This window comes from Ensifer sp. ZNC0028 (assembly GCF_000799055.1).
Taxonomy (GTDB): domain Bacteria; phylum Pseudomonadota; class Alphaproteobacteria; order Rhizobiales; family Rhizobiaceae; genus Ensifer.
Genome location: NZ_JTLA01000135.1, coordinates 1 through 86,759, shown reverse-complemented (window position 1 = coordinate 86,759; position 86,759 = coordinate 1). Strand labels below are relative to the sequence as shown.

Genomic DNA, 86,759 nt, shown 5'->3' with positions numbered 1-86,759 from the left:
CTTCGCCCCGCCTGCGGGGAGAAGGTGCCGGCAGGCGGATGAGGGGCTTCCCTCGCCGCGCACCCAGCAGCCCGAAAAAACGACTGAAACCAAACGGATACCATTTCATGACCGCGGCGACGAACACGAAGAGAAACCTGGTGACGGCGGCGCTGGTGGCGCCGGCCGCTGCCTGGTTGATGATCTTCCTCGTGCTGCCCTTCATCGCCATGCTGGTCTTCGCCTTCGGCGAGCGCGCACCGGAAGGCGGCTATCAGGCGGCCTTCACTTTTGCCCAGTTCGCCAACCTGCCGACACGCGCGGCGGCCTTCTGGAACACCCTCATCCTGGCACCGGTCGGCGCGCTCGCCTGCCTGCTGATCGCCTATCCGGTCGCCTATTATCTGGCAGTCAAGGCGAACCCGCGCTACCGGCTGATCCTCGTGTCGCTCGTCGTCGTGCCCTTCTGGACCAGCCTGCTCGTGCGCACCTATGCCTGGATGTACATCCTCGGCTCGCGCGGCATCCCCAACTTGCTTTCGATGATCGGCATCGAGGATGTGCGAATGCTGAACACGCCGGGCGCAGTCCTGCTCGGCATCGTCTACGGCTACCTGCCGCTGATGATCATGCCGATCTATGTGAGCCTCGAAAAACTCGACCGCCGCCTGCTCGAAGCCTCCGCCGACCTCGGCGGGAGGCCGGTCTCGACCTTCTTCGGCGTCACCCTGCCCTTGTCGCTGCCGGGCGTCATGACCGGCGTCGCTCTGGTGACGATCCTGCTGCTCGGCGAATACCTGATCCCGCAGCTCTTGGGCGGCGGCAAGGTGTTCTTCATCGGCAACGCGCTGGTCGATCTCTTCCTGCAATCGCGAAACTGGCCCTTCGGCTCGGCGATCGCCGTCACGCTGGTTGCCGTCGTCGTGGTGATCCTGATGGTGGCCATGCGCATCGCCTTCCGCGTCGCCGGCACAAGACAGGTGGATCTCGTCTGATGCGCGCCTTCATCTCCTCCGTCTATCTCTTCCTCTACGCGCCGATCGCGCTGGTCGTCTTGTTCTCCTTCAACGCCGGACGCAACGCCAGCGAGTTCACCGGGTTCTCGACCGCCTGGTACGGCAAGGCGCTTGGCAACACCTTCCTCGTCTCGGCGCTTCAGAACAGCCTGCTGATCGCCTTTACCAGCGCCACGCTCGCGGCGATCTTCGGCACGATGGCGGCGCTTGGCATGGAGCGGCTGGCGCCGCGCAACCGGGCGATCTTCGATGCGCTGTTCGCAGCGGCCATCGTCGTGCCCGGCGTCGTCATCGGCATCGCGACGCTGGTCGCCCTCGTCGCCGTCTTCTCCTTCGTCAACCCGGCGCTCGCCACCATCTGGCCGGGCGATCAGCCGCCGCAGCTCGGTCTCGGTTATGGCTCGATCATCGCCGCCCATGGCCTGTTTTCCATGGCGCTGGTGACGATGATCGTAAAGGCCCGCATCGCCAGCCTTGGCCGCGACATCGTCGAGGCGTCGAGCGATCTTTACGCAACGCCGCTCACCACCTTCCGGCTGATCGTGCTGCCGCAGATCTTGCCGTCGATCCTCGCCGGCTTTCTTCTGGCCTTCACCTTCTCCTTCGACGATTTCATCATCGCCTTCTTCGTCGCGGGCTCGAAGACCACGCTGCCGATCTACGTCTTTGCCTCGATCCGCCGCGGCGTGACGCCCGAAATCAACGCGATCGCGACGCTGGTGCTCGTCGCCTCGCTGCTTCTGATCCTGACCGCCCGCATCCTGATGCGGGAAAAGAAACCGAAATCCGGGGAGTGAAACCATGATCCTGAAAGACCGGGTCGCGATCGTGACCGGAGCGGGCTCCGGGATCGGTCAGGCGGGTGCGGCCATCATGGCGCGCGAAGGCGCCCATGTCGTCGTCGTCGACCGCAGCCTCGCGGCAGCCGCGACCGCCGTCGAGGCGATCGCCGCCAAGGGCGACAGCGCCGAGGCGTTGGCGATCGACGTGACGGACGACACGGCGCTTTCCGATGGCATTGCCGATATCCTCTATCGCCACGGCCGCATCGACATCCTGCACAATCATGCCGGCGCGCAGGTTGCGGGCGATCTGGAAGAGGTCGAGGTCGCCGGTTTCGACCGTTCCTGGAACCTCAATGTCCGCGCCCATTTCATGGCCGCGCGCCTCGTCATGCCGTCGATGCGGGCCGCCGGCCGCGGCGTCATCCTCAATACCTCCTCATCTTCGGGCGTGCTCTACGACCGCGAGATGATCGCCTATACGACGACGAAACATGCCGTCATCGCCATGACCAAGCAGATGGCCGGCGACTACGCCCGCCACGGCATCCGCGTCAACGCGCTCTGCCCCGGCTGGGTCGACACGCCCTTCAACGAGCCTTTCATCGCCCAGATGGGCGGCCGCGGTGCGATCGAATCCTATATCCGCGAAAAGGTCCCGCTCGGCCGCTGGGCCAGCGTCGAGGAGATCGCCGAGTCGATCCTCTTCCTCGTTTCCGACCGCTCCTCTTACATGACCGGCCAGATCCTGGTGGTGGATGGCGGCGAGACGGTGGTGTGACTGCCGGGCGCTGAGGACATTATGAAGGGCGGACTGGGCATACTTGCGATTGATTGACGGCGAGATCGGCACTATCAGGTTGGGCCGAAGGCGGTGGACGCGGCGCTATCGCGATGACAAGGACCCGACATGAAGACACTGTGCCTCTCGCTTGTGATCGCTGCCGGCAGCGCCAGCGGTATTCTTGCTCAGGACATAGATTACCCGCGCCGGAAACTTCCTGAGGACCAGTTCTTGTCATATCTGGGAACCGCTGCGGTCGCTGCTGCCGCCTGCCCAGGTTTGGCTGCCAATGAACAGTTTGCAAACGGATACGTGCGCGCGACTGGCGTGGCGCCTGAGTTTCATCGCGCCTTCGGCGACTCAATGGACAAGGCCCAGGAAGATGCAAAGCGCGACCTCAACGGATTCTGCGGTGCCGCGCGCACTTTGCTGTCCTTGCAGAGCAGAGTGGCCGCCGTCCCGCTGCTCGTCGATAGCTCCGATAAGCCGGCCAGGCAGAAGTGACGAACCGCTGCTCCATCACGCCCCCGGAACCACGCCCCGGCACGCCCAGGCGACCGCCGCAAACGACCGCGGCCCATCCGGCTGGCCGGCCTGGTAGGCCGCCCTGACCGCCGCGTCGATCTTCGCCCGCTGCGCGGCATCCAGCCCGCCGATATATTTGCCGAGCGGTCCCTCGCCCGCCGAAATCGGCCGCCAGAAATCGTCGAAAGACAGATAGTCCATGCGGATCGTCAGCGACGTCTGCTCGACGTTTGCAAGCCCATGTGCGGCAAAACTCTGCATCATCTCACCCGGCCGCATCATCGGCTGGGAGCAATAGCGGCTGCGCACCTGCTCGGCATTGCCATCGAGCATCGCCGCCACATCGAGCACCATGCGCATGCCCGGCATGCCGCCGAAGTGATCCCAGACTGCGGCCGCAACGACACCGCCCGGCCGCGTGACCCGGCGCATTTCGGCGACCGCTTTCCCCGATTCCGGGACGAAATGCAGCACCAGCAGCGCCAGCGCCCGATCGAAGGATGCGTCGGCAAAGGGCAGCGCACAGGCATCGGCCTGCTGGACCGTGATCCGCGGATCGGAATTCGCCCTGATCGTCGCCTCGACGAAGACGGGCGAGAAGTCGATCGCGGTAATCTCGCTTACATCGGCCGCACGCGGCAGCGCAAACGTCAGGCTTCCCGTGCCGCAACCGACGTCCAGCACCCGCTCGCCGTCGGCAACGCCCGCAAAATCGATGAACAGCGGCGCAAGCTGCCGGCTCCATCGCCCCATCAGCTGCTCGTAACCGGCAGCACTCTGCACATTGAAGCTCGATGTCATGATCGCCTCCGGGCAGTGAGGCCTGCATTGTAACGTGTCGCAGGGGCGACACCAAGACAGCACCGTCAGCAGCAACGGTGGGAGCAACGGTCGTCCGGTCGCCTGCGGGAGCGGGCGTGATTTCGAGAATGGCCAAAGCGGCAAGGAAGTCAGGAAGATTGAGGCGTCGGAAGCGGGTCGCCCGGGACTTGCTGCAACAATCCTGCCAATCGTTCCTGCCAATGCGGATTGCGCTGTCTCAGCGGCCCTAAGGCATCGCCTGACGCGTTCTCCATTTCGCTCGTCAATGCGCGCGATGAGCGAGCTTCTGCAAGACGCCCGGCAGCCGCATAACAGCAGGCCAACGTTTCCTGGACCGGCCGCCAGGACGGGCGCACTTTTTGGGCCTTCACGGCGGCAGCGAGCGCGCTTGATCCGTCGCCGCCAAACAGGTGGGCGAGCGCCAGAAAATTCAGCCAGACGAAGTTCTGCGGGTCGTTGGCGTTCAGCATGAGACCGTGTTCCAGCGACGCTATGGCACCGGACGCGTTTCCCCTGAATAGCTCCGCCATTCCGAGGACAAGGTGGCCAAGGGCGAAACTCGGGCTGATCTCGATCGCCCTTTCGGCGGCAAGAACCGCCTGCTCGGGCGCATTCGCATAGGCGCTGCAGATCGCGAGCGCATAGTGTGTGTACGGGTTCTTTTCGTCGAGCCGAACGGCCACCAAGGCGGCGTCCAAACCCTCCCGGATGTCATCGGAAGGATGCTCGCTCCATCCGTAGGCGACGATGCCGGCGCTCACGCGGCCAAGCCAGAGATGCGCTTCGGCAAGCTCTGGATCAAGCCGACAGGCCTCCCTGAACAGCTCTCGCGCCATCAGATGGGTCTGCTGGCCAACCTGGTGAAAATACCAGGTTCCCTGCCGCACGATCTCCCACGCCGTCAAATTTCCCGTGTGCCGCGACGCCGCGGGGAATGATGCCGTCTTCAACAATTCCGGTTCTATTGCGCCTGCAACTCTCTCTGCGATGGCGTCTTGAACTGCGAATGCCTCTTCCATTTCCAGGTCATACCGTTCGGCCCAGACCTGGCTGGCGCAGCTGGTTTCGACCAGTTGCGTGGAGACCCGAAGACGGCCGCCGGAGCGGCGCACGCTTCCTTCGAGCACGTAATCTACATCCAGGTCTCGGCCCACCTGCTTGGCGCTCACCGACCTGTGCTTGTAGACAAAACTTGAATTGCGCCCGATAACCCGAAACCACCGAAATCGCGTAAGCGCTGTGATCACGTCTTCGGTGATGCCATCGACCAGATAGGACTGTTGCTTGTCGCTGCTCAGATTTGCAAACGGCAGGACCGCGATCGATGGCCGGCCCGGGTCCGCGGGCGACCCTGGCAACGCCGGCGGCGCATCAGGGGCAGGATGCAGGCTATTCACCCGGCCGGCAAAACGATACCCCGCACGCGGCACGGTGGCGATCCATTCGCTGCCCTCCGGTTGAGAGCCCAGCATTTTGCGCAAGGCAGCGATCTGAACCGAGAGATTGCTCTCCTCGACGATGGCCGCGGGCCAGGCTGCCTCCATCAGCGCGGACTTGCTCACGACCTGCATCGGCGCTCGCACCAGTGCGTGCAGCAGCAACAAGCCCTTATGGCCAATGGCGACCCGCCGCCCTTCACGCATCAGTGCGCCGCGCTGCATGTCGAGGACGAATGTCCCGAACGCGAACAGTTGCGGCTCGACGCTATCGGCCACGACTTCTTCGGAAGAATTCGGAACTTTTCGCCCTTCCATTCAGGACTCCAGCCGGTCTTCTTGCGATCCTTTTGCGCAGGTCACCAGACTACCACAGAGGAGGCCGAAACATGACGATTTCAGAAGAACGAACCGACGCGCGACCAGGCTTCTCGGGGGCCAAGGCCCTCGTTTCCAAAGGAGACGCCGGTTACCGCACCGAACAGGGGTCCGATTACCTGCCCGGCATCAGTGCGGAATCGGTTGGCTCCACGACACTGTGGCTCGGTATCGCAACGATCCCGCCTGGAAAGCGCACCAAGGCGCATGTGCATGAGCGCCACGAGACGGCCTTCTACATGTTGAGCGGCGAAGAGTTGGAACTGTGGAGTGGCGATGAACTCCAGCACCGGGATGTGATGCACCCGGGAGATTATCTCTACATCCCCGCCAACGTCTTGCACGTGGCCGTTAATCGGGGAGATCAACCAGCCGTCTTTGTCGGGGCGCGCAACGAGCCCACCGCGCAGGAAAGCCTTGTTCTCTATCCTGAAATGGATTCCCGCGTGCCATGACAGGTGTGAGCTGCCTATGGCAAAGCCGCAGCTTCTCACACCTTCACATGCCCGATGCCCTTGGCGGCGATCTCCTCGAAGCTCTCGTCATAGCCGGCATCGGCATAGCGGATGACGCCAAGCGAGGTGTCGTTGGTGAGCGCATAGTCGAGGCGCTCGTCGGCCTCGACCGTGCCGTCGGCAACAACCGTCACGCCGCAGCTGGTCATGTAGCCGGCATAGCCGCCGCCGCCGGAATGCACGACGACAAGGTCGGCCATCGAGGAGCAGAGCAGCATCGCGTCGAGGAGAGGCCAGTCGGCAATCGCGTCCGACCCGTCCTTCATCCGCTCGGTCATGATGTTCGGATGCGCCATGGCGCCGGCATCGAGATGGTCGCGGGAGAACGCGATCGGGCCTTTGAGTTCGCCGGACGCCACCAGTTCGTTGACGCGCCGCGCGAGCGCCGTGCGTTCGCCGTGGCCGAGCCAGGCGATGCGGGCCGGCAGGCCCTCGAAGGGAATATGCTGGCGCGCCAGCCTGATCCAGTTGGTGACGATGCGGTTGTGCGGAAACATGTCGAGCAGCAGATCGTCGATCCGGGCGATGTCGCTCTCCTCGCCGGAAAGCGCCATCCAGCGGAAGGGGCCGATGGCGCGGGCAAAGAGCGGACGCAGATAGGCCTCGGTGAAGATCGGGATGTCGAAGGCATTGGCAACGCCGCCCTCGCGCGCCTGGGTGCGGATCAGGTTGCCGTTGTCGAAGACTTCGGCACCCTTCTGCTGAAAGTCGAGCATCGCCTTGACGTGCTCGACGATCGAGGCGCGGCTCGCCGCCATCAACTGCCCCTGGCCATCGTCGCGCAGCGATTTCACCTGCTCAAGACTCATGCCTTTCGGCACGTAGCCATAGACGAGATCATGCGCTGACGTCTGGTCGGTGACGACGTCGGGCACGATGCCGCGCCGGGCGATCTCCGGATAGATCTCCGCCGCATTGCCGACGAGGCCGACGGAGAGTGCCCGCTTGTCCTTCACAGCCGCGTCGATCATCGAGAGCGCCGTATCGAGATCGGGCGCGATCTCCTGCAGATAGCCGATTTCCCGGCGCTTCCTCGCCCGCTCCGCGTCGATATCGACGCAGAGGATGGCGGCACCCGCCATGCGGCCGGCGAGCGGCTGCGCCCCGCCCATGCCACCGAGACCGGCGGTCAGCACGAAACGGCCCGAGAGATCGCCGCCGAAGCGGCGTTCGGCAATGCGCATGAAGATCTCGTAGGTGCCCTGGATCACGCCCTGGCTGCCGATGTATTGCCAGGCGCCGGCCGTCAGTCCGCCCCAGCAGATCAGCCCCTTTCGCTGCAGCTCGTAGAACACCTCCGCCTTGGCCCACTGCCCGACGATGTTGCAATTGGCCATGATGACGAGCGGCGCCTTGGCATGGGTCTTCAAGAGCCCCACCGGCTTGCCCGACTGGATGAGCAGTGTCTGGTCTTCGTCCATCTCGATCAGCGCCTTGACGATGGCGCGGTGCGCCGGCCAGTTGCGCGCCGCCTTGCCGAGTGCTGCATAGACGACGAGATTGTCCGGATCCTCGCCGACCGAAAGCACGTTTTCCAAGAGCCGCAGCAGCGCTTCCTGCCGCCAGCCCTTGGCGCGCAGCTCCGGCCCGCCGGGAATGGGAAAACCGGGATGACGGGGATTGGCCTTGGGCATGGTGTCGTTCCTTGTTGTTGTCTCGGCGGGGCGGTCCCCAACTCTCACTTCGGCGGCAACGTCTCGACGAACGCTAGCGCCCCATCCAGCAACCGCCGACGCAGCGCATCATCGCCATAGGCATCCGCCCCAGCGCGCACCCAGCCATGCATCGCCCGCCCGTTCATCACCATCAGCTCGATATCGGGGAGCTTCAGCGCCCAGCCGTCATTGCCCTTGCCGAGCCGGACGAGCAGCGAACCCTCGCGCGCGCCGAGCAGAAGGTTGCCGTGAAGCAGGTAAGCCCAACCGCCGAACATCGCCTTTTCCGAGAGCCCGGCGCGGTCGCCGAGCCCTTCGCGGATCAGCTCTTCCAGTCCGGCATCGCGCGCCATCACCCTGCTCCCGTTACCTTCCGGAAAGGGCGTAGCGGGCAAGCTCGATGCCCATCGCCTTTTCGACCGATGGGTAGACCGTCGGGTCGAGCACGCTGGAGGACAGCGGGATCACCGTCTTCGGCACATGCAGCACGAAGATCTTCATGCCCACCTGCAGCTGGCCGACGCTCAAAGGTTCGCCCTCCGGCGACAGCGTGGTGATGACGTCCGGGAAAGTCGCAAGCCGCGTGCCTTCCGCAGAGTCAACCGCCATATACTCGTTCATCACGTGCAATATCGTTGAGTCAGCGCCCTTCCCCAGCGTCACCGTGCCGATATCGAAGGCTTCCTTGGTATAGTCGACGGATTTGTCGGTGATCGTGCCCTCGGCGAGGATCGCCCCATTGGTCGTCTTGACGATGGCATCGATCACCGCGCTGCCGCCCTTCGCTTCCGCCGAAATGATCGCCTCGCCGAGCGCCAGGGCCAGTGAAATACCGCCCAGCGCCGCATTGGCTTTCACATAGGATGCCCTGACCGGATTGCGGCACGATGCGATGAAGCCACCTGACATGTCGGAGGCCGTGCGCAAGACCGGCGAAACCTTGGCGGTGGCGCCGCGCACCACCAGCTCGATATAGCGGTTCTCGTCGCGGTTGCCGCCGACCGCCGTCTGGATCATCGGCTCGGGCGAACCGGCAAGGCCAATCGAGCCCATGTCGCCGGTCGGGTGCGCGCGAATATCCCCGACCGCATCGACCACCTTGGTGCCGAGGATCGCCGAAGGCAGCCAGCCGTTGAGCGTCGAGGACTTGCCGTTCTGGCCGATGATCAGGCCCGAAAGCTTTTCGCCGAGCGCCTCCTGCAACAGCTGCACCGCCTTGACGTAGTCGACGCCGCGCATCTCCCACGGCGTGGTCGAGGCCGGCGCGCCGATCGCGGCCGCCGTCGCCACCCAGTCCTGCGCGTCGAGTTCATCGATCGAGACGAGCTCGGGCTTGCCGATCGAAACCGCGGCATAGCCGAGCATGCGCCCGTGGTCGGCCCAGCCACCGCCGCCGGCCGCATAGACCGACCCGCCCTTGACTGCCGCCTCGACGTCCTTTTCCTTCAGTATCCGGCCCATCTCACACCTTCTCCTGCAATTTCTTGTCGAGCCTCTTCACCGCATCGAAGAGAACGGCGGCACCAAGCGCGATATCGTCGTTTTCGGCCCACTCCTCCGGCGCATGCGAGCGCCCGCCGAGGCAGGGAATGAAGATCATCGCCGAACGGGTGATGCGTCCCATCCAGGCGGTGTCGTGACCGGCACCGGAGGCCATGCGCCGATGCTTGGCGCCGATCGCACCGCAGCTTTCTTCGAGCGTCGAGAGCAGGAGCGGATCGCCCGGCGTCGGGTGGTTGTCCGAGATCACATTAGCGGGCAGGATCGTCACGCCCGATGCCTCGGCGACACCCTGGCAAAGGGAGCCGAGCGTTGCCAGGAACCGCTCCATCTGCGGCCGCAGCTCGGCACGCGCATCGATCAGCAGCCGGACGCGAGACGGCACCACATTGGCCGCGTTCGGCTCGATCGAGAATTCACCGACCGTCGCGGTGAAATGCCCGTCGCCATGAGAAAATTCCGTCGCCAGCCGCTCGATCTCCAGCACCAGATGCGAGGCGGCAACCAGCGCATCGCGCCGATGCCCCATCGGCGTCGTGCCGGCATGGTCCGCCTGCCCCTCGACGATGATCTCGATGCGGGTGATGCCCGAGATGGCGGTAACGACCCCGACATCCAGCCGCCCAGTCTCCAGTATCGGCCCCTGTTCGATGTGCAGTTCGAGGAACGCCTTGATGTCGGAGCGTTTCGAGCCGGAAAGCCTGGAGGGATCACCGCCCACCTCGACGATGCCCTGCCTGAGGCTCAGATCCCCTTGCGTGCGGCTGAGCCACCCATCCGGCAGGACGCCTGCCATGCCGCGGCTGCCGACGCAGGAAACGCCGAAGATCGACACTTCCTCGGCCAGAAAATCGACGATCTCCAGATCATGGTCGAGCTCAATGCCGTTGTCGGAAAGCGCGCGCGCCACTTCAAGCGCCGCCGCCACGCCAGCGATGCCGTCGAAGCGGCCGCCATCGGGCACCGTATCGGAATGAGAGCCGAGCAGGATGGTGCCGAGCGCCGACTTTTTACCCTTGCGCCGACCGATCAGGTTGCCTGCGGCGTCGATCCGGGTTTCAAGCCCGGCGGCGCGAAAGCGCCGGTCGAGAAAGGCCCGGCCTTCGAGAAAGAGTGGCGTGAAGGCGCGGCGGGTATAGGGCCGGTCCGGCTCGGTGATCCCGGCGAGACCGTTGACGATCCCGGCAATACGGCTCGCATTGACGGGCAGATTGGCTGGAACTTTGTGGGCGGTCTTGCTCATTTCGCCTCCTGAAGCGCCAAGGTCGGCAGCGGCCGGACAAACCGTCCGACACCCGGTTCGGCCAATACCTCGCGACCATCGAAGGCGAGCCTGCCGCGCAGATAGGTGGCAGAGACACGCCAGGGCAGCCGGATGCCGTTATAGGGCGACCAGCCGACAACGTTGTGACCGCTTGCCGCCGCATCATAGACATAGGGCTCCGGCGTCATGACGATGATATCCGCATCCTTGCCCGCTTCGAGCGCGCCCTTCTGATGGTCGAGGCGGAAATGCCGGGCCGGGTTCAGCGTCATCAGCTCGGCTGCGCGCGTCAAGGGAATGCCACGCTCCAGCGCGCCCTTGACGAAGAGCGGCACCATGACTTCCAGCCCCGGCACGCCAGATGCGTTCGCCAGCATGTCCGGATTGGTCTTGCGATCCTCAGACCAGCTGACGTGATCGGTCGAGACCATCGTCACCGTGCCGTCGGCCACGTGCCGCCAGAGCTTTTCCACCTCGGCGCGCGGGCGGATCGGCGGATTGATCTTGGCCTTGCCGCCGAGACGGCGGACATCGTTCTCCTCGTCGAGCGTCAGGTAGTGGATGCAGCACTCGATCGTCGCTTTGTAGCCCTGGGCGCGATAGGCGGCGGCAATCTCATAACCGCGTCCGAGCGAGCAGTGCACCACATGCGCCGGGCAGCCGGTAGCCGCCCCCGTCTCGTAAATCTGGTTGGTCGCAAGCAGCTCCGTCAGCGGCGGGCGCGACAGGCCATGGGCGCGGTAGTCGGTGATCCCCGCGGCCTTGACCTTGTCGATGGCCGCACGCACCGCCTCGTCGTCCTCGTTGTGCACGCCGGCCGCTAACCCGGTTGGCGCGATGGCGCGGAAGCAGTCTTCGAGCAAAGCTGCCGGAATGCGGGGGAAGCGTTTGGGATCGGTGCCGAAGGTCGAGAACTTGAAGGCAGCGACACCGCCCTCCACCATTTCGAGAATGCGCGCCGGTCCCTCCTCCGGATCGATAGTGCCATAGAGCGCGAAATCGACGCGCGCCTGCGGTCCCGCATGGTCGATCTTGCGGCGGAGCGCGTCGGCTGAGCAGACGAGATTGCCCTCGTCATAGGGCATGTCGACGATGGTCGTGACGCCGCCGGCGGCTGCCGAGCGGGTCGACCAGATGAAATCTTCCTGGTTCTTCTGCGACAGCGAATGCACCTGCGCATCGACAGCACCCGGCAGGATCAGCGCGTTGCCGAGATCATGCCGCTCGCGCGCCGCCGGTGCAGCACCCTGCCCGACATGCACCACCTTGCCGTCGCGAACCGCCACATGGCCGCCCTCGACGATCCTTTCGGGGAGAACAACGGTGCCTTTCAGAACGAGATCGAAATCGGACATGCTGCTCTCCCAATCGGATTATTTGTCGAGCGCGAAGAAGTCGTCGAACTCCGGCATCGGCGCGGAGGCGACGAAGGAGCGCAGGAGATCGTGGCAGGTGAAGGCATCCTGCAGCGCCTCGATCTCCTTCGAGAGCGGCCGGTCCTTCAGATAGATCGCGCTGACGGAGCGGGTCTGGTCGTAGGCCCGCTTGACGATCCCCTGCGGCTGGTCGCCGACGAGGTCGATCGCCTGCGCCGAAAGCATCGCCTCGATCGCCGCCAGTTGGCGCAGATCGCGCACCTGCGTTTCCATGCGCTCGACGATCAGCGGCAGGAAAGTCGCTTCCTCCTCGAGCCCGCCCGCCACCACGATCGACTGCGCCGAGAGCGGCACGGCGAGCGACTGCACGCGCATGTAAAGTTCGACCGCAAGCTTCATCAGCGGCCCGAGCCCGGTGGCCACCTCTCCGGGCGCCACCAGATTGACCGAGAGGTTGCGTCGGCCGCCGTTCGCAAGAAGGATGCAACGGTTCAAGACGTTGCGCGCCGCGTGCGAAAAGGCGATCTGCGCCGCCTCGATGTAAAGCGTCGTCGTCAGCGGCAGCGAGGCGCCGGAGGAATGGACCTGTCCGCCGATCACGACCGGGTTGTCGTCGGAGAGATAGGTCTGCTCCACCAGCCGGCCGGCCGCAACCAGCAGCGTGTCGACCACCGCGCCGAAGACCTGGGCGGTCATGCGCAGGCTCAAGGGATCGTGGATCGCCGTCGGCACCGGCCAGTCGGAGATGCCGGATTGGCCATAGAGCCATGAGCCGACCACCGCCTCGCCGCGAGTCGAGAGCGTCGCCGCCACCCGCCAGGGGTCGGCAGACGCCCCGAGCGCTTGCGACGACATGACCCCGGTGACGAGCAGCACGCGGATGGCCGAGGCCGCTTCGCGCAGCACATTGGCGGCGGCCGAAAAGGCGATGGCGTTGACGCTGAGCGCCGCCAGCGCATCACGCGGCTGCATCACGAAGGGCTCGAGGCTGGCTTCGGCAAGCGCCGTCTCGGCCGAGACGAGACGCCCCTGGTAATAGGCCTCGCCGACACCCGTCAGCACCGAGGCGATCTGGCCCATCAGGCCGATATCGGCGCAGCCCATCGATCCGTGGCGACGCACCGCCGGAATGATATCGTGTTCGCTGAGGGCCAGAAACGCCCGGATCAGGTCCGGGCTGCAGCCGGTATGGCCTCGCATGGCGGTGTTGACGCGGATGGCGATCGCCATGCGCACGATCGCCGGCGCAAAGAACTCGCCGGTGCCGAAGTGATGGGCGCGCACCAGCGAATTGTTGAACTCGGCAAGATCGTCGGCCGTCCAGAGCCGATCCTTCATCGAGCCGACGCCAGTGTTGGAGCCATAAACCGGCAGTCCCATCGCGATGCGGTCGGCGATCACCTTGTGGGCGGCCGCCACCCGCTCCATGCCGCCGCCATCCGCCACCAGCCGCACCCGCCCCGCCCCGATATCCTCGAGCGTCGCGAAATCCAGCGGTTTTCCGCAGAGAACGATGGTCTTGACCTGGTGCAGCATGCCGATACGGATCCTCCCGCGCATGGCCGCCTATGCTTTCGATGGGGTGCGCGGATGCTCTGATGTCTCGCAACCGACGCTCGAAAATGCCGGTTCGCAGGATGCATGCTATGCGCTTATCGCACGTCCATGCTATATCCCAAATCTGGAACGGGTGATGCCGAATTCAGAACAGCCGTTCGGCGTTCGTGGTTTCCGGGGATTTGAGTATGGATCTGGCGACGATCATGCTGGTCGATGCGGTGCTGCGCGAAGGGGGCATTCGTCGCGCAGCCACGCTTGCAGGTCGCGCACCTTCGAGCGTCAGCGCCGCCGTCAAACGCTTCGAGCAGGCGGTCTCGATGCCGCTCTTCCGGCGCGAGGAAACCACGCTGGTGTTGACGCTGGAGGCGCGCAGCCGTGCAGCCGATGTCAGGCAGGCGACCACAGGCATTGCCGGCATCCTGGCGCTGGCCGGCAAGGCGGCAACCGACCCCGTGCCGCCGATCGGGCTCGTCGCGCTCGATCGTTTCGTCCGGGTCGCCCGCTCCGGCAGCATCCGCGCCACGGCAAAGGCGCTCGGCCTCGGCCAGCCGCAGCTGACGCGACAGATGGCGGACCTCGAGCGCCATCTCGGCATCCGGCTGTTCGAGCGCTCCCATGGGGGCATCCTTTCGACCACGATCGCCGAGCGGATCATCCCGCTCGTCGAAACCCTGCTCGATATCTGGGCGCGGCTGACCCATGCCTCCGCCGATCGCTTCCGCCGCGACGTCGCCACCTGGCGGCTCGGCGCCGTCATGCCGCTTGGCCCGGAAAGCGAGATCGCCCGCATGCTGGCGGCCCTGACGGCGAACTGGCACCGCGCCCGCCCGCGCCAACCTCTGTTCATTTCCAGCACCACGGCCGACGAACTGCTCGTCGGCCTTCGCAGCCGACGGTTCGATGCCGCGCTGCTCGATGTCGCCGAGATCCCGGCCGACTGCGACGGCCGGCTGGTGTCGCAGACGCCGCTGGTGCTGGCGGGGCCAGCCTCCGCCCTTTCGGAGCTGGGCGGCAACCTGCCCCGGCTGCTCGCCGCCTGCCCGATCGCGGTGCCGAGCGTCCGGAGCGGCCTTCGCCGCGAGGCCGCGCGCTTCCTCGACGACACGCTTGATGAAGCCGAACGGCGGCGCATCACCCTCGTCGAGGTCGATTCCATCCCTGTCATCATCAACCTCGTTCGCCAGCACGGCTATCTCTCGGTGCTGCCGCAATCCTCGCTCGCCCGCGTGCATCGCCCGCCAGCCATGATCCGGCTCGGCCCCGCCTATCGGCAGTCGCTGACACTCGTCTGGCCGCACGGCGCCTTCGCCGCCGAGATCGGCGAGTTGATGATTTCGATGATGAAGATGAGCGCCGAGACGAGATCGCCCGCGGAATCAGTTCCTGATCGTCGGCCGCCAAACCCCTGAAACGACTCTGAAAATTCCGACTTGAATCAACACTTGAAGCAGCGCTCAGCTCTTCAGCTTCAGCCGCCTGCGCGTTTCGCTCGGGCTTTCGCGGTAATGCGCCCGGTAGCTGCGCGAGAAGGAAGACGACGAGTTGAAGCCGGAGATCGCGGCAATGTCGGCAAATTCCATCCGCGTCTCGATCACCTTGCGCCGCGCCGCATTCAGCCGAAGCGCCAGGTAGTGTTCGTGCGGCGCGACCCCCATCGTGTCGCGAAAGAGATCCTGCAGGTGCCGGGTGCTGACGCCGATGCGGCGGGCGAGCCTTGCCAGCGTCAAGGGCGCCTCCACCGTTTCCTCCATCAGCTTGACGGCAGCGCCGACGCGCGGATCGAGAATGCGCATGTTGCCGATCGTCGGCATCTGCAGCAGGTCGCCGCGGGTGCGCTCCTGCTCGTAGATGAAGAGGCGGGAGACTTCGAGCGCCAGCGAGTAGCCGTGCGCCCGGCGGATCAGCTCCAGCATCAGGTCGAGCGTCGGCAGCGAGCCGCCGGTCGTGATGCGCTTGCCATCGATGACGAAGCGCTCGCGCACCATCGTCACCTGCGGGTAAGCGGCGGTGAAATCCTCGAAGTCCTCCCAGTGGGTGGTCGCTTTGAAATTGTCGAGCAGGCTGGTCTCAGCAAGCAGCCAGGAGCCTGACTCGATGCCGGCCATCATCTCGCGGTGCCGTGCCGTCTGCGACAGCAGCATCTTCAATTGCGAGGTGGCGCTGCGCTCCCAGTTGTAGCTGGAGAGGATGAAGAGCGGCGACGTCTCGCGCTGCGGCCGGAAAGCGCCGAAAACCGGAATGGGAATGCCGCTCTTCGTTTCGATCGGCGCCCCATCGGGGCTGTAGATGGTCCAGTCGTAGAGCGGGCGGCCGGCAATGCGGTTGGCGGCGCGCATCGGCTCGATCACCGAGGCAACGAGGATCAGATTGGTTTCCGGCAGCACCAGGATATCGACGTGCTGCACCTGCGAAACGTTCTGATCCATGCCCAAACTTCTCCGCTCTGTCGCCGATAATGTATAGAATGAAGCCGATAATGAAAAGCAACGCGGTCCTTCTTGGCTCGTAATGGGCGCAATAAAAGGGAGACAGCAATGCCGCTCAGCATGAACCGCGAGGTATTCATCACCTGTGCCGTCACCGGCTCAGGCGACACCGTTTCAAAGTCCAGCCACGTGCCGATCACGCCGAAACAGATCGCCGAAGCGGCGGTCGAGGCGGCCAAGGCGGGTGCGGCCGTGGTCCACTGCCACGTCCGCGATCCAGAGACCGGAGCGCCGGCCCGCAGGCTTGATCTCTACAAGGAAGTGACCGACCGCATCCGCTCCGCCGATGTCGACATGGTGCTGAACCTGACCGCCGGCATGGGCGGGGACCTGATCTTCGGCAACGTCGAAAGCCCGCTTCCGCTCAACGAGAAAGGCACCGACATGGCCGGCGCCACCGAGCGCGTTGCCCATGTGGCCGAATGCCTGCCGGAAATCTGCACGCTCGACTGCGGCACCATGAACTTCTCGCTTGGCGATTACGTCATGACCAACACGCCGTCGATGCTGCGCGAAATGGCCCGCCAGATGACGGCGCTTGGCGTGCGCCCGGAAATCGAAGCCTTCGACACCGGCCATCTGTGGTTTGCCAAGCAACTCGTCGAGGAAGGCCTGATCGAGGATCCGGTGCTGATCCAGCTCTGCATGGGCATTCCGTGGGGTGCCCCTGACGACCTCAACACCTTCATGGCCATGGTCAACAACGTGCCTGCCAACTGGACTTTCTCGGCCTTCTCCATCGGCCGCAACGCGCTTGCCTATCCGGCAGCAGCGATCCTTGCCGGCGGCAATGTCCGCGTCGGCCTCGAGGACAACCTCTATATCGGCAAGGGCCAGCTCGCCACCAATGGCCAGCTCGTCGAAAAGGCGGTCGGCGTCATCGAAGGCATGGGCGCCAAGATCATCGGACCGAAAGAGGTCCGCGAGAAACTGAAGCTGACGAAACGCTGAGCGAGGACCGGACCATGAGCTCTATCACCAAAGCAGCCTGTGTCGGCGGCGGCGTCATCGGCGGCGCCTGGGTGGCGCGCTTCGCGCTTGCCGGCATCGACGTGAAAATCTTCGACCCGCATCCGGAAGCCGAGCGCATCATCGGCGAAGTCATGGCCAATGCCGAGCGCGCCTATGCCATGCTGACGATGGCGCCGCTGCCGGCGAAGGGCAAACTGACCTTCTGCAAAAGCATTGAGGAAGCCGTTCAGGACGCTGATTGGATTCAGGAAAGCGTGCCCGAGCGGCTGGAGCTGAAGCGCGGCGTCATCACCAAGATCGATGCCGCCGCAAGGCCGGATGCGCTGATCGGCTCGTCCACCTCGGGTCTTCTGCCCTCCGATCTGCAATCCGAGATGCACCACCCCGAGCGCATGTTCGTGGCGCATCCCTACAACCCCGTCTATCTCCTGCCGCTCGTCGAACTGGTCGGCGGCAAGAAGACGACGAAGGCGACGATCGAACGCGCCATGTCGGGCGTCGAGCAGATCGGCATGAAGGGCGTCGTCATCGCCAAGGAGATCGAGGCCTTCGTCGGCGACCGCCTGCTCGAGGCGCTCTGGCGTGAGGCTCTTTGGCTGATCCAGGACGACATCTGCGATACCGAGACGCTCGACAACGTCATGCGCTATTCCTTCGGCATGCGCTGGGCACAGATGGGTCTGTTCGAAACCTATCGTATTGCCGGCGGCGAAGCCGGCATGCGCCACTTCCTCGCCCAGTTCGGCCCGTGCCTGAAATGGCCCTGGACGAAGTTCACGGATGTCGTCGATCTCGACGATGCGCTGGTCGAAAAGATCGGCGCCCAGTCGGACGCGCAGGCCGCCGGTCGCTCGATTCGCGAGCTCGAACGCATCCGCGACGAAAACCTCGTCGGCATCATGCATGCGCTGAAATCCGGCAATGGCGGCGAAGGCTGGGGTGCCGGCAAGCTGCTTGCCGATTTCGAGGCCAAGCTCTGGGCCAATGCCAAAAAGCCGGAAGCCGATCTCGGCGACGTCAAGCCGCTGCGCATTCTCGACACCAAGGTCAGTGCCGCCTGGGTCGACTACAACGGCCACATGACCGAGCACCGCTATCTCCAGGTCTTCGGCGACACCTCCGACGGCGTGCTGCGCCTGATCGGCGTCGACCTCGAATATGTCCGCGACGGCCACAGCTACTACACGGTCGAGACCCACATCCGGAACCTCGGCGAGGCCAAGCTCGGCGAGGCGCTCTATTCGACCTGCCAGATCCTGTCGTCCGACGAAAAGCGCCTGCACATCTTCTCGACGATCTACAATGCCGCGACCAACGAGGCCGTGGCCACCGCCGAGCAAATGATGCTGCATGTCGACAGCAAGGCCGGCAAGGCGGTCGCGGCACCCGAGACGGTGCTGAGCAAGCTGCGTGCGATTACCGAAGCCCATGCGCAGCTGCCGACGCCTGACGGTGCCGGACGCTTCGTCGGCCAGAAGCGCTGAGACTAACCCTCCGTCTTCGGAGGGATTGCGGGCAATGCCGGGTCAGGCCCCTCATCCCGCTGCCGCGACCTTCTCCCCGTAAACGGGGAGAAGGGATCTGCCGCAACCGCTGGTTCCTTCAAAGGTCGCTGCGGTTCTTGACGGCCGAGGCGGTGCGATACCCGAGAGGCGTCCCCTCTCCCCGCCTGCGGGGAGAGGGTTAGGGTGAGGGGCAGCCGAGCATGCAGCGACTGATGGGGAGATCGGTCGCAGGCAGGCAGATAATTGCGAGGGAGAACACAATGAATTTCGCACTGACCGAAGAACAGCAGATGATCGTCGATACGGTCAGGAGCTTCGTCGAAACGGAAATCTATCCGCACGAGGACGAGGTCGAGCGCACCGGCGTGGTGCCGCGCGAACTCGGCCAGGAGATCGCCCGCAAATGCAAGGAGATCGGCTTTTTCGGCTGTAACTTCCCGGAGGAAGTGGGCGGCGCCGGCCTCGACCACACCTCTTTCACGCTCGTCGAGCGCGAGCTTGGCCGCGGCTCCATGGGCCTGACCGTCTTCTTCGGTCGCCCCTCGGGTATCCTGATGGCCTGCAACGCCGAGCAGCGCGAAAAGTACCTGCTGCCGGCGGTCAAGGGCGACAAGTTCGATGCGCTTGCGATGACCGAACCGGACGCCGGCTCGGACGTGCGCGGCATGAAGTGCTTTGCCCGCAAGGACGGCGACGACTGGATCGTCAACGGCACGAAGCATTTCATCAGCCACGCCGACATCGCCGATTTCGTCATCGTCTTCATCGCGACCGGCGAAGAGGATACGCCGCGCGGCCCGAAGAAGAAGATCACCTGCTTTCTCGTCGATCGCGGCACGCCCGGCTTCGAGATCCGCAAGGGCTACAACTCCGTTTCCCATCGCGGCTACAACAACTGCGTCCTCACCTTCGACGATTGCCGCCTGCCCTCCGCCCAGATCCTCGGCGAAGTGCACAAGGGCTTTGACGTCGCCAATGACTGGCTGTTCGCCACCCGCCTGACGGTGGCGGCGACCTCGGTCGGCCGGGCGCGCCGCGCCTTCGACTACGCGCTGAACTACGCCGCCGAGCGCAAGCAGTTCGGCAAGCCGATCGGCGCCAACCAGGGCGTCTCCTTCAAGCTCGCCGACATGATCACCGAGATCGACGCCGCCGACCTGTTGACACTGTCGGCCGCCTGGCGGCTCGACAACGGCCTGCCGTCAAACCGCGAGATCGCATCCGCCAAGGTCTACGCCACCGAAATGCTCGCCCGCGTCACCGACGAGGCGATCCAGATTTTCGGCGGCATGGGCCTGATGGACGACCTGCCGCTCGCCCGCTTCTGGCGCGACGCCCGCGTCGAGCGCATCTGGGACGGTACGTCCGAAATCCAGCGCCACATCATCAGCCGCGACCTCTTGCGGCCGCTCGGAGCGTGACGGGATGATTGACCAGATTTCCTCTCCCCTCCTCATTCCTGTGCTCGTCACAGGAATCCAGCAGCGGCACGTCCGTGCCGCATATGACCAAAGCAGCAGCCGCATGTGCTTCGAGATGAAAAAAGCCCCCACCGGCTTGCCGACGCAAGCCGGCTGGATTCCTGTGACAAGCACAGGAATGAGGGCGTTGATGGCGAGCGCTCCGACGGCCGTCGGCATGAGGGAGTGCAAAACGGCATGACCTCCACGCCCCGCTCCCTCGACCGCCTGACCCGCCCGCGCTCGATCGCCGTCTTCGGCGGCAAGGAAGCGCGGCGCGTCATCGAACAATGCGACAAGATGGGTTTTACCGGCGAGATCTGGCCGGTGCACCCGCGCGAGACCGAAATCCTCGGCCGCAAATGCTACCGCTCGGTGGCCGAACTGCCTGCAGCACCCGACGCCTCCTTTGTCGGCATCAACCGGCAGCTGACGATCGACATCATCCGCGATCTCGCGAACCGCGGCGCGGGCGGTGCGGTCTGCTATGCCTCGGGCTTCCGCGAGGCGGCAAGCGAGCTTGACGACGGCAACGACATGCAGGAGGCACTGGTTGCGGCCGCCGGGGACATGCCGATCGTCGGACCCAATTGCTATGGCTTCATCAACATGCTCGATGGCGCCCTGCTCTGGCCCGACCAGCATGGCATGCAGCGCGTCGAAAAGGGTGTCGCGATCCTGACGCAATCCTCCAACATCGCGTGCAACATCTCGATGCAGACGCGCGGCCTGCCGCTCGCCTACGTCATGACCGCCGGCAACCAGGCGCAGACGGGCTTGTCCGACATCGCCTGCGCCGTGCTCGAAGATCCGCGCGTCACCGCCGTTGGCCTGCACATCGAGGGCTTCGACAGTATGGCGGCGCTGGAGCGGCTGGCGACCCGTGCACGCGAACTCGGCAAACCGGTCGTAACGCTGAAGGTCGGCAAGTCGGAAGCGGCCCAACTCGCGACGGTGTCGCACACCGCATCGCTTGCCGGCAACGACCGTGTTTCGTCCGCACTGCTGGCCCGTCTCGGCATTGGCCGGGTCGACACGCTGCCGGCGCTCCTGGAAACGCTCAAGCTGCTGCATGTGGCAGGCCCGCTCGACAGCCGCGACATCTCCTCGATGAGCTGCTCCGGCGGCGAGGCCTCGCTGATGGCGGATGCCGGCGAGCGTTACCGGGTCAACTACCGCCCCTTGCGCGACGAGCAGAAGAAGCCGCTGAAGGACGCGCTCGGCGAGATGGTGACGATCGCCAACCCGCTCGACTACCACACCTTCGTCTGGGGCAACCGCGAGAAGCAGACGACCGCTTTCACCGCCATGATGAAGGGCGGCTATGCCATCAATTTGCTCGTGCTCGATTTCCCCCGTCTCGACCGCTGCGACCCGGCCGACTGGGAGACCACCTGCCACGCGGTGATCGACGCGGCGAGAGCCACCGGCGCCCGCGCCGGCATCGTCGCAAGCCTTGGCGAAAACATGCCGGAGGCAACCGCGCTCTTTCTGATGAAGGCCGGCATCGTGCCCTTCTTCGGCATAGAGGAGGCCCTGGACGCGATCGAGACGGCCGCCGATATCGGCGCTGTCTGGGCAAAGCCCGCCCCGCCCCATCTGCTCGACGGTATTGAAGCCGACGATGGTGAAGCCGTCACCCTCAGCGAACACGAGGCGAAGGTGGAGCTTGCCGCCGCAGGCCTCACCGTGCCAAAGGGCAAGACGGCGGCAACCGCCGAGGAAGCAGCAGCGGCTGCCGAAGCGCTCGGCTTCCCGGTCGTACTGAAGGGCCTCGGCGTCGCCCACAAGACCGAGGCGGGCGCAGTGAAACTCAACCTCACGAGCCGCGATGAGGTCTATGCGGCGGCCAGAACCATGGCCGGGGTCGCCTCCGGCTACCTCGTCGAAAAGATGGTGGGCAAGGCCGTCGCCGAGCTCATCATCGGCGCCATGCGCGACCCGGTCGCCGGTCCGGTTCTGACCATCGGCGCCGGCGGCATCCTTGTGGAACTGCTCGACGATTCCGCCATCGTGACGCTGCCGACCACGCCGGAAGCGATCGGGGAAGCGATCGGCGGACTGAAGATCCGCAAGCTGCTCGACGGTTATCGCGGCGCGCCTGCCGCCGATTACGCCGCTTTGATCGAGGCTGTCGCGGCAGCGGCATCCTATGTCGTTGCAAACGCTTCGAAACTCGAAGAACTGGATATCAATCCTTTGATGGTGTTGCCGAACGGTCAGGGTGCCGTTGCCGCCGACGCCCTGATCCGCCGGAGGAAATGACAGCGATGACCGGACCGATCCGTACACGCCGCGAGGGCGGCATCCTCGAAGTCACCATCGACCGGCCGAAGGCCAACGCCATCGACCTGGCAACCAGCCGGGTGATGGGAGAAATCTTCCGCGACTTCCGCGACGACGACACCTTGCGCGTCGCCATCATCACCGGCGCCGGTGAAAAATTCTTCTGTCCAGGATGGGACTTAAAAGCGGCCGCTGGCGGTGACGCCGTTGATGGCGACTATGGCGTCGGCGGTTTCGGCGGCATGCAGGAGCTGCGCGATCTCAACAAGCCGATCATCGCGGCGATCAACGGCATCTGCTGCGGCGGCGGCCTGGAGATCGCGCTGTCGACCGACCTGATCCTTGCCGCCGAACACGCGACTTTCGCGCTGCCCGAGATCCGCTCCGGCACCGTTGCCGACGCCGCCTCGATCAAGCTGCCGAAGCGCATCCCCTATCACATCGCCATGGACATGTTGCTCACCGGCCGCTGGCTCGATGCAGTCGAGGCCAACCGCTGGGGTTTCGTCAACGAGATCCTGCCGGCGGGCAAGCTGATGGACCGCGCCTGGGAACTGGCGCGCCTGCTCGAAAGCGGCCCGCCGCTCGTCTATGCCGCGATCAAGGAAGTGGTGCGGGCAGCCGAGGGCGACACCTTCCAGGGGACGATGAACAAGATCACCAAACGGCAGTTCAAGACCGTCGATATTCTCTATTCGAGCGAAGACCAGCTGGAAGGCGTGCGCGCCTTCACCGAGAAGCGCGACCCCGTCTGGAAGGGTCGCTAGAGCATCCCGCTTTCGCGTGAAATCACCGAAAGCGCATCCCCGCCAAGCCTTGGCGGCGCAGGCAACCGAGCCGGGCGACCGGCACCAAGGCGTGACGAGACGCGCGGGAAAAGTCGCGCGCCATCAAACACGCATCCATAAGCCAAGCTTATGGAAATAAATTGTAATTTAGGGCGTTACAAGAAGAGTTCCAGCGATTACGCTTATCGATCTGAACGAAGGACGCCCCCGGCTGGGGAAGGAGAAGACGACAGAAAGAGAAGAAAAAGCGGCCGTCAGGCCGATCCGAAGCCATCTGATACAATGGCTGTACGCAGCAATCTCTACCAACCACTACGAACGGCGAATGCCGACAACAGAAGGGAACAGGGGAATGAGCGATTACAAGGATTACCTCACACGCCAGGTCATGCTCGGCAAGATGAACCGCCGCGAGTTTTTGGGCCGCGCGGCCGCTGCCGGCATTCTCGCCTCGACCGCAGGCACGCTGTTTGCCACCAGCGCTCAGGCGCAGGAGCCGAAGCGCGGCGGCCACCTGAAACTCGGTCTCGAAGGCGCTGCCGCCACCGACTCGAAGGATCCGGCCAAGGCGCTTTCGCAGTTCATGTTCGTCGTCGGCCGCAACTAGGGCGACATGCTGGTCGAAAGCCACCCGACGACGGGCGCGCCGGTGCCGGCCCTTGCCGAATCCTGGGAGCCGTCAGCCGACGCCTCGACCTGGACCTTCACCATCCGCAAGGGCGTGAAATTCCATGACGGCAAGGAACTGACGCTCGACGACGTCATCAAGACGCTGCAGCGCCATACCGACGAAAAGTCGGAATCCGGCGCGCTCGGCGTGATGAAGTCGATCAAGGAAATCAAGGCCGACGGCGACAAGCTGGTGCTCGTGCTGACCGAAGGCAATGCCGACCTACCGCTGCTTCTGACCGACTATCACCTGATCATCCAGCCGGGCGGCGGCATCGACAAGCCGGACGCGATGATCGGCACCGGTCCCTTCAAGGTAACGAGCTTCGAAGCCGGCGTTCGCGCCACCTTCGAGAAGAACGCCGACGACTGGCGCACCGACCGCGGCTACGTGGACTCGGTCGAGCTGATCGCCATGAACGACGCGACCGCCCGCATCGCAGCCCTTTCTTCCGGCCAGGTGCACTACATCAACCGCGTCGATCCGAAGACCGTCAACCTTCTGAAGAAGGCGCCGACGGTCGAGATCCTGAACACCTCCGGCCGCGGCCACTACGTGTTCATCATGCATTGCAACACCGCCCCCTTCGACAACAACGACCTGCGCATGGCGCTGAAATACTCGATGGACCGCGAGACCATGGTCCAGCGCATCCTCGGCGGCTACGGCAAGGTCGGCAACGACTTCCCGATCAACGACACCTATGCGCTCTTCCCCGAAGGCATCGAGCAGCGCGCCTACGATCCGGACAAGGCGGCCTTCCACTACAAGAAATCGGGCCATAGCGGTCCGGTGCTCCTGCGCACCTCCGACGTCGCCTTCCCGGGTGCGGTCGATGCGGCCGTGCTCTACCAGGAAAGCGCCAAGAAGGCCGGCATCGAGATCGAAGTCAAGCGCGAGCCGGGCGACGGCTACTGGACCAACGTCTGGAACGTGCAGCCGTTCTCCACCTCCTACTGGGGCGGCCGCCCGACCCAGGACCAGATGTACTCGACCGCCTACCTCTCGACGGCCGACTGGAACGACACCCGCTTCAAGCGCCCGGACTTCGACAAGATCCTGCTCGAGGCCCGCGCCGAGCTCGACGAAGCCAAGCGCAAGGACATGTACCGCACCATGGCGATGATGGTGCGTGACGAAGGCGGCCTGATCCTGCCGATGTTCAACGACTTCGTGAACGCTTCCACCAAGCAGGTGAAGGGCTACGTGCACGACATCGGCAACGACATGTCGAACGGGTATGTCGCAACCCGGGTCTGGCTGGACGCATGATGATGGAAAGCGGACCGCTCACTGGTCCGGTTTCGACGGATGGAACCGCGGGTGCAACACACCCGCGGTCTGCCGAACTTTCCGGAGTACCAGCAAAACCCAACCCTGCCGCCAATCCCTCGAATGGCGACATCGGCGGCACCTTCTGGCGGCGCTTCACCTTCCGCCGCCCGCTCGCGGCGCTGGTCCTGCAGCGCCTCGGCCTGAGCGTCGGGCTGCTCTTTGCCGTATCGCTGATGATCTTCGGCGGCATCGAGGCGCTTCCGGGCGACTTCGCCACAACCTATCTCGGCCAGTCGGCAACGCCGCAGGCTGTCGAAAACATCCGCAAGGATCTCGGCCTCGACAGGCCCTGGACCGAACGCTACGTCTCCTGGCTCGGCGGCGCCCTGCAGGGCGACTTCGGAACGTCCTGGGCGAGCAAGAACTCGGTCGGCGAACAGATTTCCAAGCGCCTCGGCAATTCGCTCTTCCTCGCCTTCTTCGCGGCCCTCGTCTCCGTGCCGCTCGCCGTCGGGCTCGGCATGCTGGCGGTACAGTTTCGAAACCGGCTGCCCGACAAGATCATCAACGTCGTCTCGCTCGCGGCCATCTCCCTGCCCGAGTTCTTCGTCGGCTATCTGCTGATCATGTTCTTTGCCGTCAAATATGGCGTCGCGACCTTCCCCGCGACCGTCTATGACAGCATGACCTTCACCGAACGGCTCTCGGCGATCGCGCTTCCCGTCGCGACCCTCGTTCTCGTCGTTCTCGCCCACATGATGCGCATGACCCGCGCGGCCATCCTCAACGTCATGTCGTCGGCCTATGTCGAGACGGCGGAGCTGAAGGGCCTCGGCATGTTCCGCATCATCGCGCGCCATGCCGCTCCCAACGCCGTGGCGCCGGTCATCAACGTCATTGCGCTCAACCTTGCCTATCTCGTCGTCGGCGTGGTCGTCGTCGAGGTGGTCTTCGTCTATCCCGGCATGGGGCAGTACATGGTGGATGCGGTGACCGTGCGCGACATGCCGGTCGTCCAGGCCTGCGGCCTGATCTTTGCCGCCTTCTACATCTTCCTGAACATGGCGGCCGACATTCTCGCGATCATCGCCAACCCGAGACTGAGGCATCCGCGATGAACCTGAGATCCATTCCCTTCAGCGCCTGGATCGGCATCGCCGGCATCGCGATCGCGATCTTCTGCGCCCTCTTTGCGCCCGTCATCGCTCCTTTCGGCGAGCGCGACGTCGTTGGCGACGTCTGGCTTCCGGCCGGCGGCGACTTCCTGCTCGGCACCGACAATCTCGGCCGCGACCTGCTCTCGCGTCTGATCTATGGCGCCCGCACCACCATCTTCGTGGCGCTGGCGGCAACCGTGCTCTCCTTCTCGCTCGGCATGCTCCTAAGCTTCACGGCCGCCGTCGTCGGCGGCTTTACCGACCAGCTCTTCTCCCGCTTCAACGACCTGATGATGGCGATCCCGACCCTGATCTTCGCCCTCGTCGTCCTTGCCGTGCTGCCGCAGCATCTGTGGATCCTGATCCTGGTGATGGCGGTGCTCGACAGTACCCGCGTCTTCCGCATCGGCCGGGCCGTCGCGCTCGACGTCGCGGTCATGGAGTTCGTCGAGGCGGCACGGCTGCGCGGCGAAGGTTCGCTCTGGATCATCTTTCGCGAGATCCTGCCGAACACGCTGTCGCCGCTCTTGGCCGAATTCGGCCTGCGCTTCGCCTTCTCCATCCTGTTCCTCTCCACCCTCTCCTTCCTCGGCCTCGGCATCCAGCCGCCGGCAGCCGACTGGGGCGGCATGGTCAAGGACAACAAGGACGGCATCATCTTCGGCATTTCGGCAGCGCTCATCCCGGGTGCTGCGATCGCCACGCTCGCGATCTGCGTCAACCTCGTGGTCGACTGGCTGATGAAACGGACCTCCAGCCTCAAGGGAGGACGCGGCGATGCCTGAGATGCTTTCCGTCAAGAACCTCAAGATCGAAGCGACCAGCTATCCGCCGGGCGAGCCGCCCAAGGTCGTCACCCTCGTCGAGGGCGTTTCCTTCGATGTGCAGAAGGGCAAGGTGCTCGGCCTCATCGGTGAGTCCGGCGCCGGCAAGTCGACGATCGGCCTTTCGGCACTCGCCTACGGCCGCGGCGGTGTGCGCATCACCGGCGGCCAGGTCCTGCTCGACGGCAAGGACATCCTGACGCTCGACAGACACGGCATCCGCTCGATCCGCGGCGCCCGCGTCTGCTACGTCGCCCAATCGGCGGCGGCCGCCTTCAACCCGGCGCATAGGCTCGGCGACCAGGTGATCGAGGCGTCGCTTCGCCACGGCATCATGAGCCGCGAGGAAGCAAAGAAGCGGGCGCTCTATCTTTTCCGGGTGCTGGGCCTGCCCAATCCGGAAACCTTCGGCGACCGCTATCCGCACCAGGTCTCCGGCGGGCAGTTGCAACGCGCGATGACCGCCATGGCGCTCTGCCCCAACCCGGAGCTGATCGTCTTCGACGAGCCGACGACGGCGCTGGACGTGACGACCCAGATCGACGTGCTCGCTGCGATCAAGCACGCGATCGAGGAAACGCACACGGCGGCCCTCTACATCACCCACGATCTCGCGGTCGTTGCCCAGATCTCCGACGACATCATGGTGCTGCGCCATGGCAAGACGGTGGAATACGGCTCGACGAAGCAGATCATCGAAGAGCCGCGCGAGGATTACACCCGGGCACTCGTCAGCGTCCGCCAGACGAAACGCGAGGAAGCTGCCGACCAGACCGGGACGCAGCTGAAGATCGAGAACATCAGCGCCGGCTATGCCAATGGCTTCAAGGTCCTGCACGATGTCTCGATGCATCTGCCGAAAGGCCAGACGCTGGCGATCGTCGGCGAAAGCGGCTCGGGCAAGTCGACGCTCGCCCGCGTCATCACCGGGCTCCTGCCGCCGACCGAGGGTCGCATCTCGTTCGAAGGCAAGGAACTGCCGCGCGCCTTGAAGGGCCGCAGCAACGACGAGCTTCGCCGCATCCAGATGATCTACCAGATGGCCGATACCGCGATGAACCCGCGCCAGACGGTGCGCGACATCGTCGGGCGTCCACTCTCCTTCTACTTCGGCCTACACGGCCAGAAGAAGACGGAGCGGGTGAACGAGTTGCTCGACCAGATCGAGATGGGCAACCGCTTCCTCGATCGTTACCCCGCCGAGCTCTCCGGCGGGCAGAAGCAGCGCGTGGCGATAGCGCGGGCACTTGCCGCCAAGCCGGAGCTGATCCTCTGCGACGAACCCACCTCGGCACTTGATCCCCTCGTGGCCGAAGGCATCCTGAATCTGCTTTTGAAGCTTCAGGAGGAAACCGCTGTTTCCTATGTCTTTATCACCCACGACATCGCCATCGTCCGGGCGATCGCCGACAGCGTCGCGGTCATGCACCGCGGCCGCCTCGTACGCTTCGGGCCGAAGTCGAAGGTGCTGTCGCCGCCCTTCGACGACTATACCGACCTGCTGCTGAAGTCCGTTCCCGAAATGGAGATCGGCTGGCTGGAGCGCGTGCTGAAAACACGGCGCATGGAAAGCGCCGGCAACTGAAAAACGAAAAGGCGGCACAATCGCGTGCCGCCTTTCCCATCTCCCCGGATCAATCAGCGTTGCCAGAAGGCCTTGTTCGTCTCAGCGCGCACCTGCGCCATGGTCATCCCGATATCCCTCAGCCGCTCCGGATATTGGTCGGCCATCCGCTGAAGTTGCTCGCGGACGCGAACACGGTCCTCCCAGATGACAAGGATGCGGAAGGGATGGTGACGGCCGAGGCTGTCGGCCAGATGCCTAGCCGGCTGGCTGAGATCCAGCCGGACGGCGTGATAGAAATCGGACATTCCGGAAAGCAGGCTGCTCATCGCCGTTCCCACCTCTTCTGGCCCCTTGGGGCGTTGAAACTCTGTCGGAACTCTAGGCGCGTCGCCTGCGCGCCACATCGCGCAGCTGCTGTGTTTTCCTCTCCTGCATTTGTAGTATTTTGCCTGCAGCACCGTGCGCGCCGTTGGACGCGCAAGGGGCACTGTGGCACCTTGCAGTATGCCGCCATTGAAAACGGCCCGGTCAGATGGCAGGAAGCAGCCATGAACCGTATTTCGACACCACAGGTCGCCACCGAAGCCCTGTCAGACCGCGAACGCGCCGTGGCCGAGCGTTTTGCCGCCGGCCTGACCTATCGCGAAATCGGCGAGGCGCTGTTCATCGCGCCGTCGACGGTGCGCACGCATCTGGCGACGATCTACGGCAAGCTCGGCGTCCGCAACAAGATCGAGCTTGCCGCCTCGGTCGCGCAGATGGTGGCCGGCAAAACGGCGACCGAGGCGGTCGCGCCGTTGCGCGACGCCGAGCCCGCCTCGCCGACGCTCGCGGTCTTTCCCATCGAAAGCCTCAATCCGGAGGAGCGCTGGCACCGTTTCGCCGACGGGCTGTCATCCGACATCTGCGTCGACCTCGCGCGCTTCGCCGATCTCCCCGTCATCGCCTTCCACACGATGAAGCTGCTCGGCAACCGGCCGGAAACATTCGAAGACCACGTCCAGGCGGTCGGCGCCACCTATGCCATCACCGGGCAGCTGCGCGCCGACGACCGGCGGGTCCGCCTGACGATTCAGCTTTCCGATACCCGCACCGGCATGACGCTCTGGAGTGAGCGCTACGAGCGCACGATGGAAGACGTACTGACGCTGCAGGACAGCCTCACCGAAAGCGTCATCAACGTGCTCGCCGGCTGCTTCGGCACGCTGGCCGCCATCGGCCGCAAGGCGAGCCGACAGAAGCCGCCGGGCAGCCTACAGGCCTACGACTATTTCCTGCTGGGCGTCGAACAGCACAATCGCTTCAGCCCCGACGGCAACGCCGCCGCCATGCAGTTGCTCACCCGCTCCATCGAACTCGATCCGACGCGCGCACGCGCCTGGACCGAACTTGCCTATGCCCATTCCATCCAGGCGGCGAACGGCTTCGGCGACGACCTCGACGAAGCCTTCCGCAACTGGCGGCGCGCGGTCGACGAAGCCGTGCGGCTGGACCCCACCGACCCTGCCGGCCACACCTGCCTCGGCGACCTCAAGGCGTGTCTCGGCGACCTTGCCGGCGCTGCCGAGGCGCACGCACGTGCCTTCGAATTCGGCAGGAACAACGCCGATACCCTGGCGCTTCTCGCGGGAGCCAAGGCCCTGATCGTCGGCGATCCCGCCGACGGGATTCCCTTCATCGAGCGCGCACTCTCGCTCAACCCGCTTGGCCCGCCCTGGTACCATGGCATGTTCGCGCGCGTTCTCTTCGTCGTCGGGCGCTATCGCGAATGCTTGTCCGCGCTTGAAAGAAGTTCGCAGGAATCGCCCAACACGCTGATGTTCCAGGCGATGTCGCATGCGCACCTTGGCGAGATGGAGGAAGCGGCAGAGGTCGTGTCGCGGCTGCGCACCCAGTTCCCGTCGTTCACGGTCGAGGGCTTCATTGCCGGCTATCCCATCTCCAATCCGCCGGCGCTTTCGGCCGTTCGGGAGGGTGCGCGCCTGGCGAGGCTTGGTTTACCCGGCCCCGCTTCAACGGCATGAAGCCCAAGCCAAACGTTATGGAGCCAGCTTTTTGCGCTGCTCGACAAGAAAGTCCATCAGCGCTCGGGTCTTGGCGGGCATCTGAGCGCGCGACGGGACGTAAAGAAAGAACGCCGGACGGGGATGAACCCACGGCAGAAGAACACGCGCCAAAGTGCCATCCTCCAGATACGGACGAACGCAGAGGTCGAGGTGCTGCACCAGGCCGACGCCCTGTAGCGCCGCACGCAACATGCTGTCGTCGTCGTTGAAGATGGCGTTGCCCTGGGGTTCGTAGATCACGGCGCGTGCTTCTTGGTCGGGCGTGAGGAACGTCCAGCGGTCGATGGTGCCGCTCGAGGTGAAGCGATAGGACAGGCAATTGTGCTGCTTCAGCTCCTGAGGCGTCTCAGGAATGCCGTGGCGCTGGAAATATTGAGGCGATCCGACGATCGCCATCTCCAGCGGCGGCGTGATGGGCACCGCAATCATGTGCTCGTCCAGGCTTTCGCCCAATCGGATGCCGGCGTCGAGCCCTTCGGCCACGATGTTGGAGAGACCGTCGTCGGTCACCAGTTCCAGCCGCAGCTTCGGATAGCGCGCCAGAAACGCCGCCATATGCGGCTCGATCAACGACCGCGCGGCAACGCGTGAGACGGATAGCCGGATCGTGCCCGACGGTTCCGTGCCGGCCTCGCCCAGGTCCGTGACCGCGCCTTCGATCGCGGCAAAGGCGGGCTGCAGCACATCGAACAGACGCTGGCCCTCCTCGGTCAACGACATGTCGCGCGTCGTGCGGTTGATGAGCCGCACGTTCAAGTGTCGTTCCAGCGATTTCAGGTGCTGCGATACGGTTGCGCGCGTCACCTCCATTTCCATGGCGGCCTTGGTGAAGCTGCGGCGGCGGGCCACGTGGACGAACCACGCCATGGCAGGAAGCAAGGAAGGATCCAGAGGCATATTGTCAGTTATCACTTAACACTGATGTCATGTCCAGGCGGTTTATCCGATCAATTCGCTCGCCTAATATGCCCCCATACCCACCGACATCGTGTCTCGGCAGGGCAGTCAGAGGAGATTTGGTTATGACCGGAATTTCAAAGGAAAGAATGCAGAGGGCGCGGGAGCAGGAAAAAACCATCTCCCCGGAAGATCACGCCAAGGTCAAGGCACTGGCCGGCATGGTCAAGATGCCGCGCAGCTTCATCTTCAAGAACCCCGACGAATACGGCATGGAAGGTTGGTACGACCTGTCCATCCCGTCGGACGATGGCACGCCGCTCGAAGCCTGGTACATCCCGGCCAAGGGCGGCGAGAGCAACAAGCTCGTCATCTTCAACCATGCGCTTCCGATGTGCCGCGCCGGCTATCCCGGCCATATGGGCGCGCCGTGGGGCAACTTCATCGAGCCGGTCGAGATCGACTTCGTCATCCAATACAAGCACCTGACCGATGCCGGCTACAACGTCCTGACCTACGACTTCCGCAATCACGGACAGAGCGGTGCTGCCAACGGCGGCGTCTGCGGCGTCGGCCAGTGGGAATGGCGTGACTGCGTCGGCGTGAAGAAATTCGTCGATGCCCATCCGCGCCTGGGCAAGATGGACGTTGCACTTTTCAGCCAGTGCCTGGGCGGCGTTTCGCAGTATGCGGCGATCACCAAGCATCCCGAGCTGTTCGAGAACGTCAAGTGCCTGCTCAGCCCGCTGGTTCCCAACATGACGTCGGTCTTCACCAAGCTCTCGGGCTACCAAGGCATCGCGCAGTACCAGGAACTGATCGACCTAGAGATACTGAAGCTCGGTGGTTTTGCTGCCGCTGACATGTCGGGCAGATTGTGGGCTCCGAACGTCAAGCTGCCGGTCTTCATGTGGCAAGTGCTCGACGATGCCGTCATCAACAACCCGAGCGACGCGGAGACCACCTTCGACGCGCTGGCGAGCAACGACAAGGAACTCTACTGGATCGAGGGTACGACCAAGCGCTTCGAGGACGGCTACAACTGGTTCGGCCGTCACCCCGAGAAGGCGCTGTCCTATCTGGCCAAATACATGAACTGACGCCTTGAGACGGATGCCGGAGCGGTGGCGATAGCCAGCAGGGGCGCTCCGGCTCGTTCAGTCGGAACGGACATGCGACATCGTGTGGTGCGGAGAGTTCTAATGGTAACGGAGCGCCAGGCAACCGTCATTTCTGCCGGCAATCGACGTCGCCCACCCGCTGCGCCGCTTCGCCTTCGAAGGTCACCGTCGCCTCGCCCGTGGCCGAACAATCGCCCTTTTCGCCGCTGCCGGCGCGGAAGTGCACCACCGGCTGGCCCTCGATCATGATGCTCGGCACAACCTCGTAGAGTTCCGGCGGGCAATTGGCGACGTCCGAGAGCCTGAGCGCCGGCTGCCCGCCGATCATCACGCTGGACGCACCCGAAAGCGCGCAGGCCGGGATCGGCGCCGAGGCCTCTTCCGCCATTGCCCATGGCACCGGCATGAAGGCCCAAAGGCTGGTTACGGCAACCGCTGCAAATCTCATGATCCCCTCCTCCTGTTCCCGCTTGCCGACGCAAGCTATCACACGGTCGCACCCGCACCTCAATATTCGGCCGGTACCGTCAACGGCTCCGCATCCGCTGTTTCGAGAAAGTTTCGCACCGTCTGCGGCAATTGCCGCGCACTGAAGGAAAGCACGCCACAGCGCGAGAGCATCTGCCGTAGATCCGGCTGCGCCCCGAGTGAGCGCCAGATCATCCGGGACGCGTAAGGCAGGTTTTCCTTGCGCCAGGAGACCCCCATGGTGGTGCCGCGCAGATAGACCCGCTGGTGCACTTCGAACGGCAGGAGGATCGTCTGCGCCAGCATCGGCTCACGACCGATGCTGCGCTCGGCGATGAAGATCCGGTTTCGCCAGAGGGTGACGAGCCCGACATATTTCGAGAACTGCTGGATCTCGTTTGCGGGATCGCGGATGCGCTCGATCGATTTCACCCGGATCGAGCCGGCCTCCTCGTAGATCCGCGCGCAGGAGCAGACGACGAGCCCCGGCCAGGAGAGCGACACGTGATAGGTCTGGTAGTAGCCGATATGACGCCGCAGGCCCGCGATGTCGCCCGGGAAACCCTCAAGCAGCAGGCCGGCGTCCGAGCGATCCCGATCCGGCCGCGTCATGCGCGCCTCGAACTGTTTGGCCGGCAACGCGAAGTCTTCGGCAGAAAGCCCGAAGAAGCGGGCAATGCGCGCCACATTGTGCGCCGAAGGCCGCGCCTCGCCACCGATGTAGCGGTTGAACTGCTGGCGGTTGATGCCGATTTCGCGGCAGATCTGCGAGATCGACCGTCGCGTCGAACAGGCAAACTTGAGATTGGCGGCGAAGATGTCGATGTCCTGCACGGTGCTTTTTCGAACCCCATTCAACGCGCTTCCAATCCCTGTCGAACAGGAAGAACGCAGGTAGCGTAAAAGAGCGTAAAGAAGCGTCAAGTCGCGAAATTGTGTGCCGGTCGGCAAACGCTAGGTTTTCCCTAACAAGCATCACTCCAAAGGGAACCCTAGAATGACCGAATTCACCAAGCGTCCTGACGGCCTCCTTGTCCCGGCGAGCCTTGCCTCGACCGGCCTCAGCCGGCGCGGCTTCCTGGCCGGCACGGCAGCCTTGGGCCTTGCGGCCGGTTTCGGTGGCACGCTCGCCGCCACTGACGCAAGGGCTCAGGAGCCGAAGCGTGGCGGCCATCTGAAGCTCGGCCTCAAGGGCGGCGCCACGACGGACTCGCTCGACCCCGCCGCCTATAGCGGTTCCGTCTCCTTCGTAATCGGCCACCTCTGGGGCGATACGCTGGTCGAATCCGACCCGAAGACCGGCGCGCCGCTGCCGGCGCTTGCCGAATCCTGGACCCCTTCGGCCGACGCGTCCGAGTGGACCTTCAAGATCCGCAGCGATGTGAGCTTCCACGACGGCAGCAAGCTGACGGTTGCCGACGTCGTCGCCACGCTGAAGCGCCATGCGGACGAAGGCTCCAAGTCCGGCGCGCTCGGGCTGATGCGCTCGATCAAGACGATCGAGGAGAAGGCAGGCAGCCTGGTGCTGACGTTGACCGAAGGCAATGCCGACCTGCCGCTGCTTCTGACGGACTACCACCTGATCATTCAGCCGAAGGGCGGCGTCGACAATCCGGCCTCGCCCATCGGCACCGGTCCCTACAAGCTTTCAAGCTACGAGGCTGGCCTGCGCGCCACCTTCGAGAAGAACGCCGACGACTGGCGCTCCGACCGCGGCTTCGTCGACAGTGTCGAGATCATCGTGATGAACGACACGACGGCGCGCATCGCAGCACTTTCCTCCGGCCAGGTGCACTTCATCAACAACATCGACCCGAAGACCGTGCCGCTCCTGAAGCGCGCGCCGCGCGTCGAGATCCTCAGGACCTCCGGCAAGGGCTTCTACAGCTTCCTGATGCACTGCGACACGGCGCCCTTCGACAACAACGACCTGCGGCTGGCGCTGAAATATGCGGTCGACCGCCAGGCGATCCTCGACCGGGTGCTCGGCGGCTTCGGCACGCTCGGCAACGACTATCCGGTCAACGGCAACTATGCGCTGGCGCCTGAGGGCATCGAGCAGCGCGCCTATGACCCGGACAAGGCCGCCTTCCACTTCAAGAAGTCCGGCCACGACCGGCCGATCCTCTTGCGCACCTCCGACGCCGCCTTCCCCGGGGCTTCCGACGCCGCCGTGCTCTTCCAGGAAAGCGCCAAGAAGGCCGGCATCGAGATCGAAGTGCGCCGCGAGCCGGAAGACGGCTACTGGACCAATGTCTGGAACGTGCAGCCCTTCTGCGCCTCCTATTGGGGCGGCCGGCCGACGCAGGATTCGCGCTACTCGACCTCCTATCTCTCGACCGCCGAATGGAACGACACGCGCTTCAAGCGCGAGGATTTCGACAAGCTGCTGCTGCAGGCTCGTTCCGAGCTCGACGAGACTAAGCGCAAGGAAATGTATCACACCATGGCGATGACCGTGCGCGACGAAGGCGGGCTGATCCTGCCGGTCTTCAACGACTACGTGAACGCCGCCTCGGCCTCGCTCAAGGGCTTCGTCGACGACATCGGCAACGACCTCTCGAACGGCTATGTCGGCAGCCGCGTCTGGTTCGACAGCTAAGCCATTGCGACGAATGCCGGACGCGGGTTCGTCCGGCACTTCCCGAGAGAACAAAAGAGATCGTTGGAACCACATGTCAGAACGCGAATTCACTGTCATCGAAAACGAATGGATCCGGCTGAAGGACGGCACCGAGCTTGCCGCCCGCATCTGGATGCCCGCCGGCGCTAAGGCCGAACCGGTTCCGGCCGTGCTCGAATATCTGCCCTACCGCAAGCAGGGCGGCACGAGCCTGCGTGACGAGTCCACCTACCCCGTCTTTGCCGCCGCCGGCATTGCCGGCGTGCGCGTCGACATCAGAGGTTCCGGCGAAAGCGAGGGCGTGATCGACGGCGAATATACGCCGCGCGAGCTTTCCGACGGCTGCGAGATCGTGGAATGGATCGCCGCCGAGCCCTGGTCCAACGGCAAGGTCGGCATGATGGGCATCTCCTGGGGCGGCTTCAACTGCCTGCAGGTCGCGGCCCTGAAGCCGCCGGCGCTGAAAGCCGTCATCTCCATCGCCTCGACCGTTGACCGCTACAACGACGACATCCACTACAAGAACGGCTGCCATCTCTCGGCCCAGCTGTCCTGGGCGGCGACCATGCTCGGCTACCAGTCGCGCTCGCCGGATCCCGCCATCGTCGGCGATCGCTGGAAGGCGATGTGGATGGAGCGGCTGGAAAAAGAGCCCTTCTTCATGGAGGAGTGGCTGGAGCACCAGCGTCGCGATGAATTCTGGCAGCACGGATCGATCTGCGATGACTTCGACAGGGTCGGCATCCCGGCGCTGGTCATCGCCGGCTGGGCCGACGGCTACCGCAACACGCCCTTGAAGGCGGTCGAAGGCCTTGGCGACAGGGCCAAGGCGCTGATCGGCCCCTGGGTGCACAAATACCCGCATTTCGCCTTTCCAAAGCCGCGCGCCGATTTCCATGGCGAGGCGATCCGCTGGTGGAACCGCTGGCTGCGCGACGAGGAAAACGGCGCCGAGAACGGGCCACAGGTGCGCGCCTATATCCTCGACGGCCCGCGCCCGTCGCTCCGGCGTGACAGCGATCCCGGCCGGTGGGTGGCGAAGGACGCCTGGACCGCACCGGAAATGCAGCTCTTCGGCGTCTCGCATGACGGACGGCTGACGCCATCTGCCGGCGGCACCGGCATCGGCGAGGTCTACCTGAAATCGCCGCTCGATACCGGCACGGCATCCGGCGAATACTTCACGCTGAAGCCCGATGCCGAAATGGCCGGCGACCAGCGCATCGACGATGCCGGCTCGCTCGTCTTCGAAACCGCGCCGCTGCTGGAAGCCGCCGACTATCTCGGCCAGCCGACGCTGACCGTCGACGTCACCTGCCAAGCGCCGACCGCCAATCTCGCCGTCCGCCTGGTCGACGTGCATCCTGATGGCACCGCCACCCGCGTCGCCTTTGGGGTGCTCAATCTGGCGCACCGCGACGGCAACGCCCAGCCGCGCGCCATGGAGCCCGGCCGCAAGTCCCGGATCACGCTCACGCTCGACGCCTGCGGCTACCGCTTCCGCGCGGGAAATCGCATCCGCGTCTCGCTCTCGACCTCCTATTGGCCGCTGATCCTCCCCACCCCCACCGACCCGGGTCTTTCGATCGACACGGCAAGCCTGTCGCTCGCCCTGCCGCTGCTGGGCGCGCACAAGGAGATCGTCGTGCCCGAGCCGGAGAACCCCGATCCGCTGCCGAAGTATCGCGAGCTGACACGCGGCGTTTCGAGCCGCACCGTCGAGCGCGACATGACCCACGGCATGACCCACTACCGGATCTACGAGGACACCGGGCTTTCCGAACATCCGGATACGGGCCTTGCCACCCAGGACGTGCGCGACGAGACGTGGTCGATCGCACCGGACGACCCGCTGTCGATGATCGGCACCTCGACCTGGACCTGCGTCGCCAAGCGCGAGGGCTGGTCGGTGCGCACCGTCGCCACCTCGACGCTCCACTGCACACAGAACGAGTGGATCACCGAGGCCGAGGTCGTCGCCTACGAAGGCGACACGCCGATCTTCGAGAAGCACTTCAAGAAGCGGATCCCCCGCGACTTCATGTGAGCGGCACACACGGAGCGGGCCAGTGGCCGACCGCCGCCACGCCCGGTCCGGCGGCCCTGTCTTGACATCGTCGGCACATCATTGTACCAATCGGTAAACACTTGACCGATTGGTACACAAATGCGCCATTTCTTCTCGCGTCATCAGCCTCCCGTTCATATCAACCGTGGCCTGATTGCCGGCATCGGCGGCCTCGTCGCCATCGCCGCCATCGGCGCGCTCACCGGCCTTGTCGGCCACCCCATGCTGATGGCGCCATTCGGCGCCAGTTGCGTGCTGATCTTCTCCGTCACGGCAAGCCCGCTGTCGCAGCCGGCGAACGTCGTCGGCGGCCACTTCGTCGCCACCCTCGTCGGCCTGGTCCTCAGGTCAGTCTTTCCGAATGAATGGTGGGCGGTCGCCATCGCCGTCGGCGCGGCGATCGCGCTGATGGCGGCGTTGCGCATCACGCATCCGCCGGCGGGTGCAAACCCGCTCGTCGTCTTTGCCGCTGATCCCGGCTTCGAATTCCTGCTCTTCCCGGTGCTGACCGGCTCGCTTATTCTCGTCGCCGTTGGCGCGCTGTTCCACCGCTTCGCCAAGGTCGAGTATCCGCTCGCGAGGAAGCCCGCATGAGCCGCGTCGTCACGGAGCGAAAGGACGTCATCTCCATGCTTGCGGAAATCTTCCGCGAGAACGGTTATGACGGCACCAGCCTCAGCCTGATCACCGAGAAGACCGGACTTGGCAAAGGCAGCCTCTACCACTTCTTCCCCGGCGGGAAGGAGGAGATGGCCGAGGCCGTGCTTGGCGATATCTCCGCCTGGTTCCGCACGCACATCTTCGAGCCGCTGCGCAATGCCGAAGATCCCACCGCGGCGCTGGACGCGATGTTTGCCGCCGTCGACGGCTACTTCCGCCAAGGCAGACGCCTCTGCCTGATGGGGGTGATTGCGACCAGCGGCGCGCACGACCGCTTCGCCCGCGAACTCAACCGCTATTTCTCCGACTGGCGCGCCGATCTCGCCGCTACGCTGGAACGCGCCGGCACGCCCGCCGCCGAGTGCGACGGCCTTGCCGAGGAAATCGTCGGCGGCATCCAGGGCGCGCTGATCCTAGCGCGAAGCCTCGAGGACCCCGGTGCCTTCGGCCGGGTGCTGACCCGCCTCAAGGCGCGGTGCCTCACGGTATCGACGTAAAGCAGGCGACCAGGCGTCCTCCCCTCGCCCAAATTGACAAAAATCAGATCGTCGCTTGAGCCAGCCTTGACAATCGCCTTTGCGCCCGGATATTAACCGGTGAGTTAAATAACTCTACGGTTAAAGACTGGGCGCATTGGGGCGCTCAGAGGAGGAGGATTCATGACAGCGGCGACCGCAAACGCAGCACGCAAGGATATCAGCTTGGAAATCGTGCGCGACTTCGAGGCGCCGATAAACCTCGTCTTCAAGGTCTGGTCGACACCGGAGCACCTGTTGCGCTGGTGGGGCCCGCGGGACTTCACGCCGCATTCGGTCAACATGGACTTCCGTCCGGGCGGCGCGTGGCGCGCCTGCATCCGTTCGCCCGAAGGCCAGGACTATTGGATGAGCGGCATCTTTCGCGAAGTGCGCGCGCCCGAGAAGCTGGTCTTCACCTTCGCATGGGATGAAGACGGCGAGCCCGGCAGCGACACGCTGATCACCGTTTCCTTTGCCGATATCGGCGGCAAGACGCGGCTGGTCTTCCAGCAAACACCATTCGAGACCGTCGAAGAGCGCGACTCGCACCAGGATGGCTGGGGCGAGTGCCTCGAGCGGCTCAGGGATTACGTCGACCATGTCTGAGCTTTCGAACTTTGAAACCGAAAACGCGCCCGGTCCGAAGGCGACCCGGCGCGAATGGATCGGGCTCGCCGTACTGGCGCTGCCCTGCATGCTCTATTCCATGGACCTGACGGTGCTGAACCTCGCCGTCCCGCAGCTTGCCGAACAGCTCAAGCCCTCGGCCGCCCAGCTTCTCTGGATCATCGATATCTACGGCTTCATGGTCGCAGGCTCGCTGATCACCATGGGCACGCTCGGCGACCGCATCGGCCGCCGGCGGCTGCTGATGATCGGCTCGGTCGCCTTTGGCCTGGCGTCGATCTTCGCCGCCTTTGCCTGGAATGCCGAGACGCTGATCATCGCGCGTGCCGTGCTCGGCGTGGCGGCGGCAACCCTTGCGCCCTCCACCCTCTCGCTCATCCGCAACATGTTCCTCGACGATCGCCAGCGCACCTTTGCGATCGGGGTGTGGATCGCCAGTTTCTCGGCCGGCGGCGCCATCGGCCCCGTGGTCGGCGGGCTGATGCTGTCGCAGTTCTGGTGGGGCTCGGTCTTCCTGCTCGCCGTGCCGGTCATGGTGCTGATCCTCATTCTCGGCCCGATCCTCCTGCCGGAATTCCGCGATCCCGAGGCCGGCCGGATCGACCTCGTCAGCGCCGCCCAGTCGCTCGTCGCCGTGCTTTCGGTGATCTACGGCATGAAGCACGTTGCCGAGGCCGGCTTCGATACCATCGCGGCCTTCTTCATCCTGCTCGGCATCGTCGTCGCGATCCTGTTTGCGCGGCGCCAGCTCCGACTCGCCGACCCGCTGATCGACCTGGCGCTGTTCAGGACGCCGGCCTTCAGCGCCGCCCTTGGAGTCAACATTCTCGGCCTGTTCGTCGGCTTCGGCGCCTTCCTGTTCGTGGCGCAGTACCTGCAGCTGGTGCTCGGGCTCACCCCCTTCGTCGCCGGTCTCTGGTCCGTGCCGACGGGCGTGGCGATGATCGTTGCGTCGATGACCGTGCCGATGCTTGCCACCCGTTTTGCCGCCTCGAACCTGATTGCGGCGGGCTTCGTGCTGACGGCGATCGGCTTTGCCATCTGCACCCAGGTCGGCACATCAAGCAGTCCCCTGCTCGTCACCACGGGCCTCGTCGTGCTCTGCCTCGGCTTTGCCCCTGTCGGCACGCTGACGACGGATATGATCGTCGGCTCGGCACCGCCGGAGCGCGCCGGTGCAGCGTCCGCCATCTCCGAGACCAGCTTCGAATTCGGCGGCGCGCTCGGCATCGCCGTGCTCGGCAGCCTTTTGACCTCGGCCTATCGCGGCCGCATGGACCAGCTGGTGGTCACCGGCTTGCCGGAGGAAACCGTTGCCGCCGCCCGCCAGACACTTGGCGGAGCTGTCGCCGTGGCTGCCGACCTGCCACCTGCAGAGGCCGAACGGCTGCTGACGGCGGCGCGCGACGTCTTCACCCAGTCCTTCGCCTTCACCGCCTCGATCTGCGTGCTGCTTTCGCTCGGCACCGCACTCATCGCCTTCCTGCTCCTGCGCAAGGCCAGCGATGACGGTGACGGCAAGGCGCAGGTGGCCGCCGATCAGCCGGCGCCTTCGGGCAACGCCGGTTAACGGTGCCCGGCGCCAGGCGCCGGGCCGGAAACGCAAAGTAGCGCAAATCTCAAGCGCCGCCGGCCTCGGCCGGCGGATGGTGATCTGCGCCCAACCCCAGGGAGGAAACCGATGAAGAAGCTCTATCGCGGCAGCTGCCATTGCAAGGCTGTCACCTTCGAAGGCCAGCTCGACCTTGCCGAGGGCATCCGCCGCTGCAACTGCTCCTTCTGCGCCAAGACGCGGATGCAGAAGTCCTTCGCGCTGCGCGGGGAATTCGAGATCACGTCAGGCAAGGACCGGCTGACGAGTTACCGGGCCGACAATTCGAGCTGGATCGAAGGCGACGTCGATCACTACTTTTGCAGCCGCTGCGGTGTCCGGCCCTTCTCGCGCGGCTACCACAAGGATTTCATCGGCCACTTCTACGCGGTCAATGTCGCCTGCCTCGATGGCGTCAGCGACGCGGAACTCGCTGCGGCGCCGATCATCTATGAAAACGGCCGCGACGACGACCACTTCAACACGCCCGCCGACACGCGCTTCATGTAAGCGTGGCGCCTGTCAGGCGACGGTCAGCGCCCGGAGCGCATCGAGCGCCCGCTCGGCATCCGCTTCCGGCACGAAGACATGGTCGTGGTAATAGGCGGCGATCACATTGGCGCTGATGCCTTCGCGCGTCAGCGCCGCAGAAACGGCCGCCGTCAGGCCGACGGCCTCGAGCGCCGAGTGCACGTTGAGCGTGATGCGGCGCAGCAACGGGCCGTAGCCGAGCCCCGCCCCGTCGGCGGCAGCGCGGGTCAGCACCAGCGTCAGCCCCTCGTCTTCGCGATAGGTGGCGAGCGGCTCCAGCGCCTCATAGCGCGCCGCGTCCCGATAGGCGACGGTGCAATAGACATAGGTCTGCGGAAACAGCACCGGGCTCATCGTCGAAAGCAGTTTCGCGAGATCCGTTTCTCCAGCCATGGCATCGTCCCCTGCTCTCGGCACCTCATATTCGTCCAGTGGTATCGGATCGTCACGTTGGCGTGAAGCACGCGATCGCGATTTGACCGTTGCCAATCCCATGAAAACATGAGGTCATCGAACGTCCGGCGCTGAAGCCGGACGATGGGAGGACGCGATGGCGCGCAGCAAGTCGGCACAGATCGCAGGCAGACCTTTCATGAACCTGGCAGCGGCAGTCTTTGCCGCGCTGATGGCATCGGCGCCGATCGCCACCGCCCAGGAACCGGCCGTCGTCATTCCGCCGCCTTCGCTAGACGAGAAATCATCCGCATCGACGGAAATCGCCGTCTTCGCCGGCGGCTGCTTCTGGGGCGTTCAGGGCGTCTTCCAGCACCTCAAAGGCGTGAAGAAGGCCGTCTCCGGCTATGCCGGCGGCGCGGCGGCAACCGCCGACTACGAGACGGTGAGCGGCGGCAAGACCGGCCACGCGGAATCGGTGGAAGTGACCTTCGATCCACGCGAAGTGACCTATGGCCGGCTGCTGCAGGTGTTCTTCTCCGTCGCCCACAATCCGACCCAGCTCAACTATCAGGGACCGGATCATGGTCCCCAGTATCGCTCGGCGCTCTTTGCCGTCACGGATGAACAGAAGCGTATCGCCGATGCCTATATAGACCAGCTCGGCAAGTCTGGCGCCTTCCCGGCGAGGATCGTCACGCAGGTCTCGCCGTTCAAGGGATTCTACGCCGCCGAGGACTACCATCAGGATTTCCTGACCCGAAACCCGACCCATCCCTACATCGTCTATAACGACCTGCCGAAGATCGAGAACCTGAGAACCCTGTTCCCTGACGCTTTCCAGGCAAATCCGGTGCTGGTGTTCAAGGCGAAGAGCTAGGGCCGTTCCAGCCGACACGACGGTTCGGCGTTGCCGCACCCGATGCCAGCGCGTCAGCGCGTCCCGACGAGAACAGCCACCCCTTCCGCCAGCCGGCGGAAGCCGTCCCGCGCGCCCTCGCTCATGTGCCGCGCCCTGAGCCAGGCATGGATCATCTGTGGTTCCTCGCGGAAGGTGACGTTGACGCCGGCGGCGGCAAGCCGCGCCGCATAGAGACGCGCATCGTCGCGCAAGGGATCGAAGAAGGCGCCGGTGATGTAGCTCGGCGGCAGGCCGGAAAGGTCCGTTTCCGCCAAGGGTGCGGCGAAAGGATTGTCAGCCGGCGCCTTCAGGATATCGCGATAGTAGCTGACATCGGCGGTCGTCAGCCCCGGCGCCTCGGCCATTTCCTCGTAAGATCCCGAGACGAGATCGCCGCCAAGGCCCGGATAGATCAGCGCCTGGCCGACAATGCCCTTGAGACCTTCCGCCCGCGCCTTCAGAACGATGCCCGCCGTCAGGTTGCCGCCGGCGCTGTCGCCGGCAACGACAACAGGACAGCCATCGGACAGCAATTCCTTCAGCACCGCGTAGCAATCGTCGAACGCGGCCGGCCAGACATGCTCCGGGGCCAGGCGATAATCGACCGAAACCAGTTCGGCGTGGGCGAAATCGGAGAGCTCGGCGCAGATCGCATCATGGCTGTCGAGCGAGCCGACGACAAAGCCGCCGCCGTGGATGTAGTAGATGCGCGTCTCGGTCGATACCGTGGCCGGCGTGTAGTGCCGGATCGGGATGAGACCATCGACGAGCGTGTCTTCGCGGGTGAGCCCTTTCGGGCTCGGCGCATCGAATTCGGCGCAGAGCGCGTCATACCATTTGCGCTGCCGTTCGATCGGGGCATCGACCGCATCGGCCGGATAGAAGTCCTCGCAGCGGCGGTGGAAAGCGAGGATGCCGGGCTCGCTCGGCATGGGTTTGGCGCTTGCCCTGTTGTCCATTTCACGTCCTCGCTCGATCAAGCGGTATCACTGGCATTCAGGTCGTCACGCGAGCAGGTCGGCTCAGAATATGCGGGGTTGATAACGCCACCCCCTACAATTACTGATTTACACCTTCTACCTACAATCCGCTCCGATTCTCTCTCCCGTGGTGTCTCCATGAAAGTATTGCAGGCCTTTCGCAATCGCCATCCTGTTTGCGCCGCATTGATCGGCTTCTTCGCCGCGCCAGCGCTGATGATGGCCTATCTTGGGCGTTGGAAGCTCGCCCTGGCATACTTCATTGCGGAGGTCGCACTGTACTTCGGCGCCTCCTGGGCGATTGCCGCAGCGACGAGTACCCATGACGCGACGTGGCTTGCCGATCTCGCGCTGGTTGCCTTCCGTTGCTTCGGATCAAACCACGGCTATCAGCTGGCTCGCGGCATTTCGCCTGGCCAGAGCTTTCCCTGGTATGCACGTTGGTACGGCCTCGCCCTGATCTTCCTCGTCGCGCCAATTGCCTTCACGTCGCTCTTGTTCCAGTCCTTCGGCACAGCGGCATCTTCGATGTACCCGACGATCCGTAGCGGCGACTATGTGGTCGCAAGCAAATACGCCTATGGCTACGGCAAGTTCTCGTTCCCTTTCAGCATCGGACTGAAATCGAAGGTACTTGCGAGCGCGCCGGAACGCGGCGACGTGGTCGTCTTCGCCTTCCCGCCGCAGCCGGAGCTCCCCTATGTCAAGCGGGTCGTCGGTTTGCCCGGCGACAGCGTTCAATACAGGGGCGGTACTCTCTACATCAACGGCGAACCGACGCCGAAGGAGCAGGTCGAGGTACAACACAATCCGGACGATCAGGGCGGTGACTTTACAATCTACAGCGAAAGGCTGTCCGGCGACCGCTTTCACCGAATGGCCGAAGACACGCCCGTCTCCGACACCCAGGAATTCACCGTTCCAGACGGCCACTACTTCATGCTTGGCGACAACAGGAACCGAAGTGCCGACAGCCGGCACGATGTCGGCTTTGTTCCGGAGGAGAACATTTTCGGGAAAGCCGTTCTGGTTCTCTACAACAAACGCAGTGGTTTCGACGCCTTTCGAAAAGTGAACTAATCCGGGCAGACAGCGGCGGCGCGGCAACGGCTTGCCAGCCGCGCCCCACACCTATTAACTCGCGCCATGGCCTTCACTTTCAGACAGTTGCAGTATTTCGTCGCCGTCGCCGAACAGGGGTCGATCACCCGCGCGGCGCAGAACCTGTCGATCTCGCAATCCTCGATCACCGAGGCGATCAAGGAGCTTGAAGGCGATCTCGGCGTCGAACTCTTCGACCGGCACCCGCGCGGCCTGTCGATCACCCATAACGGCCACCAGTTCCTGCGCCACGCCACCAAGATCCTCTCCAATGTCTCCGACGCCCGTCGGAGTTTCTCCGACAGCCGCGAGGAAACCGGCGGCAAGCTCAACCTCGGCGTCACTTCGCTGGTTGCCGGCTACGTGCTTTCCGATCTGCTCGCCCGCTATCGCCGCGCCTGCCCCGGCGTGGAAGTCAGTGCCATCGAGGACAACGGCTCCTATCTCGAACATCTGCTGATCGGCGGCGAGCTCGATGTCGCCGTCATGGTCATCTCCAACCTGCGCGACCGCATGGCGCTGCAGGCGGAAATCCTCGAAACCTCGCCCTATCGCCTGTGGCTGCCGATCGGCCATCCCTTGGTCAGCGCCGACATCATCTCCGTCAGCGATATCGCCAAGGAACCGCTGATCATGCTGACGGTGGACGAAATCGAGGAGAACACCGGCAAGCTTCTGACCGCACTTGGCGCCCGCCCGCACGTGGCATTCCGCACCCGCTCGGTGGAGGCGGTGCGCAGTCTGGTCGCGACCGGCGCCGGCATCGCGCTCCTTCCCGACCTCGTCTATCGCCCCTGGTCGCTGGAAGGCGACCGCATCGAAAGCCGGGACGTCTCCGGCGCCCTTCCCGTCGTCCAGGTTGGCATGGTCTGGCGCAAGGGTTCCGGCCTGCCACAATCGGCGCGCGATTTCGTCGGCATCGCCGAGGCGCTCCGAAGCGCCAGGCCGCGCTAATTCCCTGGATTTATTAGCCTTCTCCCACCACTGACCACACCTTTGGCGTGCCTCTCGACTATAGATATCGGAAAAACCGAAAGCGACATTCTGTTTAATGAATTTGCGAATACGGTGAAATGAAGGCACGCTTCATCCTGGGAACGAAGCCGCAAAACGCGGCTCAAAACTGGGAGAATTCAGATGAAGCAGATGCTCAAATCCTGCACGGCATTGACCCTGTCGCTCGGCCTTGTCGCCCCGGCATTCGCGCAGGAGCCGCTGAAGGAACTCGGCAAGGGTGAAGGCGAACTCTCCATCGTCGCCTGGGCCGGCTACATCGAGCGCGGCGAGACTGACAAGGCCTATGACTGGGTCACGGATTTCGAGAAGCAAACGGGCTGCAAGGTCTCGGTCAAGACCGCCGCGACCTCGGACGAAATGGTGGCACTAATGAACGAAGGCGGCTTCGACCTCGTCACCGCCTCGGGCGACGCGTCGCTCCGCCTCGTTGCCGGCAAGCGCGTCCAGCCGATCAACACCGACCTGATCCCCAGCTGGAAGACCATCGACGAGCGCATGCAGAACGCGCCCTGGTACACGGTCAACGGCGTACACTACGGCACGCCTTACGTCTGGGGCCCGAACGTGCTGATGTACAACAAGGACGCCTTCAAGGGCGAAGCGCCGAAGAGCTGGAACGTTGTCTTCGAGGAAATGAACCTGCCCGACGGCAAGTCCAACAAGGGCCGCGTCCAGGCCTATGATGGCCCGATCCACGTTGCCGACGCTGCCAACTACCTGATGGCACACAAGCCGGAACTCGGCATCAAGGACCCCTACGAACTCAATGAAGACCAGTACAAGGCAGCGCTCGAGCTGCTGCGCGGCCAGCGCAAGATCGTCGGCCGCTACTGGCACGACGCGATGATCCAGATCGACGACTTCAAGAACGAAGGCGTCGTCGCCTCCGGCTCCTGGCCGTTCCAGGTCAACCTGATGGAAGCCGAGAAGCTGCCGATCGCCTCGACCATTCCGGAAGAAGGCGTGACAGGATGGGCCGACACGACCATGCTGCATGCCGATAGCCAGCATCCGAACTGCGCCTATATGTGGATGGAGCACTCGCTGTCGCCGAAGGTCCAGGGCGACGTCTCCGCCTGGTTCGGCGCCAACCCGTCGGTCGGTGCCGCCTGCAAGGGCAACGAACTCCTGACCGATGCCGGCTGCAAGACCAACGGCTACGAGGACTTCGACAAGGTCAAGTTCTGGAAGACGCCGGTGACGAAGTGCGCAAGCCAGGGCGAATGCGTGCCCTATCACCGCTGGGTCTCCGACTATATCGGCGTGATCGGCGGCCGCTGAGCCGTCAGACCTATCGCAAGCATTTGCCCCTCACCCTGACCCTCTCCCCGCACGCGGGGAGAGGGAACGCCCCCGGCCAAACCGCAGGGCGTGAACTTGAGGCAAGACGCCCGCCGCACGTCCCCTTCGCCCCGCCTGCGGGGAGAAGGTGCCCGGCAGGGCGGATGAGGGGCCACATTTCCGGAGCATTCAAATGACCACCGCCGTTCTCTTCGACAATGTTTCCCGCCACTTCGGCGCCGTGCGCGCCGTCGATGGCGTGAACCTCGAAATTGCAGAGGGCGAGTTCTTCGCCATGCTCGGCCCCTCGGGCTCCGGCAAGACCACCTGCCTGCGCCTGATGGCCGGCTTCGAGCAGCCGACCGGCGGCCACATCGAGATCTTCGGCGAAACCGCCGAGGGCGTGCCGCCCTATCGCCGCAGCGTCAACACCGTCTTCCAGGACTACGCCCTCTTCCCGCATCTCTCGATCCTCGACAACGTCGCCTACGGGCTGATGGTCAAGGGCGTCGGTCGCGAGGAACGCCGCAAGGCGGCCGAGGACGCGCTCGCCATGGTCAAGCTCCCGGGCTACGGCGCCCGCCGCCCTGGCCAGCTCTCCGGCGGCCAGCGCCAGCGCGTGGCGCTCGCCCGCGCACTGGTCAACAAGCCCAAGGTGCTGCTTCTCGACGAGCCGCTCGGCGCGCTGGACCTCAAGCTGCGCGAGCAGATGCAGGAGGAACTGAAGAGCCTGCAGAAGTCGCTTGGCATCACCTTCGTCTTCGTCACCCACGACCAGGGCGAGGCCCTGTCGATGGCCGACCGCATCGCCGTCTTCAATGATGGCCGCATCCAGCAGCTCGGCAGCCCGGAAGATGTCTACAAGCAGCCGAAGACGCGGTTCGTCGCCGATTTCGTCGGCTCGTCCAACGTACTGCCGGCAAGCCTCTGCCAGCGGCTCGGGCTGAAGGCACCCTTTGCCAGCCTGCGTCCCGAGGCGATCGCCATCGCCGCGCCGACCAATGGCGCGCTCAGCCTGTCGGGCACCGTCTCCGCCCATAGTTTCCTCGGCGCCGTCAACCGCGTCGTCGTCGACGTCGACGGCGCCCGTGTCGCCGTGGCCAGCCCTGCCGCCCTTGCGGTGCCCGCGCTCGGCAGCCCCGTCACCATCAGCTTTGCCGCCAACGAGCTGCACCCGATGGAGGACGCATGACCGCCTTTGCCGAACCCCTCGTTCTGCCTGAACGCCGCGGCCCCGCAGGCCGCCTGTCGGACTTCTTCTGGAAGCACCCGCATCTGCTTCTGACGCTGATGCTCGCCCCGCCGCTGCTCTGGCTCGGCGTCGTCTATCTCGGTTCGCTCTTTGCGCTTCTGCTGCAGAGCTTCTTCTCGATCGACGATTTCTCAGGGCTGATCAATTACGAGTTCACCTTCGCGACCTATCGCCAGCTCTTGAGCGAGACCAATCTCGACATCATCCTGCGCACCGTCTTGATGGCCGCAACCGTGACCGTCGCTTCCGCCATCATCGCCTTCCCGATCGCCTATTACGCGGCGCGTTACGCCCAGGGAAAATGGAAGGTGCTCTTCTATCTCGGCGTCATGCTGCCGCTCTGGTCGAGCTATCTGGTCAAGATCTACGCCTGGAAGCTGATCCTCGCCAAGGAAGGCATCCTCACCTGGATCTTCGAAAAGCTGCACCTGCTCTGGCTGCTCGACGGCTGGCTGGCGCTGCCTGTCGTTGGCGGCAACTCGCTCTCGGTCAGCTACACCGGCACCTTCGTCGTCTTCGTCTATGTCTGGCTGCCCTTCATGATCCTGCCGATCCAGGCAGCGCTGGAGCGCGTGCCCGGCAACCTGATCGAGGCCTCCTCCGACCTCGGCGGCACACCGGCGCAGACCTTCCGCTTCGTGCTGTTTCCGCTGGCTCTGCCCGGCATCGTCGCCGGCTCGATCTTCACCTTCTCGCTGACGCTCGGCGATTACATCATCCCGCAGATCGTCGGCTCGTCGCGCCTCTTCATCGGCCAGGCGGTCTACGCCCAGCAGGGCACCGCCGGCAACATCCCGCTCGCCGCCGCCTTCACCGTGGTGCCGATCGTCATCATGGGCGCCTACCTGTTCATGGCCAAACGCATGGGGGCCTTCGATGCGCTCTGATCGCCTCAACCGCTCGCCGATGGGCCTGAAGATCGCCGCCGCCGCCGGCCTCGCCTTCCTGCACCTGCCGATCCTGCTGATCTTCCTCTACGCCTTCACGACCGAGGAAAAGAGCTACCAGTTCCCGCCGCCCGGCCTGACAACGCAATGGTTCGCCGTTGCCTGGAACCGCCCCGACGTCTGGGCGGCGCTGACGCTCTCGGTCAAGGTCGCCTCGATCGCCACCGCCGTGGCGCTCGTGCTCGGCACGCTCTGTGCAGCCGCCGTCAGCCAGACGCGCTTCTTCGGCCGCGAGACGATCTCGCTGCTCGTCATCCTGCCGATCGCTCTGCCCGGCATCATCACCGGCATTGCGCTCAGATCCGCCTTCTCGATGGCCGATATCCCGTTCTCGTTCTGGACCATCGTGCTCGGCCACGCGACGTTCTGCATCGTCGTCGTCTACAACAATGCGGTCGCCCGCTTCCGGCGGATTTCCGGCTCGCTGATCGAGGCTTCGATGGACCTCGGCGCCGACGGCTTCCAGACCTTCCGCCACATCATCCTGCCGAACATCGGCACGGCGCTGCTCGCCGGCGGCATGCTCGCCTTCGCGCTGTCCTTCGACGAGGTGATCGTCACCACCTTTACCGCCGGCCAGCAATCGACGCTGCCGATCTGGATGCTCGAAGAGCTGATCCGCCCGCGCCAGCGGCCGGTGACCAATGTCGTCGCCATGGTCGTGGTGCTCGTCACCTTCCTGCCGATCCTCGGCGCCTACTACCTCACCCGCGACGGCGACCAGATCGCCGGCGCCGGCAAATAACTCGACTTTCAAGGGAGAACAGACATGGACACCCAACTGCTGATCGGATCGCGCTTCGAGGCCGGCACCGAGGCCGACGAACACATCCTGAACCCGCGGACGGGCGGCAAGATCGTCGATCTGCCGGAAGCTTCGCACGCCCAGGTCGAGGCAGCCGTCGACGCCGCCGAGCAAGCCTTCACCACATGGTCGCAGACGACGCCGGCCGAGCGCTCCAACTATCTCTTGAAGATCGCCGACGCGATCGAGAAGGAGGCTGATGGTTTCGCAGCGCTGGAAGCGCTGAATTGCGGCAAGCCGATCAACGCGGTGAGGAACGACGAAATTCCGGCGATCGTCGACTGCTGGCGTTTCTTTGCCGGTGCCGTGCGCAACCTGCATGCGCCGACGGCGGGCGAATACCTGCCCGGCCATACCTCGATGATCCGCCGCGATCCGATCGGCATCGTCGGCTCGATCGCGCCGTGGAACTATCCGCTGATGATGATGGCCTGGAAGCTGGCGCCGGCAATCGCCGGCGGCAACACCGTCGTCTTCAAGCCGTCGGAGCAGACACCGCTGACGGCGCTGAAGCTTGCCCGCGTGCTTGCCGACATTCTGCCGGAAGGCGTGGTCAATGTCGTTTCCGGCCGCGGCGAAACCGTCGGCAATGCGCTGATCAACCACCCGAAGATCTCGATGGTCTCGATCACCGGCGACATCGCCACCGGCAAGAAGGTTCTGGCGGCCGCCGCCAAGACCGTCAAGCGCACCCATCTGGAACTCGGCGGCAAGGCCCCTGTCATCGTCTATGACGACGCCGATCTGGAAGCCGTCGTCAACGGCATCCGCACCTTCGGCTATTACAACGCCGGCCAGGACTGCACCGCCGCCTGCCGCATCTATGCCGAAGCCGGCATCTACGAGAAGCTCGTCGCCGACCTCACCTCGGCCGTCTCCACCATCCGCTACAATCTCGCCGACGACACCGAAAACGAGATCGGCCCCTTGATCTCGCGTCGCCAGCGCGACCGTGTCGCGAGCTTCGTCGAGCGCGCCGCCGACCAGAAGCACATCGAGATCACCACCGGCGGGGCGGCCGGCAGCGCCGACGGCTTCTTCTTCCAGCCGACGGTTGTGGCCGGCGCCACGCAGGAAGACGAGATCGTGCGGCGCGAAGTCTTCGGCCCCGTCGTCTCCGTCACCCGCTTCACCGGCAAGGACGACGCAATCGCCTGGGCCAACGACAGCGACTATGGCCTTGCCTCCTCCGTCTGGTCCAAGGACATCTCCCGGGCGATGAAGGCGGCCTCGCGCCTGCAATACGGCTGCACCTGGATCAACACCCACTTCATGCTGACCAACGAGATGCCGCATGGCGGCGTCAAGCAGTCGGGCTACGGCAAGGACATGTCGGTCTATGCGCTCGAGGACTACACCGCCGTTCGCCACATCATGATCAACCACGGCTGAGGCTCACCGCCCCGGACGCGGAGAATGCATGCAAACGAAACAAACGGGAGGAGTTTGCGATGTACCGTCGTCAATTGCTTGTTGCGGCTGGGGCTCTCGGCCTCAGCGCCCTCGTGCTTACGCCGGCGGCCTTTGCCGCCGACGCGGCGCCCGATGTGGTCGCGGCCTATGTCGCGGCCTGGAATGCCCATGACTCAGGCAAGGCCGCATCCTACTTTGCCGACGACGTCACCTATTACGACGCGTCGGTCGGCACGCCAGTGACCGGCAAGGATGCCGCCAAGACCGGCGTCATCGACAATTTCCTGAACGCAGCGCCCGATGCCGTCTGGACCATGAAGGGTGATCCGATCGCCAGCGGCGACAAGGTGTCTTTCGAATGGGAGTTCTCCGGCACCAATTCCGGTGCCTGGGCCGATGGCACGGCTGCGACCAACAAGAGCTTCAAGTTCACCGGCGCCTCGGTCTTCACGGTCAAGGACGGCAAGATCACTGCCCAGAACGACTATTACGACGCGCTCGGCTTCTACAAGCAGCTCGGGCTGATGCAATAGGCGAGCCCGATGGCCGCAGGCTCCGGCCTGCGGCCATCGCATCCGCGCCTGAAATCATGAGCATAAAACTCATAAATGACTTGCACAGCACGAAATCATGAGTAACACGATCACCTTATGAGTTTCTGACCACGCTCAGAAGGTGTCCAATGCTTGCAGGACGGTGTTCGTCTACGGCTGTAGTTCCGATCGGGCTTGCCCATGTGCGGGTGACGCGATGACGGCTGCTGTTTCCGAACAGGTCATGGCGACCGGTGGTCCGAAGGCATTGTCGGCCGCCTTTGCCGGCCCCCATGCCTGGTGCAACGAGAAGATGGTGCTCGCGGACGAACTGTCCGACGGCGTGGCGTTGACGGATTTCTTTTCCTCCGGCGCCTTCGATCGGGCGCTCGATATCTACACGGAAAAGTCCGGCGCCAGCGACCGGCGCGCCGTCGCCTCCATGTGGTCGCTCTATTACTTCTCGGCCCTCACCATCCCCTATCTGGTGGCGCGCGTTCTCGATCACCATGTCCTTCCCGTCTCCTTCGACCGCATGAAGGTGGCGCTTGCCGAGGACGGCCTGCCCCGCGCCTTCGGCGTCGCGACCTCGGGCGATTGGCAGGAGGGAGACGATACCGACGTTTTCGCGACACTTGCTCCCCTCATGCAGGGGCATCTGCGCGAGGTCGTCGGCCACCTCAAATCCGTCGGCGGCATCGCCCCGAAGCTCGCCTGGAACAATGCGCTCGTCTATATCGACTATGCGCTGCGCGCCTCCGGCATCGAGCCGCTGAACGCGCAGGCCGACGCGCTGATCGGCAGCAAGTCCCTGCCGGACGGCACGCCCAACCCCTTCTTCGATTGCCTGCGGCACGAGGAGGAAGACGGCGCCCGTGTCTGCCGGCGCAAGATCTGCTGCCTGCGCTATCTGCTGCCCGGGGTCCCGAGCTGCGGCAGCCTCTGCGCCCTCCCGAGCCAAAGGAACCAATAGGTTTGTCTTCCCGCTTCCCCTTCCCGGCCGCTCTGCGGCTGACGATCGTTGTCATCACAGCCCTGCTTTTTGCCGTCTCCGCCCGCGCCGAAGGCATCTGGCCGATGACCGTCACCGACGCGGTCGGCCGCGAGGTGACGATACCGGCAAAGCCGAAGGCGATCCTGCTTGGAAGCGGATTCAACCTCGTCGCCCTGTCGCTCATCCATCCCGATCCCGTCAGCCTGCTTGCCGCCTGGTCCGGCGACATGAAGACCGACAACCCCGAGATCTACGAGAGCTTCCGGCGGAAATTCCCTGATATCGCCGACGTGCCGCAGATCGACGACGGCACGGGCCCGGGCCTTTCCTTCGAGACGCTGCTGACCGTGAAGGCCGATCTCGCGCTGCTCAACAACTGGCAGTCCGACACGGAGTCCGGCAGGCGCGCCATCGAGTACCTGACCGGCATCGGCGTGCCGGTGGTGGTGGTCGATTTCAACAACGACGCGCTGACCGGCACGCCGCGCATGATGCGTCTGCTCGGCCGGATCCTCGAACGGGACGAACAGGCCGAGGCCTTCGCCCGGTTCTACGAGGACAAGCTCAAGCTGATCCGCGACCGCATCGCCGCCAAGCCGGAACCGCGCCCGCTGGTGCTGATGGACGCCTTCCCCCAGCCCGACCGCTGTTGCTGGGCCTATGGCACCGGCGGCCTCGGCGAATTCCTGACGGTGGCCGGCGGCCGCAACTTTGCCGAAGGCGTGCTGCCGCGGCCGGGCGGCACCGTCAACGCCGAGGCGATCATGGCCGCCAATCCGGAAATCTATATCGCCACCTCCTCGCCCGGCGGCAAATACGGCACGCTCTCGATCGGCCCCGGCGTCAGCGAAGACGAAGCCCGCGAGACGCTCGCCCGCACCATCGAAGCGCCGGCGCTGAAGACCATCCGCGCCATCGAGGAAAAGCGCGTGCACGGTCTCTGGAACTTCTTCAACGCGATCCCGCTCAACATCGTCGCCGCCGAAGCCTTCGCCACCTGGATCCGGCCGGATCTGTTCGGTGATCTCGATCCGCAAAAGAGCCTTGCCGAGATCAACGCCCGCTTCGCCGCGGTGCCCTTCGAAGGCACCTACTGGGTGGATCTGACACCCGCCAGATAGGGAGGCGTCCTGCACACGCGGGCGCGGGCGCGGGAGCGCATGACTTGGTCACGCGTGTTCACCAATTCGTCAGGGTGCTTCCTTTCGTCCGACGCCCCAGCGTGTTGCCAGTCTGCACCCACCCTATATAAAGGCCAGGTGGTGGAGCGCGCCGTTCCGAGAAGGCGAGCGTCGCTGTAACACGTTGATCGGCTGCACGATTTCTCTGTTGCGTCGATTCCGGACCAAGGAATGATGCGGGGGTTGAGGAGGATCTTGATGCTGTGGTTGATTGCGTTACCGCTGGGTCTTGTCGTCGTGTATCTGGCAGCGCGCTTCAGCCGCTTTCGTCATTGGGCCGAACCGATCCTTTCCGTCGCCGTGGCGCTCGGCCTGCTCGTCGCCTTCATCATCTGGTTTGTCGACCGCGACGGCCGCACGCCTCCCGCGCCGAAGCCCGTCGAGACGACGCAGCCCGCCGGTCTCACGGCCTCCGATGTCGCCCTGGAAGGCCTGACCTTCGAGCAGAGCCAGCCGGAAAGAAGCTTCCGGCTGCGCGGCACGGTGACGAACAAAGGGCCGCAGCTGCTCGAATATTTCCGCCTCGCGGTCACGCTCGAAAACTGCCCTGACGGCAATTGCGAGACGATCGGCAACGACACAGCACTGATCCTCGCCCGCGTGCCGGCGGGCCAGAGCCGTTCGTTCGAAACCTTCCTCACCTTCCCCAACCGCGAGGGCGAAAGCCTGACGGCGCCGAAATGGACGACCGAGATCCAGGAAGTCCGCGGCGCCAACCGTTAATCGGCGGCGCGGGAGAGACAAGCAGCCAAGCGTTAGCCCACGTCTGCCCGCGCCCGACCGTCAAGCCGCTGCCGGTCGCTGCAACGCCTCGACGAGCTTCGCCGTCGACAACACCTCGGCAAATTCCGCCCGCAAGGTCGCCACGTGGGCGCGGTGGATTTCGCGCGCCGAGATCACTCCGCCTTCGCCGTCCGGCTGGTCGAAACAATCGCAGGCATCCTCAACGAGGATCATGCGGTAGCCGAGATTGGCGCCGACGCGCACCGAGGTCGAGACGCACATGTCGGTGGAAATACCGAAGGCGACGACCGTGTCGACGCCGAGACGACGCAGGCGCAGATCGAGATCCGTGCCGATAAAGGCGGCATTGACGCCCTTGGTGACGAGCGCCTCGTCTCCCATCGGTCCGAAACCGGGCCTGAAACCGTTGCCGGGGGCGCCCAGCGAAAGCGTCGAACCGGGCATGACGCTGTCGTGGCGCACGTGAATGATCGGCCGACCGCTCGCCCGCCAGGCGGCAAGGAGCGCAAGGCCGTTTTCATCGACCGCGTCGTTCCAGCGGCGCGGCCAGGGGGCGCTGTCAAAGGCCTGCTGCATGTCGATCGGCAGCAGCACGGCATTCTCGGGGATATTCAGTTTGGGCATGGAAAGGCTCCGTTGTTGCAGGGAGACGCTATCTTGCCTATCGTCCGGTTTCACTGGACATGATGACGTCTGACCGGACACATGTCCGGAAAGGTCGACAAGGAGGCGACGTTTTGACGGAAATCGATGAAAAGGATCGCCTGCTGCTGGCGGCGCTCAGGCAGGATTCGCGCCAGAGCCTGGTGGCGCTGGCCCGCCATAGCGGCCTGTCGCGCAGCGCGGCCCATGACCGGCTGCGGCGGCTGGAATCGAAGGGCGTGATTGCCGGCTACACCATCCGCCTCGGCATCGAAGACGAGAGCCCGACGGTCAAATCGCTGATCGCCATCACCTTCCAGCCCGGCAAGAACTGCGACCACATCGTGCCGCATCTCTCCGCCATGCCGCCCATCGTCACCTGCTGGTCGCTCGCCGGCGCCACCGACCTGATGGTGCTGGTCGAATGCGCCTCCAACGGCGATCTCGACACCATCCGCCGCCAGATATCGATCATCCCGGGCGTCGCGACGGTGCAGACGCATGTGGCGCTGAGGACGCATTTCAACCGGCGGGACTAGGCAAACGAAAAGCGTCGCCGGCACGCTTGCGCCGGCGACGCGATTTGCCTGCAGCTTGCCGCTCAGGCCGGCCGGCGGATCTCGTCGAGATACCAGTTGATGTAGCGCAGCTCGTTCTGCTCCATCGGCGCGATCGGGCCCGGCACGAAATAGTGCGAGCGCACGCCGCGCGACGTGTGCTCGATGATCGCCTTGTCTTCGTCGGTCGTCACCTTCCAGAGCCAGGTGAGCTTTTCCAGATCGTAGTCGCGCCCCTCCTCGGCCTTGCCGTCGACGAGCCAGATCAGTTCCATCTCCGAGGTTTCGGCCGTCTTCGGTATGAAGCGGTAGATCATGCCGTGGTCCGGATAGCAGACGAGGAAGGTGGTGCCGCCGAGATGGATCGAGGTGACGCCGCCGTCGAAATCGGTGAAGCGGCCCATCAGCGTGCTCAGCGCCTGCCCGTCCTTGCTGCCGGTCTGGACGCCATCATAGAGCGCGTAGCGGAAGGCATGGATGGTCTCCTTGCCGCCCGTGGAATTCTGCCAGTGATTGCCGGAGGCGACCTCGATGCCGAGCGCGCAGGTGCGCGCCTCCATCTTCGCGTTCAGCTCCTCGATCATGTGCAGCGGCTGTTCCAGCGCATGGGTTTCGGAATATTCCGGATGCGCCGGGCCGCAATGGTAGCACTCGACGTAATTCTCGACCGCAAGCTTCCAGTTGGCGTCAACCGGATAGGACTGACGATGAGCGATCTTCGCCGAGCCCCAGCCATATTGGCCGCAGGTCGCGTGCAGCAGCCGTTCGACCTCGGAGAAATCGAGCGGATCGGCGGCGAACGAGATGAAGATCAGCCCCTCAACGACACGCACGTTGAGTTTCTTCAGCCCGTGGTCCTCGCGCTTGAAGTCCTTGGGCATCAGCCTTGCTGCCTTCAGCGCGCCGTCATTGCCGTAGGTCCAGGCGTGATAGGGGCAGACGAAGGCGCGGGCGTTGCCCTTGTCCTTGGTGCAGACCTCCGCACCCCGATGACGGCAGACATTGAGCATCGCGTGGATTTCGCCGCTTGCCGTGCGGGTGACGATCACCTGCTCGGACGCCATGCGAAAGACCTCGAAATCGTTGGCGTTCGGGATCGCACTTTCGTGCGCCACGCAATGCCAGTGACGCCGGAACACCCGCTCCAGGTCCCGCTCATAGATCTCCGGGTCGAGATAGAAGGCGCGGGCAAGCCCATGGCCGGGACGATGGGCGGCGACCAGCTGATCGATGCGGTCGCCCGCAACTGTCGTATCCTTAAGCTCCGATGCGAGCATGGACTGAACTCCAGAAAGAAGACCGGAAACCCGCGATCCGGCACGCGTATTGTCCTGTTCTAGGCCCGGAACGGCCCCCTCATGCGCGCAGCGAGGCGCTGCCCCTCATCCGCCTGCCGGCACCTTCTCCCCGTTTGACGGGGAGAAGGGATATGCGGCACCGTCTCGCCATTGCCTGAACCATCGGTATGGCAGGTCCCCTCGCCCCGCCTGCGGGGAGAGGGTTAGGGTGAGGGGCAACCTCAAACGCCCGCCTACATGCGCACCCGCTCCGCCCGCGGGTCGTACATTGGCTTCAGCGACGCCTCCGCCTTCACCCGCGTTCCGGCGATCTCAATCTCGAAGCTTGATCCGAGCACGTCGTCTGCGCTCTCGCCTTCCGAGGGCACGTAGCCGAGGCCAATGGCGCCGCCCAGATGGTGGCCGTAATTGCCCGATGTGATCGTGCCGACGATCTTGCCGTCGCGCACGATCGCCTCGTTATGGAAGAGCAGCGGCTCGGGTTCCGTAAGGCGGAACTGCACCAGCCGGCGCGACAGCCCGCGATTGTGCTTGGCAAGCACTGCCTCGCGGCCGATGAAATCGCCCTTGTCGGCCTTGACCGCAAAGCCGAGCCCGGCTTCAAGCACGTGGTCCTCGTCGGTGATGTCATGGCCGAAATGGCGGAAGGCCTTTTCGATGCGGCAGCTGTCGAGCGTGTGGATGCCGCAGAGCTTCAGGCCCAGCCCTTCGCCGGCCGCTTCCAGCGCCTCGAACACATGCGCGGTCTGGTCGGTCGGGACATAAAGCTCCCAGCCGAGTTCGCCGACATAGGTGACGCGGTGGGCGCGGGCGAGCCCCATGCCGACCTCGATCTCGCGCGCCGTGCCGAACGGATGCGCCGTATTGGAGAAATCGTTGGGGCTGACCTTCTGCATGAGATCGCGCGCCTTCGGCCCCATGACGCAGAGTACGCTTTCGCCGGCGCCGACATCGGTGATGACAACGAACTCGTCCGTCAGATGCTTGCGCAGCCACGCAAGGTCGCGCTGCAGCGTGGCGCCGGGCACGACGAGCAGGAACGCCGTCTCCGAAAGGCGTGTCACCGTCAGGTCGCTCTCGATGCCGCCGCGGGCGTTCAGCATCTGGGTGTAGACGATGCGACCGGGCTCGACATCCATCTCGTTGGCGCAGAGCTTCTGCAGGAAGGAAAGCGCATCGCGCCCTTCGACCCGGATCTTGCCGAAGGAGGTCATGTCGAACAGACCGACGCCGTTTCTGACCGCCAGATGCTCGGCCTTCTGGTTCTCAAACCAGTTCTGCCGCTTCCAGGAATAGCGGTATTCGCGCTCCTGGCCCTCGTTGGCGAACCAGTTGGCGCGCTCCCAGCCAGCGACTTCGCCGAAGACGGCGCCGCGGGCCTTCAGGTGCTCATGCAGCGGCGAACGGCGCACCCCGCGGGCCGTCGCCATCTGGCGGTAGGGGAAATGGTCGGCATAGAGCAGGCCGAGTGTTTCCGAGACGCGGTCTTTCAGGTAGGCCCGGTTCTTCTGGAACGGCTGCGCCCGGCGGATATCCACCTCCCAGAGATCGAACGGCGGCTCGCCGTCGTTCATCCATTGCGCCAGCGCCATGCCGGCGCCGCCGGAGGAAACGATGCCGATCGAGTTGTAGCCGGCCGCCACCCAGTATCCCTTCACTTCAGGCGCTTCGCCGAGATAGTAGCGATCGTCGGGGGTAAAACTTTCCGGGCCGTTGAAGAAGGTGTGGATACCAGCCGTTTCCAGCATCGGCATGCGGTTGACCGCCATTTCGAGGATCGGCGCGAAGTGGTCGAAATCGTCGGGCAACTGGTCGAAACAGAAGTCCTCGCGGATGCCGTCCATGCCCCAGGGCTTGGCCTTGAGCTCGAAGGCGCCGATCAGCATCTTGCCGGCATCCTCCTTGTAGTAGGTGCATTCGTCCGGCACGCGCAGCACCGGCAGGCGCTTCAAGTCCGGGATCGCCTCAGTGACGATGTAGAAATGTTCGCAGGCGTGCAGCGGCACCGTGACGCCCGATTGCCGCGCAAACTCCCTGCCCCACATGCCGGCGCAGTTGACGATATGGTCGGTCTCGATCGTGTAGCTCTCGCCATTCTGCTCGCAGGTGACGCCGGTGACCCGGCCGTCCTTCTTCAGGACGGATGTCACCTTGACACCTTCGATGATCGTTGCGCCGTTCTGGCGGGCGCCCTTGGCGAGCGCCATGGCGATATTGGCTGGGTCGCACTGACCGTCGAGCGGCAGGTGCACCGCCGCCTTCACATCCGACGTGTTGAGGTGCGGATACATCGCCTTCACCTCGTCGGGCGTGATCTCACGCACGTCGACATTGAAGGCACGCGCCAATGAGGCCTGGCGGTAGATCTCCTCCTTGCGCTCCTCCGTCAGCGCCACGGTGATCGAGCCGTTCTGGCGCATGCCGGTGGAAATGCCTGTCTCGGCCTCGAGCTTGACGTAGAGATCGGCCGAGTATTTCGCGAGCCGCGTCATGTTTTGCGAGGCGCGCAGCTGGCCGATCAGGCCGGCCGCATGCCAGGTGGTGCCTGACGTCAGTTGCTTGCGCTCAAGCAGCACCACATCGGTCCAGCCGAGCTTGGCCAGGTGATAGGCGACCGAACAGCCGGAGACGCCGCCGCCGATGATGACCGCCCGGGCTTTCGAGGGAATGGGCTTGGTCATGCGCGCAGTCTTTCATTGGAGGGATCCCAGAGCGGCTGGTCCGCCTCGACCGTCGCCTTGAAGCGGTCGCCGAAGATCTCGACCTCGATTTCTTTGCCGGGCACCGCAAGATCGGCCCTGAGCATGCCGAGCGCGATCGACTTGCCGACCCGGTGGCCCCAGTTGCCCGAGGTCGTCTCGCCGACCACCTGGCCTTCGGACCAGAGCGTCGACATGTAGGGCGCGTCGCAGCCGTCGGCGGCAACCGTCAGCGTCACGAAGCGCTTGGCAACACCCTGCTGCTTTTCACGCTCCAGCGCCGCCTTGCCCTTGAAGCCAGGCTTGCCCCAATCGACGAAGCGCTCAAGCCCGCCCTGCAGGATGGTGTAGTCGGTCGACAGATCGCCCTTCCAGGCGCGATAGCCCTTCTCGATGCGCAGACTGTCGAGCGCTTCCATGCCGAAGGGTTTGAGCCCGTGCTTCTGCCCGGCCGCCCAGACGGCGTCGAAGATGATGGCCGTGTCCTCGACCTTCGTGTGGATCTCCCAGCCGAGTTCACCGGCGAAGGAGACGCGCACCAGCTGGCAATAGCGCCCGGCGATCTGCGCCGTCTGGTGCGTGAGCCAACCCCTGGTTAGATCGGCTTCGCTGACCTCGGCGAGGATCGCGCGCGACTTCGGCCCGGTCAGGATCTGGCAGGAGAAGGACTTGGTGACGTCGTCGATGGTGAAGGCGGCGTCGGCCGGTCGGTGCTTCATCAGCCATTCGAAATCGTGCCACTGCGCGGTTGCCGCGGTGATGAGGAAGAAGAAGTCTTCGTCGAGCATCATCACCGACATCTCGGTAACGATCCGCCCCTTGTCGTCGGCGAAATAGGCCAGGCCGATGCGCCCAGGCTTCGGCACGCGGCCTGTGATGAGACCGGAGAGCCATGCGGTCGCTCCCTCACCCTTTACCCGGAAGCGCGAGAAGCCCGGCAGGTCGAGTATGCCGGCGGCATCGCGCACGGCAAGACATTCCTCCTTGATGCGCTCCGCCCACGGACCCTCGCGGCCCCAGGTCTGCGTCGCCTCTTCGGAGGTGTCGTCGCCGGGATTGGCGTACCACATGGCGCGCTCCCAGCCGTTGTAGGGCTTGAACTGGGCGCCAAGCGCTGCGATCCGGTCGTTGATCGGCGACAGCTTCTTGCCCCGACCCGCGGGCCAATAATGCTTCGGAAAATGCATCGCATATTCGTGGCCGTAGATCTCCATGCCCTTGGCGATGCAATAGTCCTGGTCGGTATAGTCGGTGTAGCGCCGGGGGTCGCAGGACCACATGTCCCACTCCGTCTGGCCCTCGGTGATCCATTCGGCCAGCACCTTGCCGGCGCCGCCTGCCTGGCAGATGCCGAAGGTGAAGACACAGGCCTCGAATGCATTGGGCACGCCCGGCATCGGGCCGATCAGCGGATTGCCATCAGGCGCATAGGGGATCGGGCCGTTGATGATCCGCGACAGCCCGGCGGTGCCGAGGATCGGCACGCGCTCGACCGCGTCGTTCAGATACCATTCCAGCCGGTCGAGATCGTCGGGGAAGAGTTGGAACGAAAAGTCCTCCGGCATCGGATCGTCAGGCGTAACCCAATGAGCGCGACAATTGCGCTCGTAGGGCCCGAGGTTCATGCCGTTCTTCTCCTGGCGCAAATAGTAGGAGCTGTCGACGTCGCGCAGCAGCGGCAGCTTGTGGCCGGCCTCCTTCGACCAGGCGGCAAGCTCCGGGATCTCGTCGAACAGGATGTACTGGTGGCTCATGACCATCATCGGCACGTCGCGGCCGAACATCTTGCCGACCTCGCGGGCATAATAGCCGGCGGCGTTGACGACATATTCGCAGCGGATCTCGCCCTGCGGCGTCGAGATCACCCATTCGTCGTTTTCGCGCCGCGCGCCGGTCACGGGACAGAAGCGGATGATCTTGGCGCCCATGTCGCGGGCGCCCTTGGCGAGCGCCTGGGTCAGCTGCGCCGGGTCGATATCGCCGTCATAGGGATCGTAGAGCGCGCCGGTCAGTTCGTGCGTTTCGAGGAAGGGATAGCGGGCGCGCATCTCGTCGGGCGAGAGAATGTCGAGGTCCATGCCCTGGTAGCGGCCCATGCCGACGACGCGCTTGAACTCCTGCAGCCGCTCCTTCGAATGGCCAAGCCGGATCGAGCCGGTGACGTGATAGTTCATCGGGTAGTCGACCAGCGCGCCGAGATCGCGATAGAGCGACGCGGAGTAGCGCTGCATGTTCATGATCGACCAGGAGGACGAAAACGTCGGCACATTGCCGGCCGCATGCCAGGTGGAGCCCGCCGTCAGCTCGTTTTTTTCCAGGAGCACGCAATCGGTCCAGCCGGCCTTGGCGAGATGGTAGAGCGAGGAAGCGCCGATCGCTCCCCCACCGATGATCACGACACGCGCGTGCGACGGCAAATTCGACATCAACTGTTCCCTCGTTTTGGCGAATTCTTGCCGGGGAAGCCGGGCGTCATCAAGCAACGGAAACAGGCTTTATTGATCGATGTTTTCGATTAGATTGGAGCGATCGCAGCGGGAGAGAACGGCATGCAGGTGGAGCTGATCGAAACCTTCCTGGACCTGATGGAGAGCCGCTCCTTCAACCGCACCGCCGAGCGGCTGAACCTCACCCAGTCGACCGTCTCGCATCGGGTGAAGGCACTGGAAGCGCAGTTCAACCGCAAACTCTTTACCCGCAACAAGGGCGGCACCGTACCGACGGCCGCCGGCCTGCGCTTTCTCGATTACGCGAAAGCCCTGCAAAACCAATGGCATGAAGCAACGCGCGCAGTCACCAATGCCGGCGCGCTCGAACGCTCCATGCGGCTTGGCGTCCAGCATGATCTGGCGGAAGCCTTTGCCGGGGAATGGATGGCAACGATCCGACGGGAGATGCCCGGCATCGAGATCTACATGGAGGCGGACTACTCCAACCAAATGAACCGCGATCTCGGCGCCGGCGACCTTGATCTGGCGATCCTCTATACGCCCCACTACCTGCCCGATCTCTATTACGAACGGATCGGCGATCTGCATTACGTCATGGTGAGCACGGAGGCGCAGACGCTCGCTGAGATCCGCTCCGAAAGCTACATCCGCTCGAGCTATTCGCCGGGCTTCGATCGTGCCCACCGGCTGGCGCTGCCGCATCTCTCCGCAGCCCTGCTTGCCGCCGGGCAGAACATGGCGATCACGCGGCTGTTGTCCACACTCCGCGGATCGGCCTATGTGACGGCCGCGACGGCCGAGCGACTGGCGAACGATGGACTTGCCGCGCGCGTTCAGGATGCGCCCGTCATTGCGCAGACCGTCTATGCCGCCACCAGCCTGCGCACCCGCCACGCCCACCAACACCGCAAGATCATCGCGGCCATGGCCGATCTGCTCGCAACGCTGCCGGTGCCAAATTCGGAAACGGGTTAGGCCATGCGGCTTTGAATGAGCCGCTGCAGAAACATCAGGATCGAAACGATCGCGAGGTAGTAGACCAGCGCTGCCGAATACCACTCGACGAAGCGGAAGCTCGACGCAATCGCGTCGTTGACCACCGCCATGATCTCGCGCATCGAAATCACATAGGCAAGCGACGTCAGCTTGATCAGGTTGATGAACTCGTTGACCAGCACCGGCATGACGATCCGGAGCGCCTGCGGCAAGACCACCAGAAAGAAGGTCTGCCAGCGGTTGAGGCCGAGTGCACGGGCGGCGTCCGTCTGCCCCTGGCCGATCGCCGCAAGCGCGCCGCGCATCGCTTCGGCCATGTAGGCGGCCGTCACCAGCGTGAAGGCGATGAAGGCGGCGACGAAGGGCGTGTACCAGGGTGCGCGCGTCAGGCCCGGAAAAAGCTGCGGCGCGCCGTTCCAGACGATCAGCAGCACGAGGATCAGCGGTGACGAGCGGAACAGCCAGACATAGAGCTGCGCTGCCGTGCGCCGGACCGTTGCCATCGAGTTGAGCGCGACGGCAAGAGGCAGGCAGAGCAGAAACGACGCCGCCTGCACCAGGATCGACAGCAGGATGGCGATGCCCGCCCCCTGCAGCATGACGGGCATGGTCAGGGCATCGAAAAACAGTTTCGTATCGAAGTTCATGCCCCGCCTCCTTCAGATCAGGAGTCGTAGTCGACGTCGAAGAGCGCCGGATCGAGCCCGTATTTCCTGGCGAGATCGCCGAAGAAGCCCTTCTCCTTGAGCGCCTTCAGCCCTGCCTTTACCGCGGCTGCATCGCCACCGTCGCGGCGGCTGTAGATGCCGTATTTGAAATCGGAAGCCCAGATGTAAGGGAGTGTAAGTGCGCCGTCGGAACGCGACGCGCGATAGGCGCCCTCGGCCTCCTCCGTCACGGTCGCATCGACGCGGCCGACGAGCACCTGCTGGTAGGCTGCCTGCTGGGTCGGGTATTCCTGCACCTCGACCGGCGGCAAGCCCTTGGCGGTCAGCGCTTCGTTTAAGGGCCCGATCCGCTCTTCCTTGTAGTAGGCACCGGCTTCGAGCGCGATCACCTTGCCGCTCAGGTCCTCCGGCACCTTGATCGTATCGCTGCCCGCCTTGGTGACCATCGCGGTTGCCGACTTCATGTAGGGCACGCCGTCATAGGTCTCGCGCCGCTTGGCGTTGATGTAGATCCCGCTGACGATGACGTCGCAGCGCCCTGCCCCGAGCGTCGGCAACAGGCCGGCAAATTCGGTGACGGTGTAGTTCACCTTCGCGTTCCATTGCGCTGCCAGCGCTTCGGCGATCTCGATGTCGATGCCGGTCGGCGCGGCATCGGCCGGATGTTCCTTGAAGGAAAGCGGCGGAAAGGCCGCTGTGGTGCAGACACCGATCTCGCCATCGGCGGCGAAAGTCGGCGGCTCGGCCTTTGCGACGCCGGCCGAAAGCACGACGGTTGCAAGAAGGGTTGCGCAGGATGCCAGTCTGATCATCGTCATTCCCCTTATCGTGCTGGTGAAACCCGGCCGACGATGTCGCCATAGGTGTGGCTATCGAAGGCCGGAAGGATGAGCGGGTCCACGAAGCCGTCGCGCCGCGCGGTCAGCACGTATTGCATCATCGACGCGTTGTCGGGCATCTCGAAAACCTGGACGAAATCGTAGGTGCCGAGCGTGGCGTAGAAGGCGACGGAGCGACCGCCGAGCGCTGCGACCCGATCCTCGCTCACCTTGCGGCGGCTGCCACTATCGGCAAGCTCGGCCAGTCCCTTGGCGGTCAGTCGCATCAGCGAGATATATTTTTGCATGGGGCATCATTCCGTTGAAACGGTTGGCAAAAACGTTTTGACGATGTGAAGTTGGTGGCGCGCTTAGCGCGCGGCTCTCGCAAGACCCGCGATGACCGCATCGCTGGTCGAGACCGTGCCGAAGATGCCGTTCTCGATCGAGATCATGTTGATCGCCGCCTCATGTGCCCACTGCTCGCCGCTGGCGCAGCAGTCCGAAATTGTCAGGCACTGGAAATTGCGGTCGCAGGCTTCGCGCAGCGTCGTATGCACGCAGACATCCGTGGTGCAGCCGGTAAAGAGCATGTGGGTGATGCCCTGCGATCTCAGCACGTGCTCAAGGTCCGTGTAGGTGAAGGAACTGTTGCAGGTCTTGTCGATGATGACGTCGGTGTCGGCGACATCGAGTTCGGGCAAGAGCTGGAAGCCGGGGCTCGAGCGCAAAAGCACCTGCGTGTTTTCAAGCCCCGAACGCTTGCGCCGCCATTTCTCGTAAGGCGTCATGTCGGCGAGATCGGCGCGGTAGCCCTGGCGTGTGTGGATGATCAGGCAGCCGGCTTGCCGTGCGGCCGCAATCACGCGGTTGACCGCAGGCACGATCCCCGCCAGCGGCGCCGGGTCGTAACCCATCGAGGCGAAGTAACCGTTGGGCGAGCAGAAGTCGATCTGCAGGTCGATCACCATCAGCGCAGTCTGCGCCGGTACCAGCTTTCCATCATAAGGAAAATCAAACGGTTGTGCCTCGATCATCATCGTTCTCCCTCTCTCCGCACAGAGTCATAGGAGCAAAAATCGATTGGGAATAGCGATTTTTTATGCTTGATATTGTGCAGTCTGGCTAAACGATTTGACGCCGTGAGGGGCGCGATCAGAGCGGGAGGGCTCACGTGAAGGCGTTGCATTTCCTGCCCTATATCAGGGCCTTCGAGGCGGTCGCGCGCATCGGTTCCGTACGCCAGGCAGCCGACGAACTGGGCCTCAGCCCCGGTGCCGTGTCGCTGCAGCTGCGCCGACTGTCGGAGACGACCGGGCTCACGCTTCTTGAAAAGTCCGGCCGCAACATCAAGCTCACCGCCGCCGGCCGCGAATTCGCGCAGACGGTCTCCCACGCGATCAGCAATCTTGCCGCAGCCGTCGAGGACGGCACCGACCGCAGGCTCGAAAGCCACCAGCGCAAGCTGACGGTCGGCCTGCCGCCGGCGCTGGCGATTGCCTGGATGGCCGGCCTCCTCGTACAGTTCGCCGGTACGCGCGGCGTCACCGATCTTTCGATGCGCAATTGCATCCGCGCCTCAGACGTCGTCTGGGACGATGTCGATCTCGCCGTCGTCTACGACAACCCGCCCTTCGACGGCCTGTGGTGGCAGGCAGTCAGCGACGTGAAGCTCCGGACGGTCTGTTCGCCGCTGCTCTTCCCCAGGCTCGAAGGGCCGCTGCGCGAGCGGAAGCTGCGCGACGTCACGCTGCTGCATGAGGATGACGGCCGGGAATGGACGCGCTGGTCGGCCGCCGCGCGCATCTCGCTCGAAGGCAGCCGCAGCGTACGCGTGCAATCGGTCGCAATCGCCGTCGCCTCGGCGCTGCAGGGCCAGGGCATCGCGCTCGTCTCCGACGTGCTGACACGCTCCTATCTCTATGAGGGGCGCCTGATCCAGCCTTTCCCGACGGCGATACCGGCGTCGGCCGGCTACTACCTGCTCTGCCCGACGGAAAAGGCCGAGGAGCCGCTGATCCAGGCCTTCGCAAACCAGATCGCCGCGCACCTGCGTGGCGAGCGGTCCGGCGACAAGCAGGCCTAGATCAATTCATCGTTTCCTTGAAAGGATGAATTGATCTAACTCTTTGAAATTACGCAATTCCGTCCGGAAAACCGTTTCACACCTTTCCTGGAATTGCTCTAGTAGCGCCCCTTGAGCATCGTCTTCAGCCGCTCGGCATCCGCTTCGGTCACACCAGGCGGTGCCATCACCTGCATCCACGCGTCGATATAGTGCTCCGGCGCATAGACATGGCCGTAGCCGATCGGCGAGGTCGTCGCGAGCGCCATGTCGGCGAGCAGCTGGAACATAGTGACGACGGGGAACCATCTGAGCGCCGGCGAGACGTCCGCTCCGCGCGGCGCCTTCATCCAGTCCGGTTCGCGGTAGAAGGAATGGGGATCGAAGAAGGTGATCGGGTCGCTTGCATATTGCAGGTAGACGATGCGGACATTGCCCCAGGTCGCGCCTGGAATGTTCAGCGCATTCTCCTGGTTGGTGAAACGGATTACTGAGCCGTCGCGGTAGAGCGGCCGCCATTCCGGCGAGCCCGGATTGCGATTTCGCGTGATCTGCAGCCATGTCTTCGTCGGGAACGGCGAGCCGACCCAGAGAGCGCCCTGGAACGGATCGCTGATGATGTCGAAGGGATCGACCGAGCCTTGCGAATTCATCGAGCCGAGGCTGAGACCATAGAGATAGAGCTTCGGCCTTTTGTCCTTCGGCAAGGTCGTCCAATAACCGTAGACAGCATCGAACAGCGCGTCGGCGGTCTCGGCGCCATATTCCGGCTCGACCAGCAGCGACAGCCAGCTCGTCAGGTAGGAATACTGCACCGCGACGCTCGCGACATCGCCCTTCAGCAGATATTCGAGTGAATCGAGGCCAGGCGGGTCGATCCAGCCGGTGCCGGTCGGAACCACGATCAGGAGGTTCGAGCGCTCGAAGCCGCCGACGCGCTTCAGTTCTTCGAGCGCCAGCTTCGCCCGTTCCTTGGCGGTTTCGGCCGAGTTGAGGCCGGCATAGACGCGCAAGGGCTCCTTCGCCTCTCCGCTGAAGAAGCCGCCGATGTCCTTCGCCGCCGGGCCGGAGGCGATAAACTGTCGACCCTGGCGGCCAAGCTCGTCCCAGCGCATCAGCGAGGCGCTGCTGCCGGTCTTTGAAGGATCGCTCGGCGGCGCGACATCCGGATCGATCAAGGCATCGAGCCGCTGGAAAGAGCTGTCGGCAGCGTGCAGCACAAAGCGGAAGATGACGCCATCGGCGGCCGACCAGAAGAGCGCGAGCGCCGCAACCACGCCGGCGAGCTTCGCCATCGGTCGCGTCAGCACATATTCGAACCGCCGGGTCAGAAACTGGAAGGTCAGCCGGAAGAGCCGCGCAAGCAGCACGATGACGACGAAGACGAGCGCCGCGATCAGGCCGAGCTTGAACGGCTCGGCGCTTTCGACCGGGTGCATGCCCATGATCTCGCGCACCGTGTTCTGCCAGTAGGCGGTGCGCCAAAGGAAGGTGAGCGCAACCGCGATGCAGCCGAACGCCGCCACCACCTTCACGGTGAAACCGGTGCGGCCGCGGATCTCCGGCAGGTCGAGCAAGGACCATAGCCAGCGCATGAGCACGCCGATCGCATAACCGGCGGAAAGCGACAGGCCGGAGATTACCGCCTGCACCACATAGGGCCGCGGGATCAGGCTCGGCGTCAGCGACATGGCGAAGAAGAAGACGCCGACGATCAGGCCCGTGGTCGAAAACGAAGCCAGAAGCGCGGAGACGAAACGCGGCACCGGCAGTCTCGACAGTCGCGTCCGTTGAAGATTTTCCATGGCCGGTCCCACCTTATGCAGTCCTGTCGCCGGAACGGTCGGAGTCCGTCCGGGCCAACCCTCGAGCCTGCGGCTTATCAGCCGGCCGAAGGTCGCTTTATCATGTTGAATTGCTGCACATTTATCCCCCAATCGGCGACGATTTGACGAAACATGCAGCAGGCGTTGGCTGCAATGTCGCCTTCCCCTCGCGCCCAGTCAATTGCCGCAACCGCAAGACGCGTGGTTCCTGACGTTTGAGCGCACGCGCGCCCTCACGCGCGTGTCACCTCGACCGGCGTCTTCATGATGATTTCGCGGTGCGGGAACGGGATCGTAACGCCCGCCGCCTTGAACGCATCCCAGAGCGCCATCAGCACCTGGCCGCGAATGTTGGTGAGCCCGTTGCTCGGATCGGAGATCCAGAACCTCAGCTTGAAATCGAGCGACGATGCGCCGAAGCCGGTCATCCAGCAGACCGGCTGGGCATAGCTGCTCGCGACCCGCGGCAGCGATGCGGCGGTCTCGATGGCGATGCGCGCCACCTCGTGCGGGTCGCTGTCATAGGAGGTGCCGAAATCGATCTCGATGCGGACGAAGTCGCTGGAGAACGACCAGTTGACCACCTGCTGCGAAATGAAGTCCTCGTTCGGAATGAGGTACTCCTTGCCCTCCCGGGTGATGACGGAGACGAAGCGGGAGCGCAGGTCGCGCACGGACCCGAAGGTATCACCGAGCGTGATCGTGTCGCCCGGCTTGATCGACTTGTCGAGCAGGATGATGATGCCGGAGATGAAGTTGGAAACCACCTTCTGCAGACCGAAACCGATGCCGACGCCGACCGCCCCGGAAAACACCGTCAGCGCCGTCAGGTCGATGCCGGTGGCCGACAGTGCGATTGCGCCGGCAAAGCCGATCAGCGCGATCTTCACCAGCTTGCTGATCAGCACCTTGAATGAGGGCGTCAGGTCTGCTGACCGCTGGATCCAGTGCGACGAGACATTGCCGATCAAAACCGCAAGCCAGATCAGCGCCGAGGAAAGCACGATCGCCTTCAAGACGAGCAACAGCGACAGGCGAACCGCGCCGAGATTGATGGCAACGCCGTCGAGCGTCGTCAGGATCACCCGATCGAGCCCGACCGCATAGAGCGCAAAATAGATCCAGCCGACGACGGCGGTAACGCGCGCCAGCATCTGGTTGCGGATGATGCGTGTGAGCACCGAGATGACGAACCACGCGGCCGTCAGCGTCAGCGCGGTCGCCACCAGCCAGCGATAGGACGGCCAGCCGAAGCGCAGGATCATCCCGTCGGCGATCCAGAGCCACACGATCAGAAACAGCCAGCGCAGCCGCCGCATGAAGGCGATGATGACGCGCAGCAGATCCGGATTGCCCTTGATCGTGCGGGCGCGGGCTTCGACCCGCGGCTCTATTCGCTTTGCCAGCGCGCCGCAGACCAGGTAACCGGCGGCGATGATGGCGAGCTGGTAATAGGTCCATGCGTTCAAAAAGACCGTCTGCAGCCACGAAGCGGCGGCATCGAGCGCTGTTGCGAAATCCATCGTCTCTCTCCGAGAGATCGAGGCGCCCGCCGAGCGTGTGGGACGCCCTCCTAACGCGAATCTAGGGCATCCCTGACGGTTTCAAAGCCGATCGACGATTATCGAAGCGCTTCAGAGGCTTAATGGAGGGGTGGACGCTAGATCCGCCGCTCCTTGATCGTGTTCATCACGAAGCTCGTCTCGATCGAGGCGACGCATTTGAGCCTTGCGATTTTCTCCTTGATGAAGCGCTCGTACTGATCGAGGCCGGCGCTCATCACCTTCAGCACGTAGTCGCGCGAGCCGGTCACCAGATGGCACTCGAGCACCTCGTCCCAGCCGCGCACCGCCTCTTCGAACATGACGATCTCGTCCTCGTGCTGGCGGCTGAGCGTGACGGTCGCAATCGCCGTCATCGTCCAGCCGTCGACTGCGGGATCGACCAGCGCCGTATAGCCGCGGATGACGCCGGTCTCTTCCAGCCGCCGCAGCCGGCGCAAACAAGGCGATGCCGAGAGCCCCACCCGCTCGGCAAGCTCGTTGTTGGTCAGCCGGGCATCCGCCACCAGTTCCTTCAAAATCCTGCGATCCGTCTCGTCGGCAATTTTCTGCGCCATATCTTCTCAACTCAGCCAAATCTTTGCGCAACTCAAGGCGATCCCGCCGGAAATAGCAAGGATCGGTCCAAGCATCTGATATAATTTGCCTGTCAGTCGAGTCCGCTTCGCTTGAGGAGACAAGCCATGACCGCACCGCATCCCTCCAAAACCCACATCGGAAACCACAAGCTGCATCCTGAAACGCAGATGCTGAATTATGGCTACGATCCGGAACTGTCGGAGGGCGCGGTCAAACCGCCGGTCTTTCTGACCTCCACCTTCGTCTTCCGCTCTGCCGAAGAGGGCCGCGACTTCTTCGACTTCGTCTCCGGCCGCAAGGAGCCGCCGGCGGGCGTCGGTGCCGGCCTCGTCTATTCGCGCTTCAACCACCCGAACAGCGAGATCGTCGAGGACCGCCTCGCCGTCTACGAGCGCACCGAAAGCTGCGCGCTGTTTTCCTCCGGCATGTCGGCGATCGCCACGACGCTGCTCGCCTTCGTCAAGCCCGGTGACGCGGTGCTGCACAGCCAGCCGCTCTATGGCGGCACCGAAACGCTGCTTGCCCGCACCTTCCTCAATCTCGGCGTCGCGGCCGTCGGCTTTGCCGATGGCGTCAACGAAGCGGCCGTATCAGCCGCCGCCGAAGAGGCGATGGCCAAGGGGCGGGTCTCGGTGATCCTGGTCGAGACGCCGGCGAACCCGACCAATAGCCTCGTCGACGTCGCCATGATCCGCCGCGTTGCCGATGCGATCGGCCGGAAGCAGGGCCATACCCCTGTGGTCGCCTGCGACAACACGCTGCTCGGACCCGTCTTCCAGCGGCCGATCGAGCACGGCGCGGACATCTCGCTCTATTCGCTGACCAAATATGTCGGCGGCCACTCCGACCTCATCGCCGGTGCCGCACTCGGCTCCAAGGCGGTGATGAAGCAGGTTAAGGCGCTGCGCGGTGCGATCGGCACCCAGCTCGATCCGCATTCCTGCTGGATGCTCGGCCGTTCGCTGGAAACGCTGTCTGTGCGCATGCAGAAGGCCGACGACAACGCCCGCATCGTCGCCGAATTCCTGCGTGACCATCCGAAGGTCGAGCGCATCCATTACCTGCCCTTCCACGGCGAGGACACACCGGTCGGCCGCACCTTCAAGGCGCAATGCACCGGCGCCGGCTCGACCTTCTCCTTCGACATCGCGGGCGGCCAGGAGGCGGCCTTCCGCTTCCTCAACGCGCTGCAGATCTTCAAGCTTGCCGTCAGCCTCGGCGGCACGGAATCGCTCGCCAGCCACCCGGCGGCCATGACCCATTCCGGCGTGCCGATCGAGGTGCGCCACCGCATCGGCGTGCTGGAATCAACCATCCGCCTGTCGATCGGCATCGAGCATCCGGACGACCTCGTGGCCGATCTTTCAAACGCGCTGTCGCTCGCCTGATGCAAGAGGCCGCCGGTTTCGCCGGCGGCCTCTTCGCTGATTTCAGATGGCGCAATTCCGGACGAAAAACCGCTGTGCACTTTTCCTGGAATTGGTTTGCTTGGCCGGCGCAATTCCTGACGGAAAACCGCTGCGCACTTTTCCTGGAATTGGTTTAGTGCGCCAGGATGTTGACGATATTGCCGAATGGGTCGCGCATATAGAAACGGCGCACGCCCCAGGGCTCGTTGGTGATGTCGTAGACGATCTCGACGCCGGCGGCCCTGGCGCGTTGATAGGCCCGGTCGACGTCGTCGACCTCGATCGAAAGCACCGGCACCGGCGTATCGTTGCCGCCCTCGCTGGCGATGCTCACCTGCGGCATCGCGGCCTTGCCCTCGGCGGCAAAGGTCAGGATCCAGCCATGGTCCATCACCACGTCCAGTTCCAAAAGGTCACCGTAGAAGGCGCGCGCCACCTGCGGGTCCGGGGCGTAGAGGTTTGAGACGATACGCTTGACGGTCATGCATTTCCTCCTCCGGTGAGCCGCAACGCGGCCACATCGGCGCTCAATGGTTGTTCGGCTCCTGGCACTGCATCCTATACTGCCCGCCGATGGCAGCCGTTTGAAGCGGAAGTTGCAGCGCGTCAGGATCCCTCCCCGTCCGCGCCGGCAAGCGCGACCCGCACCAGCGTCGCCGCCGCCTTGCCCGCCATCTCCATGTAGCTCGCGTCCCGGTGCAGCAGCACCACGGCGAAACTGCCGTCAAGCAGCAGCAGGATCTGCTTCGCCAGCATGGCAGGCTCGGCAGTGCCGGCTTCGGCAAAGGTCTCGGCCATCCAGGCCTCGAACTTCTTCTTGTGGGCCGCACCGATGCGGATCGCCGGGTGGCCCGGCATGTTGGCAAGTTCGGCAGAGGTGCGCAGGAAGCCGCAACCCTTCCACTTCGGATGGCGCGCCGCCCGCGCCAGGTTGACGAAGATCGCCTCGACCCTGTCGGCAAGGTCCCCGTCGCCCGCGTCGAACCACTTGCGAAAGAGTTTCAGATTGGGCTGGTCGCGGCTCTCGAGGTAGGCGGCGATCAGCGCGTCCTTGCTGTCGAAATGATAGTAGAGCGTGCGCTTGGTCACGCCCGCCGCCTCCGCCACCGCATCGACGCTGACCGCACGGATGCCCTCGGCATAGAACAGCTTCTCCGCCGCTGCGACGATCACGTCCCGGGTCGACTTCTCTGCTTTCGTCATCTCTTAAGTATACCGACTAGTGAATATACATCCTATCTTCCCTCACCTAGCCTCTCCTCGTCAACACCTGCCGGAGAGCAACAATGTCGAACACCGTGCTGCTGCAGATTTCCGAGGGTATCGCCCTCCTCACTCTCAACCGCCCGCAGAAACTCAACGCGCTGAACTACGAGCTGATCGACCGGCTCATGGGCCTTCTCGACGAGATCGAGGTGAACCATGCCGTAAGCGCGGTGATCATCACCGGCGCCGGCGAGCGGGCCTTTTCCGCCGGCGGTGATATTCATGAGTTCTCGGACAGCGTCGCCAAGGGCGTGAATCCGGCCGTGCGCGATTTCGTCCGTCGCGGTCAGGGCCTGACGGCGCGGCTCGAGGCCTTCCCGAAACCGATCATCGCCGCCGTCAACGGGCTTGCCTATGGCGGCGGCTGCGAGATCACCGAGGCCGTGCATCTGGCGATTGCCAGCGACCGGGCGCGCTTTGCCAAGCCGGAGATCAAGCTCGGCATGCCGCCGACCTTCGGCGGCACCCAGCGACTGCCGCGGCTTGCCGGCCGCAAACGCGCGCTGGAACTGCTTTTGACCGGCGAGGATTTCCCGGCCGATCGCGCGCTGGAGTTGGGGCTCGTCAACCGCGTCGTCCCGCATGACGAACTGATCGCGTCCGCCCGTGACCTGGCAAAGCGCATCATGGCGCACTCACCACTCGCCGTCCGCTCGATCATCACTGCCGTCACCCGCGGCCTCAACATGTCGATCGCCGAGGGATTGCAGGTCGAGAGCGAGCAGTTTGCCCAGATGGTGCCGACCGACGACCTTGCCGATGCGCTTGCCGCCTGGAAGGGACGGCGCATCCACGACGACCCGCCGCGGCCCGGTCTTTTTTCGCGATATTTTTAAATTCAACCGAACGGTTGACAATTAGGTACATCGAGACGATATTCAACAATATGGTTGAATATCAGAACGCACATCTCGATGCCGTGTTTCACGCGCTTTCGGACCCGACGCGGCGCGCCATGCTCCAGGACCTCTCGCAGGGCGAAAGACTGGTGGGAGAGCTTGCGGCGCCGTTCTCGATCTCGCTGGCCGCGGCATCGAAGCACATCAAGGTGCTGGAAGGAGCAGGTCTGGTGCGCCGCGAAGTGAAAGGTCGCACGCATGTGTGCCGGCTCGATGCCGCGCCGATGCATGCAGGCATGGAGTGGATGCGCCACTACGAAGCCTTCTGGCGCGCCCGCATCGACGTACTCGAGGCGCTGCTTCTCGCCGAAGACGCCACCAACCAACCTGATCCGGAGGATAAGCCATGACTTCGTCTGCCACAGCCTTTGCCGGCGCCGATTACGGCCGTGTCGTCGCACCGGACGCGGTGCGCATCGAGCGCCTGCTTCCCGGCCCGATCGAGCGGGTCTGGTCCTATCTGACGGAGGAGAGCAAGCGCCGCCTCTGGATGGCGTCCGGAACGATCGGGTCGAAGGAAGGGGCCGAGGTCGAGCACGTCTTCCGCCACTCGGAACTGACAGCGGAAGACGACCGGCCACCGCAGAAATATGCCGAGCACGCCGGCGAGGTGCGCAATTACGGTCACGTGCTCGCCTGGGAGCCGCCTCGGCTGCTGGCCTACACCTGGAACGAAGAGACCGGCACGCCCTCGGAGGTCCATTTCGAACTCAGCCCCCGCGGCGACAAGGTGCTGCTCGTCGTCACCCACAAGCGCATCGCCGACCGCGCCATCATGACCAGCTTCTCCGCCGGCTGGCACGTGCATCTCGACATTCTGCGCGCGCTGCTGGAAGGCGAAAAGCCGGCGGCCTTCTGGAGCAAGTTTGCCGATCTTGAAGCGCAATACGACGCGCGTATTCCCAAGCCCTGACGGCGGGATGGGTTCAGAGGTCAGGACGCGCGCAGGCGCCGGCAAGGATCCACTTGCCGGCGCTTTTCGTCAGGCACGGGCGAAACCGAGAATGAAGAACGCCAGCGCGCCGATCGACGCGAAGCTGCGCACGTGGTTCCACCAGACCCAGTCGGTCAGATAGCGCTCACGCCAGAGATCGGTCGCCGCCTGGCCGGGCGCTGCGGCGGCGAGCGCATCGTTCATCGGCACGTTGAAGACGATGGTCACCAGCAGCACGCCGACGACATAGGCGACACCGCCGGCGGCAAGCCACCACCGGCCCTCGCCGCCCGAGAGGAAGGCGACGACGATGAGCGCCAGGGCGAGCAGCGCCGTGCCCATGAAGGCGCTGAGGAAGATCGGGTTCTGGATCACGACATTGATCGCATTCATCGCAGCGATCCCCTGCTCCGGCGGCAGCCGCGACAGGGCCTGCATGATGCAGACCGAGAAGATGAAGAACAGTCCGGCCATCAGGCCGGAGCCGATCGCGGCGGCAAACGCCAGAGCGGGGATCAGGGGGATCATGCGGCAAGACTCCATACACCGGTTGCTGCGGTTTCCCGAGCGTAGGCTGCAAAGTCACGCGGACGCCGCCCAAGCACATGCTCGACATCGGACGTCAGGTTTGAATTGCGCCCGTCGAGCACCGAGGTGAAGAGATAGCGGATGAGTTCGACATAGTCATCAGGCACGCCGTCGGCCTGCAAGTGCGCCGCGAAGTCGGCAATCGGGATGGCCTGATAGGAGATCGGGCGGTTGGCTGCCGCGGCAATTTCGGCCACGGCGTCGGCAAAGGTCATCAGCCGCGGGCCGGTCAGCGAATAGACCTTGCCGATATGGCGGTCGTCGAGAAGCGCTTCGACAGCGACGTCGGCAATGTCGTCGCAGCTGATGAAAGGCTCGGTCACCGTGTCCACGGGCAGGAAGACGGAACCGCTCAAGACACCCTCGGCGAGGAAGCCTTCGTCGAAATTCTCGAAGAACCAGCTGCCCCGGATGACCGTCCAGTCGGCGCCGGAGGCCTGCAACGCGCGCTCTGCCGCTTCCGCCTCGTCCTCGCCACGCCCCGACAGCAGCACCAGCCGCTTGACGCCGGCGCTGACCGCAAGGCTCGAGAACTTGGCGATCACCTCGACGGAGCCCGGCACCGCCAGATCCGGCTGGAAGCAGACATAGATGCGATCGACGTTTTCAAGGACCGGCGCCCAGGTCGTCTCTTCCGTCCAATCGAAGGAAGGCGACGCCGAACGGGCACCGATGCGCACCGCGACGCCCTGCTCCCGAAGGCGCTCGGCCACCCGCCGCCCCGTCTTGCCGGTACCGCCCAAAACCAGTGTGACTTTCTGAGACATCGTTTCCTCCTGAGGTTCCACCAACAAACATGAGTATCTCTCACATTTGCAAATGTGATAAATCCTCGTATTTTAGGAGTCAAGTCAAAATGTGAGCATTACTCATGATTCCAGATGCAAGCCCCGCCACGCTTCCCGCCGACGACGAGCCTGCGCTGCGCCGGACACCGAGCCAGAAGCGCAGTCGCGAGCGCGTCGAGCAGATCCTTGCCTGCGCGACGGCGCTCATCCAGGAAAAGGGCAGCGACGCCATGCGCATGAGCGAAGTCGCTGAAAAGGCTGGGATTTCAATCGGCTCTCTGTACCAGTACTTCCCCGACAAGGCCGCGATCGTGCGCACGCTTGCCGAGCGCTACAATGCGGTCTGCAACGAGTGCATCGCGGCCGAACTGGCCAAGGTGACCTCGATCGCCGAGTTGCGCGACGCCTTCTCGCTTTTGTTTGACATCTATTACGAGATGTTCCTCGCCGAGCCGGTCATGCGCGACATCTGGTCGGCGATGCAGGCCGACAAGGCGCTGCGCGAAATCGACCTTGCGCAAAGCCGCGCCGGCGGAAAGCTGCTTGCCGATGTGTGGGCCCGGCTTGTGCCGGCGACGCCGCGCGAGGAAATCGACAGCGCCGCCTTCCTGATCATGCACCTCGGCGACTGCACCATGCGGCTTGCGGTCTCGGTCGACCGGGCCGAGGGCGACCAGATCGTCGAGGCCTACAAGCGCATGACCATCAAGGATTTTGTCGCGGATGGACCGCGCCGCGGCGCAGGCTCAATTGACAACTCCATGACAGAATCCTAATCATCTGGGATCGATTGGTTCCCGGGACGCGAACGCGTTTCGGGAGTAAACGGGAACGTGACGGATGGACCCACTCTGGGCATTCAAATCACGGCCGACCCCGCGACTGTAGAGCGACGTCGATCTGCCATTCCGGAGCGATCCGGAAGAAGCCACTGGAAAGGCCGCGAGAGGGCGGCCGAACTGGGAAGGCGAGGCAGACCGGGGGCATCGAGCCCAACGCCGTGAGCCAGGAAACCTGCCACTCGATGCGGGCATAGGGCCCAACCGGGAATTTCCCGATGCCATCACGGAGGTTGTCATGGCTACGTCTACCATTTCGAGCACCCCGCTCTCCCTCAGCGATCGTCTGACCGCTGGCGTCATCGCGCTCTTCATCGGCGCATTCCTCGTCTTCGGCGCCGGCCTTGCCAATTCGGCCGTGCTGCACGACACGGCGCACGACACCCGCCACTCCTACGGCTTCCCCTGCCACTGACCGATGCCTCGGAACGTCAACAACGTTCCGCATCGAACAATCTGCGGACCTGAACGCATCCGGCCCGCGCCGGATGTCGGCTTGTGTGCATCCCGGTTTTTCCGGCGTGCGAAAGCCATCCGCAGCACAGGCAAAATGGGAAGACTCAAGGACCACGCCGCAGCGCGTGGCTTTTGTCGTTATCGAGGGATTTCAAGATGATTGTCAGAACGCTTCTGGCCGCGATCGTGGCTGGATTGATTGCCGGTGTCTTCATGACCGGCGCCCAGGAATTGCGCGTCACGCCGCTGATCCTGCATGCGGAAGAATTCGAAGGCGAGGCTCCGGCCCCCACCGAACAGCCCGCGGCCCAGCCGGGTGCGGCACAGCCCGCCGCGGAAAACCACGACCAGCATTCGTCGCTCAAGGCCGTGTCGCCGCTTAGCGCCTTGCTCGACGCATTGTCGCCGATCACGCCCGCCTATGCCCATGAGGGCGAGCACGAGGAAGGCGGCATCATGTTCGGCATGAGCCGCTTCTCCGGCACGCTGATCGCGAACCTCGTCACCGGTTCCGGCTTCGGCCTGCTGCTCGCCGGCGTCAGCCTGGTGATCGGCTATCCGATCACGCTTCGGAACGGCGCGCTCTGGGGCGCCTGCGGCTGGCTTGCCGTGCACATGCTGCCGGCGATCGGCCTGCCGCCGGAACTGCCTGGCTTTCCGGCCGCCGAACTCGGCGACCGCCAGACCTGGTGGCTCGCAACGGTGGCGCTTTCGGCCGTCGGCCTTTATCTCGTCGTCCTGCGCGAGGAGATCGTCTCCAAGGTCGCGGGCCTCGTGCTGATCGCAGCGCCCCATGTCTACGGTGCGCCGCAGCCGCTCGACATCACCAGCAACGTTCCGGCCGTGCTCGGCGCAGAGTTTGCGGTGGCCGCACTCGCCACTACGCTCGCCTTCTGGATCGTGCTCGGCGTCGTCTCCGGCTTCATCAACGAGCGCTTCGTCAAGGCACAGTGATCGGCGATCACGGATCGTCACCAAAGCGACGGCGGGGTTCAGGCCCCGCCGTTTTGCATGAGATGCGCCGCCAGCCGCGCACGGCGATCTTCCGGCTCCAGCAGGACGCAGGTGTCGCAGAAGCTACCGCCCTCCGTCTTGAAATAGAGACAGCAGCCGCAGCGGATCCGATACTGGCGCGAAATGTGTTCACCACTTGCCGGATGGACAGCCGAAATCTGCTCGTAGCAAAGCTCATCAGAATAAAACCGCGAGCCGGGCCGCTTGACGATCGCCAGCGCCTCGGCCATGCCGCGCGCCTCATCCCCGATCGCGCGGCCGATTTCGAGGAACGCGCCGGCAAGGGCATCCGCCGCGAGCCGCCACTGCGCCCCGCTCGAGAGCCCTGTCCGTGCCTTGAGAACTGCAATGACGGGCGCCAGATGAGCGATGAAGCCCTGTTCGAAAGCGCTGACGCCCTCCTCTCCACCCTTGCGCCCCATCGCCGGCGGCTGGAGGCGAAAATGATAGCGTTTGCCCGCGACTTCGGCACCACGGTGAAGCCGCGCCCAATCCTCGAAACGAATGCCGGCGACCTCCGGCTGCAGCCCGGCGCCGAGATGGAACGCGCCGAGGACCACGCTCAACTGACGGCTATAAAAGGCGATCAGATGCGCCGCGCGGATCCGGTCGGTCATCCCGACCCCGAAGAAATCCTGATAGGCGAGCCCCTCCTCAAGGCCAGCGCTGCCCGCAGCCCAGAAGTCGCCCGGCGCGCTGAATTCGCTGGCCGCCGGCCCGAGCGAGACGGCAGCCTCCGGAAACTGGGCACGCAGACGGTCAGCCACGGCCAGCGCCTGCAGCGCAAATGCCGCCGCGATCTCCGCTGTCGGCTGGTGGTCGTTCAAGCGCATGCCGTCTCCGTCGCCCATTCTCATCCTCAGGTGCCGGATGCGGGCGGATTACCCGCGTGCGACATCCCTCTCCTGCAGCCAGCCGCCGTCAAAGCCCGCCCTCTCAAGGCCGCGGCGGATCGCCGGTATGCTGCGCATCAGCGCCCAGACAAGGCCGCTTCGCCAGTTCTCGATCATCATGACAACGAGGCCCTGGTCAAGACCGACGACCCGCGCATCGATCCAGCCCTCCGGCCCGCCGCCATCAAGGCTTGGGTTGAAGCCGCCGGGAAAGCGCCCCTCGTTCAGAAGTTCCGGATAACTCTTCGCCATATGCACGAGGGAGGCCTGCGCCGCCTCCGGCTCGAACGGCAGGCAAGCAAGCGGCGCCCAGGGCACGAGCGTGCCATCATCAGGGCCGTAGGGCGCGCCGCGGTTCACATAGCCGAAAAGCCGCTGCTGGCGCCCATCGCGAAGCCGCAGCCGGCCGCGTGGCGCATGGCAGGCGCTGAGGCCCCACAGGTGCTCGCCATATCCGGCGAAGTGTCCGGGATTGGAGCGCGCATGGTCCCGCTGCAACTGGATGGCGCGCCGGGAATTTTCGAAATAGTCCGTTCCCCGCTCCCGCATCGGCCGGTCGGCCAGCCCACGCAGATCGAGCCAGGCCTGCGGGAAGAGATGGATGAAGAGCGGCGCTGCATGCAGGTGCGGCCGGCCCTCGACGGGGATCCAATCATGACCCTCGGCATAGGCCGCATAATGCTCCGGTTCGATCGCATGTTCGGGCGCGCCGAGTGCCAGCACATAGAGCAGCAGCGCTTCGCTATAGCCCCGCCAGCGATGTTTCAAAAACCGCCCCGGCGGCCGCCAGCCCATCGTCAGCGTATCGCCGCGATTGAGCGCCCAGCGCCAATCGACCCGAGCATAGAGCCGGTCGGCAAGCTCGCGGATCTCGCCTTCGACCGCGTCGTTCCGACAGAAATAGGCGGAAGCGGTCAGGACGCCGGCGATCAACAGCGCCGTATCGACCGTTGAAAGCTCGCTCTGCCAGGCGCGCTCGCCGGTCCGCATGTCGAGGAAGTGGTAGTAGAAGCCGCGATAGCCGGTCGCCTGCCGGTGGCGGGACTGCGGGCTTTGGGCAAGGAAGCGCAGGGTCGCCACCACGCGCCGCGCCGCATCGCCGCGCGAAAGCCAGCCGCGCTCGACGCCGACCGGATAGCAGGAAAGGCCGAAGCCGGTCGCGGCGATACTCGCTGGCGCGCCCGGCAACGCGGTGTCGGCGATCAGCCCAGTGACCGGATCGGAATGTTCGAGGAAATAGCCGAACGCCGCCTGCTGCAATCGATCGATCTGAAATCGCTCGGTATTTTCGCTTCGCTGCTGCATCCCGCCTTTCCCGGTCGGCATCCGGGCTCATGCATGACCCGGAAAAATCACTCTTTAGTGAAGGCCAACTACACCCAAACGGTCGCCGAAATCCAATCTTGTGTTACAGTCTTCTAATCTGACCGCGCGCAATGACTGGTTGAAGCGATGTTGAGCGTGTTGGCGTTACTCCTTTCATTGAGTGGTGGCCCGAGCCCATCGACCGCCGAGGCGGCGAATGTCGACGTCGAACTGATCCTGGCGGTCGACATGTCCGGCTCGATGGATCTCGACGAGGCCCGCATCCAGCGGGCCGGCTATGTCGAGGCGTTGCGGCACCGCGACTTTCTCGATGCCGTCGAAAGCGGTCAGCTCGGCCGCATCGCGATCGGTTATTTCGAATGGGCTGGAACGGTGAACGAATCCTCCGTCGTCGCCTGGCGGGTGATCGACACCGCCGCCGACGCGGATGCCTTCGCCAAGCTGATCGAGCAGCGCCCGGTCGGCACGCGGCGCGGCACCTCGATCTCCAACGCCATTACCTACGGCACCGCACTGATCGATTCCAACGCGTACAGCGGCGTGCGGCGGGTCATCGACATCTCCGGCGACGGGCCCAACAACATCGGCCCGCCGGTGCTTCCGGCCCGCGAGACCGCGATCGCGCGCGGCATCACCATCAACGGGCTCGCGATCCTCATCCGCCCGTCGGTTTCCACCGGCCCGCTCGACCAGTATTATGCCGAATGTGTCATCGGCGGCCCCGGCTCCTTCGTGCTGCCGGTGCACGAGCCCGAAGATTTCTCCATCGCGATCCGCCAGAAACTGGTGCTCGAAGTCAGCGGTCTGCAACCGCCGCCGACGATACGCTATGTCGATGCCTTCCCGGCCCCCGACTGCCTGGTCGGCGAGAAACTGCGGCCCGGCTTCCTCGACCGCGTCTATCCGGAACTCGACAAGTAGCCTCGCCCGACCTGAGGATCATGCGCAATCCCACGCAACCTTTGCGCGTCAGATTGTCGTTTCCCTTCGCCTCGTCCGACGATAAGATAGCGCGTTGCTTCGCGGATCGATTCATGTCCTTGACCACCACGCCCCATCAGGCCGAACTGGCCACCGACCCGACCACCGACATCGGCAGTCAGCATATCCGCGATACGTTGCGCGATGCGATCGTCGAGCGGCGGCTTGCGCCTGGCACCAAGCTTTCGGAAAGCGACGTCGGCGAACTCTTCAATGTCAGCCGCACCCTGGTGCGCGCCGCTCTGCAGGCTTTGTCCTATGAAGGACTCGTCAACGTCGAGAAGAACCGCGGTGCTTTCGTCGCCCACCCGTCCATTGACGAGGCGCGCCAGATCTTTGCGACCCGCCGGCTGATCGAGCCCGGTGTCGTGCGCGCCGCCGCCGCCCGGATCGGCAAGGCGGAGGTGTCAGAACTCAGGCGCATGCTGGCTGCCGAGCGGCAACTGACCGAACAGCGCGGCCAATCGGCCCGTCGTGCGGAGATCAAGGCATCGGGCGATTTCCACCTGGCGCTTGCCGACCTCTCCGGCAACGCGATCCTGCGCCGCTTCATGGATGAGCTGGTCGCCCGCTCCTCGCTGGTCATCGCACTCTACGGACAATCGACCGTTTCGAGCTGCGGCCACAGCGAACACGACGAGATCGTCAACGCCATCGAACGCGGCGACATCGACGCGGCCGCACGGCTGATGGTCCACCACATCGACCATATCGAAGCCGACCTCGACCTGCGCGTTCTGAAATCGACCGACCTGAAGGCTGCGCTGGAACTCTGATGCCGCTTGTGCCCTAGTGGTCCCGGTAGGCGGCCACAACCTGCGCCGGGCGCGGATTTTCGAAACCTTTCAACACCGGTCCGAACTCCACGGCGCTTTCCTGCCGCACGTCCCTTCGTCCGCCACCGACGAAGATGCGCCCGCGAAAAGATCCCGCTTGCAAAGCCGAAGAGACGCTGCCTGCCGTCAGCACGGACAAAAATCGATCGGCAACGTGGAACCATCCCGTCGCTCTCGCGTTGCCCTCTCGCTCGAAAAGACTGTGAACGAGGAATACAATGAGCGAGAAACTCTTTCCCACTCCCATCCCCCTGAAACTATCGGCAAGACGGCAGACCGTGGTCAGAACGGTGTTCGAGGCCGTGGAACTGCTCCGGCAATGGCCGGGCCGTCGTGGACGGGAATATCGCGCAGCCCTCAGGCGCTGCCTGGATGCGCTGGATGGATTGACGAGTACGGACCGGGCGAGCCGCTGCTTTGCTGCCGCCGCCCGGGAATCGGGCCTGTTGCTGGCCTGATCCGGCGACCAGGATGATCCGGAACCACAAGCTTGGTCCGGTACATCAAGGGCTCGGAGTTTGAAGCTTCACGATGCGCCGAAGGACGATCGGCGCGTCGCCCCAACCGAAGACGCCTCTGCTGCGATCAGCAAGATTTAAAGTCGCGCGGCGATCAATCGCCGAGTTCGGCCGCTTCCTTCGGTCCGCGGTCGGCAAGCGCCTTGAGCGCCGCCTTGTCGAGCCGCCAGTCCGGCGCGCCGTAACCGAGCGGCCACTTGTACGGCTCCTTGTCGTTGAAGAAGACGACGGTTGTCAGAAGCGGGAAGGCCTGGCGGTAGGTCTGCTGATCCAGGATTTCGGCATACCATGCGCGCCTGTAGTCGGCCGAGCCGGAGACCCCGAGTTCGGCGACGATCACGGGCTTGCCGTAACGCGAAACGCGCTGGTACTTTTCCTTGAGCGCTTCGACGAAACGCCGTTCGCGCCCCCAGTAATCGATATCCATTTTCTGCAGGCCCCAGACCGGGATGCCGACGACGTCGACGACATCGTCGCCCGGATAGTAGGCCGCGAGATTGCGATGGCCCTTCGGCGACCAGACGTAGCGGGCGGCCGGCGCCAGCTCGCGGCACTTGCTGACGAAGTAGCGGAACGCCGTCTTGTAGCCTTCGCTGTCGCGCCGCGCCCAGGGATAGCGCTCGCCGGGCTCTTCCATCTCATGGCCCCAGCGAATGTAGACCCGCCCGCCGAAATCGGCGGCGCGCGTACAAATTTCGGCGATCTCGCGATCGAAGCGGCCCTTGCCGATATCGGCAAACAGGCGGTTGCCACCGGCGCGCCAGTCGGCGGCGTGGGTATAGGGCTCGACCGACAGCATCAGCGCCCGCCCCTGTCGCGCCGCGTTCGCGAATTTCCGCTTCAGCTGCGCCCGATCCGGTTTCTGCCAGTAGACGAAGACATGCTCGAGCGTCAGCGCGTCGCTGTCTGCGACCGCGTCATGCGGATCGTAGACACCGATTTCCACCGTGCGCGCTTCCCGCCCTCTTGCCTCAGGCGTGATGGCGGCGGTCGTCATCGATCGGTCGATACCGTCGATGGCATCCTGCGCGCAGGCCGGCGTGGCCCCGGCAACCGCCAGAAGCGCCAGCGCACCAGCGCCGAGGACCGATCTTGGTAATGCAATAGGCAACGATATTCTCCGGCGGGCCACATGTCGCACCGCATGAAATCAGACATGGCTTGCTGCGCGCTGGAAACCTGTGCGACCGCGAGGCCGTGGGCATCATGCCCGGATGGCGAAAAGGCCGGCCGCTACGGCTGTCGACCGCCACAGTGTCCATGATCGGTTGCGCCCGGCTTACCGAACGCGAAAGGCCGTTAGAGCGATGCTCTCAGGAAGCAGTGCGACGTACGCCCGAAGCCGCTCGGCGAGCAGATATAGGGCGCGCGGCCGAGATAGGCGGTCGTGCGCCTGCGCGTCGGCGCCGGCTCGACGATATCCTCGTCCGCCTCGGCGACTTTCAGATCCTTCGCTTCCTTGCGAACCTTGATCGCCGGGCTCGCATAGGCGCTCGAATGGCCCGAAGCAAACAGCGGCGTTTCGCTGATGACCGTCGACGAGCAGCCGGCGGACAGAAGCAGGAGGCTGAGAACTGATGTTGTCGGTACGAGAAACTTGAAACCCGAAACGGCGGTGCGGCTTGCGCCGGCACATGCGGATTTGATTCGCATAAACGTCCTTTCGAATAGCGGTCCAGCCGCCCGGGGCTTCCATAGGGCGAAACGGCGGCGATCTTCAACCCCCTCCTTCATTATTCATTGCTTAAATTAAAAATTCCTTTCGCGGCGTTTTCCGCCATGGTTGTGCCGGCCACTTTCGCCATGCGCTGACGGACGCCGGTGCCTCACGGACAACAGGCGCACAGCATCGGCGTGGGCTATCAGCGAAACAATTTCGGAAAAGCAAAGGCTTGCCGAGGCGGCCGCATCGCGCCATCGGCGAACGGTGATCCGTCTCTGCCGCTTCCGCACCACCACGCCCGGTGGCAATCTCCGGCTGACGCCACGGCTGATACCCCCTGAGAAAAAAATCGACCTCGCCGCCGGTTCGTCACCGAAATCCGCAGCACGGCCGGTGCGCCGGAACGAAGGATTTCCCTCACTCCCATTTTTAGCTATCGCGCATTTACAGATCCTTGACCTCTGATGGCCACCTTGGAGCGAGGCGCAACATGTTTGAGCGTATGCGCCCACTCCAAAACTGCCCGCCTCCTGCGGGCATTTTTTTGTGGCCCTCCGCCCCAAGCGCATCGCCGACCGGCATTGCCCGAGACCTCCCCCTTCTCCTGCGCGCGCCGCAGACGCTCGGCGCCCGCAATCGTCCCACGGGTTGAGAACTTTTCAAGGTCCGCCCCCTGACCCCGACGGCCAGGAAGCCGCGATCGCTTCGCGCCTGCGTGTTTACCACACTGCGAAAGTCCCATTGCGCGAATTTAAGGAGTTGTTAATAATAAAAAGGGGAGAGCGAGGGGCAATCCAAATTGGATCAGGGCACGGGTACCGACATCGTCGGAGCCGCCGGCATCGCTGGCGCGCGCATAACCATCATCGTTTCCGCACTCGGCGCTGGCGGCACC

83 protein-coding genes, 1 pseudogene and 1 riboswitch are annotated in these 86,759 nt (G+C 64.3%); of the genes and pseudogenes, 50 read left to right on the top strand and 34 right to left on the bottom strand.

All coding sequences use genetic code 11. From position 1 onward, the window contains the following. The first annotated feature begins 107 nt into the window (after positions 1–107). From L981_RS28935 to L981_RS28920, 4 genes are all read left to right on the top strand, one after another. The gene (locus L981_RS28935) at positions 108–974 is read left to right on the top strand and encodes an ABC transporter permease (RefSeq protein WP_029742635.1); all 867 of its coding nucleotides are present in this window, start codon (positions 108–110) and stop codon (positions 972–974) included. Further along, positions 974–1,792, top strand: coding sequence for an ABC transporter permease (locus tag L981_RS28930; RefSeq protein ID WP_043624753.1), 819 nt, complete (start codon positions 974–976; stop codon positions 1,790–1,792). The genes L981_RS28935 and L981_RS28930 overlap by 1 nt, the downstream gene beginning before the upstream one ends. 4 nt (positions 1,793–1,796) lie before the next feature. Continuing rightward, on the top strand, positions 1,797–2,558 hold the full coding sequence (locus L981_RS28925; RefSeq protein ID WP_043624751.1) for an SDR family NAD(P)-dependent oxidoreductase: 762 nt from the start codon (positions 1,797–1,799) through the stop codon (positions 2,556–2,558). A gap of 129 nt (positions 2,559–2,687) precedes the next feature. Then, positions 2,688–3,065 (top strand): hypothetical protein, encoded by a 378-nt coding sequence (locus L981_RS28920; protein WP_043624748.1) that lies wholly within the window; start codon positions 2,688–2,690, stop codon positions 3,063–3,065. 15 nt (positions 3,066–3,080) lie between these two features. On the opposite strand, the gene L981_RS28915 is transcribed toward L981_RS28920, so the two are convergent. Together L981_RS28915 and L981_RS28910 are read right to left on the bottom strand one after the other, a co-directional pair. Then, positions 3,081–3,887, bottom strand: a complete 807-nt coding sequence (locus L981_RS28915; RefSeq protein ID WP_043624745.1) for a class I SAM-dependent methyltransferase — start codon at positions 3,885–3,887, stop codon at positions 3,081–3,083. A gap of 149 nt (positions 3,888–4,036) precedes the next feature. Further along, positions 4,037–5,662 (bottom strand): winged helix-turn-helix domain-containing protein, encoded by a 1,626-nt coding sequence (locus L981_RS28910; protein ID WP_082006198.1) that lies wholly within the window; start codon positions 5,660–5,662, stop codon positions 4,037–4,039. A 71-nt stretch (positions 5,663–5,733) separates the two neighbouring features. Between L981_RS28910 and L981_RS28905 the strand changes: the two genes are divergently transcribed. Continuing rightward, complete coding sequence (locus L981_RS28905) at positions 5,734–6,177, top strand: cupin domain-containing protein (RefSeq protein ID WP_082006197.1); 444 nt, start codon at positions 5,734–5,736, stop codon at positions 6,175–6,177. Positions 6,178–6,212: 35 nt separating this feature from the next. On the opposite strand, the gene L981_RS28900 is transcribed toward L981_RS28905, so the two are convergent. Genes L981_RS28900 through L981_RS28875 form a run of 6 tightly spaced genes read right to left on the bottom strand, consistent with a single transcriptional unit; the run spans position 6,213 to position 13,568 of the window. Then, positions 6,213–7,871 carry a urocanate hydratase gene (locus L981_RS28900; RefSeq protein WP_043624742.1) on the bottom strand — a complete coding sequence of 553 codons (1,659 nt, stop codon included), beginning with the start codon at positions 7,869–7,871 and terminating at the stop codon, positions 6,213–6,215. A 44-nt stretch (positions 7,872–7,915) separates the two neighbouring features. Beyond that, a complete protein-coding gene (locus tag L981_RS28895; protein ID WP_043624739.1) occupies positions 7,916–8,245 on the bottom strand; it encodes a TfoX/Sxy family protein in 330 nt (109 codons plus the stop codon). Positions 8,246–8,258: 13 nt separating this feature from the next. Further along, on the bottom strand, positions 8,259–9,353 hold the full coding sequence (locus L981_RS28890; RefSeq protein WP_043624735.1) for a DUF917 domain-containing protein: 1,095 nt from the start codon (positions 9,351–9,353) through the stop codon (positions 8,259–8,261). Position 9,354: 1 nt separating this feature from the next. Beyond that, positions 9,355–10,635 carry a Zn-dependent hydrolase gene (locus L981_RS28885; protein WP_043624732.1) on the bottom strand — a complete coding sequence of 427 codons (1,281 nt, stop codon included), beginning with the start codon at positions 10,633–10,635 and terminating at the stop codon, positions 9,355–9,357. After that, a complete protein-coding gene (locus tag L981_RS28880) occupies positions 10,632–12,011 on the bottom strand; it encodes a dihydroorotase family protein (protein ID WP_043624729.1) in 1,380 nt (459 codons plus the stop codon). The genes L981_RS28885 and L981_RS28880 overlap by 4 nt, the downstream gene beginning before the upstream one ends. An 18-nt stretch (positions 12,012–12,029) precedes the next feature. Further along, positions 12,030–13,568: an aromatic amino acid lyase gene (locus tag L981_RS28875; protein ID WP_043624726.1), complete on the bottom strand. Its 1,539-nt coding sequence runs from the start codon at positions 13,566–13,568 to the stop codon at positions 12,030–12,032. A 209-nt stretch (positions 13,569–13,777) separates the two neighbouring features. On the opposite strand from L981_RS28875, the gene L981_RS28870 reads away from it, so the two are divergent. Beyond that, positions 13,778–15,001 carry a LysR family transcriptional regulator gene (locus tag L981_RS28870; protein WP_043624723.1) on the top strand — a complete coding sequence of 408 codons (1,224 nt, stop codon included), beginning with the start codon at positions 13,778–13,780 and terminating at the stop codon, positions 14,999–15,001. Between the two features lie 45 nt (positions 15,002–15,046). On the opposite strand, the gene L981_RS28865 is transcribed toward L981_RS28870, so the two are convergent. Next, the gene (locus L981_RS28865; protein ID WP_043624720.1) at positions 15,047–16,018 is read right to left on the bottom strand and encodes a GlxA family transcriptional regulator; all 972 of its coding nucleotides are present in this window, start codon (positions 16,016–16,018) and stop codon (positions 15,047–15,049) included. A gap of 108 nt (positions 16,019–16,126) precedes the next feature. Here L981_RS28865 and L981_RS28860 point away from each other — a divergent pair, with 108 nt between their 5' ends. From L981_RS28860 to L981_RS28815, 10 genes and pseudogenes are all read left to right on the top strand, one after another. Continuing rightward, complete coding sequence (locus L981_RS28860) at positions 16,127–17,029, top strand: 3-keto-5-aminohexanoate cleavage protein (RefSeq protein ID WP_043624717.1); 903 nt, start codon at positions 16,127–16,129, stop codon at positions 17,027–17,029. A 14-nt stretch (positions 17,030–17,043) separates the two neighbouring features. Beyond that, positions 17,044–18,534 carry a carnitine 3-dehydrogenase gene (locus L981_RS28855; protein WP_043624715.1) on the top strand — a complete coding sequence of 497 codons (1,491 nt, stop codon included), beginning with the start codon at positions 17,044–17,046 and terminating at the stop codon, positions 18,532–18,534. 281 nt (positions 18,535–18,815) lie between these two features. Next, on the top strand, positions 18,816–19,976 hold the full coding sequence (locus L981_RS28850; RefSeq protein WP_043624712.1) for an acyl-CoA dehydrogenase family protein: 1,161 nt from the start codon (positions 18,816–18,818) through the stop codon (positions 19,974–19,976). 4 nt (positions 19,977–19,980) lie between these two features. Further along, positions 19,981–20,217, top strand: coding sequence for a hypothetical protein (locus tag L981_RS28845; protein ID WP_043624709.1), 237 nt, complete (start codon positions 19,981–19,983; stop codon positions 20,215–20,217). Then, the gene (locus tag L981_RS28840) at positions 20,214–22,280 is read left to right on the top strand and encodes an acetate--CoA ligase family protein (RefSeq protein ID WP_043624706.1); all 2,067 of its coding nucleotides are present in this window, start codon (positions 20,214–20,216) and stop codon (positions 22,278–22,280) included. Before L981_RS28845 ends, L981_RS28840 begins: the two co-directional genes overlap by 4 nt. A gap of 5 nt (positions 22,281–22,285) precedes the next feature. Then, on the top strand, positions 22,286–23,068 hold the full coding sequence (locus L981_RS28835; protein ID WP_043624779.1) for a carnitinyl-CoA dehydratase: 783 nt from the start codon (positions 22,286–22,288) through the stop codon (positions 23,066–23,068). A 373-nt stretch (positions 23,069–23,441) separates the two neighbouring features. Further along, positions 23,442–25,031: pseudogene (locus L981_RS28830) on the top strand (ABC transporter substrate-binding protein). Beyond that, positions 25,031–26,152: an ABC transporter permease gene (locus L981_RS28825; RefSeq protein ID WP_043624776.1), complete on the top strand. Its 1,122-nt coding sequence runs from the start codon at positions 25,031–25,033 to the stop codon at positions 26,150–26,152. The pseudogene L981_RS28830 and the gene L981_RS28825 overlap by 1 nt, the downstream one beginning before the upstream one ends. Continuing rightward, positions 26,149–26,976, top strand: a complete 828-nt coding sequence (locus L981_RS28820) for an ABC transporter permease (RefSeq protein ID WP_043624703.1) — start codon at positions 26,149–26,151, stop codon at positions 26,974–26,976. Before L981_RS28825 ends, L981_RS28820 begins: the two co-directional genes overlap by 4 nt. Then, on the top strand, positions 26,969–28,600 hold the full coding sequence (locus L981_RS28815) for an ABC transporter ATP-binding protein (RefSeq protein WP_043624700.1): 1,632 nt from the start codon (positions 26,969–26,971) through the stop codon (positions 28,598–28,600). The genes L981_RS28820 and L981_RS28815 overlap by 8 nt, the downstream gene beginning before the upstream one ends. A 53-nt stretch (positions 28,601–28,653) precedes the next feature. On the opposite strand, the gene L981_RS28810 is transcribed toward L981_RS28815, so the two are convergent. Continuing rightward, positions 28,654–28,908, bottom strand: coding sequence for a hypothetical protein (locus tag L981_RS28810; protein WP_043624698.1), 255 nt, complete (start codon positions 28,906–28,908; stop codon positions 28,654–28,656). Between the two features lie 222 nt (positions 28,909–29,130). Here L981_RS28810 and L981_RS28805 point away from each other — a divergent pair, with 222 nt between their 5' ends. After that, positions 29,131–30,606, top strand: a complete 1,476-nt coding sequence (locus L981_RS28805) for a LuxR C-terminal-related transcriptional regulator (protein ID WP_043624696.1) — start codon at positions 29,131–29,133, stop codon at positions 30,604–30,606. A gap of 15 nt (positions 30,607–30,621) precedes the next feature. Here L981_RS28805 and L981_RS28800 read toward each other — a convergent pair whose 3' ends face one another. Then, the gene (locus tag L981_RS28800; RefSeq protein ID WP_245281735.1) at positions 30,622–31,527 is read right to left on the bottom strand and encodes a LysR family transcriptional regulator; all 906 of its coding nucleotides are present in this window, start codon (positions 31,525–31,527) and stop codon (positions 30,622–30,624) included. Positions 31,528–31,670: 143 nt separating this feature from the next. Here L981_RS28800 and L981_RS28795 point away from each other — a divergent pair, with 143 nt between their 5' ends. Beyond that, a complete protein-coding gene (locus L981_RS28795) occupies positions 31,671–32,645 on the top strand; it encodes a S9 family peptidase (RefSeq protein ID WP_052202079.1) in 975 nt (324 codons plus the stop codon). A gap of 127 nt (positions 32,646–32,772) precedes the next feature. Here L981_RS28795 and L981_RS28790 read toward each other — a convergent pair whose 3' ends face one another. Both L981_RS28790 and L981_RS28785 read right to left on the bottom strand, forming a co-directional pair. Then, the gene (locus L981_RS28790; RefSeq protein ID WP_043624690.1) at positions 32,773–33,114 is read right to left on the bottom strand and encodes a PAAR domain-containing protein; all 342 of its coding nucleotides are present in this window, start codon (positions 33,112–33,114) and stop codon (positions 32,773–32,775) included. 59 nt (positions 33,115–33,173) lie between these two features. Beyond that, complete coding sequence (locus tag L981_RS28785) at positions 33,174–33,968, bottom strand: helix-turn-helix transcriptional regulator (protein WP_043624688.1); 795 nt, start codon at positions 33,966–33,968, stop codon at positions 33,174–33,176. Between the two features lie 163 nt (positions 33,969–34,131). On the opposite strand from L981_RS28785, the gene L981_RS28780 reads away from it, so the two are divergent. From L981_RS28780 to L981_RS28750, 7 genes are all read left to right on the top strand, one after another. Further along, positions 34,132–35,736: an ABC transporter substrate-binding protein gene (locus tag L981_RS28780; RefSeq protein WP_043624685.1), complete on the top strand. Its 1,605-nt coding sequence runs from the start codon at positions 34,132–34,134 to the stop codon at positions 35,734–35,736. 73 nt (positions 35,737–35,809) lie between these two features. After that, positions 35,810–37,804: a CocE/NonD family hydrolase gene (locus L981_RS28775; protein WP_043624682.1), complete on the top strand. Its 1,995-nt coding sequence runs from the start codon at positions 35,810–35,812 to the stop codon at positions 37,802–37,804. Positions 37,805–37,924: 120 nt separating this feature from the next. Beyond that, the gene (locus tag L981_RS28770) at positions 37,925–38,419 is read left to right on the top strand and encodes an HPP family protein (RefSeq protein WP_043624680.1); all 495 of its coding nucleotides are present in this window, start codon (positions 37,925–37,927) and stop codon (positions 38,417–38,419) included. Beyond that, positions 38,416–38,982, top strand: coding sequence for a TetR/AcrR family transcriptional regulator (locus tag L981_RS28765; RefSeq protein ID WP_043624677.1), 567 nt, complete (start codon positions 38,416–38,418; stop codon positions 38,980–38,982). Before L981_RS28770 ends, L981_RS28765 begins: the two co-directional genes overlap by 4 nt. Positions 38,983–39,144: 162 nt before the next feature. Further along, positions 39,145–39,609 (top strand): SRPBCC domain-containing protein, encoded by a 465-nt coding sequence (locus tag L981_RS28760; RefSeq protein WP_043624674.1) that lies wholly within the window; start codon positions 39,145–39,147, stop codon positions 39,607–39,609. Continuing rightward, a complete protein-coding gene (locus tag L981_RS28755) occupies positions 39,602–41,200 on the top strand; it encodes an MFS transporter (protein ID WP_052202078.1) in 1,599 nt (532 codons plus the stop codon). The genes L981_RS28760 and L981_RS28755 overlap by 8 nt, the downstream gene beginning before the upstream one ends. A gap of 111 nt (positions 41,201–41,311) precedes the next feature. After that, positions 41,312–41,731, top strand: coding sequence for a GFA family protein (locus L981_RS28750; protein WP_043624671.1), 420 nt, complete (start codon positions 41,312–41,314; stop codon positions 41,729–41,731). 12 nt (positions 41,732–41,743) lie between these two features. Here the strand turns inward: L981_RS28750 and L981_RS28745 are convergent, their stop codons facing one another. Then, positions 41,744–42,145: an ACT domain-containing protein gene (locus tag L981_RS28745; RefSeq protein ID WP_043624668.1), complete on the bottom strand. Its 402-nt coding sequence runs from the start codon at positions 42,143–42,145 to the stop codon at positions 41,744–41,746. A gap of 199 nt (positions 42,146–42,344) precedes the next feature. On the opposite strand from L981_RS28745, the gene msrA reads away from it, so the two are divergent. After that, positions 42,345–43,025 carry a peptide-methionine (S)-S-oxide reductase MsrA gene (gene msrA, locus L981_RS28740; protein ID WP_043624769.1) on the top strand — a complete coding sequence of 227 codons (681 nt, stop codon included), beginning with the start codon at positions 42,345–42,347 and terminating at the stop codon, positions 43,023–43,025. Positions 43,026–43,078: 53 nt separating this feature from the next. Here msrA and L981_RS28735 read toward each other — a convergent pair whose 3' ends face one another. After that, complete coding sequence (locus L981_RS28735; protein ID WP_043624666.1) at positions 43,079–44,005, bottom strand: alpha/beta hydrolase; 927 nt, start codon at positions 44,003–44,005, stop codon at positions 43,079–43,081. Positions 44,006–44,164: 159 nt separating this feature from the next. Here L981_RS28735 and lepB point away from each other — a divergent pair, with 159 nt between their 5' ends. The 11 genes from lepB to L981_RS28680 all read left to right on the top strand — a co-directional run bounded on the left by lepB (position 44,165) and on the right by L981_RS28680 (position 55,273). Beyond that, the gene (lepB, locus tag L981_RS28730) at positions 44,165–45,106 is read left to right on the top strand and encodes a signal peptidase I (RefSeq protein WP_082006196.1); all 942 of its coding nucleotides are present in this window, start codon (positions 44,165–44,167) and stop codon (positions 45,104–45,106) included. 66 nt (positions 45,107–45,172) lie between these two features. After that, positions 45,173–46,081: a LysR family transcriptional regulator gene (locus L981_RS28725; protein WP_043624663.1), complete on the top strand. Its 909-nt coding sequence runs from the start codon at positions 45,173–45,175 to the stop codon at positions 46,079–46,081. 183 nt (positions 46,082–46,264) lie between these two features. After that, entirely contained in the window at positions 46,265–47,425 is a 1,161-nt protein-coding gene (locus L981_RS28720) for an ABC transporter substrate-binding protein (RefSeq protein ID WP_043624660.1), read from the top strand. A gap of 193 nt (positions 47,426–47,618) precedes the next feature. Further along, positions 47,619–48,617 carry an ABC transporter ATP-binding protein gene (locus L981_RS28715; RefSeq protein WP_043624657.1) on the top strand — a complete coding sequence of 333 codons (999 nt, stop codon included), beginning with the start codon at positions 47,619–47,621 and terminating at the stop codon, positions 48,615–48,617. Continuing rightward, complete coding sequence (locus tag L981_RS28710; RefSeq protein ID WP_043624654.1) at positions 48,614–49,564, top strand: ABC transporter permease; 951 nt, start codon at positions 48,614–48,616, stop codon at positions 49,562–49,564. The genes L981_RS28715 and L981_RS28710 overlap by 4 nt, the downstream gene beginning before the upstream one ends. Further along, positions 49,554–50,369 (top strand): ABC transporter permease, encoded by an 816-nt coding sequence (locus L981_RS28705; protein WP_043624652.1) that lies wholly within the window; start codon positions 49,554–49,556, stop codon positions 50,367–50,369. The genes L981_RS28710 and L981_RS28705 overlap by 11 nt, the downstream gene beginning before the upstream one ends. A 24-nt stretch (positions 50,370–50,393) precedes the next feature. Beyond that, positions 50,394–51,821: a gamma-aminobutyraldehyde dehydrogenase gene (locus L981_RS28700; RefSeq protein WP_043624649.1), complete on the top strand. Its 1,428-nt coding sequence runs from the start codon at positions 50,394–50,396 to the stop codon at positions 51,819–51,821. 59 nt (positions 51,822–51,880) lie between these two features. Next, positions 51,881–52,375, top strand: a complete 495-nt coding sequence (locus tag L981_RS28695; protein WP_043624646.1) for an ester cyclase — start codon at positions 51,881–51,883, stop codon at positions 52,373–52,375. A 217-nt stretch (positions 52,376–52,592) separates the two neighbouring features. Continuing rightward, entirely contained in the window at positions 52,593–53,348 is a 756-nt protein-coding gene (fhuF, locus tag L981_RS28690) for a siderophore-iron reductase FhuF (RefSeq protein WP_052202075.1), read from the top strand. 32 nt (positions 53,349–53,380) lie between these two features. After that, entirely contained in the window at positions 53,381–54,490 is a 1,110-nt protein-coding gene (locus L981_RS28685; RefSeq protein WP_043624760.1) for an ABC transporter substrate-binding protein, read from the top strand. A gap of 258 nt (positions 54,491–54,748) precedes the next feature. After that, positions 54,749–55,273, top strand: a complete 525-nt coding sequence (locus L981_RS28680; protein ID WP_043624643.1) for a hypothetical protein — start codon at positions 54,749–54,751, stop codon at positions 55,271–55,273. A 60-nt stretch (positions 55,274–55,333) separates the two neighbouring features. Here the strand turns inward: L981_RS28680 and L981_RS28675 are convergent, their stop codons facing one another. Next, a complete protein-coding gene (locus L981_RS28675; protein ID WP_043624641.1) occupies positions 55,334–55,918 on the bottom strand; it encodes a cysteine hydrolase family protein in 585 nt (194 codons plus the stop codon). A 113-nt stretch (positions 55,919–56,031) separates the two neighbouring features. On the opposite strand from L981_RS28675, the gene L981_RS28670 reads away from it, so the two are divergent. Continuing rightward, a complete protein-coding gene (locus L981_RS28670; RefSeq protein ID WP_245281734.1) occupies positions 56,032–56,475 on the top strand; it encodes an Lrp/AsnC family transcriptional regulator in 444 nt (147 codons plus the stop codon). Positions 56,476–56,537: 62 nt separating this feature from the next. Here the strand turns inward: L981_RS28670 and L981_RS28665 are convergent, their stop codons facing one another. The 3 genes from L981_RS28665 to L981_RS28655 form a co-directional block, all read right to left on the bottom strand. Then, a complete protein-coding gene (locus tag L981_RS28665; RefSeq protein WP_043624635.1) occupies positions 56,538–57,770 on the bottom strand; it encodes an aromatic ring-hydroxylating dioxygenase subunit alpha in 1,233 nt (410 codons plus the stop codon). A gap of 254 nt (positions 57,771–58,024) precedes the next feature. Continuing rightward, on the bottom strand, positions 58,025–60,472 hold the full coding sequence (locus L981_RS28660; RefSeq protein WP_043624633.1) for an FAD-dependent oxidoreductase: 2,448 nt from the start codon (positions 60,470–60,472) through the stop codon (positions 58,025–58,027). Next, complete coding sequence (locus L981_RS28655) at positions 60,469–62,916, bottom strand: FAD-dependent oxidoreductase (protein WP_043624630.1); 2,448 nt, start codon at positions 62,914–62,916, stop codon at positions 60,469–60,471. Before L981_RS28655 ends, L981_RS28660 begins: the two co-directional genes overlap by 4 nt. Positions 62,917–63,039: 123 nt before the next feature. Here L981_RS28655 and L981_RS28650 point away from each other — a divergent pair, with 123 nt between their 5' ends. Further along, positions 63,040–63,915 (top strand): LysR family transcriptional regulator, encoded by an 876-nt coding sequence (locus L981_RS28650; protein ID WP_043624627.1) that lies wholly within the window; start codon positions 63,040–63,042, stop codon positions 63,913–63,915. Here the strand turns inward: L981_RS28650 and L981_RS28645 are convergent. The 4 genes from L981_RS28645 to L981_RS28630 form a co-directional block, all read right to left on the bottom strand. Continuing rightward, the gene (locus tag L981_RS28645; protein ID WP_043624625.1) at positions 63,912–64,583 is read right to left on the bottom strand and encodes an amino acid ABC transporter permease; all 672 of its coding nucleotides are present in this window, start codon (positions 64,581–64,583) and stop codon (positions 63,912–63,914) included. The two genes, L981_RS28650 and L981_RS28645, sit on opposite strands and share 4 nt — an antisense overlap. 17 nt (positions 64,584–64,600) lie before the next feature. Further along, positions 64,601–65,422, bottom strand: a complete 822-nt coding sequence (locus tag L981_RS28640; RefSeq protein WP_043624623.1) for a transporter substrate-binding domain-containing protein — start codon at positions 65,420–65,422, stop codon at positions 64,601–64,603. Positions 65,423–65,427: 5 nt separating this feature from the next. Then, positions 65,428–65,730 carry a GYD domain-containing protein gene (locus L981_RS28635; RefSeq protein ID WP_043624622.1) on the bottom strand — a complete coding sequence of 101 codons (303 nt, stop codon included), beginning with the start codon at positions 65,728–65,730 and terminating at the stop codon, positions 65,428–65,430. Between the two features lie 63 nt (positions 65,731–65,793). Next, the gene (locus tag L981_RS28630; protein ID WP_043624620.1) at positions 65,794–66,459 is read right to left on the bottom strand and encodes a cysteine hydrolase family protein; all 666 of its coding nucleotides are present in this window, start codon (positions 66,457–66,459) and stop codon (positions 65,794–65,796) included. 137 nt (positions 66,460–66,596) lie between these two features. Between L981_RS28630 and L981_RS28625 the strand changes: the two genes are divergently transcribed. Beyond that, the gene (locus L981_RS28625; protein WP_043624618.1) at positions 66,597–67,508 is read left to right on the top strand and encodes a LysR substrate-binding domain-containing protein; all 912 of its coding nucleotides are present in this window, start codon (positions 66,597–66,599) and stop codon (positions 67,506–67,508) included. Between the two features lie 98 nt (positions 67,509–67,606). On the opposite strand, the gene L981_RS28620 is transcribed toward L981_RS28625, so the two are convergent. The 3 genes from L981_RS28620 to L981_RS28610 all read right to left on the bottom strand — a co-directional run bounded on the left by L981_RS28620 (position 67,607) and on the right by L981_RS28610 (position 71,432). After that, positions 67,607–69,292 (bottom strand): alpha/beta-hydrolase family protein, encoded by a 1,686-nt coding sequence (locus L981_RS28620; protein WP_043624614.1) that lies wholly within the window; start codon positions 69,290–69,292, stop codon positions 67,607–67,609. 254 nt (positions 69,293–69,546) lie between these two features. Further along, a complete protein-coding gene (locus tag L981_RS28615; protein ID WP_043624610.1) occupies positions 69,547–70,836 on the bottom strand; it encodes a mechanosensitive ion channel family protein in 1,290 nt (429 codons plus the stop codon). 137 nt (positions 70,837–70,973) lie between these two features. Beyond that, positions 70,974–71,432 carry an Lrp/AsnC family transcriptional regulator gene (locus L981_RS28610; RefSeq protein ID WP_043624607.1) on the bottom strand — a complete coding sequence of 153 codons (459 nt, stop codon included), beginning with the start codon at positions 71,430–71,432 and terminating at the stop codon, positions 70,974–70,976. A gap of 126 nt (positions 71,433–71,558) precedes the next feature. On the opposite strand from L981_RS28610, the gene L981_RS28605 reads away from it, so the two are divergent. Continuing rightward, complete coding sequence (locus L981_RS28605) at positions 71,559–72,842, top strand: cystathionine gamma-synthase family protein (protein WP_043624604.1); 1,284 nt, start codon at positions 71,559–71,561, stop codon at positions 72,840–72,842. Between the two features lie 154 nt (positions 72,843–72,996). Here the strand turns inward: L981_RS28605 and L981_RS28600 are convergent, their stop codons facing one another. Both L981_RS28600 and L981_RS28595 read right to left on the bottom strand, forming a co-directional pair. Then, on the bottom strand, positions 72,997–73,347 hold the full coding sequence (locus tag L981_RS28600) for a VOC family protein (RefSeq protein ID WP_043624601.1): 351 nt from the start codon (positions 73,345–73,347) through the stop codon (positions 72,997–72,999). 122 nt (positions 73,348–73,469) lie between these two features. Beyond that, positions 73,470–74,066, bottom strand: a complete 597-nt coding sequence (locus L981_RS28595; RefSeq protein ID WP_043624598.1) for a TetR/AcrR family transcriptional regulator — start codon at positions 74,064–74,066, stop codon at positions 73,470–73,472. Between the two features lie 83 nt (positions 74,067–74,149). On the opposite strand from L981_RS28595, the gene L981_RS28590 reads away from it, so the two are divergent. The 3 genes from L981_RS28590 to L981_RS28580 are packed head-to-tail and all read left to right on the top strand — an operon-like array spanning position 74,150 to position 75,941. Continuing rightward, positions 74,150–74,965: a crotonase/enoyl-CoA hydratase family protein gene (locus L981_RS28590; protein ID WP_043624595.1), complete on the top strand. Its 816-nt coding sequence runs from the start codon at positions 74,150–74,152 to the stop codon at positions 74,963–74,965. Between the two features lie 50 nt (positions 74,966–75,015). Further along, positions 75,016–75,378: a helix-turn-helix transcriptional regulator gene (locus tag L981_RS28585; protein ID WP_043624592.1), complete on the top strand. Its 363-nt coding sequence runs from the start codon at positions 75,016–75,018 to the stop codon at positions 75,376–75,378. Further along, positions 75,375–75,941 (top strand): SRPBCC family protein, encoded by a 567-nt coding sequence (locus L981_RS28580; RefSeq protein WP_043624590.1) that lies wholly within the window; start codon positions 75,375–75,377, stop codon positions 75,939–75,941. The genes L981_RS28585 and L981_RS28580 overlap by 4 nt, the downstream gene beginning before the upstream one ends. A gap of 69 nt (positions 75,942–76,010) precedes the next feature. Here L981_RS28580 and L981_RS28575 read toward each other — a convergent pair whose 3' ends face one another. Together L981_RS28575 and L981_RS28570 are read right to left on the bottom strand one after the other, a co-directional pair. Further along, positions 76,011–76,490: a DUF1772 domain-containing protein gene (locus L981_RS28575; protein WP_043624587.1), complete on the bottom strand. Its 480-nt coding sequence runs from the start codon at positions 76,488–76,490 to the stop codon at positions 76,011–76,013. After that, on the bottom strand, positions 76,487–77,317 hold the full coding sequence (locus L981_RS28570; RefSeq protein ID WP_043624584.1) for an NAD(P)H-binding protein: 831 nt from the start codon (positions 77,315–77,317) through the stop codon (positions 76,487–76,489). The genes L981_RS28575 and L981_RS28570 overlap by 4 nt, the downstream gene beginning before the upstream one ends. 104 nt (positions 77,318–77,421) lie before the next feature. Between L981_RS28570 and L981_RS28565 the strand changes: the two genes are divergently transcribed. The 3 genes from L981_RS28565 (at position 77,422) to L981_RS28555 (ending at position 79,587) form a co-directional block, all read left to right on the top strand. Beyond that, positions 77,422–78,114, top strand: coding sequence for a TetR/AcrR family transcriptional regulator (locus L981_RS28565; protein WP_052202074.1), 693 nt, complete (start codon positions 77,422–77,424; stop codon positions 78,112–78,114). Beyond that, positions 78,113–78,375: riboswitch (cobalamin riboswitch) on the top strand. It overlaps the preceding gene by 2 nt. A 40-nt stretch (positions 78,376–78,415) precedes the next feature. Then, positions 78,416–78,592 (top strand): CbtB-domain containing protein, encoded by a 177-nt coding sequence (locus tag L981_RS28560; RefSeq protein ID WP_034791966.1) that lies wholly within the window; start codon positions 78,416–78,418, stop codon positions 78,590–78,592. Between the two features lie 197 nt (positions 78,593–78,789). Next, on the top strand, positions 78,790–79,587 hold the full coding sequence (locus L981_RS28555) for a CbtA family protein (protein WP_043624581.1): 798 nt from the start codon (positions 78,790–78,792) through the stop codon (positions 79,585–79,587). Between the two features lie 38 nt (positions 79,588–79,625). On the opposite strand, the gene L981_RS28550 is transcribed toward L981_RS28555, so the two are convergent. Continuing rightward, a complete protein-coding gene (locus L981_RS28550; protein WP_156134272.1) occupies positions 79,626–80,480 on the bottom strand; it encodes a ferric iron reductase in 855 nt (284 codons plus the stop codon). 48 nt (positions 80,481–80,528) lie between these two features. Then, positions 80,529–81,845, bottom strand: a complete 1,317-nt coding sequence (locus L981_RS28545; RefSeq protein ID WP_043624578.1) for a glucoamylase family protein — start codon at positions 81,843–81,845, stop codon at positions 80,529–80,531. Between the two features lie 147 nt (positions 81,846–81,992). Between L981_RS28545 and L981_RS28540 the strand changes: the two genes are divergently transcribed. The 3 genes from L981_RS28540 (at position 81,993) to L981_RS28530 (ending at position 84,141) form a co-directional block, all read left to right on the top strand. After that, complete coding sequence (locus L981_RS28540) at positions 81,993–82,787, top strand: DUF1194 domain-containing protein (RefSeq protein WP_043624576.1); 795 nt, start codon at positions 81,993–81,995, stop codon at positions 82,785–82,787. A 113-nt stretch (positions 82,788–82,900) separates the two neighbouring features. Beyond that, positions 82,901–83,623: a GntR family transcriptional regulator gene (locus tag L981_RS28535; RefSeq protein WP_043624573.1), complete on the top strand. Its 723-nt coding sequence runs from the start codon at positions 82,901–82,903 to the stop codon at positions 83,621–83,623. A gap of 278 nt (positions 83,624–83,901) precedes the next feature. Then, positions 83,902–84,141 carry a DUF982 domain-containing protein gene (locus L981_RS28530; protein ID WP_034791960.1) on the top strand — a complete coding sequence of 80 codons (240 nt, stop codon included), beginning with the start codon at positions 83,902–83,904 and terminating at the stop codon, positions 84,139–84,141. A gap of 154 nt (positions 84,142–84,295) precedes the next feature. Here L981_RS28530 and L981_RS28525 read toward each other — a convergent pair whose 3' ends face one another. Next, the gene (locus tag L981_RS28525; RefSeq protein ID WP_052202073.1) at positions 84,296–85,312 is read right to left on the bottom strand and encodes a glycoside hydrolase family 26 protein; all 1,017 of its coding nucleotides are present in this window, start codon (positions 85,310–85,312) and stop codon (positions 84,296–84,298) included. Between the two features lie 188 nt (positions 85,313–85,500). After that, positions 85,501–85,854 carry a hypothetical protein gene (locus L981_RS28520; RefSeq protein ID WP_043624570.1) on the bottom strand — a complete coding sequence of 118 codons (354 nt, stop codon included), beginning with the start codon at positions 85,852–85,854 and terminating at the stop codon, positions 85,501–85,503. Positions 85,855–86,759: the final 905 nt, after the last annotated feature.

Excerpts from the sequence above, each read along its gene's own strand:
- L981_RS28620 (WP_043624614.1), bottom strand. The coding sequence starts at position 69,292 with ATGGAAAATCTTCAACGGACGCGACTGTCGAGACTGCCGGTGCCGCGT.
- L981_RS28570 (WP_043624584.1), bottom strand. The coding sequence starts at position 77,317 with ATGTCTCAGAAAGTCACACTGGTTTTGGGCGGTACCGGCAAGACGGGG.
- L981_RS28865 (WP_043624720.1), bottom strand. The coding sequence starts at position 16,018 with ATGGATCAGAACGTTTCGCAGGTGCAGCACGTCGATATCCTGGTGCTG.
- L981_RS28615 (WP_043624610.1), bottom strand. The coding sequence starts at position 70,836 with ATGGATTTCGCAACAGCGCTCGATGCCGCCGCTTCGTGGCTGCAGACG.
- L981_RS28840 (WP_043624706.1), top strand. The coding sequence starts at position 20,214 with ATGACCTCCACGCCCCGCTCCCTCGACCGCCTGACCCGCCCGCGCTCG.
- L981_RS28530 (WP_034791960.1), top strand. The coding sequence starts at position 83,902 with ATGAGCGAGAAACTCTTTCCCACTCCCATCCCCCTGAAACTATCGGCA.
- L981_RS28845 (WP_043624709.1), top strand. The coding sequence starts at position 19,981 with ATGATTGACCAGATTTCCTCTCCCCTCCTCATTCCTGTGCTCGTCACA.
- L981_RS28755 (WP_052202078.1), top strand. The coding sequence starts at position 39,602 with ATGTCTGAGCTTTCGAACTTTGAAACCGAAAACGCGCCCGGTCCGAAG.
- lepB (WP_082006196.1), top strand. The coding sequence starts at position 44,165 with ATGAAAGTATTGCAGGCCTTTCGCAATCGCCATCCTGTTTGCGCCGCA.
- L981_RS28655 (WP_043624630.1), bottom strand. The coding sequence starts at position 62,916 with ATGTCGAATTTGCCGTCGCACGCGCGTGTCGTGATCATCGGTGGGGGA.
- L981_RS28885 (WP_043624732.1), bottom strand. The coding sequence starts at position 10,635 with ATGAGCAAGACCGCCCACAAAGTTCCAGCCAATCTGCCCGTCAATGCG.
- L981_RS28850 (WP_043624712.1), top strand. The coding sequence starts at position 18,816 with ATGAATTTCGCACTGACCGAAGAACAGCAGATGATCGTCGATACGGTC.
- L981_RS28680 (WP_043624643.1), top strand. The coding sequence starts at position 54,749 with ATGCTGTGGTTGATTGCGTTACCGCTGGGTCTTGTCGTCGTGTATCTG.
- L981_RS28715 (WP_043624657.1), top strand. The coding sequence starts at position 47,619 with ATGACCACCGCCGTTCTCTTCGACAATGTTTCCCGCCACTTCGGCGCC.
- L981_RS28630 (WP_043624620.1), bottom strand. The coding sequence starts at position 66,459 with ATGATCGAGGCACAACCGTTTGATTTTCCTTATGATGGAAAGCTGGTA.
- L981_RS28750 (WP_043624671.1), top strand. The coding sequence starts at position 41,312 with ATGAAGAAGCTCTATCGCGGCAGCTGCCATTGCAAGGCTGTCACCTTC.
- L981_RS28745 (WP_043624668.1), bottom strand. The coding sequence starts at position 42,145 with ATGGCTGGAGAAACGGATCTCGCGAAACTGCTTTCGACGATGAGCCCG.
- L981_RS28925 (WP_043624751.1), top strand. The coding sequence starts at position 1,797 with ATGATCCTGAAAGACCGGGTCGCGATCGTGACCGGAGCGGGCTCCGGG.
- L981_RS28760 (WP_043624674.1), top strand. The coding sequence starts at position 39,145 with ATGACAGCGGCGACCGCAAACGCAGCACGCAAGGATATCAGCTTGGAA.
- L981_RS28590 (WP_043624595.1), top strand. The coding sequence starts at position 74,150 with ATGTCGAACACCGTGCTGCTGCAGATTTCCGAGGGTATCGCCCTCCTC.
- L981_RS28580 (WP_043624590.1), top strand. The coding sequence starts at position 75,375 with ATGACTTCGTCTGCCACAGCCTTTGCCGGCGCCGATTACGGCCGTGTC.
- L981_RS28920 (WP_043624748.1), top strand. The coding sequence starts at position 2,688 with ATGAAGACACTGTGCCTCTCGCTTGTGATCGCTGCCGGCAGCGCCAGC.
- L981_RS28770 (WP_043624680.1), top strand. The coding sequence starts at position 37,925 with ATGCGCCATTTCTTCTCGCGTCATCAGCCTCCCGTTCATATCAACCGT.
- L981_RS28675 (WP_043624641.1), bottom strand. The coding sequence starts at position 55,918 with ATGCCCAAACTGAATATCCCCGAGAATGCCGTGCTGCTGCCGATCGAC.
- L981_RS28735 (WP_043624666.1), bottom strand. The coding sequence starts at position 44,005 with ATGGACAACAGGGCAAGCGCCAAACCCATGCCGAGCGAGCCCGGCATC.
- L981_RS28660 (WP_043624633.1), bottom strand. The coding sequence starts at position 60,472 with ATGACCAAGCCCATTCCCTCGAAAGCCCGGGCGGTCATCATCGGCGGC.
- L981_RS28635 (WP_043624622.1), bottom strand. The coding sequence starts at position 65,730 with ATGCAAAAATATATCTCGCTGATGCGACTGACCGCCAAGGGACTGGCC.
- L981_RS28790 (WP_043624690.1), bottom strand. The coding sequence starts at position 33,114 with ATGAGATTTGCAGCGGTTGCCGTAACCAGCCTTTGGGCCTTCATGCCG.
- L981_RS28860 (WP_043624717.1), top strand. The coding sequence starts at position 16,127 with ATGCCGCTCAGCATGAACCGCGAGGTATTCATCACCTGTGCCGTCACC.
- L981_RS28915 (WP_043624745.1), bottom strand. The coding sequence starts at position 3,887 with ATGACATCGAGCTTCAATGTGCAGAGTGCTGCCGGTTACGAGCAGCTG.
- L981_RS28520 (WP_043624570.1), bottom strand. The coding sequence starts at position 85,854 with ATGCGAATCAAATCCGCATGTGCCGGCGCAAGCCGCACCGCCGTTTCG.
- L981_RS28710 (WP_043624654.1), top strand. The coding sequence starts at position 48,614 with ATGACCGCCTTTGCCGAACCCCTCGTTCTGCCTGAACGCCGCGGCCCC.
- L981_RS28600 (WP_043624601.1), bottom strand. The coding sequence starts at position 73,347 with ATGACCGTCAAGCGTATCGTCTCAAACCTCTACGCCCCGGACCCGCAG.
- L981_RS28605 (WP_043624604.1), top strand. The coding sequence starts at position 71,559 with ATGACCGCACCGCATCCCTCCAAAACCCACATCGGAAACCACAAGCTG.
- L981_RS28640 (WP_043624623.1), bottom strand. The coding sequence starts at position 65,422 with ATGACGATGATCAGACTGGCATCCTGCGCAACCCTTCTTGCAACCGTC.
- L981_RS28695 (WP_043624646.1), top strand. The coding sequence starts at position 51,881 with ATGTACCGTCGTCAATTGCTTGTTGCGGCTGGGGCTCTCGGCCTCAGC.
- L981_RS28910 (WP_082006198.1), bottom strand. The coding sequence starts at position 5,662 with ATGGAAGGGCGAAAAGTTCCGAATTCTTCCGAAGAAGTCGTGGCCGAT.
- L981_RS28595 (WP_043624598.1), bottom strand. The coding sequence starts at position 74,066 with ATGACGAAAGCAGAGAAGTCGACCCGGGACGTGATCGTCGCAGCGGCG.
- L981_RS28775 (WP_043624682.1), top strand. The coding sequence starts at position 35,810 with ATGTCAGAACGCGAATTCACTGTCATCGAAAACGAATGGATCCGGCTG.
- L981_RS28855 (WP_043624715.1), top strand. The coding sequence starts at position 17,044 with ATGAGCTCTATCACCAAAGCAGCCTGTGTCGGCGGCGGCGTCATCGGC.
- L981_RS28665 (WP_043624635.1), bottom strand. The coding sequence starts at position 57,770 with ATGCTCGCATCGGAGCTTAAGGATACGACAGTTGCGGGCGACCGCATC.
- L981_RS28560 (WP_034791966.1), top strand. The coding sequence starts at position 78,416 with ATGGCTACGTCTACCATTTCGAGCACCCCGCTCTCCCTCAGCGATCGT.
- L981_RS28875 (WP_043624726.1), bottom strand. The coding sequence starts at position 13,568 with ATGCTGCACCAGGTCAAGACCATCGTTCTCTGCGGAAAACCGCTGGAT.
- L981_RS28890 (WP_043624735.1), bottom strand. The coding sequence starts at position 9,353 with ATGGGCCGGATACTGAAGGAAAAGGACGTCGAGGCGGCAGTCAAGGGC.
- L981_RS28585 (WP_043624592.1), top strand. The coding sequence starts at position 75,016 with ATGGTTGAATATCAGAACGCACATCTCGATGCCGTGTTTCACGCGCTT.
- L981_RS28825 (WP_043624776.1), top strand. The coding sequence starts at position 25,031 with ATGATGGAAAGCGGACCGCTCACTGGTCCGGTTTCGACGGATGGAACC.
- L981_RS28545 (WP_043624578.1), bottom strand. The coding sequence starts at position 81,845 with ATGCAGCAGCGAAGCGAAAATACCGAGCGATTTCAGATCGATCGATTG.
- L981_RS28815 (WP_043624700.1), top strand. The coding sequence starts at position 26,969 with ATGCCTGAGATGCTTTCCGTCAAGAACCTCAAGATCGAAGCGACCAGC.
- L981_RS28870 (WP_043624723.1), top strand. The coding sequence starts at position 13,778 with ATGGATCTGGCGACGATCATGCTGGTCGATGCGGTGCTGCGCGAAGGG.
- L981_RS28535 (WP_043624573.1), top strand. The coding sequence starts at position 82,901 with ATGTCCTTGACCACCACGCCCCATCAGGCCGAACTGGCCACCGACCCG.
- L981_RS28540 (WP_043624576.1), top strand. The coding sequence starts at position 81,993 with ATGTTGAGCGTGTTGGCGTTACTCCTTTCATTGAGTGGTGGCCCGAGC.
- L981_RS28725 (WP_043624663.1), top strand. The coding sequence starts at position 45,173 with ATGGCCTTCACTTTCAGACAGTTGCAGTATTTCGTCGCCGTCGCCGAA.
- L981_RS28555 (WP_043624581.1), top strand. The coding sequence starts at position 78,790 with ATGATTGTCAGAACGCTTCTGGCCGCGATCGTGGCTGGATTGATTGCC.
- L981_RS28900 (WP_043624742.1), bottom strand. The coding sequence starts at position 7,871 with ATGCCCAAGGCCAATCCCCGTCATCCCGGTTTTCCCATTCCCGGCGGG.
- L981_RS28880 (WP_043624729.1), bottom strand. The coding sequence starts at position 12,011 with ATGTCCGATTTCGATCTCGTTCTGAAAGGCACCGTTGTTCTCCCCGAA.
- L981_RS28705 (WP_043624652.1), top strand. The coding sequence starts at position 49,554 with ATGCGCTCTGATCGCCTCAACCGCTCGCCGATGGGCCTGAAGATCGCC.
- L981_RS28765 (WP_043624677.1), top strand. The coding sequence starts at position 38,416 with ATGAGCCGCGTCGTCACGGAGCGAAAGGACGTCATCTCCATGCTTGCG.
- L981_RS28835 (WP_043624779.1), top strand. The coding sequence starts at position 22,286 with ATGACCGGACCGATCCGTACACGCCGCGAGGGCGGCATCCTCGAAGTC.
- L981_RS28795 (WP_052202079.1), top strand. The coding sequence starts at position 31,671 with ATGACCGGAATTTCAAAGGAAAGAATGCAGAGGGCGCGGGAGCAGGAA.
- L981_RS28610 (WP_043624607.1), bottom strand. The coding sequence starts at position 71,432 with ATGGCGCAGAAAATTGCCGACGAGACGGATCGCAGGATTTTGAAGGAA.
- L981_RS28820 (WP_043624703.1), top strand. The coding sequence starts at position 26,149 with ATGAACCTGAGATCCATTCCCTTCAGCGCCTGGATCGGCATCGCCGGC.
- msrA (WP_043624769.1), top strand. The coding sequence starts at position 42,345 with ATGAACCTGGCAGCGGCAGTCTTTGCCGCGCTGATGGCATCGGCGCCG.
- L981_RS28930 (WP_043624753.1), top strand. The coding sequence starts at position 974 with ATGCGCGCCTTCATCTCCTCCGTCTATCTCTTCCTCTACGCGCCGATC.
- L981_RS28780 (WP_043624685.1), top strand. The coding sequence starts at position 34,132 with ATGACCGAATTCACCAAGCGTCCTGACGGCCTCCTTGTCCCGGCGAGC.
- L981_RS28645 (WP_043624625.1), bottom strand. The coding sequence starts at position 64,583 with ATGAACTTCGATACGAAACTGTTTTTCGATGCCCTGACCATGCCCGTC.
- L981_RS28720 (WP_043624660.1), top strand. The coding sequence starts at position 46,265 with ATGAAGCAGATGCTCAAATCCTGCACGGCATTGACCCTGTCGCTCGGC.
- L981_RS28935 (WP_029742635.1), top strand. The coding sequence starts at position 108 with ATGACCGCGGCGACGAACACGAAGAGAAACCTGGTGACGGCGGCGCTG.
- L981_RS28700 (WP_043624649.1), top strand. The coding sequence starts at position 50,394 with ATGGACACCCAACTGCTGATCGGATCGCGCTTCGAGGCCGGCACCGAG.
- L981_RS28895 (WP_043624739.1), bottom strand. The coding sequence starts at position 8,245 with ATGGCGCGCGATGCCGGACTGGAAGAGCTGATCCGCGAAGGGCTCGGC.
- fhuF (WP_052202075.1), top strand. The coding sequence starts at position 52,593 with ATGACGGCTGCTGTTTCCGAACAGGTCATGGCGACCGGTGGTCCGAAG.
- L981_RS28650 (WP_043624627.1), top strand. The coding sequence starts at position 63,040 with ATGCAGGTGGAGCTGATCGAAACCTTCCTGGACCTGATGGAGAGCCGC.
- L981_RS28550 (WP_156134272.1), bottom strand. The coding sequence starts at position 80,480 with ATGCGCTTGAACGACCACCAGCCGACAGCGGAGATCGCGGCGGCATTT.
- L981_RS28810 (WP_043624698.1), bottom strand. The coding sequence starts at position 28,908 with ATGAGCAGCCTGCTTTCCGGAATGTCCGATTTCTATCACGCCGTCCGG.
- L981_RS28905 (WP_082006197.1), top strand. The coding sequence starts at position 5,734 with ATGACGATTTCAGAAGAACGAACCGACGCGCGACCAGGCTTCTCGGGG.
- L981_RS28565 (WP_052202074.1), top strand. The coding sequence starts at position 77,422 with ATGATTCCAGATGCAAGCCCCGCCACGCTTCCCGCCGACGACGAGCCT.
- L981_RS28575 (WP_043624587.1), bottom strand. The coding sequence starts at position 76,490 with ATGATCCCCCTGATCCCCGCTCTGGCGTTTGCCGCCGCGATCGGCTCC.
- L981_RS28805 (WP_043624696.1), top strand. The coding sequence starts at position 29,131 with ATGAACCGTATTTCGACACCACAGGTCGCCACCGAAGCCCTGTCAGAC.